General features: G+C 36.3%; 103 protein-coding genes. 65 read left to right on the plus strand and 38 right to left on the minus strand.

What is annotated here, in order from left to right; translation table 11 throughout:
* Positions 1-285: 285 nt before the first annotated feature.
* From dusA to IE155_RS15765, 7 genes are all read left to right on the plus strand, one after another.
* Positions 286-1,242: a tRNA dihydrouridine(20/20a) synthase DusA gene (gene dusA / locus IE155_RS15735; protein ID WP_229817402.1), complete on the plus strand. Its 957-nt coding sequence runs from the start codon at positions 286-288 to the stop codon at positions 1,240-1,242.
* Between the two features lie 263 nt (positions 1,243-1,505).
* Entirely contained in the window at positions 1,506-1,646 is a 141-nt protein-coding gene (locus IE155_RS15740) for a hypothetical protein (protein ID WP_189379212.1), read from the plus strand.
* A 109-nt stretch (positions 1,647-1,755) separates the two neighbouring features.
* Entirely contained in the window at positions 1,756-2,601 is an 846-nt protein-coding gene (locus IE155_RS15745) for a sulfurtransferase (RefSeq protein WP_189379213.1), read from the plus strand.
* Between the two features lie 236 nt (positions 2,602-2,837).
* Positions 2,838-3,122, plus strand: coding sequence for a hypothetical protein (locus IE155_RS15750; protein WP_189379214.1), 285 nt, complete (start codon positions 2,838-2,840; stop codon positions 3,120-3,122).
* Between the two features lie 18 nt (positions 3,123-3,140).
* Complete coding sequence (gene pspA, locus IE155_RS15755; protein ID WP_189379215.1) at positions 3,141-3,803, plus strand: phage shock protein PspA; 663 nt, start codon at positions 3,141-3,143, stop codon at positions 3,801-3,803.
* Positions 3,804-3,896: 93 nt separating this feature from the next.
* Positions 3,897-4,106: a PspC domain-containing protein gene (locus IE155_RS15760; RefSeq protein ID WP_189379216.1), complete on the plus strand. Its 210-nt coding sequence runs from the start codon at positions 3,897-3,899 to the stop codon at positions 4,104-4,106.
* 49 nt (positions 4,107-4,155) lie between these two features.
* On the plus strand, positions 4,156-4,503 hold the full coding sequence (locus IE155_RS15765; protein WP_189379217.1) for a hypothetical protein: 348 nt from the start codon (positions 4,156-4,158) through the stop codon (positions 4,501-4,503).
* 126 nt (positions 4,504-4,629) lie between these two features.
* Here IE155_RS15765 and IE155_RS15770 read toward each other — a convergent pair whose 3' ends face one another.
* Complete coding sequence (locus tag IE155_RS15770; RefSeq protein ID WP_189379218.1) at positions 4,630-5,367, minus strand: enoyl-CoA hydratase-related protein; 738 nt, start codon at positions 5,365-5,367, stop codon at positions 4,630-4,632.
* Positions 5,368-5,436: 69 nt separating this feature from the next.
* On the opposite strand from IE155_RS15770, the gene IE155_RS15775 reads away from it, so the two are divergent.
* The 3 genes from IE155_RS15775 to IE155_RS15785 are packed head-to-tail and all read left to right on the plus strand — an operon-like array spanning position 5,437 to position 7,666.
* On the plus strand, positions 5,437-5,904 hold the full coding sequence (locus tag IE155_RS15775) for a copper chaperone PCu(A)C (protein ID WP_189379219.1): 468 nt from the start codon (positions 5,437-5,439) through the stop codon (positions 5,902-5,904).
* Between the two features lie 9 nt (positions 5,905-5,913).
* Entirely contained in the window at positions 5,914-6,906 is a 993-nt protein-coding gene (locus IE155_RS15780) for a DUF2333 family protein (RefSeq protein WP_189379220.1), read from the plus strand.
* 4 nt (positions 6,907-6,910) lie between these two features.
* A complete protein-coding gene (locus IE155_RS15785; protein WP_189379221.1) occupies positions 6,911-7,666 on the plus strand; it encodes a TIGR04219 family outer membrane beta-barrel protein in 756 nt (251 codons plus the stop codon).
* 209 nt (positions 7,667-7,875) lie between these two features.
* Here the strand turns inward: IE155_RS15785 and hslO are convergent, their stop codons facing one another.
* Complete coding sequence (gene hslO / locus IE155_RS15790) at positions 7,876-8,739, minus strand: Hsp33 family molecular chaperone HslO (protein ID WP_189379222.1); 864 nt, start codon at positions 8,737-8,739, stop codon at positions 7,876-7,878.
* 3 nt (positions 8,740-8,742) lie between these two features.
* Positions 8,743-9,150 (minus strand): S4 domain-containing protein, encoded by a 408-nt coding sequence (locus IE155_RS15795; RefSeq protein WP_189379223.1) that lies wholly within the window; start codon positions 9,148-9,150, stop codon positions 8,743-8,745.
* Positions 9,151-9,338: 188 nt separating this feature from the next.
* Here IE155_RS15795 and gspC point away from each other — a divergent pair, with 188 nt between their 5' ends.
* From gspC to IE155_RS15855, 12 genes are read left to right on the plus strand one after another with little or no spacing between them, the layout of a single operon-like run.
* On the plus strand, positions 9,339-10,295 hold the full coding sequence (gspC, locus tag IE155_RS15800) for a type II secretion system protein GspC (protein ID WP_189379224.1): 957 nt from the start codon (positions 9,339-9,341) through the stop codon (positions 10,293-10,295).
* Positions 10,296-10,311: 16 nt separating this feature from the next.
* Positions 10,312-12,411 carry a type II secretion system secretin GspD gene (gene gspD / locus IE155_RS15805; RefSeq protein WP_189379225.1) on the plus strand — a complete coding sequence of 700 codons (2,100 nt, stop codon included), beginning with the start codon at positions 10,312-10,314 and terminating at the stop codon, positions 12,409-12,411.
* Positions 12,411-13,982: a type II secretion system ATPase GspE gene (gene gspE, locus IE155_RS15810; protein ID WP_189379226.1), complete on the plus strand. Its 1,572-nt coding sequence runs from the start codon at positions 12,411-12,413 to the stop codon at positions 13,980-13,982. Before gspD ends, gspE begins: the two co-directional genes overlap by 1 nt.
* 11 nt (positions 13,983-13,993) lie before the next feature.
* Complete coding sequence (gspF, locus tag IE155_RS15815; RefSeq protein WP_189379227.1) at positions 13,994-15,217, plus strand: type II secretion system inner membrane protein GspF; 1,224 nt, start codon at positions 13,994-13,996, stop codon at positions 15,215-15,217.
* A gap of 1 nt (position 15,218) precedes the next feature.
* Positions 15,219-15,662: a type II secretion system major pseudopilin GspG gene (gene gspG / locus IE155_RS15820; protein WP_189379228.1), complete on the plus strand. Its 444-nt coding sequence runs from the start codon at positions 15,219-15,221 to the stop codon at positions 15,660-15,662.
* Positions 15,663-15,684: 22 nt separating this feature from the next.
* Positions 15,685-16,305, plus strand: coding sequence for a type II secretion system minor pseudopilin GspH (gspH, locus tag IE155_RS15825; protein ID WP_189379229.1), 621 nt, complete (start codon positions 15,685-15,687; stop codon positions 16,303-16,305).
* Positions 16,289-16,708, plus strand: a complete 420-nt coding sequence (gene gspI, locus IE155_RS15830) for a type II secretion system minor pseudopilin GspI (RefSeq protein WP_189379230.1) — start codon at positions 16,289-16,291, stop codon at positions 16,706-16,708. The genes gspH and gspI overlap by 17 nt, the downstream gene beginning before the upstream one ends.
* On the plus strand, positions 16,708-17,346 hold the full coding sequence (gspJ, locus tag IE155_RS15835) for a type II secretion system minor pseudopilin GspJ (RefSeq protein WP_189379231.1): 639 nt from the start codon (positions 16,708-16,710) through the stop codon (positions 17,344-17,346). Before gspI ends, gspJ begins: the two co-directional genes overlap by 1 nt.
* Entirely contained in the window at positions 17,339-18,334 is a 996-nt protein-coding gene (gene gspK, locus IE155_RS15840; protein ID WP_229817383.1) for a type II secretion system minor pseudopilin GspK, read from the plus strand. Before gspJ ends, gspK begins: the two co-directional genes overlap by 8 nt.
* A gap of 1 nt (position 18,335) precedes the next feature.
* Positions 18,336-19,589, plus strand: coding sequence for a type II secretion system protein GspL (gene gspL, locus IE155_RS15845; protein WP_189379232.1), 1,254 nt, complete (start codon positions 18,336-18,338; stop codon positions 19,587-19,589).
* Positions 19,586-20,056, plus strand: coding sequence for a type II secretion system protein M (locus IE155_RS15850; RefSeq protein WP_189379233.1), 471 nt, complete (start codon positions 19,586-19,588; stop codon positions 20,054-20,056). The genes gspL and IE155_RS15850 overlap by 4 nt, the downstream gene beginning before the upstream one ends.
* The gene (locus IE155_RS15855; protein WP_189379234.1) at positions 20,056-20,799 is read left to right on the plus strand and encodes a type II secretion system protein N; all 744 of its coding nucleotides are present in this window, start codon (positions 20,056-20,058) and stop codon (positions 20,797-20,799) included. Before IE155_RS15850 ends, IE155_RS15855 begins: the two co-directional genes overlap by 1 nt.
* On the opposite strand, the gene yrfG is transcribed toward IE155_RS15855, so the two are convergent.
* Positions 20,796-21,461, minus strand: coding sequence for a GMP/IMP nucleotidase (yrfG, locus tag IE155_RS15860; protein WP_189379235.1), 666 nt, complete (start codon positions 21,459-21,461; stop codon positions 20,796-20,798). The genes IE155_RS15855 and yrfG overlap by 4 nt on opposite strands.
* Positions 21,462-21,537: 76 nt before the next feature.
* Here yrfG and nudE point away from each other — a divergent pair, with 76 nt between their 5' ends.
* The 4 genes from nudE to rnk all read left to right on the plus strand — a co-directional run bounded on the left by nudE (position 21,538) and on the right by rnk (position 24,017).
* Positions 21,538-22,095, plus strand: coding sequence for an ADP compounds hydrolase NudE (gene nudE, locus IE155_RS15865; protein ID WP_189379236.1), 558 nt, complete (start codon positions 21,538-21,540; stop codon positions 22,093-22,095).
* Entirely contained in the window at positions 22,092-22,910 is an 819-nt protein-coding gene (gene cysQ / locus IE155_RS15870; RefSeq protein ID WP_189379237.1) for a 3'(2'),5'-bisphosphate nucleotidase CysQ, read from the plus strand. The genes nudE and cysQ overlap by 4 nt, the downstream gene beginning before the upstream one ends.
* A gap of 31 nt (positions 22,911-22,941) precedes the next feature.
* Positions 22,942-23,409, plus strand: a complete 468-nt coding sequence (locus tag IE155_RS15875; protein ID WP_229817386.1) for a YciI family protein — start codon at positions 22,942-22,944, stop codon at positions 23,407-23,409.
* Between the two features lie 194 nt (positions 23,410-23,603).
* On the plus strand, positions 23,604-24,017 hold the full coding sequence (gene rnk / locus IE155_RS15880) for a nucleoside diphosphate kinase regulator (RefSeq protein ID WP_189379238.1): 414 nt from the start codon (positions 23,604-23,606) through the stop codon (positions 24,015-24,017).
* Positions 24,018-24,065: 48 nt separating this feature from the next.
* Here the strand turns inward: rnk and IE155_RS15885 are convergent, their stop codons facing one another.
* The 6 genes from IE155_RS15885 to IE155_RS15905 form a co-directional block, all read right to left on the minus strand.
* Positions 24,066-24,281, minus strand: coding sequence for a YheU family protein (locus IE155_RS15885; RefSeq protein ID WP_189379239.1), 216 nt, complete (start codon positions 24,279-24,281; stop codon positions 24,066-24,068).
* Positions 24,278-25,249: a hydrolase gene (locus IE155_RS15890; protein ID WP_189379240.1), complete on the minus strand. Its 972-nt coding sequence runs from the start codon at positions 25,247-25,249 to the stop codon at positions 24,278-24,280. The genes IE155_RS15885 and IE155_RS15890 overlap by 4 nt, the downstream gene beginning before the upstream one ends.
* Positions 25,250-25,341: 92 nt before the next feature.
* A complete protein-coding gene (locus IE155_RS15895; RefSeq protein WP_189379241.1) occupies positions 25,342-26,031 on the minus strand; it encodes a flagellin in 690 nt (229 codons plus the stop codon).
* A gap of 185 nt (positions 26,032-26,216) precedes the next feature.
* Positions 26,217-26,348 (minus strand): DUF3149 domain-containing protein, encoded by a 132-nt coding sequence (locus tag IE155_RS18030; RefSeq protein WP_229817388.1) that lies wholly within the window; start codon positions 26,346-26,348, stop codon positions 26,217-26,219.
* Between the two features lie 101 nt (positions 26,349-26,449).
* A complete protein-coding gene (locus IE155_RS15900) occupies positions 26,450-27,190 on the minus strand; it encodes a tetratricopeptide repeat protein (RefSeq protein ID WP_189379242.1) in 741 nt (246 codons plus the stop codon).
* A gap of 66 nt (positions 27,191-27,256) precedes the next feature.
* Entirely contained in the window at positions 27,257-29,170 is a 1,914-nt protein-coding gene (locus IE155_RS15905; RefSeq protein WP_189379243.1) for an ATP-binding cassette domain-containing protein, read from the minus strand.
* A gap of 101 nt (positions 29,171-29,271) precedes the next feature.
* Between IE155_RS15905 and IE155_RS15910 the strand changes: the two genes are divergently transcribed.
* A complete protein-coding gene (locus IE155_RS15910; protein ID WP_189379244.1) occupies positions 29,272-29,463 on the plus strand; it encodes a YheV family putative zinc ribbon protein in 192 nt (63 codons plus the stop codon).
* A gap of 3 nt (positions 29,464-29,466) precedes the next feature.
* On the opposite strand, the gene IE155_RS15915 is transcribed toward IE155_RS15910, so the two are convergent.
* Together IE155_RS15915 and IE155_RS15920 are read right to left on the minus strand one after the other, a co-directional pair.
* A complete protein-coding gene (locus IE155_RS15915; protein WP_189379245.1) occupies positions 29,467-29,709 on the minus strand; it encodes a SlyX family protein in 243 nt (80 codons plus the stop codon).
* Entirely contained in the window at positions 29,691-30,686 is a 996-nt protein-coding gene (locus IE155_RS15920) for a WD40 repeat domain-containing protein (RefSeq protein ID WP_229817389.1), read from the minus strand. The genes IE155_RS15915 and IE155_RS15920 overlap by 19 nt, the downstream gene beginning before the upstream one ends.
* Before the next feature lie 126 nt (positions 30,687-30,812).
* On the opposite strand from IE155_RS15920, the gene IE155_RS15925 reads away from it, so the two are divergent.
* Positions 30,813-31,568 carry an FKBP-type peptidyl-prolyl cis-trans isomerase gene (locus tag IE155_RS15925; RefSeq protein WP_189379247.1) on the plus strand — a complete coding sequence of 252 codons (756 nt, stop codon included), beginning with the start codon at positions 30,813-30,815 and terminating at the stop codon, positions 31,566-31,568.
* Positions 31,569-31,640: 72 nt separating this feature from the next.
* On the opposite strand, the gene IE155_RS15930 is transcribed toward IE155_RS15925, so the two are convergent.
* Positions 31,641-32,531 carry a S1/P1 nuclease gene (locus IE155_RS15930; RefSeq protein WP_189379248.1) on the minus strand — a complete coding sequence of 297 codons (891 nt, stop codon included), beginning with the start codon at positions 32,529-32,531 and terminating at the stop codon, positions 31,641-31,643.
* A 162-nt stretch (positions 32,532-32,693) separates the two neighbouring features.
* On the opposite strand from IE155_RS15930, the gene IE155_RS15935 reads away from it, so the two are divergent.
* The 6 genes from IE155_RS15935 (at position 32,694) to hemE (ending at position 38,125) form a co-directional block, all read left to right on the plus strand.
* The gene (locus IE155_RS15935) at positions 32,694-34,616 is read left to right on the plus strand and encodes a metallophosphoesterase family protein (RefSeq protein ID WP_229817391.1); all 1,923 of its coding nucleotides are present in this window, start codon (positions 32,694-32,696) and stop codon (positions 34,614-34,616) included.
* A gap of 158 nt (positions 34,617-34,774) precedes the next feature.
* Complete coding sequence (locus IE155_RS15940; protein ID WP_189379249.1) at positions 34,775-35,296, plus strand: NADPH-dependent FMN reductase; 522 nt, start codon at positions 34,775-34,777, stop codon at positions 35,294-35,296.
* 291 nt (positions 35,297-35,587) lie between these two features.
* Entirely contained in the window at positions 35,588-35,929 is a 342-nt protein-coding gene (locus IE155_RS15945) for a DUF883 C-terminal domain-containing protein (protein ID WP_229817393.1), read from the plus strand.
* Positions 35,930-35,931: 2 nt separating this feature from the next.
* Positions 35,932-36,339 carry a hypothetical protein gene (locus tag IE155_RS15950; protein WP_189379250.1) on the plus strand — a complete coding sequence of 136 codons (408 nt, stop codon included), beginning with the start codon at positions 35,932-35,934 and terminating at the stop codon, positions 36,337-36,339.
* A 53-nt stretch (positions 36,340-36,392) separates the two neighbouring features.
* A complete protein-coding gene (locus IE155_RS15955; RefSeq protein WP_189379251.1) occupies positions 36,393-36,674 on the plus strand; it encodes a hypothetical protein in 282 nt (93 codons plus the stop codon).
* A 380-nt stretch (positions 36,675-37,054) separates the two neighbouring features.
* The gene (gene hemE / locus IE155_RS15960) at positions 37,055-38,125 is read left to right on the plus strand and encodes a uroporphyrinogen decarboxylase (RefSeq protein WP_189379252.1); all 1,071 of its coding nucleotides are present in this window, start codon (positions 37,055-37,057) and stop codon (positions 38,123-38,125) included.
* Between the two features lie 91 nt (positions 38,126-38,216).
* Here hemE and IE155_RS15965 read toward each other — a convergent pair whose 3' ends face one another.
* From IE155_RS15965 to IE155_RS15975, 3 genes are all read right to left on the minus strand, one after another.
* Complete coding sequence (locus IE155_RS15965) at positions 38,217-38,750, minus strand: SixA phosphatase family protein (RefSeq protein WP_229817394.1); 534 nt, start codon at positions 38,748-38,750, stop codon at positions 38,217-38,219.
* A gap of 29 nt (positions 38,751-38,779) precedes the next feature.
* The gene (sthA, locus tag IE155_RS15970; RefSeq protein ID WP_229817397.1) at positions 38,780-40,216 is read right to left on the minus strand and encodes a Si-specific NAD(P)(+) transhydrogenase; all 1,437 of its coding nucleotides are present in this window, start codon (positions 40,214-40,216) and stop codon (positions 38,780-38,782) included.
* Between the two features lie 183 nt (positions 40,217-40,399).
* Positions 40,400-41,518: a fatty acid desaturase gene (locus tag IE155_RS15975; protein ID WP_189379253.1), complete on the minus strand. Its 1,119-nt coding sequence runs from the start codon at positions 41,516-41,518 to the stop codon at positions 40,400-40,402.
* Positions 41,519-41,719: 201 nt separating this feature from the next.
* Between IE155_RS15975 and fabR the strand changes: the two genes are divergently transcribed.
* The gene (gene fabR / locus IE155_RS15980) at positions 41,720-42,346 is read left to right on the plus strand and encodes an HTH-type transcriptional repressor FabR (protein WP_189379254.1); all 627 of its coding nucleotides are present in this window, start codon (positions 41,720-41,722) and stop codon (positions 42,344-42,346) included.
* A gap of 7 nt (positions 42,347-42,353) precedes the next feature.
* On the opposite strand, the gene trmA is transcribed toward fabR, so the two are convergent.
* From trmA to IE155_RS15995, 3 genes are all read right to left on the minus strand, one after another.
* Positions 42,354-43,460, minus strand: a complete 1,107-nt coding sequence (gene trmA / locus IE155_RS15985; RefSeq protein WP_189379255.1) for a tRNA (uridine(54)-C5)-methyltransferase TrmA — start codon at positions 43,458-43,460, stop codon at positions 42,354-42,356.
* A 187-nt stretch (positions 43,461-43,647) separates the two neighbouring features.
* Positions 43,648-44,577, minus strand: a complete 930-nt coding sequence (locus IE155_RS15990; protein ID WP_189379256.1) for an alpha/beta hydrolase — start codon at positions 44,575-44,577, stop codon at positions 43,648-43,650.
* Between the two features lie 32 nt (positions 44,578-44,609).
* On the minus strand, positions 44,610-45,074 hold the full coding sequence (locus IE155_RS15995) for a TlpA disulfide reductase family protein (protein ID WP_189379257.1): 465 nt from the start codon (positions 45,072-45,074) through the stop codon (positions 44,610-44,612).
* Between the two features lie 303 nt (positions 45,075-45,377).
* Between IE155_RS15995 and IE155_RS16000 the strand changes: the two genes are divergently transcribed.
* Positions 45,378-45,779: a hypothetical protein gene (locus IE155_RS16000; protein ID WP_229817399.1), complete on the plus strand. Its 402-nt coding sequence runs from the start codon at positions 45,378-45,380 to the stop codon at positions 45,777-45,779.
* A gap of 7 nt (positions 45,780-45,786) precedes the next feature.
* Here IE155_RS16000 and IE155_RS16005 read toward each other — a convergent pair whose 3' ends face one another.
* On the minus strand, positions 45,787-46,146 hold the full coding sequence (locus tag IE155_RS16005) for a hypothetical protein (protein WP_189379259.1): 360 nt from the start codon (positions 46,144-46,146) through the stop codon (positions 45,787-45,789).
* A gap of 243 nt (positions 46,147-46,389) precedes the next feature.
* Between IE155_RS16005 and ompR the strand changes: the two genes are divergently transcribed.
* Together ompR and envZ are read left to right on the plus strand one after the other, a co-directional pair.
* Positions 46,390-47,115: an osmolarity response regulator transcription factor OmpR gene (ompR, locus tag IE155_RS16010; RefSeq protein WP_189379260.1), complete on the plus strand. Its 726-nt coding sequence runs from the start codon at positions 46,390-46,392 to the stop codon at positions 47,113-47,115.
* 6 nt (positions 47,116-47,121) lie between these two features.
* Positions 47,122-48,420 (plus strand): two-component system sensor histidine kinase EnvZ, encoded by a 1,299-nt coding sequence (gene envZ, locus IE155_RS16015; protein WP_189379261.1) that lies wholly within the window; start codon positions 47,122-47,124, stop codon positions 48,418-48,420.
* A gap of 83 nt (positions 48,421-48,503) precedes the next feature.
* Here the strand turns inward: envZ and pckA are convergent, their stop codons facing one another.
* Positions 48,504-50,114: a phosphoenolpyruvate carboxykinase (ATP) gene (pckA, locus tag IE155_RS16020; RefSeq protein ID WP_189379262.1), complete on the minus strand. Its 1,611-nt coding sequence runs from the start codon at positions 50,112-50,114 to the stop codon at positions 48,504-48,506.
* Positions 50,115-50,517: 403 nt separating this feature from the next.
* Positions 50,518-53,103, minus strand: a complete 2,586-nt coding sequence (locus IE155_RS16025) for a penicillin-binding protein 1A (RefSeq protein WP_189379263.1) — start codon at positions 53,101-53,103, stop codon at positions 50,518-50,520.
* Positions 53,104-53,234: 131 nt separating this feature from the next.
* On the opposite strand from IE155_RS16025, the gene IE155_RS16030 reads away from it, so the two are divergent.
* The 9 genes from IE155_RS16030 to IE155_RS16070 all read left to right on the plus strand — a co-directional run bounded on the left by IE155_RS16030 (position 53,235) and on the right by IE155_RS16070 (position 62,193).
* Positions 53,235-54,314: a pilus assembly protein PilM gene (locus tag IE155_RS16030; RefSeq protein WP_189379264.1), complete on the plus strand. Its 1,080-nt coding sequence runs from the start codon at positions 53,235-53,237 to the stop codon at positions 54,312-54,314.
* On the plus strand, positions 54,302-54,871 hold the full coding sequence (locus IE155_RS16035) for a PilN domain-containing protein (RefSeq protein WP_189379265.1): 570 nt from the start codon (positions 54,302-54,304) through the stop codon (positions 54,869-54,871). The genes IE155_RS16030 and IE155_RS16035 overlap by 13 nt, the downstream gene beginning before the upstream one ends.
* Positions 54,871-55,464 (plus strand): type IV pilus inner membrane component PilO, encoded by a 594-nt coding sequence (locus IE155_RS16040; protein WP_189379266.1) that lies wholly within the window; start codon positions 54,871-54,873, stop codon positions 55,462-55,464. The genes IE155_RS16035 and IE155_RS16040 overlap by 1 nt, the downstream gene beginning before the upstream one ends.
* Entirely contained in the window at positions 55,461-55,997 is a 537-nt protein-coding gene (locus tag IE155_RS16045) for a pilus assembly protein PilP (protein ID WP_189379267.1), read from the plus strand. Before IE155_RS16040 ends, IE155_RS16045 begins: the two co-directional genes overlap by 4 nt.
* Positions 55,998-56,014: 17 nt before the next feature.
* The gene (locus IE155_RS16050) at positions 56,015-58,051 is read left to right on the plus strand and encodes a type IV pilus secretin PilQ (RefSeq protein ID WP_189379268.1); all 2,037 of its coding nucleotides are present in this window, start codon (positions 56,015-56,017) and stop codon (positions 58,049-58,051) included.
* A gap of 203 nt (positions 58,052-58,254) precedes the next feature.
* Positions 58,255-58,773 (plus strand): shikimate kinase AroK, encoded by a 519-nt coding sequence (gene aroK, locus IE155_RS16055; RefSeq protein WP_189379269.1) that lies wholly within the window; start codon positions 58,255-58,257, stop codon positions 58,771-58,773.
* Between the two features lie 3 nt (positions 58,774-58,776).
* Complete coding sequence (gene aroB, locus IE155_RS16060; RefSeq protein WP_189379270.1) at positions 58,777-59,841, plus strand: 3-dehydroquinate synthase; 1,065 nt, start codon at positions 58,777-58,779, stop codon at positions 59,839-59,841.
* An 18-nt stretch (positions 59,842-59,859) separates the two neighbouring features.
* A complete protein-coding gene (locus IE155_RS16065; protein WP_189379271.1) occupies positions 59,860-61,290 on the plus strand; it encodes an SPOR domain-containing protein in 1,431 nt (476 codons plus the stop codon).
* A gap of 81 nt (positions 61,291-61,371) precedes the next feature.
* Positions 61,372-62,193, plus strand: a complete 822-nt coding sequence (locus tag IE155_RS16070; protein WP_189379272.1) for a Dam family site-specific DNA-(adenine-N6)-methyltransferase — start codon at positions 61,372-61,374, stop codon at positions 62,191-62,193.
* Between the two features lie 7 nt (positions 62,194-62,200).
* Here the strand turns inward: IE155_RS16070 and IE155_RS16075 are convergent, their stop codons facing one another.
* Together IE155_RS16075 and IE155_RS16080 are read right to left on the minus strand one after the other, a co-directional pair.
* A complete protein-coding gene (locus IE155_RS16075; RefSeq protein WP_189379273.1) occupies positions 62,201-62,392 on the minus strand; it encodes a DUF2970 domain-containing protein in 192 nt (63 codons plus the stop codon).
* 155 nt (positions 62,393-62,547) lie between these two features.
* A complete protein-coding gene (locus tag IE155_RS16080; RefSeq protein WP_189379274.1) occupies positions 62,548-63,210 on the minus strand; it encodes a TorF family putative porin in 663 nt (220 codons plus the stop codon).
* Between the two features lie 289 nt (positions 63,211-63,499).
* Here IE155_RS16080 and rpe point away from each other — a divergent pair, with 289 nt between their 5' ends.
* A complete protein-coding gene (gene rpe / locus IE155_RS16085; protein WP_189379275.1) occupies positions 63,500-64,171 on the plus strand; it encodes a ribulose-phosphate 3-epimerase in 672 nt (223 codons plus the stop codon).
* Positions 64,172-64,210: 39 nt separating this feature from the next.
* Positions 64,211-65,215, plus strand: coding sequence for a tryptophan--tRNA ligase (gene trpS / locus IE155_RS16090; RefSeq protein WP_189379276.1), 1,005 nt, complete (start codon positions 64,211-64,213; stop codon positions 65,213-65,215).
* 82 nt (positions 65,216-65,297) lie between these two features.
* Here the strand turns inward: trpS and IE155_RS16095 are convergent, their stop codons facing one another.
* Positions 65,298-66,257 carry an FHA domain-containing protein gene (locus IE155_RS16095; protein ID WP_189379277.1) on the minus strand — a complete coding sequence of 320 codons (960 nt, stop codon included), beginning with the start codon at positions 66,255-66,257 and terminating at the stop codon, positions 65,298-65,300.
* Entirely contained in the window at positions 66,248-67,501 is a 1,254-nt protein-coding gene (locus IE155_RS16100) for a S1 family peptidase (RefSeq protein WP_189379278.1), read from the minus strand. Before IE155_RS16100 ends, IE155_RS16095 begins: the two co-directional genes overlap by 10 nt.
* 276 nt (positions 67,502-67,777) lie before the next feature.
* Between IE155_RS16100 and IE155_RS16105 the strand changes: the two genes are divergently transcribed.
* The 4 genes from IE155_RS16105 to IE155_RS16120 all read left to right on the plus strand — a co-directional run bounded on the left by IE155_RS16105 (position 67,778) and on the right by IE155_RS16120 (position 72,008).
* Entirely contained in the window at positions 67,778-69,961 is a 2,184-nt protein-coding gene (locus IE155_RS16105; RefSeq protein WP_189379279.1) for a TonB-dependent receptor, read from the plus strand.
* Between the two features lie 156 nt (positions 69,962-70,117).
* Positions 70,118-70,510 (plus strand): MmcQ/YjbR family DNA-binding protein, encoded by a 393-nt coding sequence (locus IE155_RS16110; RefSeq protein ID WP_189379280.1) that lies wholly within the window; start codon positions 70,118-70,120, stop codon positions 70,508-70,510.
* 46 nt (positions 70,511-70,556) lie between these two features.
* Positions 70,557-70,946 carry a hypothetical protein gene (locus tag IE155_RS16115; protein ID WP_229817401.1) on the plus strand — a complete coding sequence of 130 codons (390 nt, stop codon included), beginning with the start codon at positions 70,557-70,559 and terminating at the stop codon, positions 70,944-70,946.
* Between the two features lie 75 nt (positions 70,947-71,021).
* Positions 71,022-72,008: a S41 family peptidase gene (locus IE155_RS16120; RefSeq protein WP_189379281.1), complete on the plus strand. Its 987-nt coding sequence runs from the start codon at positions 71,022-71,024 to the stop codon at positions 72,006-72,008.
* A 113-nt stretch (positions 72,009-72,121) separates the two neighbouring features.
* Here IE155_RS16120 and map read toward each other — a convergent pair whose 3' ends face one another.
* The 3 genes from map to IE155_RS16135 all read right to left on the minus strand — a co-directional run bounded on the left by map (position 72,122) and on the right by IE155_RS16135 (position 73,754).
* Entirely contained in the window at positions 72,122-72,907 is a 786-nt protein-coding gene (map, locus tag IE155_RS16125; protein ID WP_189379282.1) for a type I methionyl aminopeptidase, read from the minus strand.
* Positions 72,900-73,106, minus strand: coding sequence for a ParD-like family protein (locus IE155_RS16130; RefSeq protein WP_189379283.1), 207 nt, complete (start codon positions 73,104-73,106; stop codon positions 72,900-72,902). Before IE155_RS16130 ends, map begins: the two co-directional genes overlap by 8 nt.
* A 120-nt stretch (positions 73,107-73,226) precedes the next feature.
* The gene (locus IE155_RS16135; protein WP_189379284.1) at positions 73,227-73,754 is read right to left on the minus strand and encodes a hypothetical protein; all 528 of its coding nucleotides are present in this window, start codon (positions 73,752-73,754) and stop codon (positions 73,227-73,229) included.
* 141 nt (positions 73,755-73,895) lie between these two features.
* Between IE155_RS16135 and ggt the strand changes: the two genes are divergently transcribed.
* The 6 genes from ggt to IE155_RS16165 all read left to right on the plus strand — a co-directional run bounded on the left by ggt (position 73,896) and on the right by IE155_RS16165 (position 80,331).
* Positions 73,896-75,578 (plus strand): gamma-glutamyltransferase, encoded by a 1,683-nt coding sequence (ggt, locus tag IE155_RS16140; protein WP_189379285.1) that lies wholly within the window; start codon positions 73,896-73,898, stop codon positions 75,576-75,578.
* Positions 75,579-75,789: 211 nt separating this feature from the next.
* A complete protein-coding gene (locus IE155_RS16145; RefSeq protein WP_189379286.1) occupies positions 75,790-76,020 on the plus strand; it encodes a FeoA family protein in 231 nt (76 codons plus the stop codon).
* Positions 76,020-78,218: a ferrous iron transport protein B gene (feoB, locus tag IE155_RS16150; protein WP_189379287.1), complete on the plus strand. Its 2,199-nt coding sequence runs from the start codon at positions 76,020-76,022 to the stop codon at positions 78,216-78,218. Before IE155_RS16145 ends, feoB begins: the two co-directional genes overlap by 1 nt.
* Positions 78,219-78,473: 255 nt before the next feature.
* Entirely contained in the window at positions 78,474-79,082 is a 609-nt protein-coding gene (locus IE155_RS16155; protein ID WP_189379288.1) for a FlgO family outer membrane protein, read from the plus strand.
* Between the two features lie 7 nt (positions 79,083-79,089).
* The gene (locus IE155_RS16160) at positions 79,090-79,740 is read left to right on the plus strand and encodes a FlgO family outer membrane protein (protein ID WP_189379289.1); all 651 of its coding nucleotides are present in this window, start codon (positions 79,090-79,092) and stop codon (positions 79,738-79,740) included.
* 18 nt (positions 79,741-79,758) lie between these two features.
* Entirely contained in the window at positions 79,759-80,331 is a 573-nt protein-coding gene (locus IE155_RS16165; RefSeq protein ID WP_189379290.1) for a FlgO family outer membrane protein, read from the plus strand.
* Positions 80,332-80,414: 83 nt separating this feature from the next.
* Here the strand turns inward: IE155_RS16165 and IE155_RS16170 are convergent, their stop codons facing one another.
* The 8 genes from IE155_RS16170 to IE155_RS16205 form a co-directional block, all read right to left on the minus strand.
* Positions 80,415-82,097, minus strand: coding sequence for a tetratricopeptide repeat-containing sulfotransferase family protein (locus tag IE155_RS16170; protein ID WP_189379291.1), 1,683 nt, complete (start codon positions 82,095-82,097; stop codon positions 80,415-80,417).
* A gap of 87 nt (positions 82,098-82,184) precedes the next feature.
* Positions 82,185-85,658: a hypothetical protein gene (locus tag IE155_RS16175; protein WP_189379292.1), complete on the minus strand. Its 3,474-nt coding sequence runs from the start codon at positions 85,656-85,658 to the stop codon at positions 82,185-82,187.
* Positions 85,659-85,694: 36 nt separating this feature from the next.
* On the minus strand, positions 85,695-86,591 hold the full coding sequence (locus tag IE155_RS16180) for a fimbrial biogenesis chaperone (RefSeq protein WP_189379293.1): 897 nt from the start codon (positions 86,589-86,591) through the stop codon (positions 85,695-85,697).
* Between the two features lie 136 nt (positions 86,592-86,727).
* Positions 86,728-87,204, minus strand: coding sequence for a DUF4402 domain-containing protein (locus IE155_RS16185; RefSeq protein ID WP_189379294.1), 477 nt, complete (start codon positions 87,202-87,204; stop codon positions 86,728-86,730).
* Between the two features lie 217 nt (positions 87,205-87,421).
* Positions 87,422-88,027, minus strand: coding sequence for a DUF4402 domain-containing protein (locus IE155_RS16190; RefSeq protein ID WP_189379295.1), 606 nt, complete (start codon positions 88,025-88,027; stop codon positions 87,422-87,424).
* A 515-nt stretch (positions 88,028-88,542) separates the two neighbouring features.
* Positions 88,543-89,316, minus strand: coding sequence for an SPOR domain-containing protein (locus IE155_RS16195; RefSeq protein ID WP_189379296.1), 774 nt, complete (start codon positions 89,314-89,316; stop codon positions 88,543-88,545).
* 167 nt (positions 89,317-89,483) lie between these two features.
* On the minus strand, positions 89,484-90,449 hold the full coding sequence (locus tag IE155_RS16200; protein ID WP_189379297.1) for a siroheme synthase: 966 nt from the start codon (positions 90,447-90,449) through the stop codon (positions 89,484-89,486).
* Positions 90,450-90,466: 17 nt separating this feature from the next.
* A complete protein-coding gene (locus IE155_RS16205; RefSeq protein ID WP_189379298.1) occupies positions 90,467-91,222 on the minus strand; it encodes a substrate-binding periplasmic protein in 756 nt (251 codons plus the stop codon).
* Positions 91,223-91,372: 150 nt separating this feature from the next.
* On the opposite strand from IE155_RS16205, the gene prmA reads away from it, so the two are divergent.
* The 6 genes from prmA to purD all read left to right on the plus strand — a co-directional run bounded on the left by prmA (position 91,373) and on the right by purD (position 97,830).
* Positions 91,373-92,254 (plus strand): 50S ribosomal protein L11 methyltransferase, encoded by an 882-nt coding sequence (gene prmA, locus IE155_RS16210; protein WP_189379299.1) that lies wholly within the window; start codon positions 91,373-91,375, stop codon positions 92,252-92,254.
* 190 nt (positions 92,255-92,444) lie between these two features.
* Complete coding sequence (gene dusB, locus IE155_RS16215; RefSeq protein WP_189379300.1) at positions 92,445-93,410, plus strand: tRNA dihydrouridine synthase DusB; 966 nt, start codon at positions 92,445-92,447, stop codon at positions 93,408-93,410.
* A gap of 17 nt (positions 93,411-93,427) precedes the next feature.
* Complete coding sequence (fis, locus tag IE155_RS16220) at positions 93,428-93,715, plus strand: DNA-binding transcriptional regulator Fis (protein WP_184424540.1); 288 nt, start codon at positions 93,428-93,430, stop codon at positions 93,713-93,715.
* Between the two features lie 187 nt (positions 93,716-93,902).
* Complete coding sequence (gene purH / locus IE155_RS16225; protein ID WP_189379301.1) at positions 93,903-95,504, plus strand: bifunctional phosphoribosylaminoimidazolecarboxamide formyltransferase/IMP cyclohydrolase; 1,602 nt, start codon at positions 93,903-93,905, stop codon at positions 95,502-95,504.
* A 155-nt stretch (positions 95,505-95,659) separates the two neighbouring features.
* The gene (locus tag IE155_RS16230) at positions 95,660-96,469 is read left to right on the plus strand and encodes a class I SAM-dependent methyltransferase (RefSeq protein ID WP_189379302.1); all 810 of its coding nucleotides are present in this window, start codon (positions 95,660-95,662) and stop codon (positions 96,467-96,469) included.
* Positions 96,470-96,540: 71 nt separating this feature from the next.
* The gene (gene purD / locus IE155_RS16235) at positions 96,541-97,830 is read left to right on the plus strand and encodes a phosphoribosylamine--glycine ligase (protein ID WP_189379303.1); all 1,290 of its coding nucleotides are present in this window, start codon (positions 96,541-96,543) and stop codon (positions 97,828-97,830) included.
* Between the two features lie 63 nt (positions 97,831-97,893).
* On the opposite strand, the gene IE155_RS16240 is transcribed toward purD, so the two are convergent.
* Entirely contained in the window at positions 97,894-98,637 is a 744-nt protein-coding gene (locus IE155_RS16240) for a hypothetical protein (RefSeq protein ID WP_189379304.1), read from the minus strand.
* Positions 98,638-98,889: the final 252 nt, after the last annotated feature.

A 98,889-nucleotide genomic window follows, 5' to 3' on the forward strand; every position in this document is an offset into this window, starting at 1 on the left:
AATCGAAAACGATTGCATAGCCACCTTGGTCATGTGTCACCTGATGAGTATGAAAACCAGTTTTTAACTGGAAGCTAGAGGTCCACAAAATCGGGGGAAGATCATTATATTTATTTCTCAGGTATAATCGCATTTTAATTTAAGCTCAAAATCCTACCAGTCAGGGTGACTGAAAGATAAATTCAGTGCAATTCTAGGAAATTTAGAGCAGTTATGAATAATATATCAATGAATAAAGAAATCTCCACAAGCGTTATAAAATCTGAAACTCCCGTAAATAGAGGGATGCATGCACTCTCCGTTGCACCCATGCTTGATTGGACTGATCGCCACGCACGTTATTTTTATCGTGTGCTTTCTAAACGTACTGTGCTGTATACCGAAATGGTAACCACTGGCGCTATTCTTTTTGGTAAAGGCGATTACTTGTCGTTTAACGAAGAAGAGCATCCCGTAGTGTTACAACTTGGTGGTAGTGATGTTAACGCTATGGTTGAATGCGCCAAAATTGCTGAGCAACAAGGTTATGACGAAATAAATATTAATGTGGGGTGTCCGTCCGATCGAGTGCAAAATGGTCGCTTTGGTGCCTGTTTAATGAGTGAACCTCAGTTGGTTGCACAATGTGTGAGTGAAATGCAAAGTGCGACGAACATTCCCGTAACTGTTAAGTCACGTATTGGTATTGATGACCAAGACAGTTATGAGTTTTTGCATACCTTTATTGATACAGTAGCCCGAGCAGGTTGTCAGCACTTTATTATTCATGCAAGAAAGGCATGGCTGAGTGGTTTAAGTCCTAAGCAAAACCGTGAAGTGCCACCTCTTGATTATGAACGGGTTTATCAAATCAAAAAAGATTTTAACAATCTGACTATTTCAATTAATGGCGGTATTAAGACCTTTGAGCAAAGCCAAGCACATTTGCAACATGTTGATGGAGTAATGATTGGCAGAGAGGTATATCAAAACCCTTATCTATTAGCAGAAGCTGATCAAATATTGTGGGGTGACAATACGCCTGTGTTATCGCGTGAAGAAGTGATAGAAACCATGTCTGACTATATCGATCGTTATGTTTCCAATGGCGGCAGAGTTTGGCATGTTGCTCGTCATATGTTGGGCTTATGTAATGGCTTGGCAGGCGCGAAGCAATTTCGACGTTTTTTAAGTGAAAATGCTAATAAAGCAGGGGCGAATAGCGAACTGTTGAAAGCCGCATTTGCTAAAGTGAGTTATTAAATTATTACTTAAACTGAGTTTTAGTAAAAAGAGTTGTTAATTTCACTGATAATTGGTCGATATAACTATTTTTTTATTGGTAAATTATCATGTTTAAAAAATCACATAATATATAGAACAATTAAATTTTACTTTAAATCAAATAGATAGAAAAAACATCATCTGTTGGCACAACCTTTGTTAGCATTAATGCGTCTATATAGCTACCTACGTAGTTATATGTAGAGACAATGCCACTATATTAATGATAAAAAAGGGATGAAATGATGTTAAGTTTGACGACTATTGGTTTTTTATTAACTACTCCTGCAATAACACTGTTAGCTATTTCAGTTTTGGTTAGTTGGTATGAAGAAAAAGAGCGTTGTGTCATGCAAGATTGTATTGGTAATTTGAAGGCATAAGTTCCGAAGTGAGTATTAAAATCTAACGAAGCAGTTATTTATTTCTGGCTTTATTCATTTCAGGAAATCGTGCATAGTTTAATCAGTATTTTTTAAGATCAATGAAACTATGTCAATATTTCCATCCCCTCTTGTTAGTTGCACACAGCTACAATCCATTATTGATGATCAAAACCTTATTGTATTAGATGCAAGCATTCCACCTATTGGTGACCAAATGTTACCTGATGCTAGATGGCCTGATGTTTGTATTAAAGGGGCCAGACGATGTGATATTAATCAAGAGTTTTCTGATCATAAGAACCCATCTCCACATGCAATGCTTTCACCAGAAAATTTTCAGCAAGTAGCGAGAAATATAGGTATCAATAATGAATCAACTATTGTTGCCTATGATGATCTTGGCTTATTTTCAGCCGCTAGAACCTGGTGGATGTTTAAAGCGATGGGTCATAAAAATGTATATGTACTTGATGGGGGCCTACCGCAATGGCTAACTTTAAAGCTTCCCACTGATAAAGCAAATAACCAAGTGTGTTATGCCAAAGGCAATTTTAATGCACATTATCAGAAAAGTATGTTTAGCAGTAAAGAAGATGTATTTAATGCTATCGATAAAAATACTGTACGTATATTAGATGCTAGATCTGCCGAGAGGTTTTATGGCAAAGTTGATGAACCGCGTGTAGGAGTACGCAAAGGGCATATTCCTAGTTCAGTAAACCTACCTTTTACTATTTTATTTGAGCATGGCTTATTCAAACCTAAAAAAGAGTTATTAATGCTTTTATCGCAATACGCAACTAAAGAGCAATCATTAATTATGTCATGTGGTTCAGGTGTAACTGCTTGTATTTTAGCTTTAGCTGCTGATATTTCAGGATATTATACAGTGAGTATTTATGATGGTTCTTGGAGCGAATGGGGTGCAAATCACAAGCTACCCATTGAATAATTCTCTTTTCAGTACACCCTTTATCTAAATGTGAATATTTTAACCAACCTCTTAGTCAAATAGACCATATTTTGGTCTGACATAATATGTCTTAATTTTATTCTAAAATACCTTTTTTAAAATTTTTATTAATAAACAGTTGGTTACGATGTTTTTTATTGTTGGCACGTCACTTGTAATAGTAACGATAACTTCATGATTAAATGAATTACTACTTTACTTTACCAAGGATATCGATGATGAAAATTGCAAATAAAATATTAGCCATTATTCCACTGTTAGTCGGTTTAGGTGCAACTACTTCAGCTTTTGCTAATACCGAAGACTTAAATGCTTCATTACATAAAGCATTGGAAAAACAGACACAGCAAGTTACTCAGTCAATAGAAAGTAAGTTGCAACAATCTTATCAGGCCGACATTACGGCTATGGCAAAACAAGCTGCAGCTCAATGGAGCGATAAACAGCAAGTAATCGCAAGCATCAACTTAACTAACATTGAAAATACAAAAACGAAATAAAACTTAAGGGGAATTACTATGGGTATGTTTTCAAGATTTACAGACATTATCAATGCCAATATCAATAGCATGTTAGATAAGGCGGAACATCCAGAAAAAATGATTAAGCTGATTATCACGGAAATGGAAGAAACACTGGTTGAAGTGCGTTCAACCGCAGCGAAACATATAGCAGAAAAAAAATCGTTATTAAGACAAATTCGTGTGATGGAAACCAGTGCTGCTAATTGGCAAGAAAAGGCTGAGCGTGCAGTGAATAAAGCGCGTGATGACTTAGCTAAAGCGGCATTAAGTGAAAAGCATAAAGCGGTATCTGAAATTGAGTTCTTAACGAAAGAGCTAGAGTCGCTAGAAGAGTTTTTAACTGCTGTTCAGGAAGACGGGCAGCGTATTCAGGAAAAATTAACTGAAGCAAAACGTCGTCAAGAAGCATTAATTTTACGTCAACAATCAGCACACGTTCGCTTGAAAGTACGAGAACGAGAAAATGTTTATAACATTGACGAAGCGTTAAGTAAGTTTGAACGTTATCAACAAAAGATTGATCGTGTTGAAGCTGAATTGGAAGCTTACGATTTAACTAAAAATAATGATCTAGATAGCCAGTTCAAAGCGCTTGAAGATGATGAAAATGTTGAATTGGAATTAGACGAATTAAAGAAAAAAGTCGCTAATGGGTAGGGGTTGAGTATTACCGCCTATCTATAAATAGGCGGTATACGTAAGTAATAACAGCCAAATAAATAGATTAGTTTTTGTATTAAGGAGTATCAAATGAGATATCAACAAACATATAAAGTTGAAAAAACATTAGCTAAAGACAGTATGTATAAAAAACTTTCAGGCGTTTGTGCTGGAATAGCTAAGCATTACGAGCTGCCAAGACTTGGTGTGAGAATAGCCGCTATATTTGCACTAATTACGTTTCCAGTAGCAACGGGGGTTGCTTACATTGTCGCCGCATTATTAATGCCAACTCGATAGTGATAAAGGTGTATTCATTAAGCGGAAAATACTTTCAAAGGGGATGGATATGTCATTGATTAAATCATTATTTTTAGCAATTATTGCGACGTTATTCTTAACTTATGTGCTAGGTATAAGCATGATTGAATTCTTTGATGTTGATATTTACATGGGCGATAACCTTATTGAACCTTTGAAAGCTATCAGTATCTCTGCATTAGTTGTAGTTTTGTTAGTACTTGCGGCATTAGCCATTATTTTAAGTGTATTTGGCACCATAATTTTTCTAGGGTTATTGATTGTAGGCTCTTTAGCTATGGTGATGATTGGCGTGTTTTGGCCAATATTATTAGCAGTAGGTGTTATCTGGCTAATTGTTCGTAATAAAGACAAGAAGGCACCGCAATGTTCTTAATTAAAATATCGTGGCAGAGGTTCCAAATAAAAAGAACGAGCTGAAAAAGAAGAGTTAAGCGAGTTGATAAGGTTGTTAATTATTCGTTTATTAACAACCTTTATAGTTTAAATGAAAGTAAAAGTTTTATTTAAAGAAAGCGCTTAATATGCTCTTACAAGTATCGCTATTCATTAAACGCGTAAAGTCTTGAGCTTCATTAATCATCGCTTGTTCTACTTGTGCTTGCGTTGATTTTTTCATTAATTTACGGCTTGTTTGTACAGCATCTGCAGGTAATTTTGCGATATTTTCAGCGGCGGTTAGCGCGGTAGATAAAAGTACTTTTGATTCACAACAATGATTGACAATGCCATAATCACAGGCTTGTTGACCAGTGAAAGTATTACCTAATACTAATAATTCAAAGGCTTTGTTGTGACCCATTTTTAGAGGCAACAATAAGCTTGAAGCTGCTTCTGGACATAGGCCTAATTGCGTAAAGGGCAGTTTAAACTTAGCATCGTTAGTACTAAAAACCATATCAGAATGTAATAATAAGGTAGTGCCTATGCCAACAGCAGGGCCTGCAATAGCAACAACAATAGGTTTAGAAAATGCAGCAAGTTGTTTGACAAATTTAAAGGCAACAAACTCTTCTGAACCATCGTGTTGTAAAAAATCAGCAAGGTCATTACCCGCGCAAAAACATTGCTCATTACCTTGAATAAGTAGACAATGAATAGCAGAGTTTTGCTCTGCGTACTCAAATAATCGGCAAAGTTCAGAATACATTACTGTATTCAATGCATTTTTTTTGTCGAAACGATTAAGGGTAATTGTTAAAACATTATTTTTTTCGTTTGAGAGAATTAAGTTATCCATTTTCCAATAGCTTAGTTAAAATAAAGACAGTAACACAATAGACAAAATTATTAAGGAAGTATAGCGTCAATGAAAAATCTATTAGTTAAAACACTTACATTATTATCTCTATTTTCATTCACTGCCCTGTCTGCTTTTGCACAGCAATTAACCGTCAGCGAAGGACATATTCGCGCAACAATACCTGGAACTAATGTGTCTTCGGCTTATATGACCTTAAAAAATACCAGTAATGCCTCAGTGACTTTAGTTGGTGCAACTAGTGACTTTAGTGATCGTATTGAAATTCATGAGCATGTAATGAATGATGGTATGATGAGTATGCGCAAACGAGAAAGTCTTGTAATTGATGCGCAAAGTGAAGTGCAGTTACAGCCCTATGGTTATCATTTAATGATTTTTAATTTAACAGAACCGTTAGTTGAAGATAAAAGTGCAACAGTTACCTTATTGTTTTCTCACGGTGAGCCTCAAACTATTAATTTACCGATTCAAAGTATTAAAAAGGCTTCAAATGAAGGCCATAAACATCATTAGGAGTATATTATGACGACTAAATTTTCCCCGAAACTGATTTTTTCTCTACTATTTGGCTTAATAGTTATTTTATATTTTGTTGGGGTTTATTGGAGTTTTGAGCCTGAACAATTTGATGTAAAAGCAAGAGCTGCTGCTGATGCTAAAGCAAATAATGTTGCTCCCGTTGTTGGCTACACCACAACAAGCACTTTAATTCATGTTAGCGAAGTGTTATTGAATAAACCCGGTGGTTATTTATCTAACGATGCGCTACCTCCATCATTTTTTCTCGATAACATTCCATCATGGGAATTTGGTGCTTTGGAAATGGTGCGAGATTTGTCGTTAATTATGCGACAAGAGTTTAGTCGCTCTCAATCACAATCGATGGAAAACAAACATCTGCAAATAGCCCAGCCTCAATTTAATATTGATAGTAAAAGTTGGGCAATGCCTAGTGCAGAAGGTGAGTATAAAAAAGCCATAAAAGCTTTGTATGACTTTCGTGCAGAGCTAGCAGATCCTAATAATCAGTCAGCACAATTTTATGCTCGAGCCGATAATTTACGTGATTGGTTGCATGAAGTAACCAAACGTTTAGGTAGTTATTCTCAGCGCTTAAGTGCTAGTGTTGGTCGTGAACAATTGAATGTAGATTTAGCCGGCGATAATGTTGCGTCGCAGTCAACCTATAGCCAATCTAACTTGGCATTAAAAACTAGCTGGTGGAAAATTGATGATATTTTTTACGAATCGCGTGGTGCAACATGGGCGTTACTACATTTTCTAAAAGCTATTGAAATTGACTTTAACGATGTGCTGGAAAAGAAAAACGCGCGTGTTAGTTTACAACAAATTATTCGAGAGCTAGAAGCAAGCCAAGAATCCGTTTGGAGCCCAATGATATTAAATGGCTCAGGTTTTGGTATGTTAGCTAATCACTCTTTAGTGATGGCTAATTATATTTCCCGTGCGAATGCAGGATTAATCGATTTAAATGACTTATTAAGTCAAGGATAAATAAATGAAAAAAACAATATTAGTTACATGTTTGTTATTAGGTTGTAGTACTAATGTAACTGCTGATGTAATCGGTGTTTATTTAGGTGCAAGCGTTTGGGACCAACAGGCAAAAGGTAATTTAGGCAGTAGCAGTGAACAGTTAGATTTTAATTTGGCTGATCAACAACAAATGAGTTACTCGTTAGCCGTAGAGCATCCTTTGCCGTTTATACCAAATGCAAAAATTGCGACTAGTTCTTTAGAAACAGATGGCGCAATAACATTAAATGCACCATTTGAATTTAAAGATCAAACGTTTGATGCATCGAGCCAAGCCTCAGCAAATTTTGATGTTACCTTTGTAGATTACACTTTGTATTATGAGCTTTTTGATAACGATCTTATCTCTTTTGATTTTGGTTTTACGGCGCGTGACTTTGATGGCTCAGTAACAGTTGAAGGTCAAATCAATGGGAATGCTGGTTCAGGCGTTATTTCAACGAGTGAAATTGTACCTATGTTATACGCACGTACTAACGTAGGGTTACCTTTTACGGGATTTAACTTTTTTGCTGAAGGTAATTTCTTATCAGTTACCGATCATACCCTTTATGATTATCAAGCAGGGATAAGCTATGAACTTGTTGATAATCTGGCAATAGACATAAACCTAACGCTAGGCTATCGCTCACTTAAATTAGAATTGGATGATTTGAACGATCTCTATACTGATATTGAGTTTAGCGGCTATTTTGCAGGTGTGGTTGTACATTTCTAATTATGGATAGTTTGTAAAACGAAGTCGATAGGGCCTTAATGTAGTAATGCTCCATTAATGCCCGCTTAAGTTAGATTTTTAATTACATTATATCTGTTGTTATAAAAGTTTAATAAATTCAATCCGTTGGGTTGGAAACTGATTATAGTATGGTAAAAAGAAGAATGTATGCCTGTTGATGATTCAACAATTAACAACAGGCTTTAGGTTTAGTGCTTTTTGTTTGTTAAAAATGGCGCTAAATCTTTCTCATCAAAGCTATAGTCTGTTAAGCAATAATCGCAGGTCATTTTCACGCAACCTTGCTCAGCTAAAATGCTGGTAAGTTCACTTGCTTCCACTTGAGAAATGGCACTTAAACACTTTTCTTCAGAACAGCTACATTGGTATGTCACCAGTTGCGGATCAAACATTCTCACTTTTTCTTGATGGTATAAGCGGTAAAGTAACGTTTGAGCGTCTAATGAAAATATTTCTTCAGCTTTAATTGTATTCGTTAATTGGCACAAGTGTTCGAAGTCTTTAATTTGTTGCTCTTTATCATCACCATCAGGTAATAATTGTACCAAACTCCCTGCTACCTTTTGTGAGTCTCCGTCATGGAATAACCATATTTTAGTAGGTATCTGCTCTGATACTTCAAAATAATGCGCAACACATTCCGCCAGCGTGTCTTTTTCTAAGGCAACAATACCTTGATATGGTTCACCTTGCTTAGGTCTAATAGTGATTACCATGTTTCCTTTGCCTATTAATGCTTTAAGGCCTTTAGCATCGGTGTTTTCAGTAACACGAGCAATACCTCGCATTTTTTGTTGGTGATCCCCATTGATGACGGCATAACCTACTGGACCATCACCTTGTAATTGAACCGTAATTTCACCTTCAATTTTTAGCGTGGCTGTTAATAAGCAAGTTGCAGTTAGAAGCTCTCCCAATAATTGGCGAACCCCTTCACTATAATTATGGTTAGCAATTATGGCTTGGTAAGATTCGCTCAATTGCACTAACTCACCACGTACATGCAGATCATCAAATAAGTAACGGTTTAATACATCAAATGACTGATTCACAAATTAGATCCTTTCTTTTAGTTGCCGAATTTGACGGCGCTGTTTTTTATCGGGTTTAACGTCACTTGCTGGACTTAATAAAATACCTTGCTTGCGAGCAAGGCTATTCTTTTCTCTTGTTTCTATACTTTGTTTTGTTTCAAGGTAAAGCGTTTTAGCAAAAGTAGCATTTTTGCGTTTATCCGCTAATGCAATAACTTCTACATCTTTTTGTTCAAAGCCTTGGCGTAGTGTAATTTTATCGCCAATAGCCACCGCTTTACCTGACTTGGTACGCTGACCATTATAAAACACTTTACCGCCATCAATCATCTGTTTGGCAATGGCTCGCGTTTTATAAAACCGGGCAGCCCACAACCATTTATCCAAACGGATGGCTTCGTTAGTTTTAGATTTTTGATCTTGTTTCATAATTTTGCCATATTAGTCGTATTTAATACGGTCGCGCACGTTATCACAGTGTCATTTTTTTCGCCATAAATAAACATAGTTTGTAAATAAAAGTAAAAAATCACGATGTTATCTTGTTGCCTTGCATTAGCTCACGTATTATCAATAACGATTTAGTAACTTTTCTCAAATATATAGTAAAGAGCAGTATGCCGTTTCCAAATAGTTGGACAGAATTGAACAATATTCTAATAAAAGTTCCGCAGCAAAAATTAGCAAAAATACTAAGTATCTTGTTACTCATCTATATTGCTTTTTTAGCGGCAAAGACCACGTGGTTATTATTTGATACTAATGAAACTTCTATGCCTGTCAACTTTGTAGCTTCAAATTTTGAAGGTCAAGAGCAGGCCTCTGTAAATTTATCGGCAATTAAACAGTTGAACTTGTTTGGAGAATATAATAAATCAGCACAGGCTATAAAAGTTCAACCTGAAGAAGTTCAAGATGCACCAGAAACTAAATTAAATTTAACCTTAACGGGTGCTGTAGCAAGTGATAATAGTGATATTGCGGCGGCAATTATAGAAAATAATGGTAAACAAGAAACCTATGGTATTGATGAACAAATAACGGGCACAAGGGCGACGTTATCTAAAGTGTTTAATGATCGTGTGTTAATAAAAGTTAATGGGAAGCTTGAAACCTTAATGCTTGATGGTTTTGAATATAATAAAAATACCCGCAGCAATATACGCCAACCTAAGATGTCAAGTTCTCGAGCGCCTTCGACTATTGCGCAATCGAGTTTTACCGCTCCCAATATTGTTGATCAGCGTGATAATGAAAGTTTAAGTGAAAGTGTTCAACAATTAAAAGATGATTTAAATGAAAACCCTGGAAAAATAATCGACTATTTAAGAATTAGTCCTAAACGTCAGGGTGGAAATATTGTTGGCTATAGTTTAATGCCCGGTAAAAATGGTGAATTTTTTACTGCGTCAGGTTTAAAAGCGGGTGATGTTGCCGTGCAGATAAATGGTTATGATTTAACAGTACCCAGTAATGCAGCACAAGCATTACAGGAACTTCAAGAACAATCGGAAGTCTCACTCCTTGTTGATCGCGATGGCGATATGACAGAGATCTTATTTAGTATAAATTAGTTTTAAGGAATTTTTCATGCGCACACCAGCAACTGCGCCTTGGTATCGACAATTAGCATTCATGTTAGCAACGGTTGCATTAAGCACTAGTGTTTTAATTACGTCGGCTTCTGCAGCTCAATATTCTCCAAACTTTAAAGGCACCGACTTAGAAGAATTTGTCAATATTGTTGGTAAAAATTTAAAGAAAACCATGATTGTTGATCCTAACGTTCGTGGCAAAGTTAATGTAAGAAGTTATGACTTATTAACGGAAGAGCAATATTATCAGTTTTTCTTGAATGTGCTTGAAGTGTATGGTTTTGCGGCAGTTGAAATGGAAAATAACATTATCAAAATCGTGCGCAAAAAAGACGCTAAGTCGTCATCTATTCCTGTGGTTGGAGAAGAAAATCCAGGTATGGGAGATGAAATGGTTACCCGAGTAGTTGAAGTAAAAAATGTAACTGTTCGAGAGTTAACGCCATTATTACGACAAATATCGGATCAAGCTGGGGGAGGTACGGTTACTAACTATGACCCAGCTAACGTGATTATGATCACTGGCACTGCTGCGGGTGTTAATCGTTTGGTGAATATTATTAAACGAGTCGATAAAGCTGGGGACCAAGATGTTGAAATTATTAAATTACAATATGCTTCTGCTGGAGAGATGGTCCGTATTATTGAAGCGATGAATCAGTCAGGGCAAGGTAAAGGCGCATCAACACCTACTTTTCTTATTCCTAAAATTGTTGCTGATGATCGTACCAACAGCGTTATCGTTAGTGGTGAGCGTCAAGCAAGAGAGCGTATTTCGAAATTGGTTTCAAGACTTGATAGTGAATTAGAAACTAACGGTAATACTCGCGTTTATTATTTAAAATATGCTAAAGCAGAAGATTTAGTCAAAGTACTTGAGGGCGTTAGTGCTTCAATTGAAGCAGAGGGAGCTACTAGTAAAGTCGCGCAACGAGGTAGTAGTAATAATGCAAGAGATATTAGTATCGATGCTCATGAGTCGACTAATACCTTAGTGATTACAGCACAACCCGATATGTTACGTTCACTCGAAACTGTTATTCGTCAATTAGATATTCGTCGAGCGCAAGTATTGGTAGAAGCGATTATTGTTGAAGTATTTGAAGGCGATGGTGTTAATTTAGGCGTTCAATTTTATAATGAAAATGGTGGGTTTACTCAGTTTAATAACGGCCCAGCGTCTCTAAGTTCTATTGCTGCCGCTGCTGAAGCTGCACAATCAACTAAAGGTGATTATGTTCCCGCCGAATATAATAGCGATAACGTTTTAATCAAAGAAGGCTTTTACCAAAACGATACTAAAGGCGACTATAGTTTACTAGCGCAATTATTGGGTACAGTAAATGGCACCATGATCGGGTTAATGAAAGGCGATTGGGGAGCAATTGTTCAGGCGGTAAGCTCCGATACTAATTCAAATATTTTGTCGACACCGAGTATAACGACACTCGATAATGAAGAAGCAGAATTTTTAGTTGGTCAAGAAATTCCTATTTTAACCGGTTCTACTGCAGGAAGTAATAATGGTAATCCATTCCAAACGGTTGAACGTCAAGAAGTGGGTATTAAATTAAAAGTGACTCCACGAGTTAATGAAGGTTCAGGAGTGCAATTAACCATTGAACAAGAAGTGTCTTCGGTAAGTGGAGCCACAGGTGTTGACGTGTCAATTAATAAACGTAAGTTAACCACTACTGTAATGGCGGATAATGGCCAAACGATCGTGTTAGGTGGTTTAATTGATGAAGATGTACAGGAAAGCCAGCAAAAAGTTCCACTGTTAGGCGATATTCCTATTATTGGTCACTTATTTAAATCAACCAGTAATACTAAGCGTAAACGTAATCTTATGGTCTTTTTACGACCTACCATTATTCGTGATGGCAAATTGATGAATGAAATTAGTAAAGAAAAATATAATTACATTCGTGCTCAAGAATTAAATAGAATTGATGCTGGCATATCGTTAATGGATGATGAAAAGCTACCTTTATTGCCTGAATGGAATGATGAGCTTTCATTACCACCTTCATTTGACGAGTACAGCGAGCAGAAAAAGACTGAGCAGGCTATCCAGAAAAAAGACCAAAAATAATGAACGAGCAGTCACTAAATAAAACGCCATTAAGTGAAGCGTTATCAAATGAACAAGTCATTGCTGAGGATGAAGATCTTTCGCATATCAACACATTAGATGATGATATTGTTTATTTACCTTTTGGCTTTGCCAAGCGCCACAGCATTTTAGTTAAACGAGTGGATGATCGCTATTGTGTTCATTGTATCCAATCTGTTTCGGTGAGTGCGTTAAGCGAAATACGTCGCATTGTAAAACAACCAATCACCATTCAAGTTGAAACGCCTGAGCATTTTGAGCTTATGCTGACAGAGGCTTATCAAAGAGATTCTTCTGAAGCACAACAAATGATGGAAACTATTGGTAATGAAGTTGATCTATATTCTCTTGCTGATGAAATGACAGAAACTGAAGATCTGCTTGAAAACGAAGATGATGCGCCAATTATCAAGCTAATTAATGCAATGTTAAGTGAAGCCATTAAAGAAAATGCTTCAGATATCCATATTGAAACCTTTGAGCAAAGCTTACAAATTCGATTTCGTGTAGATGGAGTATTACGTGAGATTTTACGTCCAAACCGTAAGTTAGCGTCATTACTCGTTTCACGTATTAAGGTTATGGCTAAATTAGATATTGCAGAAAAGCGTATTCCGCAAGATGGCCGTATTTCATTGCGTATCGCAGGGCGAGCCGTTGATGTTCGTGTTTCTACCATGCCGACAGGGCATGGTGAGCGAGTAGTATTGCGTTTACTTGATAAAAATTCGGCCCGCCTAAACTTAGAAGATTTAGGTATGACGGAAAATAATCGTAATCTATTTTCTCAGTTAATCGATAAACCACACGGTATTATATTAGTCACCGGACCAACAGGTTCAGGTAAAAGTACAACGTTATATGCAGGGCTCAGTCAAATAGATCACAAAGAACGTAACGTTCTAACCGTTGAAGATCCTATTGAATTTGCGATTGAAGGTATTGGACAAACACAAGTTAATACCAAAGTAGACATGACATTTGCACGTGGACTTCGAGCAATACTTCGTCAAGACCCAGATGTTGTAATGGTTGGTGAAATTCGTGATTTAGAAACTGCTCAGATCGCGGTACAGGCGAGTTTAACTGGGCATTTGGTAATGTCTACATTACATACAAATACGGCCTCTGGTGCAATCACGAGAATGGAAGATATGGGAGTAGAGCCTTTTCTTCTGTCTTCCAGTTTATTAGGGGTTCTCGCACAACGATTAGTACGAACATTATGCCCGCACTGTCGAGAAAGTCATTTGCCTGATGATGAAGAGATTAAAATTTTATCATTAGCACCTGATAATCAAAAGCCAATATATAGAGCTGTAGGTTGTACTGAGTGTAACCATAAAGGTTATAAAGGGCGCACAGGTATTCATGAGCTATTGTTTGTTGATGATGAAATTAGAGAGTTAATTCACAACGGAAAAGCGGAACAAGCCATTGAGCGCTATATTCGTAAAATAACACCGAGTATTCGCCGCGATGGGTTTGATAAAGTTATGGCTGGCATTACCACACTTGAAGAAGTGTTGCGTGTAACTCGTGAAGATTAAGAGTATTAGTAATGGCGGCATTTGATTATCAAGCGGTTGATAACCGAGGAAAAAATAAAAAAGGGGTTATTGAAGGGGATACGCCAAGGCAAGTCCGTTCTATGCTTAGAGAGCAGGGTTTAATTCCAACCGAAGTTACTCCTAGTTTACAAAAGTCTAAACAAAACTCATCAAGAATACGCTTTGGTAGTAAAAATAAAGTATCGGCTACTGAACTTGCTCTTATTACTCGCCAATTAGCCACTTTAGTAGAGTCTGGCTTACCACTTGAAGAGTCGTTACTTGCAGTTGCTGAACAGTGTGACAAAAACAGTTTAAAAAGTATGATTATGGCGGTTCGTACTAAAGTAACTGAAGGTTACGGTTTGTCTGAAAGTATGGCGGAATATCCGCAAGTATTTAGTGATCTGTTTCGTGCTATGGTGGCGGCAGGCGAAAAGTCAGGGCACTTAGAAAAAGTACTCAACCGTTTAGCTGATTATACTGAGCAAAGACAGCAATTGCGTTCCCAAATTATTCAAGCACTTGTATATCCAATAATTATGACGGTAGTTGCCATAGGCGTCATTGTTATTTTACTTACTAAAGTTGTGCCGCAAATTGTTGGTCAGTTTGAACATATGGGAGCTAATTTACCGCAAAGCACACAGTTCTTAATTGCGAGCAGTGATTTTTTGCAAAACTATGGGCTTTATATTTTTATTTGCCTTTGTTTAATCGTGATTGCTTTTAAACGTATGTTACAGAAACCATCTTTTAAACTCGCTTTTCATCAGCGACTTCTAAGGTTGCCACTGATTGGTAAAGTAGCTAAAGGCTTGAATACCGCACGGTTTGCCCGCACCTTAAGCATATTGACAGCAAGTGCTGTACCTTTACTTGAGAGTATGAAAATTTCCGGTGAAGTGCTTAATAATCTCCATATAAAAGCGAAAGTTAAAGAGTCTGCAGATAAAGTCAGAGAGGGTTCTAGTTTACGTGTTTCATTAGAGCAAACTAAGCTTTTCCCACCGATGATGTTACACATGATTGCCAGTGGTGAAAAAAGTGGTCAGTTAGAACATATGCTCGGACGTGCAGCAGATAATCAAGATCGAGAATTTGAAGCCATAATGAATATTTCACTTAAGGCATTAGAGCCAGCCATTATGGTCAGTATGGCGGGCGTGGTACTGTTTATTGTGATGGCCATTCTACAGCCAATATTACAGCTAAATACGATGATAGGAAGTTAATATGATACAAAGTAAATCTAATAAAAAACAACAAGGTTTTACCTTGCTCGAAATAATGGTTGTCATTGTAATTTTAGGTATTTTAGCCAGTATGGTTGTACCTAATTTAATGGGAAGTCAAGATCAAGCTCGTGAACAAAAAGCGGTGATTGATATTGGTGCATTGGAAACAGCTTTAGGAATGTATCGTTCTCAAAATTATAATTACCCGACTACAGAGCAAGGTTTAGAAGCATTAGTTGTAGAAACTGATGTAGAGCCATTACCCCGTCGTTTTCCTGAAGGTGGTTATATCAAACGTTTACCTAAAGACCCATGGGGTAATGATTATCAATTATTGAATCCAGGTGAACATGGAAAAATGGATGTATTTTCGTTAGGACCTGATGGATTACCAGATACAGACGATGATATAGGTAATTGGAATTTGGGTGATTATCAATAAAGCAGGCATTTAGGCATTGATCATGGCTAGTAACAGCTTAAATTCACATAAAAATAAAGGTTTTACCTTAATTGAAGTGTTAGTCGTGATCGTGGTTGTTGGCTTAATGGTTGCTGCGGTTCAATTTAGCTTTAACAGCAATAAACCTGAATCTGAACTACAACAAGAAAGTGTCCGCTTCGCGGGCGTTTTCGATCTAGCTGCTCAGTATGGATTACTTAATAATGTTGAATTAGGTTTGGTAGTGCATGAAAGTGGCTATTCTTTTGTTGGTTACGATGGTACTCAATGGGTTGAGCTTAGCGACTTAGAGTCTCTTAGTCATTATCAATTGCCAGAATATATGACCCTCGCTATAACATTTGATGACTTACCCACTGATGAATCTGCTTTAATCAGCCGGGAGCTTTTTGAGCCTGAAGATGACGATGATTTTACATTAGAGAATGATGAAGAAAAGCCAATAATTCCTCAAGTTTATATATTGTCTGGGGGGGATATTACTCCTTTTAAAATGACCTTTGGCTGGCATAAATTGGCAAGAGTAGAAGAAGAAATTATTTATGAAGTTATTGGAGAATATACTACGCCATTGACAATTAAAGGCCCCATTATAGATGGACTTTATGATGAACAGAAGTAATCTATTGAACGTTCAATTTCCACAAGTTAGCAAGCGGTTACTAGGTTTCACTTTAATTGAAGTACTTTTGGCCATGTCGATCTTTTCAATAGCTGGTATTGCACTATTAAGCACTGCCGATACCCATATGAATAACCTCACTATTTTAGAGAAGAAAACTTATGCAGATTGGGTTGCATCAGACCAATTAGTCGAAGCAAACTTAGATAGCACTTGGCCACCTAAAAACAATCAAAAAGGGCAGGTTGAATTAGCAAATCATACTTGGTTTTGGACGCAAAAGGTGATCAAAACCACTGACAACAATATGCGAGCTGTTGTTGTTGAAGTAAGATTTAATGAAGATGATGAACTTGCCCTGACCAGTTTGATGACTTACTTATCAAATAATGAGTCACGCTAATGCGTTATATACAGCATCATAAGTCAGCAGGTTTTACACTTTTAGAAGTACTAGTGTCTGTTGCTATATTTGCCTTAATTAGTTTAGCAAGCTTTAGCTTATTTGATGGTGTATTGAAAAGCGAAGCCGTCTCACGTAAGCAAATGGAACGTTTAAATGAAGTTCAGCGAGCATGGATGATTATAGAGCGTGATATATTACAGATAGCACATCGGGGCATGCGTATTGAGGGGGAAGCACCAAGTGAAAACTTTTTATTCGCTAGTTTTGATGGTTATTCCTCTAATAATAATGCACTGGCCTTTACACGCTATGGTTGGACAAACCCAGGGTTATTAATTCCTCGTAGTGATATGCAATCAGTTGCCTATCGTCTTGAAGAAAAGCAATTACAGCGATTACATTTTAATTTTGTTGATAGTGTTGTGGGTGAAGAAGCTAAAATACGGCCTCTTATTGAGAAGGTTGAACGAATTTCATTTGAGTTCTTCTATCAAAAAAAATGGCAAAAAGAAATAGAAGATGCACGACTACCTTTAGCGATTAAAATTATTTTAGAAACTGAAGATTTAGGTATTTTAACCCGAAAGTTTTTAGTTGCAGGGGATAATCAACAAGCGGAGGCGGTGGGTGGTTAATATCAAATCCCGAGGAGTCGCTCTAATTACTGTTATGTTGCTAGTTGCATTAGCGGCAATTATTGCGACACAAATGCTCGCAAGAATACAGTTACAAACGCAAAGAACAACAAACATTGCGTTTAACCAACAAGCTTATTGGTATGCAATGGGGGCTGAAGCATTTGCAAAACGAGTATTGCTTACAGCTTTTAAAGATGAACCTAATATGACGCATTTACAGCAAATTTGGGCGCAAGGAGAGAATAGTTACCCTGTTGACTTTGGCAGTATTACTGGTGAAATCACAGATCAACAAGCATGTTTTAATTTAAATGCGTTAAAAAAAGAAGCAGACCCAAGCGCTGCACCTAATAAAAAAACTGTAGCACGCGAGGTATTTGAACGGTTATTGCTGTCATTAAACATTGAAGATATTGGTTCATCTACATTCGAAGCGGAGCGATTGGCGGATGCGCTAACGGATTGGTTGGACAGTGACAGTAATATTTCAAATGTTGGGGGGGCTGAAGACAATGATTACGCAGGTAAAGAACATCCTTATTTATCAGCGAATAATTATTTAGCAAGTGTTAATGAGTTAAGAGTGATTGAGCATTTTACTCTACCGATTATTCACGCGATTAAACCCTTTGTTTGTGTAATACCTAATAGCGACCTACATCAAATAAATATTAATACATTATCGGCTGAACGATTTGAATTATTAGAGGCATTACTTAATATTTCACCGGTGGATGCAGAAGAATTGCTCAGTTCAAGGCAAGAAGAGGGTTATGAAAACAAGGATGATTTTTTTAATTCCCCGCAAGTGAGTAAGTTAAATATTCAAGAAGAGTTAAAAGAGCAGTTTGTTGTTGATAGTGAATACTTTAAACTAAAGGCATCAGCGAATTTTAATAATAGTTATTTTGCAATGAACTCGCTACTCAAAGTAGTCAACAATAGCCAAATAACAGTAATTAGCCGCATGATAGGACGTGACTAAAATGGCGGAAACTTTATATATAAGATTAGGTAGTACAAGTAATGAACGCATTCATTGGCTTGTATATTCTGATACTGAACAAGAAATTATCGCCAGTGGTGAACTATCTGGCGCTTTGGCGCTTGAGCATTTAACGGAAAAATCACTTCAACGTAAAGTTGTGGTATTTGTGCCTGGATGCGATATAGCGATAAAACAGTTACATGTGCCAGCTAAATCTCAAAGAGCAATTAAGCTAGCTGTACCTTATATGCTAGAAGATGAATTAGCCCAGGATGTGGATCACTTATTTTTTGCTTATGCCAACATCAAAAACGATGCTAACACGAGTAATTGCTTTGTTGCTGTCGTTGAACAAGTACAAATGGAGCGGTGGTTATCTTGGCTAAATGAAGCAGGAATCCGCTGTAAAACAATGCTACCTGATGTCCTAGCTTTGCCTGTGGTAGACAATACTTGGCAAGCAGTAGCGTTGGGCGAGCAAATATTAATTAAACAATCGCAATGGCAAGCTCAAGTAGTTGATACTGCTATTTGGCCATTGGTCAGTGATAATTTAGCCAATAATTTTATAACTGCACATAAAGAAGACGGTTTACCTATTTTACAGCACTACTCGCCTTTGTCGGGTACCAGCGAACAACTAACCTTAGAGAGTATGCCTGAGGAATTGCCATTAGCGTTATTAGCAAAAGGCAGTAAAGGCCTTAATTTTAATTTATTACAAGGTCAGTTTCAGGTAAAAGAAAAACGCTCTCCAGCCTTAAGAACTTGGCAGATAGCTGCGGCAATTATGGGTATCGCCTTCATAATGAACTTAACATATAAAGGGGTTCATTTATGGCAATTAGCAGATAAACAACAATTAATTGAACAAGAAATTATTAACACTTATAAAAACACTTTTCCGAAAACTAAACGTGTAAGTGTTACGACGGTGAAGTCACAACTAAAAGGTAAAATGTCAGAAATTGGTGCCGGTGATCAAAGCGATAGCTTTTTAGTTATGTTAGCGAATATTGAACCCGCCTTTGCAATGGTTAAAGACCTTAAGCCGAGCTCCATAAAGTTTGATAGCAAAAGAAAAGAGTTGCGCTTACAAGCGTCAGCAAATGGTTATCAGCAATTTGAGCAATTTAAACAACAGCTAGAGAAGCAGCAGTTTGCGGTTTCTTTAGGAGCACAAAATAATCAAGGTGATAAAGTGTCTGGCTCTTTTAGTATTGTCGCAAACACGCAAGGGGGGCGTTTATGAAAGCTTGGTGGTTAGGCTTAAATACCCGAGAACAGCGTTTAATTGGTGCATTAGGCGGTGTTGTTTTGATCTTCTTGTTTTATAGCTTGGTGTGGCAACCATTAAACAACAATATTGAGAACACTGAAAAAAGAGTTGCACATCAAACAGAGTTATTAGCATGGGTGCAACAAGAAACTTCTCGATATCAAGCCAATAGCGGTAATGTTAAACGTCCTAATAGAAATGCAAGTCTGTCAAGTATCGTTAATCAAGCCGCGAATCAAAGTGGAATATTTATTACACGTATCCAGCCTCAAGGAAGTGATTTGCAAATATGGATAGATAATATTGCCTTCAATGTGCTCTTACAATGGCTGGAACAACTCTCTCAACAGCACGGATTAATTATTAAAAATATTGATTTAGATGCAACTGATATTAACGGAGAAGTACGCGTTCGTCGCCTACAGTTAGGAAATAATTAATGAAGAAGTGGTTGGCAGTGAGTGCTGCTTTTGTAAGTGTTTATATGGTGTTTTTAATCGCATTCTTACCTGCAAATTTTGTAGTAAATAAAGTTAAATTACCCAAAAACATACAAGTAGGCCCAGTATCTGGGACTATATGGCATAGTAAAATAGATAGTTTATTGGTTGAGAGAACAGTTATCAATAATGTAAATGTTCATGTTAACTGGTTATCACTTATCGCGTTTAATCCAACGGTTGATATTGAGTTTGGTGGCGCATTGTATGCAGGTCCAGAAGGAAAGGTACGTGTATCTGGTGTCTTATCTGACTTAGCTATTACTGACTTACAACTTGAAATAAGTGCAAACGAAATTGCACAACAATTACCCTTACCTATTCCCGCACAGGCAAAGAACATTGTATCTGTTACTATCGATGAATTCGTACTGGGGCAACCAGTTTGTCAACAATTATCAGGAAATGTAAAGTGGGATAACGCCGCGATTATTGCTTTATCTGAACTTGTTCCTTTAGGTACATTAAGTGCTAAATTAACCTGCGAAGAAGGTAAAGGATTAGTTGTTTTAGATAAAAACAACGATCTAGGGGTTACGTTTACAGCTGAGATTGGCACTAATGGCGCTATTTCAGGTAATGGTTATTTAACACCTCACCAAAACCTTCCGAAAGCCATTGAGCAAGTATTACCATTTTTAGGGCGGCAAGATAGAGAAGGGCGTTATCGTCTTATGTTTTAGTGTTTAGCAATATCAGCAAGTAAATCACTAAAATTAGTAATAGAAGGGTACTCAATAATAGTTTTTGCTTCTTGTTTGCTATCAGGGTTTGCCACAGCAAGTAAATGTGCAATACCAAATTTCTTCGCTGAATCTAATATATTAATACTATCATCTACAAACAGCGTATGTTCATTTGAAAACGGTTGTCTAGCTTGCAAACGTTGCCATAATAATTGGGATTCTTTGGTAGCACCGAACTCATGCGTTGAATAGAGTTGATCAAAGTATTGGTGTAATTGGGTACGCTCAATCTTTAATGATAGGCTATCAGGGTGTGCATTAGTGACTAAAATGATCTCTCTTCCTGAGTCTCTAAGTGCGACTAAAAAATCGTGAGCATCGTCACGTAATTTAATTAAGTGCTGAACTTCACGTTTTAATTGGGTTATAGGTAACTGGGTTTGTTCAGCCCAATAATCCAAACAGTACCAAGATATAGTACCCTCTACCCGCTTATAGTGGCTAATGAGCTTTTCTTTAGCTTCTTCTAGGCTAATATTCGCGATTTCACTGTAGCGTTTTGGTAAATGTTGCAACCAAAAATGATTATCAAAATGTAAATCTAATATTGTGCCATCCATATCTAATAAAACAGTTGTTATTTTTGACCAATCAAGCATAGATTTTTCCTAGTGAAACGGCTTATGATAGGGAGTATACCGAACCTAATCTTTAACAGGTAGACAAGTTTCATATATGGCAAAAACTACGGCATTACCTCAGATCCGAAAACGCACTACGGTTGCACGCAGTCAACTGTTTCGCATAGAACAACTTGAACTTACTTTTAGTAATGGAGTTGAGCGTGTTTATGAGCGCATGGAAGGTTCAGGGCGAGGCTCAGTTATGGTTGTTCCTATGCTTGACGGGGACACTGTTTTACTCATAAGAGAATACTGTGCCGGCACTCATAGTTATGAATTAGGTTTTCCAAAAGGCTTAATTGATCAAGGTGAAGAGGCAAATATTGCCGCGAATCGAGAACTAAAAGAAGAAATAGGCTATGGTTGCAATTCATTAACATTACTTAAATCGGTTGCTATGGCACCAACATTTTTCTCGGGAAATATGAATATCTACCTGGCAAAAGATTTATACCCTGAAAAGCTTGTAGGTGATGAACCTGAGCCATTAGACGTTGTGCCATGGAAGATTGATGATTATCTAACATTGTTAGCTAGAGATGATTTTAAAGAAGCACGCAGTATTACTGCGCTCTTACTGGTACTTGACCAATTAAGGGGTAACAAATGAACTTAGCACAATTATTGGATATTGCATTATCTACAAGCAAGAAAGCAGGAAAAGAGGTTTTTTTGCATTATCAAAGAGGCGACTATACCTCTGAAATAAAAGAAGATAATAGTCCTGTTACCAGTGCTGATATTGCTTCTAATGATATTATAATGGCGGAGCTAAAAAGGTTAACACCTGATATTCCTATTATTTCTGAAGAAGTTGGCCCCTTACCCTTGAAAGAGCGAGAACAATGGCAAAGGTATTGGTTGTTAGATCCTATTGATGGTACGGGCGAATTTATGAAAGGTAGTGGTGACTTTGCTGTAAATATAGCCTTAATTGAAGATGGTTGGCCAGCAATAGGTGTTATTCATGCACCGGATCATCAACTTACTTACTATGCTAGAAAGGGCTTAGGTGCCTTTAAAGAAGATAAAGAGGGTTGTCACCAAATTTATGTGGCACCTTATAATGGAAAGAGAAAAATTAAAGTGGCAGTTAGCAGACGGCAAGAATTGAGCTTAATGGACAAGTATCTTGATAAGTCGTTTGATTTTGAATACATTGCTTTAGGCAGTTGTTCTCTTAAGAATTGTTTAATTGCAGAGGGTAGTGCGGATTGCTATCTACGTATTGGTCCTACGGGAGAATGGGATACTGGCGCTAGTCAGTGTATATTAGAGCAAGCAGGTGGCTCTATTATTGATAGTGAATTTTTACCATTATCATATAATCAGCGAGAAAGTGTACTAAACCCAGACTTTGTTTCGTTAGGAGCAAGTGATATTCCATGGAAGCGGGTGATAATTCCACATCAAGCACGTCGTTAATTTCGACTAAAAGTTACTCGAGTACGAATGTATGAAATTTATTAATAAGATGTTTGTGTTAGTGTGCTTAATCACTGCAATATTCAGTGTTAATGCTCAAGAAATAAACCCTCGTTATGATCAAGATTTAGCTGAGAGGCTTGGTGCTGATGAATATGGCATGAAACGTTTTATTTTTGTTATTCTCAAGTCGGGTAGCAATGTTAGCCAAGATAGTGAATTAAGAAATGAAGCTTTTTCGGGACACCTTGCTAATATCAAAAGATTAGTAAAAGAAGATAAGTTGATTGTTGCCGGGCCTTTTGGTAAAAATGCCGATGATTATCGCGGGCTTTTTATTTTAAATGTTAAAACAATTAACGAAGCCAAGAAATTACTCGAAACAGACCCTGCAATTAAAGCTAATTACTTAGTGCCAGCATTATATAACTGGTACGGTTCAGCCGCTTTATCTGAATACTTAGATGCTTCAGACAAAGTATGGAAAATTACCCCTTAGTTGAGTGTTACTACCAAACTATATTCCACTGTTAATATTAAGTAATCGATTTAGTTTTAAAGCTTAGTAAATAAGCCTTATTTGTTTATTAATCTTTAATTTTTAATAAGATTTAATATGGCAAACCACTCGCTAATAATTACCAATGATCAAGTTTATTATTAGCGTTATGCAATTTTTTAGAGGTAGATAAAATGGATCAAAAACCTAAAATAATTATTTCATCGTTAGATGCTGAGCGACTTGATAACTTGCTTGATTCTTTAGGTAATAATCAGTTTCCAGGTAAGGATGAATTGCTAACAGAGTTAGATCGAGCAGATATTGTTGCTCCAGAAGAAATTCCATCAAATATTGTAACGATGAACTCAACCGTCAAGTTTAAAGAAGTTAGCTCTGGTAAAGAGTTTTCATTAACTTTGGTTTACCCACAAGAAAAACATGAAAACAATGAGATTGTTTCTATTCTTGCTCCCGTAGGTAGTGCTTTACTTGGGTTAAGTGAAGGTGACACAATTCAATGGCCTAAGCCTGGTGGCGGCTTATTAACCGTTGAAATTATTGAAGTAATTTATCAGCCAGAACGGGCAGGTGAATATCGCTTATAACCATGATAGAACGGGGTATTTATTGCCCTGTTCTTTGCTCTGCGCTCTTTAAGTAAATTGATCTTTTGGCAGTATATTAACGGTTTCGTGTAATTCTGAATAAACCAGCACCACTTCCCCAGATTTTAATTGCTCCACAACCTGTTGAATTTTATCTGCAAGGGTATATTCTTCTATGCCGTAATCAGTACCTTCTCTTAAAATAAAGCTTTCAATAACGGCATTAAGTGTGTCGCTATTGAGTGATTGATAAGGAATTATCATAAATATCTCGTTAAATACTGTGGTACTCGATGTTCTAACCAGTACATTGGGTTTAATGGATTATTGCCTGAAATAAAGCCTACGTGCCCACCTTTTTGACTGACTTCAAAGTGAACATTATCATTAAGATCAAGCTGTTCAATAGTGCTGTTATGGCATAAAAATGGGTCGTCTTGTGCATGAAGCACTAAACAGGGCGTATTAATTTTGTTTAAAAGAGGCTTGCCGCTTGCTTGATGATAATAATCTTGGGCATCAACAAAACCATTTAATGGTGCGGTATATTGGTTGTCAAAATCCCACATGGTAGTAATATTTTTTAGCTGTGTTTGATTAATATGCTGAACTTTGTTCTGATGTATTTTAGTGCGAGCACTATTTTTTAGCATATTAATTAAGTATTTTTGATAAATTTTTGAAAGCCCTTTATTAATGCGCTTGCTGCAACTTGCTAAATCAAAAGGCGCACATATCATTACCCCAGCGCTGATATTATGGTTAACTGTTTTAGCTAGATAATTGGCGAGAACATTACCGCCGAGTGAAAAACCAATGATTGCTTTCTTACTAGCAGGGTATCGAGTTTCAATTAAGGAGGCTAGATAAGTGACATCCTCAATATCACCACTATGATAAGAGCGCCCCAACTTATTAGGGTGTTGCCCACAACCACGGAAATGCATTAAAACACCGATCCATCCTTGATTTTTTAGTGCTTGGAGCATGCCTTTTGCGTAATGACTGTCAACTGAGCCTTCTAAACCATGAAGAAGAATAATAATCGGTTTCTTTTCTTGTTTATTAGGTATTTCTGTCCATGCTAATTCAAGTGAATCATGATCAGGTAATTGTAGTATCTCTCGAAAAGTATTGATTTTTTCATTACGACGAAACCATTTTGCAGCAATAGTTTGTAAATGAGGGTTAGATAACCACCATGCAGGTGTAAAAGTACTCGATGTTAACATGTTATTCTTAATAGCAAATGTAGGGGGTAGTATAACCGTAATCGATTATCTCCCCTAATATTTGCTATTAATATCTAAAGATGTCTATAAGTTTAAACCAGATTATTAATTAATAAGCCTTTGCGAGCTTCTTCATCTTTTTGACTAATAATTGCCGATTGAATAAGGGTTTGATTTTGCTGTAGTGTGGCTGAGCTGCTCGCATAATCAGTATCCTGTATACGTGAACGAGAGGCACTTACATTAACAGTTGTCGCTTGGTAAGTATTTACCTGATTGGTTAATACGTTGCTGTTGGCTCCTAACTCTGTGGTTACTTGATTTACTTCAGTGAGTGCATTAGCTAACGCATCTTGCGTACTACTTGGGTCATTAGCATCGAGTGAAGCTAAAAAGTTAGCGTTGCCTAAGACGCTTTCAGCTAAAGTATTAACTTGCTCAGTTAATTGAGTAAGCTCTGATTGTATGGCCGTTTTATCTGTCAGAGGATTACCCGATTGTATTGCTAGTTCATTAGCTCGTTGTAAACTTTCATTTATCGCAGACAAGCCGCCTTCCTTAACTGTATTAAGGTTGACATTATCTTGGCTGTTTATTGCGCGTTGTTCAGCTTCATTAATTTGTGCAGTTAATCTATTTGATATCTGCAAGCCAGCTGCATCGTCAGCGGCCTTATTGATTTTTTTACCGGATGCTAATTTTTCATCACTTTCATTACGTTGATTAGTATGCTGATGAAGTGCATTTAATACCGATGTATTGTGATTAACAGAAATAGCCATAATTTTGCTCCTAGCTAACCCGTGCGAAAACCCACTTGGTGTAAAGCTTAATTTTAGCAGAAAGTCTTTTAATAACTATGTTAAAAGCATGCTATTGTTGCTCTTGCTTAGCAGCTAATTGTTATTCAACACTTTTATTATTTAAAAATTAATTTATTTAAATAGGTTGAGCGGAATATTCTTAATTATTTTGTGTCTTCTTCAATGTGTTTAATAAAATAATAAACATAATAAGCACAAATACCTAAAAGCACGGTAAGGCCACCAAAAGAAATGAACACTACGGGGTCATTTAAAAGCATGTCGAAAAAGTTCATAACAAATCCTTAATTAAAAATATGGCTCCATACTTAGGAGCCATATCATTTTAACCAAAGTGAATTACTATAGTTATGATCGAGATCAATAGCTTTAACGTTTATAAAACACTTTTTGACAGCATTTTTGTACGTGAGTCAACTTGCTCGAGGATTTGTTTATATCTTTTTTCGGCAATTTCGCGTGCTATTTGTATGTCTTTTAAGCCTAAATTACGCTCATCCATCGCTTTGCTTTTTATTGCGGGCTCATAACCACTCTTAGCTGCGATAATATTCCAAATGTAGGACTCTTGTAGACTTAAACGTACGCCTTTACCTTCGAAATACATCAATGCTAAGTTAAATTGTGCAAATACATAATTTTGTCTTGCGGCTTTCTCGTACCAGCGGGCAGCTCGAGTTGGGTCTTTTGGCGTTCCTTCACCATTAGCGAACATCACACCTAAATTAAATTGAGCACTGGGTAAATTCTTATTAGCAGCTTTTTGCATATATTCGAACGCTTTTTTTAGGTCTTTTTTAACCAATCTTCCTTCAGAGTATATGACTGAAAGATTAAATAGTGCGTCCGGATAGTTTTGATCAGCAGCTTTCATGATTAACTCAAGCGCTTTTTGTTCGTCTTTCTTAACACCATGGCCATTAAGGTAAATTAATGCCATTTGGTATTGAGCAGGGGCGTATTCTTCGGCAAGTAAAGGAGTAAATTCTTCAATTGCTGCTTTAAATTCGCCACGATTAAGTTGGAAAACGCCAAGTTCATAATCACCAGTAAAGGCAAAAACATTGAAACTTGTTGTAACTGTAAGGGCTAGGGCAGCTAAAGTTAATTTCTTCATGATATTTCCTGTCATTATTGGCATCTCATCCTGTGTTTAAGTGTAGCAAGGCATTCAAATATTCACCTAGCTTTGTGCTTTAATTTTTTCAATTTGTTCTTCTATTTCTTCTTCAAGTGCTAACCATTGCATTTCAACCTCTTCAATATCTTGCTTTAATTTTATTTGTTTTTGCATGCAATCAGCTAATTTAGCTTTATGCTCAGCTTGATATATTTCAGTTTCAGCAAGTTGTTCTTCAACAAGTGTAAGCTGCTCTTGCCATTGGCTTATTTGCTGTTCAAGCTGATTAGCCTTCTTTCTCAGTGGTGCGGTTTGTTGGCGTAAATTAGCCTGCTGTTGGCGTAACTGCTTTTTATCAACAGTAGCTACGGTGGTGTCGGCTTTATTGGCTTTTACTACAATTTTTTTATCATCATTGAGCCATTGCTGATAGTCGTCAATATCGCCATCAAATTCAATTACTTTACCATTGGCAACAAGATAGAATTCATCAACACAAGATTCGAGCAAATATCTATCATGAGCAATTAATATTATTGCGCCGGAAAACTCTTGTAATGCGAGTACAAGCGCTTGGCGCATTTCAAGGTCTAAATGGTTGGTTGGTTCATCAAGTAATAATAATTGTGGTTTTTCTAATACGATTAAGGCTAAAACTAAACGTGCTTTTTCTCCACCAGACATTGTATTAATGACTGATAATGCTTGATCGCCACTAAAGCCGAATCGCCCTAAAAAGTTACGGGCTTGTAATTCACCATAACTAGGTTTTGCTCTTATTATTTGTTCAACAGCGCTAGAGCCTAGGTGTAATTGCTCTAATTGATGTTGTGAAAAGTAGCCAATTTTTAACTCTTGAGCACAATAACGTTCACCACTTAGTAAATTAATATCGCCGGCTAATGACTTGATCAAGGTTGATTTACCTGCACCATTTCTCCCAAGTAAACCAATTCTACTGCCTGGTACTAAAGTAATATTGGCATTGGATAATATTTTGTTGTCTTGACCGTAACCGCAATCTACCTTATCAAGTGAAAGCAAAGGGTAGGGCATATGCTCTGGTTGTTCAAATTGAAAGGTAAATTGGCTATCAACATGAGCAGGTGCGAGGTCAGGTAATTTTTGTAGTCGCTTAAGGCGACTTTGTGCTTGCTTGGCTTTACTTGCTTTTGCTCTAAAGCGATCAACAAAAGCCGTTAGATGAGCGACTTCTTTTTGTTGTTTTTGAAATTGAGCATCTTGTTGAGCTAATTGTTCAGCACGTTGACGTTCAAACGATGAATAATTACCTGAATATAATTTAGCTTGTTGTTGTTCTATATGTAATATTTGTTCGATAACATCATCAAGAAAATCACGATCATGAGAAATTAATACTAAAGTACCTGTATAGCGTTTTAGCCAGCGTTGTAACCAAATAACAGCATCCAAATCTAGATGGTTAGTCGGTTCATCAAGTAACATTAAATCAGCACGACTGATTAATGCTTGAGCTAAATTTAAGCGCATGCGCCAACCACCGGAAAAATCTTTTACTGGTTGGTTCAATTGCTCTTGCAAAAAGCCTAAACCGTGTAATAACTCGCCAGCCCGTGCGGGTAAGCTGTAGCCGTGAATAGTATCTATTTTATTTAGAATTATGGCTTCTTCGTTACCATTGTCGTTAGCTCTTGCTATAACTAATTCTTGTTCTAATTGGCGAAATTCTTTGTCACCATCAATAACATAATCGAGTGCAGATATATCTAATGCAGGAGTTTCTTGCTTAACGGTGGCTACTTTCCAACTGCTTGGCATAGTTAACTCGCCTGCATCGGGTTGTAATTGCCCAAGCAGCGCAGCAAATAATGATGATTTGCCACAACCATTGGCACCCACTAAACCAACTTTATGGTTTGGATGTATAGTAAAACTTGATGATTTAATTAAGTTTTTAACTCCTCGGTCTAAACTTAATTCAGTGGCGGTGATCATTAAAATTCCTTTGCGATAGTTAAATCGTGGTTATTGTCGCTTTTCCTACTAGTGTCTTTCAAGGTAAAATGTATTAACAATCCTATTTTATCGATAAAATAATGAAAAAACGATTTATAGCGGGTGCCATTTGTCCTAAATGTAAAGCAATGGATACTATGGCGTTGACGAAAGAAAACAATGTTGAGACAGTAACTTGTATAAGTTGCGGTGAACAAATGACACAGCCTGAAGCGCATGTTGAAAAAGAGGTTCGCTCGCAAGAACAAGTTATCGGGGTATTTAAACCTTAAATATTAATAATGTGGTGGAGGCGTATCGTCAGAAATATCGGCGACTTGTGAAGACGATGGTGACTCTTTCACTCTTCTTGCTAAAGCTTGCATCTGCTCTTTTAATTGAGCAATAGCTACTTGATGCAGTGTTATCTCTTGATTGAGTTGCTCTATTATATCGTCTTGAAAAGCATTTCTTGATTCTAGTAACTCTATGCTTTGTGCTAACGTTTCAATATTTAATGCTATTGGCTTATCGGCCATAATTCAGCGTATCCCGATGAAGATTCAGTTAATATATGGCTATTATCTCTAAAAGCGATGCTGTACACAACAGCCCCGGCAGGCCGAGTATCTTCTCTTGCGGTAACTCGCCAACTATTTAAGCGTTTGCCTGTGCGTAAATCCCAAATACTCACCTTACGTGAAGGCGCACCTGTTGCTAAAAATAACCCGTCATCAGAAAACTGCACCGCACTATAAACCTCTTGGCGGTTATTGTATTGCAGCTGACTGATCAGTTCTCCTGTTTTTAAATCCCAAATATTAGCGGATTTTTTACTGTCAGCGGTAAAGGCAAAACGACCTTTAGGATCAAGGGCCACATAAGTAACACGGCTTGGGTGGTTGAAACGATAAACAACTTGTCCTGTTTGAGTATCCCAAATATAAGCGACAAAGTCGTTACCGCCGGAAATAGCAATACGTCCATTTGGGAGAAGGTCAACTGAATTAACTTTTTCTTGATGGCCTAGAAATTCTAATCTTCGACCGCTATTAGGGGAAACATGTAAAACAACGCCGTTACTTTGTCCAATAAGGATTGAGCTTGCATTATTTGCAATGGCAATATCACGAACAGTAGTATCACTAATCTGCCAAAAACCTTCTGACTCACCTGTTTCCATATTCCAAATAGAAAACTCTGTGCGACTGGCGGTTAATACATGACTATTATTATTAGCAATATCAAGGGCTAATACTAAGTTGTCGGCATCGTCTTGCTGTTGCGACCAATTATATATAATAGAATTCTCTTCAATGCCCCATAAGTTAATACCATTTTCTATAGAAGAGACCACACTATATTTACCATCATTAGATAAAGCAGCTGCATAAGCTCCTTCAACGGAATGCTGCCAACGTTGAATAGGCTCTTTTGAAATAGGCTGACAAGCACTTAAAAAGAGAATGAAAGTTAAACAAATACTGTGACGATAAAATCGCTTACAAAATTCCAATAGATTTAGGCTTTTTTCTCTAGTCATTTATCGTTAGTATAAGTGGTTTTTCATGTAATGTTTAATATTACACATATTTTTAGGTCGTAAAACACATAAGTGCGGCTTGTATTGACGGAGAAGTAAATGAAATTGTTTAAACCCACGCTAGTAGCACTTGCACTTGTATCTGTAATTGGCTGTCAAGAAACTAAGCAAGAAGAAAAAGCCCCTGTATTAGATACTGAAGTTCAGAAACAAGCATATAGCTTAGGTGCTTCTATTGGTATGTACATGACGCGTAATCTTGAAGAACAAGAGAAAATGGGGTTAACGTTAGATCAAGACCTTATTGTTCGTGGTTTTGTTGACACCTTAGCGGATAAAGCGGCTATCGAGAAAGAAGAAATTCAGACGTTGCTCGTTAATTTAGAACAAACAATGAAAGCTAAACAGCAAGAACATGCAAAATTAGCTTCTGAAGCAAGTTTAGCAGAAGGACAAGCTTTCCTAGAAGAGAATGCGAAGTTAGAAGGGGTTCAGGTAACTGAATCAGGTATTCAATACCAAGTAATTACTGAAGGAAGTGGCGCAAAACCTGTAGCTACAGACACAGTAAAAGTTCATTATGTGGGCACATTAATCAATGGTGAACAGTTTGATAGTTCAGTTGACCGTGGCGAGCCAGCAGTATTCCCGTTAAATCGTGTAATTGCCGGTTGGACTGAAGGTGTGCAGTTAATGTCGGTAGGCTCTAAATTTAAATTTACAATCCCTTCTGAGTTAGCTTATGGCCCTAATGGTCGTCCGCCTCAAATTCCAGGTAATTCAGTTTTACAGTTTGAAGTTGAATTGTTAGAAATACAACAACCTGAAGCACCGGAAGAAGTAGGCGATAAGTAGATAGAATCTAGGTTTTTAGGTTCTAGGGCGCTAGGTTCTAGGACCTAGCTGCCTAAACTAATGTATTTGATGTTACAGTACTTGGATTAATATACTCGTAAGCCTATGTGCTGCTAATACAATTCTTTCTTGTAATATTTTGTGATACTTTTGGTGATAAGCTGAAGTTACTTCAATTTTCCCGCCTCTTAATGGTAAACATGTTTCTTTATTGTTTTTACAATAACCAAAACCTTCTGAACGCACTAACTTAATAGACTCATTTGCCCAGTTATACACTTGCATTTCTTGCCACAAAGGAGTGTTAACTTTGTCCATTTGAGTGGTTAGCTGTGAGTATAATAATTGAAATGGAGTGGTGTTTTTGGGTAATTCTTCTACATACAGAAGACATTGATCCCAATACCAATGTAAATTTTTACACTGACCATGTCTAGGTATAACGTCAACTTTATTGCCACCTAGATCACTGGCAAAACTTACATGCAGTGGTTGGTGAATGTCTCCCAGCCAATGACCTAAAAACATGAGTGCTTGTACTTTATCTTGTTCTTTTTTACTTACAGACAGTAGCTCTGAGTGATAAATAATCGCAGAGGTTAAGCAGTCTTTTTTGCAATCATTAGGCTCTACGCTATCTTGGTTGCGCTCGACGTTGACATAATGCCAAGGTTTGTAACTATCAAAAGTCTTATCTCGCTTTATAGCATCTGCCCATGTACATGCTTTAGCGAAGTTAATGGGACTATTTTCCTTTTGGTAATTGTAAGCGTTTATTAATTTGGTTGTTGCAGGTGTTAAATTTAAAAGTAAGTTATCAAGTCTATGCTGTTTAGCGTCATCGAGTAAATCATAACTTAGCTGACAAACAAGCTGGTGGCCTAACTTTCCTAAAGCGTAGCTAGAAAACGGTGTTAATAAAAACAATCCCAATATAAGAGATAATAGGATTTTAGTGTACATAATAAAATTCCAAAATTGGATGCGAAATAGTACAGAAATATAAATAAAGTCAGAAGATAACGGTATTTTTAGATAAAAGCTATTTTTTAGTCCTTGATCATGATGACCTTGAAGGGATACATTATTAGTTTGTTTATTATTGTTTTTCTTTAGGACGTAAGTTTGAAAAATCAGCTACCTGCGGTGATTGCTGGCCCAATGATCAGGCATGTTGATTGTCATCAGTTGACCTATTGGTTTGTGACGAGTGAACCTTTTACATTGGAGTTTACATTATCAACAGCGGTAGAAGCTGAGCCTCTCATTGACCTTGTATTAACCAGTGATCATCTACAGCAAATTCAAATAGGTGAACATGCTTTTATTAATTTAATTAATATAAAGAGTGAACAGAAACTTCCCTGCGGGCAAACGCTTTTTTATAACTTTATATTTAAAAATGAAGATCAACGTCATGCTCTTACAGAGCTTATTTCTAATATTTGCTACCAAAATCAAGCACTACCAAGTTTTGTAATATCAACAGATATTAGCTCTTTAATGCATGGCTCTTGTAGAAAACCACATTGTGAGAGTAATGATGGTTTAATACAAGTGGATAGGTATATAGATAAACATTTAAAGACCCCTGATAAACGTCCGGCTATGTTATTACTATCAGGCGATCAAATATATGCCGATGATGTTGCTGGACCTATGCTAGTTGCCATTCATCAGGTGGTTGCAATATTAGGGCTTTATGATGAATCATGGCAGGGAGCATTAGCTAATAACAGCCAAGCGCTTCTTCAAAGTGAATATTGTTATTATCAGCGAGATTTATTACTACCATTTGAAGTGGCTAATAAAGCGGTTTATGAGAAATTTTTTGCAGCAAGTAAAAAACCAATATTTACATCGGTTAATGCTAAAAATCATTTAGTGACCTTAGCAGAAGTGTTTGCTATGTATATGTTGGTTTGGTCCCCGGAATTATGGACCATTATTAACTTGGACAACCAAGCTATTGCTCCTAGCCATCAAGCTCTTTATCAAAAAGAGCAGCAACAGATCGAAAACTTTAGTCAAGGGTTAACACCGATAAGACGTGCTTTAGCACATTTACCTGTTTACATGATATTTGATGATCATGATGTAACTGATGATTGGAATCTAACACGAGGTTGGGAAGAGGCGGCTTATAACCATCCATTTTCAAAACGAATCATTGGAAATGCTTTAATTGGTTATTATTTTTGTCAAGGCTGGGGAAATGCACCTGATAACTTTAGTCATATTGAAAAAGAGGTTGCAGAGCATTTTTCTGAACAGGGCTATCAAGAACAAGATGGACTTATTAATATTCTCCTAGAATGGCAACAATGGCATTACAGCTTAGCAACATTTCCTAAGGTGATTGTACTTGATACTCGTACGCGTCGTTGGCGTTCTGAGAGTCGGGCAGGTAAACCTTCGGGACTAATGGATTGGGAAGCATTAACAGAGTTACAACAAGAACTGATTGGTGAAACTAATGTTATTTTAGTATCGCCTGCGCCTATTTATGGCGTAAAGCTCATTGAAGCCATACAACGTATATTTATTTTTTTAGGGAAGCCGCTTATGGTTGATGCTGAAAATTGGATGGCGCATAAAGGCACAGCTAACGTTATTTTAAATATTTTTCGTCATCAAAAAACGCCTCCCAATTTTATTATTTTATCTGGTGATGTTCATTACTCTTTTGTTTATGAAATCACTCATAGATTCAGACGTAGTAGCTCAAAAATTTATCAGATCACTTGTAGTGGTATAAAAAATCAGTTTCCAGCAAAGCTTTTGATTTGGTTTGAACGACTAAATCGATATTTATATGCGACTTATTCTCCTTTAAATTGGTTTACTAAGCGCAGACGTATGAAAGTTCGAGTGAGTTTACCTGTGCTTGAAAACAAATCTGAAACTTATGTTAGCTCACGGAGTACTCTATTTAATGAAAGTGGCATTGGTTTATTAGAGATTTCGGCTGACGGAGGGATTAGTGCTCAAGTGCTAACAGGTCAAGGAAATACTGTTTCATTTCGTCCGGTAAAAACAGCGCCTTAATATATAAAATTAATATTTCAATTAATGAGATTTTAATTCGTTTTTTTAGTTATATTGTTCTTAAAATGGAAATAATGATTTTCACTTTTGCGAGTTTATTCCTACTGATAAACAGGTTAAAGTTTCACAATCAATAGATATAACAAAGAGTATCAATAATGAAAGTATTAGCTTTTGCAGCCACTAACAATTCACAATCAATTAATAAGCAACTTGTAAGCTATGCAGCATCATTAGTCACGAATGCTTCTGTGGATATGGTGAATATTCATGATTATGAACTCCCCATTTATAGTCAAGATAGAGAGGCTGAATTAGGTCAACCTGAGTTAGCAAAAGATTTTTTTCAAAAAATTGGTGATGCGGATGTCATTATAGTGTCCTTTGCCGAGCATAATGGTACTTATACTGCCGCATATAAGAATTTATTTGATTGGATGTCGCGTATAAATCAACAAGTGTTTCAACATAAGAAAGTGGTGTATTTAGCGACATCGCCTGGACCTAGTGGTGCTAATAGTGTACTAACAACTGCAATTACGTCGGCACCGTTCTTTGCTGCTGAGCTAAAAGGCAGTTTGTCTGTGCCCAACTTCTATGACAATTTTGATGTTGAGTCTAAATGCCTAATAAATAAAGAGCTCGATAAAAAACTGCGTGAAATCATTGCTGGCTTATAATTAACCATCGGCTCTCTATTAGATAATATATGATTGCTAATAGAGAGCGCAATTTGTGCAACTAGCACAGTTATTTTCTTTCTTTTACTTCTCTTACGTATGTAAGCTTTACAACTACTGTGAATATATTTCGCGTATATTAGCAATTACTAACTTTACTATCCGTTCTCTATTTTTATAACTATTTGATTACTTAGTTTTTTTTGTGTTGGTCTTAGCTTTGCATCATTAATAATACATTCTACCAACAACATTGGTAGGGTATTTTTATCAATTATTAATGGAGGCTTTATGGCTAATTCAAGTACAAGTAAATCGGCTAATTCAAATAGTAATCCAACGAGTAATACAGGCAAAGCAAGTATCAATGGATCTTCCCCTATTGCCGAAAAAGTAACGGACAGCTTACATTCATCAGTAGATAGCTTAGGTGAAGCCGTATCAAAAGCAGAAAAAAATGTGCGTGAAACCGCTAATGCATCAAACAAAACATTGGCTAAAAAGCAAGCTAAGCTAAAGCGTAACTGGGATCAATCGGAAGTTAAACGATATGCGGTTGAAAACCCTGTTGCGACTGCGGGAATAGCATTCGCTGTTGGTGCAATAGTTACATCATTATTAAAGAGAAAATAATAATGAAACAGACTGATTACATTCATTCATCTTCTACCGCTGAAGATCGTCTTAATCAGGATAAACACTCACTAAAGCAAAGCGAAGATGCGCTATCTGCTTTAGTGGGATCGCTAGAGCAATATCTAGAATTACTTATCGCCCAGTACCAACAAACTAAACAGAATTTCGAAACCAAATTTCATTTAGCATTACGGGCATTATTGATGAGTGTAATGGCATTGCTTGCTTTTGTCATAGTGACATTGTGTTTGTGGTTTTCAGTTTCAGCGTTATGTGTTGTTGGTCTAGTGTCGTTAGGCCTTCATTGGTTAATGGCCACCTTAGGCGTGTTAATCGCTAATGCTGGGCTAGCTTGGTATCTTTTATTAACTTCTAGAGACTTACGCAAAAGCATCAAATTTAATTAAGGCTAAAGCTTTAGGGTATAGAGTTTGTGTTCTATATATTTCAGGAGCTAATTATGACATGGTTATCGAGACGTTTAGTTGAGAAACAAAAACGTCGAGTGCAAATAGCAGATCAACAATTATTTTTGCTAAAACAAGCTCAGCAAAATAATCGAGAAGAAATTAAGGCTAACTTCAAGCGCTTTACTCTTTCTAAAAAAGGATTATTGACCTTTACCGCTTCAGGGGCACTCTATGAATTACTTCAACAGAATGAGACAGAGCAATCGCAGATGCCATTAATAAGTAGTATGCAAAGATGGTGGGTATTAGCTGAAAAACTACAATTGTTTTAGATGTTGAAAGATTTTCCTTTGTAGCAATAAAAAAGCCTTACCAAAAGGTAAGGCCTGAAATGCTCGCTGTATGGGCTAGCTGTACCTAGCTTCTTATTAGTTATCTTGTTGTTCTTAACTAGCGCGGGGTATTTTATAACAAAGCAAAATTAAGCATGCAACAACTTTATTAGAGCATTTATACCACGATTATTTTCGTACAATCGTAAAATATATTAACATTATGATAAGTTAAATCTTCAATTACATGATACTAAAAGCAATTCATGACATTTATGTGAATAGAAACCTGATTTCTCGTTGATGTTTTGATTTAGAACATAGATCAAAAAAAATTCGAATGGTAGAATACGCGCACATAAATAATCGGATTGGCATAGATGACTGAATTGAAAAACGACACTTACCTACGCGCATTAATGCGTCAACCTGTAGACTACACTCCAGTTTGGATGATGAGACAAGCAGGTCGTTATTTACCTGAATATAGAAAGATTCGGGCAACTGCGGGTGACTTTATGTCGTTATGTCGTGATGCAGAATTTGCTTGTGAAGTAACCTTACAGCCTTTACGTAGATTCCCCCTTGACGCTGCAATTTTATTTAGTGATATTTTAACCATTCCTGATGCTATGGGACTTGGCTTATATTTTGAAACAGGGGAAGGACCAAAATTTCAACGTCCAATTACCTCAAAAGGCGATGTTGAAAAGATTGGTATCCCTGATCCTGAAGATGAATTAGGCTATGTCATGAATGCTGTACGTACTATTCGTAAAGCGCTTAATGGTGATGTGCCTTTAATTGGTTTTTCTGGTAGTCCGTGGACTTTGGCTACTTATATGGTTGAAGGTGGTAGCTCAAAAGCATTTACTAAAATTAAAAAGATGATGTTTGCTGATCCGCAAACATTACACTTGTTATTAGATAAACTTGCAGACTCTGTTATTACTTATTTGAATGCCCAAATTGCAGCTGGTGCACAATCAGTCATGGTATTTGATACATGGGGTGGTGTCTTGTCTCCTCGTGACTATAAAGATTTTTCTTTACAATATATGGCGAAAATTGTTGATGGTTTAACACGTCATGCTGATGGTCGAGCGGTTCCTGTTACTTTATTTACCAAAAATGGCGGTATGTGGATTGAAGATATTGCCGCCACAGGTTGTGATGCCGTTGGGCTCGATTGGACAATAGATATAGAAAATGCAAAAGCCCGCATTGGCGATAAAGTTGCCTTACAAGGGAATATGGACCCTTCAATGCTTTATGCGCCTAAAGAGCGTATTGAACAGGAAGTGAGTAAAATTTTAGCTGGCTTTGGAGAGGGTGGAACTGGCCATGTGTTTAACTTAGGGCATGGTATTCATCCCGATGTTAACCCAGAGCATGCAGGTTACTTTATTGAAGCGGTGCGTCGTTTAAGTAAGCCGTATCATCAAAAGTAAGTAACATTTGAATGTAAAAATATAAAAAAGGAGCTAAGGCTCCTTTTTTTGACTAAAAATGAATTTAAAGCCTTAGTACAGCTTATCTTTATTATTGACAGCTGAGCGGCTGCCTTAATAGCGTTAATTGCGAATTATCTCCCTGAAAATTGACTTGATAAAGCATTTGATATTCAGCTTCAGTAATTTCCTTTACCGGAGTATTAGCAACTAATGCGGTCAACTGTGGTGTCGTATTACTATGCCCCACTATCAGTGTATTTGTTTTAGCCTTTTTTACTTGCTGTGCAAAACTAGCTAAATCACTTGCAGAGTAGGGGATGACTTCCAAATGAAGTTGTTTCGCTAATGGTGCCGCTGTTTGCTCAGTTCTTAAGGTTTGAGTACTGTAAATTTTTTTAATATTGGCTTGTTTAAGTATTACTGCTAGCTGCTTCGAGCGTTTTGTTCCACAAGCAGTTAATGGCGGATTCTTTTTATCCACAGTGCTGTTAGCTACTTTTTCTGCGTGCCTGACTAAATAAATACTAAACTGTTCTTCATTCGAAGCGTTTGCAAAGCTTATTGGGCTGTTCAAAAGAAAGCTCATGAGAATTAAATTAAGGTGAAGTAATAATTTTCTCATGAGGTTTTCCTTTTTATATTTTACTAAGTTTAAAATAAACGGTTTAGCCCATTTAATGCCGCTACTCTAAACGCTTCAGCCATTGTTGGGTAGTTAAAAGTGGTTTCAACAAAGTATTCGATGGTATTGCCACCATTTTTTTGTTGCATAATCGCCTGCCCAATATGAATGATTTCGGCAGCGTTTTCCCCGAAACAATGAATACCCAATATTTCTTTGGTCTCACGATGAAAAAGTATTTTTAATGAGCCTACTAAGCTATGGGCAATTTGTGCACGAGCAAGATGTTTAAATTGCGAACGACCAACTTCATATGGTATTTTTGCTTCAGTAAGCTCTTGTTCTGTTTTACCAACAGAACTAATTTCAGGAATAGTAAAAATTCCCGTTGGTATATCGGCAATTAATTTAGCCGTGCTTTGATTGTCTATCATGGCTGATGCCGCTAGGCGACCTTGATCATAGGCAGCACTTGCTAAGCTTGGATAGCCTATAACATCACCTACAGCATAAATATTTTCTACTTGGGTTTGATAATGGTCGTTAACTTTTAGTTGTCCCCGCCCATCAGCTTTTAATCCGGCATTTTCAACATTTAAGTCAGCTGTATTACCTGTACGTCCGTTTGCCCACAATAAGCAATCGGCTTTCATTTTTTTACCCGAAGCTAGATGCACAATTACAGATTCATCTGTTGTTTCAACACGCTCAATTTGCTCGCCATGACGAATAACCACACCATTATTCCATAGGTGGTAGCTTAAAGAGTCTGACATTTCGTCATCAAGAAAAGATAGTAAGCGTTCACGGGTATTGATTAAATCTACTTTTACACCTAATCCTCTAAAAATTGACGCGTATTCGCTACCAATAACTCCCGCGCCATAAATAATAATAGAGCGGGGATCATGGGTTAAGGTTAAAATAGTATCTGAGTCATAAACTCTCGGGTGTTTAAAGTCTATATCATTTGGTCTGTACGGATGAGACCCTGTCGCTATGACAATTTGCTTTGCTGTGATTTTTTCAATAGAACCATCATTTTTAAGAATTTGTAACGTATTCGCATCAATAAAAGAAGCCTCACCTACAAGGTGTTCCACTCGATTGCGATCATAAAAACCACTGCGTAACTGTACTTGCTTTCGAATAACAGCTGAAGCATGTTTTAAAATTTCAGGAAAAGTTAACCGTTTCGCTTTTTCATGGCCACGGAATAAAGGGTTTGAATTATATTCGATTAAACGTCGAACACTTTGACGTAAGGCTTTAGACGGGATTGTACCCCAGTGTGTACATCCACCACCCACATCTTTATAACGCTCAACAATAGCAACTTTTTTATCTTTTTTAGACAATTCCATTGCGGTACCTTCACCGCCTGGTCCTGTTCCTATAATTATTGCATCATAATCATATTGAATTTTTGGTTTGTTTGTTTGATTTGGGGTTGGTTTATTGGTCAAAATAACGGCCCTAAGTTGATGATATACCAAACGGATCAAGTAATTTGTTTATTAGTCTGATTGGTATGAATTATATTTAAAAATAGTAGCAGGAAATAGGGCTTAGGTAACTATTAAATTGAATTTTCTATGGTAAGGATCAAATAAACTCACCACTGGTGAGTTTATTTTCAGTATTGCTAATTAAGCGTGGTTAGATAAAAAGAATTGCCAACTTTGTTGTTGTTCTAACATACGTTGTTTTAGTTCTTTATATTGCTTCATCATCTCAGATTTTTCGATGTCAGCTACCAATTGTTGCTTTTTGGCGGCAAGCAATTGTTTTTTTACATCATAATAGTCATTCAGTTTAACAATTAAAGCGTCGTATTCATGTTGTAACTTTGCAAGTAATTGCTCTGCATCTGGGTGTGCTGCTAATTTTTGCTGTTTTCTTTTTAATACCATAGCTAAGCGCGCTTTTTCTACTTTATCTTCAGGGCTTGTTTTCAATTGATAGGTTAACCCCAAGAAATGGCATCCTTTAATTAGCCATTTTGTTGGGTCAAATTGCCACCAACGAATACCGTTACGGTAGTCATTTTCAAATATATGATGGTAATTATGGTACCCCTCACCAAAGGTGAAAAAAGCCAAAAATCCATTATCACGAGCGGTATTTTTTTCAGTATAGGTTTGTTTACCCCATATATGGGCTAATGAATTAATGAAAAAAGTGGTGTGATGGCTTAATACTAAACGAAGGAATCCTACCAATAATAAGCTACTAATAACATCACCATGCCACAGACCAAAGGCAAGTGGGATACCAAAGTTTGTCGCAATCGTTAATAGCAGGTAGTACCTATGTTGCCACATTACAATCTTATCTTTTTGTAAATCTCGAACATTTTTATAATCATTATAACGATGAGCCTGATATTCACGTAGCATCCATCCTATATGAGAATACCAGAAACCACGTTTGGCCGAATATGGATCAACATCATTGTTGTCTACATGCTTGTGATGAATGCGATGATCTGAAGACCAATGCAAAATACTATTTTGTAATGCAAAAGCACCACCAATAGCAAAAATTAATCGAAGAGACCAATGTGCTTGATACGTTTTATGTGACCATAAACGATGATAGCCTGCGGTGATTGACATTCCACAATAGATAAAGCAAATAATAGCCATGGTAATTTCAGCACCATCAAAACCATGAGTTATTGCGCGATAGGGAACCGCAATTGCGGCGAATAGGAAGGTAATAACAAATACTGATACGTTTAACCAAATAATTTTAGGTTTATTCATTCATCGTTCCAACATTTATCCGAAAAAACGGATTGGTTTTTCAGTGTACACATGTACGCCATTTTAGTCTGGTATCTTTTTCAGTCAAGAGATTTTTTATTAAAAATATATGAATGCTAAAGCAACTGAGAAGTTGTTAATCTGGCAAAAAACAGTAAATTTAGTATGATACACATCTAACGTTATTAGGATTGGCTAGCGATGACAGGAATTAGGGCTCAACAGAAAGAAAAAACTCGCAGACAATTAATTGATGCGGCACTCGGACAGCTAAGCAGTGAACGTAGTTTTTCAAGTTTAAGTTTACGTGAAGTGGCGAAAGAAGCGGGGCTTGCTCCAACCTCATTTTATCGACATTTTACAGATATGGACGAATTAGGCTTAACTTTGGTTGATGAGGCTGGATTAACTTTACGGCAGTTAATGCGTCAAGCGCGTCAACGCATTGAAAAAGGTGGCTCAGTTATCCGTATTTCTGTAGTTACATTTATGGAGTTTATTGAAAATAATGGGAATATATTTCGCTTATTGCTGCGTGAACGTTCTGGTACATCGGCCGCATTTCGTGCAGCGGTTAATCGGGAAATTAGTTATTTTACGTTAGAGTTATGTGATTATTTGCAGCAAGCGAATCAAATGGATGCTGAAGTCGCTTATATGCAGGCCAATGCTGCTGTGACTATTGTGTTTAGTGCAGGCTCAGATGCGTTAGATGGTGACAAGAAAGATAGAGAGCAATTAGCATTAAGAACGATTCAGCAGCTACGTTTTATTGCACGTGGAGCTGCTGAATTTAATCATCGATTAAACATAGTAAAAAATGTTTAAGATCAAGCTAAAATTTATTGTCCTTTTTTGATAAAATCACTCCAGTTTCTACATGATGGGTATAAGGAAACTGGTCGAATAACGCAAACTTTTTAATTTGATGTGTTTTGGTTAATTGAACCAAGTTATCTTTTAATGTCTCAGGGTTACATGAGATATAAATAATATCTTTAAAGCGACTAACCAGCTCAACACTATCAGGATCTAACCCTGCGCGGGGAGGATCAACTAAAACGGTATCATAATGATATGTGGTTAGATCGAAGTCTGCTAATCGACGAAATTTGCGCTCACCATTCATTGCTTGACTAAACTCTTCACTCGACATTCTTACAATGTCAATATTACTGATTTTGTTCATTGCAATATTAACTTGTGCAGATTTCACTGATGATTTAGAAATTTCAGTGCCTAATACCCGGTCAAAATTTTGGGCCAAGGCGATACTAAAATTCCCATTACCACAGTAAAGCTCTATTAAGTCTCCGCCTCGGCCAGTGGTCGCTTCTTGTGCCCACAAAAGCATATGTTCATTGACAACAGCATTAGGCTGAGTAAAACTATTTTCAACTTGCTGGTATTTAAAATGTCGTTGGCCCACAGTAAGATTTTCAATAACATAATCTTTCTCTAAGATGATTTTTTGTTTTTTAGCACGCCCAATAATATCCAATGGCGCTATTTTAGCTAGTATCGACTTTAATTTAAGTGCGTCTTCTTGCCATTCATCTGTTAATGGTTTGTGGTAAAGCAAGCTAATTAATGCTTCACCACTAAGCGTTGATAAAAAATCGACTTGAAAAAGGCGCTCTCTAAGTAAAGGTTTATTTTTTATTTCAATAAGCAGAGCCTTCATTAATTTATTGATCAATACACTGGCAACAGGAAAGTCGTCAACACGATATTTCTGCTTCGTTGTGCTATCAAACATAATGTAGAATAAGTCGTCACCTTCATGCCAAACTCTAAATTCTGCACGTTGACGATAATTGAGAGTAGCCGATGGAAAAATATCAAACTTAGGACCGTTAAATTGCGAGAATAACAACTGCATATTTTGCTCTTTATCTTGCAATTGTTGATCGTAAAATTTCGGGTTGATATGGCTAAACATTAAAATACCTTATATATAAAATTAAGAGCGCAGATTCTAACGTGGTATACAGTTTTGTCTAGCCATAATACTACTAATGGCGATAATAAAAGAGATAGTACAGCGTTTAATTACACTTTAAAGTAGAGTAATTATTGATAAAAAACCAGTGTTTGAAGTATTTGAAGGGTATAAAAGTTAGGGGACTTTATTCCTTGTTAAAAGCGCAATGTAAGTCCATTTGTTTTAACACTTGAGTAAATAGCCAGGTGTTTTCGTTGGCCAGATCTAGTATGACATCAAAATGATTGCGTTCAGCAATTTCATGAAAACAAACTTGGTAACCTAAAAGAGATAATTTTTCTTTGAGCTCTTGGCTTTGTCGCTTGAATTCTGTCGTTTCATTTTGACCATAGCTGATTATGATATTACATGGCATCTGCTCGGCGCCTTTCATTGGTAATAATAACGGGCTATTAGTTAAAATTTCATCTTCAGTAAGCTGCAATGGTTCATTTATATAGGTTTGTGCAATTGGAGTTAGGTCATAAATACCACTGACGGCACAAATACCTTTAATTGGGGTTACCAGATTATTGAGCTGGTCACAGCTGATGTATTCGCTCCAATTGGTATAGAGCATCATTATCGCTAAATGCGCGCCGGCAGAACTTCCACAGAGGTATATTTCATTTTTGTCATAACCGTATTCTTGCGCGTGTTGGTATAACCAAACTATGGCAAGTCTGTTTTGCTCAACTATTTCAGTTAAGCTTGCGTGAGGTGCTAAACTATAATCAATTACAGCAAAGTAACAATGATGTTTTTGAAAATTAGTGGCCGCAAAACTAGACTCTTCTTTGCTGAGTTCCTGCCAATAGCCGCCATGAATATAAACCTGTAATTTTTGTTTTTGATGACCAGGTCTTTTGAAGTTATAAGGTAAGTATAAATCTAAAGTAGTATCGATACTTGAGCTGTAAGCTAAGTCAGTATGTACTAACTTATCTTTTAATGCCTTCTCTTTAGCAAGTTTACTTTTTTGGATATATGTATTGATATAAATTTTAATATCTTTTACACAAGAGCTAGGTGAGTATTGATGGGCTAACTGTTCTTTAGAAAAGTGTTTATACATAGTTAATCAATCTAAAAGTTATCACTATATTTTTATTTGTGTATTAGCTTTTCAATCTCAGTTTGATAAGCGACTTTCTTCTCATCGTTAAAGCCTACGTGAGAACTGACGATTTTTCCTGTTCGGTCAATAATATAACTACTTGGCATTCCGCGAAGCTTAAATGCTTTGGCAACCTTGCCTTTTAGATCATAAAATACGGGAAAGTTAGCGGGGGTTTTTTCTAAAAACGCCGTTGCAAAAGATTTGTCAGCATCAAGATTCACACTAAATACAGCAAAGTCTTCGTTGCTATACTTTTGCTGTATTTCATTCATCCAAGGAAAAGAACGTAAACAAGGTATACACCAAGATGCCCAAAAATCTAGATAGACTACTTTGCCCTTATATTCTGCAAGTTGCTGCTCAAATTCAGTTAACGTATCTGCCTTTGCTATTGATAAAAATAGGCTGATATTAAGTAATATTATTAAAAGTATTTTATAAAAATAGTGCATTGTTATTTGCTAATACCTGTTATCGATTTAACTATCATGTCATATTCATTAGTGTTGATAAATGTATTCGCAATAATATTATGTCAACTCTGCTTTTGTGGCTTTAAATGAGGATTATATTTAATCAAATAGGGATTACAAACGATAGAGATTACTGGGTATAATTATAGAGTGTAATTTAAGGGATACATAAGAATCATGAGCTTACTTAACCAAAATAATGTTAAAACGAGGTCTTTACTTAACAAAGGATTGATAATAAGTGCAAGTATTTGCTTTTTTAGTGCGCACGCTCAAGAAATAATGGATCTACAACATAAACGTTGGTTACAAGAAAAATTTGCAGAGCAACACCAAAGACTTATTCCAGTGGTTGCGGTAGCTGACATGTTTTATGCCTGTAACAAAGAACGTAAAACTGATCCTATAGGTTATCAAGTTAAAGAACTGATTAATAAAATGGATCGCGATTTATTAGCCGAGAAATTATCGCTATGTTTAGATGGCGAAACTGCTAAGTCTGAAATAGCCTTGGACTTTGGTTTAACAGGGTGTTTTTATGAGCAACTACAAAGCTTACCTAACGTTGAACGTCAGCAAAAAATGATCTTAGTAGCGCGCGCTATTATTTCCTTAACCTATCAAGAAAAACAAAAGAGCTTCACTCAATGTGTCACTGATCAGGCAATCGGTTACTTGAAATAGTCCTTAATTATTTAGGCTTATCGTCTTCACGGAAAGAGCTAGGTAAAATATCAACGCCGACCAACTTTCCTAGTTTGATGACAATGGGTAGTGTAATAGGTGCAAAAGGTAAAATGGCGACTACGCCTATCCCCAACCCTTTTAAAACGTCGAAAAACTGTTTATTTGCGAGTTTCATTTCTTCAGGTGTAGCTTGTCTCATAGTATAACGTTTATAGATGGCGAGCATTTCTTTGGTTTCTGCTTTTTCTTGAGATAGCGCAATTTTCACTCGTATTAATTGACGCTTTACATTAGTAATTAGGCGTCTACGACTGATAAAAATTACTCTTCGGGGAGCTTTAAAAAAATAAATCCACACTTTCATCAGCGCATTTTGACATATTGTTAGCAAGGGCGTTAATGAAATTTAGCAAATTTCAGATGAGTAGATGGAGGCTGTTGATATTTTTAATAAAAACCACATATAGAAAGAGTAAGTCAGTAGTCTAGAATCAATATAAGATTCATAATTTGTAACAAAAGGCAAGCGAATGATACAGACAAACTTTTTTAATATCTGTCACTATCGCTTATAGTAGAAACACTTTAAAAAATAAAATGGTGCATTATGGGTCAAGAAACACCTAAAATTTTAGTCGTAGATGACGATATGCGTTTAAGAGCATTGCTAGAGCGTTATTTAGTGGAGCAGGGCTTTGTAGTGAGAAGTGCAGCCAATGCCGAACAAATGGATAGATTGCTTGAGCGTGAAAATTTTCACTTATTGGTGCTTGATTTAATGTTGCCAGGGGAAGATGGTTTGTCTATTTGTCGCCGTCTACGCCAAAATTCCAATGAAATCCCAATCGTGATGTTAACGGCTAAAGGTGATGAAGTTGATCGGATTATTGGTTTAGAATTAGGCGCTGATGATTATATGCCTAAACCTTTTAATCCTCGAGAGTTACTTGCTCGAGTTAAAGCCGTACTTCGACGCCGCGTACAAGAAGCGCCGGGGGCACCTTCTTTAGAAGAAAATATTATTACGTTTGGTGATTACGAACTCAACTTAGCGACGCGTGAAATGTGTAAAGGCGATATAAATATGCCTTTAACGAGTGGTGAATTCGCTGTATTAAAAGCATTAGTTTTACATCCTCGTGAACCCCTATCTAGAGATAAGCTAATGAACCTAGCACGCGGCCGAGATTATTCAGCTTTAGAACGAAGTATTGACGTACAAGTGTCACGTTTACGACGGATGCTTGAAGAAGATCCTACAAAACCGCGATATATTCAAACAGTTTGGGGCTTAGGTTATGTATTTGTTCCTGAAGGAAAAGCAGTTGCTTAGAAGTAAATGAAATTATTGCCACGTAGCGCTTTTGGGCAAACCATATTATTAATAAGTGTTTTATTATTTATTAATCAATTAGTGTCTTTAGTTGCATTTGCCGTATACAGCTTTCAACCAAGCTCACAATTAATTAATGAACTTTTGGCTAAGCAGGTACGTGTAGTTTTTATCGATGTAAAAGATCCGGTATTAAGTCCAGCAATGGCTGTTGCATTTCAGCGTGAAACAGGCATAGGTGTTTATACTGAGAGTAGAGCATTACAATTAGGCTTAGAAAACGCTAATTACTATCAAAATCGTTCGCTGGAAATGTCGCGGCTTTTAGGCGGAGAAGCTGAAGTTCGCATTTCACAAGGGAATGAATATCTTTTTTGGATCCGCCCGCCACAGGCACCACAGTATTGGGTGAAAATTCCTTTAACCAGCTTAGAAGAAGCAAGTTATGCGCCTTTACTAATAGTATTAGCGGTACTTGGTTCGTTAAGTGTTATTGGTGGTTGGTTGTTTGTTAGACAGCTAAATAGCCCCTTAAAAGCACTGCAAAAAGCTGCTCATTCTGTAGGAACTGGTGACTTTCCTGAACCCTTGACTGAACGAGGTACAACCGAAATAGTGGCTGTGACTCAAGCGTTTAATCATATGGCAAAAGGCATTAAACAATTAGAAGATGATCGGAACCTGCTGATGGCGGGTATCTCTCATGACCTTCGTACTCCGTTAACGCGCATTCGTTTAGCTACGGAAATGATGTCTAAAGATGATGAATTTCTCAAAGAAGGTATTGAAAGCGATATTGATGATATGAATACTATTATCGATCAATTCATAGATTATATTCGCAATGACAGTAAAGATAAGACTGAGTTGTCTGATTTAAATGCCCTTGTAGAAGATGTCGTGCAAACTGAGTCGTTACCAAACAGAACAATTCGTTTTAATGGCGGTGACTTACCTTTAGTTCCTTTGCGAAATGTTGCTATCAAACGAGTTCTTGCTAATTTAATTCAAAACTCTCAACGTTATAGTTGTGGTGATGTTGAAATTTCAACAGGTTTAGAGCCTAACAGTTCATTCTTTTTTATAACGGTATCAGATAATGGTCCCGGTATTGACGAAGCTGAAGTTGAGCGATTGTTCCAGCCTTTTGTTCAAGGCGATAAAGCTCGAGGAGCAGAGGGCAGTGGTCTAGGGCTTGCAATTATTAAACGGATAGTTGATACCCATGGCGGCCGAGTGTTGCTTAAAAACCGTGAAGAAGGTGGCTTAACAGCTAAAGTATTACTCCCTTTAGCCTGTCATTAAATTGAGACAATAAAAAAAGCCGCTGATGCGGCTTTTTTTATTGTGAAGCGTGACCCGTCCTAAATAAGGTTGATCACTGAAATTTATAAGGCTGGTCCAGCATTTACTAAGTTTTTACCATTCTCATTATCAGTGAACTTTTCAAAATTGCTTACAAAACGGTTAGCTAAATCGAAGGCTTTACTTTCCCAATCACTTGCTTGACTGTAAGTATTACGAGGGTCAAGAATATTACCTTCTACCCCTGCAATGCTGGTAGGAATTTCAAGATTAAACATTGGTAGTATTTCTGTTTCAGCTTGGTCAATTGAGCCATCTAAAATTGAATCAATAATAGCACGCGTTGCTTTAATTGAAATACGCTTACCTGTACCATTCCAACCGGTATTAACCAGATAAGCTTCTGCTCCAACAGCTTGCATTCGCTTACGTAGTACTTCTGCATACTGTGTTGGATGCAAGCTTAAAAAAGCCGCGCCAAAACAACTTGAAAATGTTGGTGTAGGCTCTGTTATCCCACGTTCTGTTCCCGCTAATTTGGCTGTAAAGCCAGATAAAAAGTAGTACTCAGTTTGCGCTGGAGTTAATTTAGCAACAGGTGGTAAAACACCAAAAGCGTCAGCTGTTAGAAAAATAACTTTTTTCGCATGACCTGCACGTGAAACTGGTTTTACAATATTATCAATATGATTAATTGGATACGAAACTCGTGTATTTTCTGTTTTAGAATTATCGTCAAAGTCGATAGTTCCATCGGCAGCAACTGTTACGTTTTCAAGTAATGCGTCACGGCGAATTGCGTTATATATATCGGGTTCATTTTCTTTACTAAGATTAATTGTTTTAGCGTAACAGCCACCTTCAAAGTTAAAAACACCATTGTCGTCCCAACCATGTTCGTCATCCCCAATTAATTCACGTTTAGGATCGGTTGAGAGGGTCGTTTTACCTGTTCCAGATAAACCAAAAAATATTGCGACATCACCTGCTTTGCCAACATTTGCACTACAGTGCATTGAGGCTATACCTTTTAGGGGTAAAAAGTAGTTCATCATTGAGAACATACCTTTTTTCATTTCGCCGCCGTACCATGTTCCACCAATTAACTGCATTTTTTCGGTTAAGTTAAAGGCAACAAAATTCTCTGAATTCAAACCTTGTGCTTTCCAGTCAGGATTGGTTGTTTTTGCACCATTCATAACAATAAAATCAGGTTCGTAGTTAACAAGTTCTTCATCACTTGGACGAATAAACATGTTTTTTACAAAATGTGCCTGCCATGCAACTTCAGTGATAAAACGTACTTTTAAACGGGTATCATCATTAGCACCACAGAATGTATCAACAACAAATAAACGTTTGCCTGAAAGTTGAGTTGTTACTTGCTCTTTCAGTTTTGTCCAAGTCTCTTGTGACATTGGCTTATTGTCATTTTTTCCTTGATCAGACCACCAAACAGTATCTTTAGTGACATCATCACGGACAATGTATTTATCTTTAGGAGAGCGGCCTGTAAAAATTCCTGTATCAACGGATACTGCGCCAAGCTCAGTGACCACACCTTTATCATAACCTTCGAGATCAGGCTTTGTTTCTTCAGCAAAAAGCAGTTCATACGACGGGTTGTAAATAATTTCGTCAGCGTTTGTGATGCCGTATTTCGATAAATCAATTGAGGTTTGCAAAACGGTCATAGCAATTAAGCTCCTAAGTATGACAATTAAAGGTGTAAGTTTCGTTGTTGTTGAGGTCGCAATTCTAGGCGATCAGGAGACAAAACGAAAGAAAAATTTCTTTCGTTTTGAAAGTTTTCACTATAACTTTCATTTATAATGGTGTGCGTTTTGATATATCTAAAGATGAATAGCTTTTAATTATTACAATAAAATATAGTAAAGTACTGATTTTAATGAGTATGTATTTTTGTGAGGGGTTTAACGTAAGATTTAACGAAATAAGTAAATCAATATGAAATATGTGCTTATCAAATGTTTCAAACGAAAGTTTTACAAGCTAAATTGATTTTAGCTTGTAATTATTTTTAGCTATGATCAAAAATAAGTAAAATAGAGTGTTTAATTGTATCACTTTCGTTAATTAGAAAATGTCTTTTACCGTATCACTTTTATCTTGATTGAATATTTCATTACTAATATCTCTACTGACATATTCTGTAGGTTCAGTGCCAAGAGTGAAATATTCAAATAAGCTAGTATTGTCTGTTCTATTAGTAAGCTTACCTGTTTTCTTGTCTATTCTAATCGACACAATATTTTGAGGTTGCTCAAAGGGCTTTATAGGCTGGTCTTTTAACGCGACTTCCATGAAATCAATCCAAGCTGGTTGTGCTGATTTTGCCCCAAACTCTTTTCCTGTAATTTGCTCTTTTCCTAAATTACTATTTGAAGTTGTTTGCCCTAAATTACGACTGTGATCGTCAAAACCAATCCAAGATGTTGTGACTATATGGCGACTAAAGCCTGAAAACCAAGCGTCTTTAGCTTCATTTGTTGTTCCAGTTTTTCCTGCAATATCTCGACGATTTAAGGTTCTAGCTCTAAAACCTGTACCATTCCAACCGGGAGTTATTGACCAGTCAGCACCCCAAATAGCTTCATTTAATGCTTCTGTCATTAAAAAAGCATTTTGTGCACTAATCACTCTTTTGGCTTTTTTAATAGTAGGAGCTTTAGCAATAGTGTCCGTATCTACTGCCTGTATAGCAATATTTCCGTGATTACTCTGCGGAGTATTTTGGTAAAAAGGCAGATTAATATCGGCTGACGAATTTTCCATATTATTAATTTGATCGCAATCTTCGCAAGCAATTTCAGGGTTAGCTTGAAAAATAATGTTCCCGAAAGAATCTTCAATGCGTTCTATTAAATAAGGCTTAATTAAAAAACCACCATTAGCAAACGTGGCAAATCCAGTAACTACTTCAAGTGGAGAAAATGAGGCTGAACCTAAAGCAAGAGATTCATTTCGAGGCAAATCATCGAGAGAAAAGCCAAATGATGCCATATGTGGAATCACATTATTGATGCCAACATCTCTAAATAGTCTTACCGCAACAACGTTTTTTGATTGTGCTAATGCACGTTTAACACGGATTTCTCCATTGTACTGTTCCGGTGAATTTTTAGGTCGCCATACAGTACCTGAAGATTGGTCCCATTGATTAATAGGAGTATCGTTAACTAAAGTTGCTAAAGTAAAGCCGTGTTCTAACGCAGCAGAATATAAAAAAGGTTTTATGTTCGAGCCTACTTGGCGTTTAGCTTGGGTTACTCTATTAAACTGACTTTGATAAAAACTAAAACCGCCGACTAGAGCTAAAATAGCGCCATTATCAGGAGATATGGACACTAATGCTGAACTTACATCAGGTAATTGACTTAATTTATAACCGTTTTTTGTATTTTCAACATAAATAACATCTGCGTAATTTAATATTTCAGCTGGTGTTTTAGGCGCTGCACCTTGTCGTTCATCATTAATATACTCTCTAGCCCACGACATATTGTCCCACTCTATCATGGCAACTTCATGATCTTTCAACGTTATTTCTATCGTATTTTCTAACACTTGCGTAACTACAGCAGCCTCTAGGTTCTCGTATAACAATACATGTGAAAGTGCTTGGCTAATTTCAGCTGGCGTTAATGGGTCAACATTTGAGTTTTCGTCTTGGGAGTTACCCGCTAACGAACGTAAGTTTTTAATTGCACCTCGGTAACCGTGTCGTTGGTCATAAGAAAAAATATTTTTCATAACAGAATTTCGAGCAGCAACTTGCAACTTAGATGGCGTTGTTGTGTAAACTTTATAGCCACCCGTGTAGGCTTGTTCTTTACCATAGCGCTCGATCATTTCTTGATGTGCCATTTCAGCAACATAAGGCGCGTTAAGTTCTATTTCGGCACCGTGTTTTTTTGCAGTGATTGGCGCATTATTCGCTTCTTGATATTGGGAAGTAGTAATATATCCACTATCAAGCATTCGCTTTAAAACGACAGCTCTTCTTTGTAATGCTCGCGTTGGTGAACGTAATGGATTTAATGTTGATGGTGCTTTGGGTAATCCTGCTAATACTGCTATTTGTGCTAAAGTAAGGTCTTTAACCTCTTTATTATAATAAACTTGCGCGGCCGCCCCAAAACCAAAAGAGCGGTGCCCTAGCTCTATTTTATTCATATAAAGTTCAAGAATTTCATCTTTAGTGAGCAAGCTTTCAATATGAAATGCGGTAAAAATTTCACGTAACTTACGAATGTAGGTTTGTTCCCGGGTTAAAAAGAAGTTTCGAGCAACTTGCATCGTAATTGTACTTGCCCCGCCTTTATTTTGTCCGATAATTTGCCCAAGCACTGCACGGCCCATACCTATAGGGTCAACACCAAAATGTAGATAAAAACGATCATCTTCAGTAGCAAGAATAGCGTCTATCAGTTGCTGAGGCATTTCATTGAGTTTAAGTGGAATACGTTTTTTTTCACCAAACTGATTCATTAACTTGCCGTCGCTACTATATATTTGCATCGGTGTTTGCCATTGAATAGTTTTTAAGGAAGCAACGCTAGGTAGTTGATCCTTTACTAAAATGTATGCTATTAACAATGTTAAACCCCCTAAAAGGGTCATAATAAGGGCGAATTTTGCAAGGCGTTTCAGTGAAAACAAAATAAAATGCTCAATAAAATTTATAAAAATTACTCAATAGTACTAGTATATCGTGTAAAAGCATGTAATAAATGTATTTATAGATAAAAAAAGCTTAATATTATTATAACAAAATGATCTAGTGGGAAGTTATGCTAAGCAATCTGTTAAAAAAGAAAGCTTCTTTAATGGTGGGGATTGATATTGGTTCTCATTCAGCTAAAGCGGTTTTATTAAATCAAGGGAGTGACGGCTTTGTACTTGAAGCCATAGCTACAGAACCCATGCCTAGGGGAGCAATTATAGACCGTGAAATACAAGATATAGAAGCGGTAGGTAATGTCATTGCTAAAATAAGAAAAAAAATATCCTCTTCAATTTCACTAGCTGCCGCTGCCGTTTCTGGGCAAACCGTTATAACCAAAATTATTTATATGGATGTATCACTTAGTGAGCAAGAATTAGCTAGCCAAATAGAAATTGAGGCCGATAGTTTAATTCCATACCCTTTAGATGAAGTAAGTCTTGATTTTGAATCCTTAGATGTTAACGAATCTGATCCTTCTAAAATGAATGTTTTATTAAGTGCTGCTCGAACTGAATCTGTTGAAGCAAGAGTATCTGCACTTGAGATGGGAGGGTTTGACACTAAAGTTATTGATGTTGAGTCTTACGCAGTAAGCCGTGCTTATGATTTGAATTTACCTTTACTTCCTGATGATGCCACTAATAAAATTGTTGCGATTGTTGATATTGGTGCGACGATGACCTTGTTTTCAGTAACAGACTCAGGAAAGCATATTTATAGTCGAGACCAGATTTTTGGTGGTGAACAATATACTCGCTCTATTGTGTCTTATTACAATAAGCCCTTTGAAGAAGCGGAAATGGCAAAAGTAAATAATGATTTACCGCCAAATTATACTTTTGAAGTATTAGCACCCTTTCACACCATACTAGTTCAGCAAATTAGGCGTGCTATACAAATGTTTTTAACATCAAGCGGTAAAAGTAAAGTGGATTATATCCTACTTTCTGGGGGCACTGCACAAGTTGAAGGTGTTCAGCAGTTGTTAACAGATGAATTAGGTATACATACCGTTATTGCCAACCCGTTTAATGATATAGTAATTTCTGACAAAGTAGATAAATCAGAATTAGATAAAACAGCATCTCAATATATGGTTGCTGCAGGACTTGCATTAAGGAGTTTTTCGCCATGGCACATATAAACCTCCTTCCTTGGCGGGAAGCCGCAGAGAAAGCTAAACAACGTGACTTTTTTACACAATTAACAGCGGTTGCTTTAGTTGCTTTTGCTTTAGTTTTTATTGTGAGTCAATTCTATCAAACAAGAATTGATGGACAATTGACACGTAATCAATATTTACAAAGTGAAATTGCCATTCTTGATGGGCGTATAGCGCATATTAAGACTCTGAATGAAAAAAAATCTGAATTACAAAAACGTATTAATGTCGTTGAGCAATTACAACGAAGCCGAAATGTTGGTACGCAGGTGTTAGATGAAATTGCTAAAATTATCCCTACAGGTATCTATCTCACCGAAATGAATAAACAAGGGAATACCCTTGAATTAATCGGTAAAAGTGAATCGAATAACCATTTAGCCAATATGATTCGAGCAATTGAACGATCAGATTTATTTACTGATGCCGAGCTTGAATCCATTACCTCTGATGATGCAGAAAGTAAGTTGTTAAGCGACTTCAAAATGCGTGTACGCATTAAAGGTATAGTCAATACTTCAGCACAAGGAGGTAGCTAGTGAATTTAGATTTATCACAATTTGAAGGACTAGAATTAGATAACTTAGCTGAATGGCCTCCCCTGGCAAAAGGTGTGTTTATTGTTTTTATTGCTATTGTAGTGATGGGGTTAGGTTTTGTGTTATTAATTCAAGATAAGCTGACCACTTTAGACCGTGTTATTGCCGAAGAAAGTACGCTAAAACAGCAATACCAAACTAAATATCATGTTGCGGCCAATTTAGAATTATTTCAACAGCAAATGGAAGATGCTGAAGCTTTGTTTGCTAATCAGTTAAAAAGCTTACCTGAAAGCCATGAAACTCCAGGCTTATTAGATGATATAACTTTTGTTGGCACTACTAGCGGTTTAAATTTTGCTACATTAAATTGGCAACCCGAAATAAAGCAGGAAATTTATACTGAACTACCTATTGATATTAAAGTGATAGGTACATATCACGAGTTTGGTAATTTTGTGAGTAAAATAGCAGGTCTTCCTCGAATTGTAACACTGCACAATTTTGATATTAAATGGCTTCAAAATAGCAATGAATTAATTTTGCAACTACAGGCAAAAACATATAAATATCGGGAGGCGACAACAGAATGAAAAAATTAATCACTTTATTCTTTCTCATTTCGCTTACTGGATGTTTTGATGACACTAGCGATTTGAAAGCTCATATAGCGACAGTGCAAGCGAATACCACATCGAAAATAGATCCAATGCCAGAAGTGCCGGTTTTTGATCATGTTGAGTATTCGGCTCAAAATTTACGAAGCCCTTTTGATCTTCCTCGTCCCGAGGCAATTCAAGAGAAAATTCAGCAAATGTCTGGTTGTTTAAGCCCAGATCCTCGTCGACGTAAACAGCCACTCGAAAAATTTTCATTAAGTGATTTATCGATGCGTGGTACTTTAGGGGAATTAGAAATTACGTGGGCACTCGTTGAGGCATCTGATGCAACTTTACATCGGGTTGCTGTTGGGCATTTTCTAGGTTTATTTAATGGACGTATTACTGAAGTGAATCCGAATAATATTAAAGTAATTGAATTAATTCCTGATGGCGCTGGCTGTTGGGTAGAAAGAGAAACTGTCGTAACTATGGTTAAACCGGACGCAGAGGGGCAAAGGAAGTAATGTTGCTAATAAATAAAATGAAAAAATTAAACGTCATCAGCCATTGTCTTAATCATGTATTAGTAAAAGTATTATGCTTAAGCCTATTTTCTTCGATGGTTAACGCTACTGATTTAACTGAAATTCGTTATAACACCTTGCAAAACGATGAAATTGAATTAGTTTTTGCACTTTCAGAAAATATGGTTAGTCAACCGGAAGTCAAAACGTCAATGTCGCCTGCCAAAATTGATATTAGCTTTGATATTGATGGGTTTAATACTAACTTGCTCGAAACTATAGTTGAACATGCGGGTGTGAATAGTATTACCGTACAAAAGATTGCCGGTAAGGTTGTTGCTTCTGTTAACCTTGAGCAACTCTCTGTGTTTGACGTGAGTCAAATGGGTAATGAGTTTTCATTAGTGCTAAACAAAGGCTTACCTAATAAAGCCATAGCAAATTTAGCTCCTGTTGGCGGTGAGTTTATTAATAGTGTCTCAACAATAGATTTTCGTAAAGGTAACGACGACGAGGCACAAATATTAGTTTATCTCGATGATAGTATGGTTGCGGTAGATGTAAGTAATAAGTTAGGTAAACTGTTTATTGATTTTCATAATACGCAAATCAAAGATGACCTTTTATATACTTTAGATGTTGCTGACTTTGGCACTATAGTTAAAGGAATTGAAACGTTTAGGGATGGACGTAATGCTCGATTAGTGATTGATATTGACGGTGAGTTTACTTTTGAACATCAACAAAAAAACAATGTTTTTTCATTAGCTGTCAAAGAAAAAATTAAAGTTCCTGGATATTTAGGTGATTCAAATGACTTTACGGGTCGTGCAATATCGTTAAACTTTCAAGATATTTCCGTACGTACCGTACTGCAAATCATTGCTGATTATAATGGCTTTAATTTAGTTATTAGTGACACGGTTGCAGGTAATATTACTTTAAGATTAGATGGTGTGCCTTGGGATCAAGCACTTGATATCATCTTAAAAGTAAAAGGACTTGATAAGCGCATGCAAGGTAACATTTTAATGGTTGCCCCAAGTGATGAACTCGCTGCACGAGAAGCAAAGGAATTACAAGCTAGACAACAAGTAGAAGAGCTCGCACCACTTTATTCTGAATACATTCAAGTCAATTATGCTAAAGCACTAGAATTTGCTGCACTGATTAAAAATGAAGAGAATAGTATTTTATCCGAGCGTGGTAGTGTGAGTGTTGATGAAAGAACTAATACTTTATTGATTCGTGATACTGCAGCAAGCATTAAAGATATTAAACGTATGGTGGATGTATTAGATATTCCTGTACGACAAGTTGTGATCGAGTCACGTATGGTCACGGTTAAAGATAATATTAATGAAGAACTTGGCATTCGCTGGGGAGTAACTGATGGTGGTGATTACGCAACTTCAGGTACCATTGCTGGAGCAGAATCAGCGTCAGGTGGCACAGTTCCAACACTAGGTGAGCGGTTAAATGTAAACTTACCTGTGGCAAGCCCTGCGGGAAGTCTAGCATTTCAAGTAGCACGACTAGCTGATGGTACTATTCTTGATTTAGAATTAAGTGCGATGGAACAAGAAAATAAAGGTGAAATTATTGCAAGCCCGCGTATAACTACGGCTAACCAGAAGGAAGCCTATATTGAACAAGGGGTTGAGATCCCTTACCAAGAGTCAGCGTCAAGTGGAGCTACTGCTACACAGTTTAAAAAAGCGGTATTAAGTTTAACGGTTACACCGCATATTACACCTGATGATCGTATCATTTTAGATTTGGTTGTAACGCAAGATACGGTTTCTTCAGTGACAAGCGGGACCGCACCGGCTATTGATACACAGAGAATTGGCACACAAGTATTAGTGAATAATGGTGAAACCATTGTATTAGGTGGAATTTACCAACAGCAAGTCATTAATAGTGTCTCTAAAGTACCTGTATTAGGTGATATTCCATATTTTGGCTGGATGTTTAGAAGCTCTACGAACTTTAATGAGAAGAAAGAATTACTCATTTTCGTGACGCCAAGAATAGTTACTGAAAATTTTTAATGAATAATTGTTAAGTCTTTGTTATTGAAATATAACGATTTTAAAAGATTTAATAATAAAAATAGCAAGCAAGTTATGCTTTTATGCAACACTTGCTTGCATTTGTCCCTCAACAATTGCGATAATTACGCCCTTAAAATCTTCGAGGGGGTACCCTCTTATCTGTAAACGTAATTATTAAACGCGAGTATTAAGTTAGTCTCATGGCAGAAAAACGTAACATTTTCCTAGTTGGCCCAATGGGCGCAGGCAAGAGTACCATAGGTAGAGAATTAGCAGATAAACTGCATCTGGATTTTTATGACTCTGATCAAGAGATTGAGCGTCGCACAGGTGCAGATATTGCGTGGGTTTTTGATCTTGAAGGCGAAGAAGGCTTTCGTAAAAGAGAAGAAGACGTCATCAATGACCTATCAGAAATGCAGGGTATTGTGTTAGCAACTGGCGGTGGTTCAGTCATAAGTTCACAAGTGCGTAATCGTTTATCTGCTAGAGGTGTAGTTGTTTACCTTGAAACTACTATTGATAAACAAGTAGCGCGTACACAACGTGACCGTCGTAGACCTTTATTACAAACATCTGAAGAACCACGTAGTGTATTAGAGAAATTAGCTGTTGAACGTAACCCGCTGTATGAAGAAATTGCAGATGTTATTGTGCAAACAGATGATCAAAGTGCAAAAATAGTTGCTAATAAAATTGTTGAGCGCTTAGACTTTTAATTGATGAGCACCCTAAACCTTTCCTTGGGTGACCGTAGCTACCCTATTTATATTGATAGTAAATTACTAACTAATAGTCATTTACTATCAACTTATATCCGCGCTAAACGCGTTTGTATTGTATCAAATACTATTGTCTATCCACTTTATGGTAATTTAGTTAAGTCATTACTCAATGATTTTCAGGTTGATGAAATTATTTTACCTGATGGCGAAGCCGAAAAAAGCCTGGCTAATTTTGATAAAATAATGTCGCACTTACTGGCTAATGAGCATGGTAGAGATACCACTCTCATCGCCTTAGGTGGTGGTGTAATCGGTGATATTACAGGCTTTGCTGCGGCATGTTATCAAAGAGGAATTGATTTTATACAAGTCCCAACCACATTGTTATCTCAAGTTGACTCTTCAGTTGGTGGGAAAACCGCTGTTAATCACCCATTAGGTAAAAATATGATAGGGGCTTTTTATCAGCCTAAAGCTGTTCTTATTGACATTGATAGCCTTTTATCTTTACCTGCTAGGGAGTTTAATGCTGGCATGGCAGAGGTGATTAAATATGGTATTTTGGGTGATGTTAACTTTTTTCAATGGTTAGAAAATAATATAACAACGATTAAAAGTGGCGATCAAAGTGTGCTTATTCAAATGATTGAAACTTGTTGTCAATGTAAAGCAGATATCGTTGCTCAGGATGAGAAAGAGGGCGGTATAAGAGCTTTACTAAACTTAGGTCATACATTTGGGCATGCTATCGAAGCTGAACAAGGTTACGGAAATTGGTTGCATGGTGAAGCTGTTGCTGCTGGCATGGTACTTGCTGCTAAGCTTGCAGTAGCAATGAATTTGCTTGAAGTGTCAGAACTTCGTCGCATTGAAGCGTTAATCGCAGCATTTGATTTACCATTAGAAGCTCCTACTAATATGGGCTTTGAGCAATTTTTATCACACATGAAGCGTGATAAAAAAAATATGGGTGGCCTGTTAAGATTTATAGTGCCAACCGCTATAGGTAAATCTGAAATAAGAGACGACGTTACTAAGGAGATGCTTCAACAAATTCTGTAGATAAGCAGAAGGTGAAGCATGTCAGCATTAGCACAGTCCCAACTATTAAACACGTCAACAGAGAGTGTTACTTCAATTAGCGTTAATGCACGCATTGATTATATCCATCGTTTTTCGAAACACGCTATTTTAGTCGTAGATGAAAATGCCCAAGAATGTTCCTCAATGGGTTTTCAATTTCTTGATCAATTGTCAGCGGAACATAACGCTGCCTTCATTTCAGCATCACCCAAATTAAATAATATTCAAATGAGATGTAGAATAATTGAACAATTATTTAGTGGTAGTGTTTTTGACCCAGAGCAATCATTAGCCGTGAGTATTGTTAATTTACTTAATGCTAACCCGCAAAAATTGGCGATTGTAATTGATAATGCACAATTTGCCTCATTACAAATAATGCATGAGTTAACACAGTTAGCATTAATTGCTAAAAAGGCGCAATTAGCTATAGACGTATTGATGCTAGGGAATTATGACGCAGGTAAAATGTTTGCCGCGCATAAAGATTTATTCCATAAAAAGCTGTCCATTTTATCTAGAAATTCAGGCCAGCTACTTTCACTTAATGCTAAGGAATTTAAAACACCTCAATCATGGTTAACATTAACACCCAGTAAAAAGGGCATAATTGCGTTAACGGTATTGTCATTAGTCGCTTTTATGATACTCGCTTGGTTGAAGCAGCAAGATATGTTTAGTTTTTCAAAACTCCCTAATAATATTGCACATAAGTCAACATTAGTTGATGCTGGAGATAAAATGGTTCTTTCTGGCGCTTTAGCTCAAAGCGAAGGAGATTTAGCTAGAGCCTATAATGAAATTCTTCCTGAGCAAGTGGCTTCTTCGAACTATATTTTTAATGTACTTACAGGGATTGTCTCCGTCAAAACAAAGGCGGCAAGCGAGCCAGCACAAGTCAGTGATATTGTTTCTGCAATTGCCGCTTTTGAGGATGCGTCGACTGAAATAAAAGGAGTTGAGATTCTTGATGTTGTACCAACAGCCCCTAGTACCGTATTAGCAAGTGAACTTTCTGCTACAAGAAACTATAAGAGCGATAGTGTTGATACAAGGACTATTGTTGACCCTATTGTGAAAGATGTAGTGATTGAAAACTTATCGTTACCAGTTTTATCAGGTGAAAAAATCAATGAAAGCTACTTTAAAAGTTTTACTCGAGGTTTTGTGATACAAATATCAGGGTTCACTCAAGAGAGTATTATGCAAGAATTTCTTGCTGATTTTAATCAGCTTGAGTTTAAACAATACAAAAGAATATTAAATAATGAAGTTATGACTGTACTGACTTCTAGCCATTATGAGAGTTATGCTGAAGCAGAGCGTGCTATGAGTGACCTACCAGAAACAATTTTAGCAAGACAACCTTGGATAAAGTCAATTTCAGCAATTAATAATGAAATCAATGCGTTTGAACGTTCCCAATAAGCCCTAATTCAGGATACAATTCGTACCTCACAATACAATTCAGTGATACGGCATATTTTGTCGTTTGAGGTTTTGAAAAGAATGGTTAAAAAGCATCGAGCTTTTTTAAAATGGGCCGGTGGAAAATATGGTCTAAGTGATATTATTAATAAAATGCTGCCAGAAGGGGACCGGTTAATCGAACCTTTCGTTGGTGCAGGATCTATTTTTTTAAATAGTGATTATAAAAGTTATGTGTTAAGTGACATCAATAAAGATTTAATTAACCTTTATCAAATCATTCAGATGAAACCCCAAGTATTTATTAATGATGCAAAAAAATTATTTACCCCTGAAAATAACCAAGCAGAAGCCTATTACCACTTAAGAACAGAGTTTAATGCCAGCGTAGATAAGTATTACCGTTCATTACTCTTTCTTTATTTAAATCGCCATGGTTATAACGGGTTATGCCGATATAATAAGTCAGGCGGATATAACGTACCTTTTGGTAAGTATAAGAAGCCCTACTTTCCAGAAACAGAACTTTGCTATTTTGCTGAAAAATCAAAAAAAGCTATTTTTATTAGTGAAAGTTATCGACAAAGTTTTGCACGTGCTCAAGCAGGAGATGTTATTTATTGTGATCCCCCTTATGTTCCATTAAGTAAAACCGCTAGTTTCACAAGTTATGCAGGAAATGGCTTTGGTTTAGACGAGCAAGCAGACTTAGCTAATGCAGCTGAAGAAATTTCGAAAGCGTGTCAATCCACAGTCCTTATTAGTAATCACGATACTATTTGGACACGTAAAATATACGAACATGCAGATAAAATAAAATCGATTAAAGTTGCAAGAACGATTAGCCAAAAAGGTGGAGGTCGTAAGAAGGTTGGGGAGTTGTTAGCGCTATATAAGCGCTAATAGTTGGTTATTCAATTACTAATGAGACTATAGTGATTAAGGTCGCTATAAATATGACAACAGCAATTGCACCAATAATAACAAAATGACTAAATTTCCCTTGAGTAAAATCACGTTCTCGGTTTTTGTTACTTTGCACGCCTAAAAATGCAAACAAAACACTTTTAATTGTGTTTGATATGGAGTTTGATTCGCTCATTATTTATCCAACTCATTAACGTAAATTCAGTATCTTTGATTTTTACACTTAATTCAACTTGAAGTGAGTAAGATTTTTAAATTAAAAGTTAAAAAAAACCAAACGAGCGTTTGGTTTTTTAGTCTATAAATTAATTTTCAGCTAATAATAAGCGCTTATAAATCAATATCGATAGCATAAGATACGTATACTTTCATATCATCGCCATCTAAATCAGTTTTAGATGCGCCTAAAGTAAAGCCGCTTTTGCTTATGCTTACTCCATAATCAATAGAGTCTTCAGCTAACCAGTCACCAGAATATGAACCAAGGTGGAAAGCAAGCTCTGCTTCATTAGATAATGCCACAGCATAGTCAGCTGAAAGATAAAGTGTATCACCAAAATCAGCACCTTCACCTGATGCTAAAACAGCTGCACCTACAGTTAACGCGTCAAAAGAAAAGTTTACATAAACTTCAGAGAAGTCAGCATCTCCAGTAGATTCATCTGGATAAGCATAATAAATAAAACCTACGTCATAGGATACTGATTCATTAATAGCGCCGCCAAAGCCACCGTAAAAGTCTAATTCATATGTCATTCCGTCGGCCCAATCAGCATTTGACGCCCATGTTCCTACATAAAAACCAGAGTCAGCAGAGTAATCAATTCCACCGGATATAGCACTTTTGCCGTTGGTTTGTTCTAAACCACGCCACAAATAGTTGCTGGTAGCCCCTACATTTGCAGATAGGCTGTCGGCAACGGCATTCATTGAGAAAGCGCTTGAAGTTAATAACGTTGAAGCTAGTGCGATTTTAATTAGTGTATTTTTCATGTTTTTTCTCTTTTTGATTTATTTTTGTTAATACTGGAATTGCAAAGACAGTGCCCTAAATGCAAAAACCATGAAATTTAATTATTTTTTATTTATAAATCATTCTGTTACTGGTTTTGTTATCATGGAGGATAATAGAAACTGAAGCATCTTCCGCACTTGTTTGGTGCGATGATTAGGAGAGTAGTGCAAATATTGTGCAGAAAAATAACGCTTACAATCGGTAAGGAAGTCGATTATTTCTGCATTTTAGGATAAAGTAGCGCAGTTTTTTTAAAAGGGCTTAATTATGTCGTCATTTCTAATTGCTCCATCAATATTATCAGCTGATTTTGCACGCTTAGGTGATGATGTTGCTCAGGTACTTGCTGCTGGGGCAGATGTTGTTCATTTTGATGTTATGGACAACCATTTTGTTCCCAACTTAACGTTTGGCCCAATGATTTGTCAGGCGTTGAGAGATTATGGTATTGATGCACCAATTGATGTGCACTTAATGGTGAAACCTGTTGATAGTTTAATTCCTGAGTTTGCCAAAGCTGGTGCGAGTATTATTACTTTTCATCCAGAAGCCAGTGACCATATTGATAGAACATTGCAACTCATTAAAGATAATGGCTGTAAAGCAGGGTTAGTGTTAAATCCGGCAACGCCTCTGCAAGTCTTAGATTTTGTGATGGACAAATTAGACGTTATTTTATTAATGTCAGTGAATCCCGGTTTTGGTGGGCAATCATTTATTCCATCCACGATCGATAAGTTAAAATTAGTCAAAGAAAAAATTGTCGCTAGTGGGCGAGATATTCGTTTAGAAGTGGATGGTGGCGTGAAAGTTAATAATATAGCTGAAATTGCAGCAGCAGGTGCTGATATGTTTGTAGCTGGCTCTGCTATTTTTTCACAAAATGATTATAAACAAGCCATAGACGAAATGCGTGCGCAACTTGCCACGGTAAAGTAAAGTTAAAGATGCTGCAAGAGCAGTTTTAGGTAAAATATTATGTCAAAACCAGTTGTATTAAGTGGCTGTCAGCCGTCGGGCGAACTTACTATCGGTAATTACTTAGGTGCATTAAAGCAATGGGTAAATATGCAAGCCGATCATCATTGTTTTTATATGTTGGTAAACCAACATGCCATTACCGTTCGCCCAGAGGCTGAAGCATTACGTAAAGCGACCTTAGATGGTTTAGCATTGTATTTAGCTTGTGGTGTTGACCCGGAGCAAAGTACTATTTTTATTCAGTCTCATGTACCAGCTCACGCACAATTAAGTTGGGTGTTAAATTGTTACACTCAAATGGGTGAGCTAAACCGTATGACACAATATAAAGATAAATCACAAAAATCAGAGGCGAATATGAATTCGGGTTTATTTACTTACCCGGTTTTAATGGCCGCTGATATTTTGTTATATCGTGCAGATCGTGTACCAGTAGGTGATGATCAAAAGCAACATTTAGAATTAGCACGCGATATTGCGACGCGTTTTAATAATATTTATGGCGATATCTTTGTTGTACCAGATCCTCATATTCCAGAGCATGGAGCACGCGTTATGAGTTTACTTGAGCCAACCAAGAAAATGTCTAAGTCTGACAGCAACCCAGGTAACTTTATTGGGTTATTGGAAGACCCTAAAAAAATCGCTAAAAAAATTAAACGTGCTGTTACTGATTCTGATGAACAAGCACGTATCTATTTTGATTTTGATGAAAAACCGGGTGTTTCAAATCTTTTATCATTGCTATCGTGTGCAACTGATCAATCTATTGAGCAATTAGTGCCACAGTATGAAGATAAAATGTATGGTCATTTAAAAGGAGATGTTGCTGATGCCGTTGTTGCTATGCTTGAGCCTATTCAAGAAAAATTTCATCAGTTCCGCAATGATCAAACATTCTTAGATAAAGTAATGAGCGAAGGAGCTGAGCAAGCATCTGAAAGAGCGAATAAAGTATTAACCTCTGTTTATGATGCAGTAGGCTTTATTGCTCGACCTTAAAGTATCTTGGTTAAATAAAAAACCCGCAATGAGATCACTTATTGCGGGTTTTTTTATGCTGTGTATGTTTTAGTAATAAATTTTATTCGTCATCTATTTTACTGTCAGCTTTTTCAAATAATTTATTTGATTTCTGGATAAAGCTGTCAACATCACTACTTGGTGCTAGCACAAAGTTTGGCGTCATGAGCACATTATTGAATTTAGGCTTTATGGTAAAATCAGGCTGTTTACTTAATTGTATTAAATAGCTTCCACCAAATAATAAAATGGTTAAGCTTGCTGCCACAATAGCTCTTCGTTTTGCGGTCATATGAAAGCCTATATAACAGTTTAGCCAAAACAAACAAAAAGCTAGTGAGACAGGGAGCAATGTGAGCACGGGCATTAATACAAAACTACTTGATGCATTAAAGCTTACCACTGTTTCAATAAAATCTAATACCCAACTAATATTATAAATAATGAAGGACACGCCTAACTGTGTTAGCACACGAGCGTCATGCTTGGTTAAATGTGAAATTAATGACACTAATGCCGGCCAAAGTAAAAACATCAGCGTCATGCTAATTGCCGGCACTAATAATTGAGTAAAACTCATTTCTTTAGGGTTATTTAAAAAGATGGTCCAAGCAACGACAAGAGCAAATAGGCCTATACTGATAAATAACGCGAGTGGATGCCTTGCTAAATTGATTAAGCTTTCGAAGGGACTAAGTGTAGTACTTGCGGGCACCGGATGGTCTGGAAACACAAAGCGAATTTGGCTTTGTCCTAAAGTAATAATATCACCAGAGCGGATAATATGCCCATGTGCTAGCTTTTTAGTATCACCTAGAAAACTACCATTGATTGAATTTTTATCTGTAATTACCCAATTTTCACCATCAAAATCAACAGATAAATGCTCAGCGCAAATATGTGGGTCGGATACAATTATATCATTACGGTAACCACGGCCTATGGTGATATGCTTATTAGCAAATTTATGGCGGCCTATCAGTTTATGGCTGCGGTTAATTTCTTCAATGATTATTTCCATGATACAGACTCCATAAATTGCTTAGTAAATGCTTGAACAGAGTCTTTAGCCACGCCTGAAATAGTAAAGTGGCTGATTAATGCTTGTTTATCTTTATCGATAGAAACACCTAAGTATAAGGCATCGTATAAATTCGGAAATTCTTTATAAGCCCGCACACAAAATATAGATTTATTATTGATATTTTGGTGTGTAGGCATCACTAAATCGTGTTGACATTGAAACTCAGTCACATCGTCTTTGGTTGCTTTATTACCTGGCATAACTCGCGCTATTTGGTTTTGATAGAGTCGGTAAAATTTAGTCGCGCCGAGTTTTAGTGACTTCATATAACGAAACTCCATTTCTATAGAGCCGGTTAAAAAGTTACCTTCAATGTAGGTGTCTTCTTCAAGACTACAATTAGCCACAGCAACCATGACTAAAGCGTCGCTTTTATCTGCATTAGAGTCACCCCAGCAACGTATATAAGGTACATCGATTGTGGGGATTAACGCTTCCCCTAGTTCTTTTAAATGCCATTCATTTGATAACAGTTGTGAAATTAATTTTTCTTGATTGAACTTTAATTGCTGTGCCATTTGTTGTTCAATACTTTCAGGTGCTCGTTTCTGATATTGCTCAAATAAAATCTTTAACTTATCGTGAGGAACCAAAAAACCAATTTGATTGCCTGATGTTGCGACATTAATCCCCACAACTTCTGCATTCTTATTAACTACGGGGCCGCCACTCATGCCAGAGTTAACAGAGCCAGTAAAATGTATTCTATCGTTAAAAGATTCTTGCTTTAAACCGTTATAGGTGCCTGGCACAACAATCATACCTAAATCGTGAGGGTTACCTAAAGAAAAAAGCTCTTCCCCTTTAGTAGGAGCATTTTCTGCAATGTTAAAAAATGGCATACCTTCATCTACTTGGCGTTTAACTAGTGCTAAATCGTTAATTACATCCACACTTTCTAATGTTAACGGAGCCTTATTGCCTAGGTGATCTAAATATTCAAGAGTATACTTTTGAGGGTAACGTGCATAGCCTGAAATAACATGATAATTAGTGGCTATTAAGCCCTGAGCAGTAATTTGAAAACCTGAGCCAATTGTCGACTTTTCACCACTTGCTTTATCAATTATTCTTATTTGGTATAGTGATGGTGCCAGTTGTTTAAAAATAGCTTCAGCTTGTTCATCAGCAACACTAACAAAACTGAATGTTAGCAATAGAATGGAAATCAGCCCTTTCATTTATATTCCTTAAGTTAACCGTAGCCCTTATTGTGCCATTGTTAATCTATTTGTCATCCATTATCCGAACTAACTTGTAAGAAATTTTAATTACAAGTAGTTCAGACAAAAGTAATTGAAAGTTGACCTGAATCAAAACCTTGCTTGAATGGCTGCGACAATATGTCGCACTTCATGTTTTCTACTTTGTTAGTTATATCTAAAATATCGAAAATAGCGTTAATCACCATGAAGGCGACAATTTACCTCTCCTTCCTTTATTTTATAGGCGCTATTATGAAACTTTTATTGAAACCCAGTGTCATCGCAATTCAAGCGATTTTATGTTCATCAACTCTATTTAACACACAAACAATAGCTGACGAAATTGATACTGAAAGTATCGATGTTATTACTATTACGCATCAACGTCATCAAGGACTGTCTGATAATAAAGGTATTGCTGTAGGTAAAACTAGTGAACCTGATTTAGCGAGTTGGTTATCTACAGTGCCAGGAGCCAGTGTTAATAAAAATGGTCCAGTGACAGGCATTGCTCAATATCGAGGCTTATATGGAGATCGTTTGTCGATAGCATTAGATGGCCATCTTGTTATTGGTGCTGGCCCAAATGCTATGGATCCTCCTTTAAGTTATTCAACACCATTAATCGTTGAATCGATGACTGTTTATCGTGGGGTTGCTCCTGTTGTTGCAGGCATGAATACTCTAGCAGGCGCAATCAATGTAAATATGAGAAAAGCAGAATTTAGCCAAAGTGATTCGTTACATATGTCTGGCGATATGCAAGCTGGGTATAGAAGCAATAATGATGCAGATACCTTGTCTGCCGTCGTTAACATAGGGAAAAATCAATTTGCCACAATGGCTTATGTTAATGTTCAATCAGGAGAAAATTTCGAAAGTGGCAGTAGAAAAACGGTCGCTCCTAGTGCTTATGAGAAAAGACAAATGGGAGCTGATTTTCGTTACCAACAAAATGATACCTCAGTAGGTTTAAATTATCATTATACAGATACACAAGACTCTGGCACCCCTGCATTACCAATGGATATTGAATATATTTTTAGTCACCGATTGGCTATTGATGGCGAGTTTATTATGAATAATTGGCAAGCAAGTTGGACGTTAGGTTATGTTGATGCCGACCATGGTATGACGAACTTTTTAATGCGTGAAAATGATGATATGACTAAACATCGTCGTAATAATGCAACTGCTGAAACTGTAGATTTTACATTTACACTCGAGCAAGGTTTTGAATTTGGACAGTTGTTATTTGGCTTTGACGGTTATAGTGCAGCCCATGACTCTGTGATCACTAATCCTAATAATATGATGTTTGAAGTGATTAACTTTAATGACGTAGTCGATGAGCGCATTGCTATTTTTGGACAATGGCAGCAAGACTTTGATGATACTCAAGTTCAATTAGGAGTTCGTATCAAACATGTAAGTGCTGAAGCAGGAGAGGTTGCTACCTCAATGGCTATGATGTCGATGCCTAACCGTATGGAAACGAACATTCATTCTGAGATGAATATGGATCTTGAGGCAACGATGATGCCTTCAATGGCTGAGTTAGCAATGACCTTAAGAGATAACTTTAATAATGCTGATCGGTCACAGTCAGATACTTTAGTTGATATTGCTCTGAATATAGAAACTGTTTTATCACAATCAACCTCATTTAATGCAGGTATTGGGGTTAAAAATAGAGCACCTTCATATCAAGAGCGGTATTTATGGACACCTATGGAATCAACAGGGGGCTTAGCTGACGGGAATACTTATATAGGTAATATTAACCTAAAAGAAGAAACGGCTTATCAAAGCAATATCGGTTTAACCTATCAAGAAAGTGGATTAATGCTCGCACCGCAAATTTTTTATCAACGTATAGATGATTACATTCAAGGAACGTCATTAACTATGATGGATATGTCAGCAAGCATGATGGCGCAAATGATGTCGGGCGATGATAATCCTTTAAAATTTACCAATGTCGATGCGAAACTTTATGGAATAGATGTAAATTGGAATTATCAGTTAACCGATAATTTAGAGTTTTTTGGTGTTGCAAGTTATGTCAAAGGAGAACGAAGAGATATAGATGATAGTCTTTATCGTATAACACCATTAAATACTAGAATTACTGCTCGTTATAATACGGGTGATTGGTTAACTGATGTTGAAGTTGTTCTTGCAGCAAAACAAGATGATGTGTCAATAACTAATCAGGAAAAAGCGACAGCAGGATATGGCTTAGTTAATTTAAACGTAAATTATTATGTTAATTCTGCACTAACACTCCGTGCGGGGGTAGATAATGTATTTGATAAAGATTATCGACATCATTTAGGTGGCTATAATCGAGTTAACAATAGCGAAATAGAAGTTATGCAGCGCTTGCCTAGTGAGGGGGTTAGTGCCTGGGCTGAAGTGAGTTATAACTTCTAAAAATCAAACAAAGTGATAAGTAACATTACAAAAGGAGCGTTAGCTCCTTTTGTATATTCGAAGTGATTGATTATTCTTTTCTTCAACGTTGGTAATTGCTGCGCAATTTATAATACACTGAACTTATATCATTCACTTTATTTAGCGTGAATAGCCATGAATGAAAGTCAAATTGAACAGTATTTATTAACTAAACCAGAAACATCGCTTTATTACCCTTTTGGTGATGATGTTAAGGTGTTTAAAGTCAAAAACAAAATGTTTGCAACAATGTCTTTCGGGAAAGGTAATGAGAAAGATACTTATGGCAAAATGGCAGGTCATTATTGTGTAAATCTTAAGTGTGATCCAGACGAAGCCGTTATGTTGCGCGATATTTTTGCTAGTGTTATCCCTGGTTACCATATGAATAAGGCACAATGGAATACGGTCATTTTAGATGGCTCAATTCCGCAGGGTGAAATAGAGCGTATGATCGATAATTCGTTTAATTTGGTGCTCAGTAAGATGACCAAGAAAGATCAAAAATCAATCTTGATTCACTTTTAACCAATGCTACACTTGTTAAAACCAATTCAAGAAAATGATTAAATACGTGCTTTTATTTAAAAAATTACTTTGTTTTTTAGTATTTTTATTACTAACAATCACACTAACAGGCATAGTCTCTTCTAGTGAAATTAATCATTCAGTTGAGTATAAATCGTCTGTTGCTGAAATTAATAAAAGCGCGAATAGCCTTGGTGTTTTTGTAACTGTTAATCAAGCTGCCAATTTCAATCATTTAAATCAAATTACTATTGATTATATTCTGGTTGCTTTATTAGTTTTATTTGTGACCCATGTTGTGAATTATCAATGGTATAAGCCAACCACTTCACCGCCTTGTTGGTATATAGTTTTAAGGTATGGATCGCGTTTATACATATCAGGCTGGAAAGCCAGTAACTTGCAGTATAAAGTTAAGTTAACCTCCCCTCATTAGTTTCATTTACTATTTTATTCATCACCGCTAAACAATGTTTAACGGTAAATTTTGTTATACATGAGAATAAGTAAAATGAAGAAAATTAACTTACTATTGATGCATGTTTTACTCTGGTTGAGCATAGCTTTTTCACAAGCATCAGAATTAAATAGGGCAAACCTAAACGATACTTTGTTTAAACAAAATATCGAAAAAGCGATTAAGAATATCATACTCATTTTGGAAAAAGAGTATATTTATCCAGAAAAAGCACTGTTAGTAAAAGCAGAATTGAAGCGTAAATTGGCCAATAAAGAGTTTGATAAAGTTAGTGATTGGTACTCTTTTATAAGAAGCCTTAGTGTAATTTTACGAGATATTAGTGGTGATATGTACCTGGATATAGTTGAACCTCATCCTTCACTTACTCTTGAAAAAGTTAAAAGAAAGAGTGCCCTTAACCTCAAGGATAGCTATATAATTCGTAATGTAGACCTACTTTCAGGGAATGTGGGATATATCAAGGTGAATTATTTTTATCAAACCTCTAATGCAAAAAAGGAAATTTTTCGTGCATTAAAGGAATTGTCTATGGTTGATGCATTGATCATAGATTTACGGGACACCGAAGGTGATTCGATACCACTAGCGCAATATTTAATGAGTTTTTTTATAAAAGAAAGCACGATACTTAGTGAGGTTCTATATGATCAACAAAAGAAGAAAAAGCGATTAAGAGCGTTAGAAACGAGTGGCAATGATAAATTTAAGCATAACTTTCCTATTTATATACTTACATCGTCATATCTTTCTAGTTCAGGTGAGTTTTTTAGCTATACTCTCCAGCATTTGAAAAAAGCATTTATCGTAGGCGAAAATACTATGGGTATTGCTCATGTATTACAAAATAAAAAAATTAACAATCACATAAGCTTAACTATTCCAATTGCAATTCATTTACACCCAGCTACCCATTCAAATTGGGAGAAAACAGGTGTGATACCAGACTTAGATATTGCTGCTAATTTAAGTGTTGATGCGGCACATAAAATGGCAAAACAATATTTAGGCATATTTTAACTAGCACTAATGTATATTTGCTTAAAGCGCAATGAAGTACGATCATCCGTTTAACTTGGCGATGAATAAAATGACCAAGAAAGATCAGCAATCAATCTTGGCGCATTTATAATTTAATTGAGACGGCTAATAGTTTCATCGTCTCTAATAGTTAACACTTCCACCCCTGTTTGGGTGACTAAAACTGTATGCTCCCATTGCGCCGATAGCTTTTTATCTTTGGTGACAACGGTCCAACCATCTTTCTTATTTTTTACTTTATGGCTACCTTGATTGATCATAGGTTCAATAGTGAATGTCATTCCTGGCTCAAGTACTAAACCTGTTGAGGGTTTACCGAAATGAAGTACTTGTGGCTCTTCATGCATTTCTCTGCCAATTCCGTGCCCGCAATATTCTCGAACAACGCTATAACCCGCTGTTTCTGCATATTGTTGAATTTGATAACCAATATCGCCTAAGGTTGCACCGGGTTTAACTGCGTATATCCCTTTCCACATAGCGTCATACGTGGTTTTTACTAAGCGTTTAGCTTCGGCACTTGTATTACTAAAAGTATACATTTTACTCGAATCACTAATGAAACCATTTTTCTCTAAGGTTATGTCAATGTTAACAATATCTCTGGCTTTTAATCGATAGTGATTATTTGGAATACCATGACAAACAACATCATTAACAGATGAGTTTAATGAAAACTGATAGTCATATTGGCCTTTACTGGCAGGTCGAGCATTTAATTTCGTCGTAATATAATGTTCAACTTGTTGATCAATTTCTAATGTTGTCATGCCTTCACAAATGAAGGTATCCAACATATGAAAAACCTGTGCTAGCAGTTTGCCTGATTCTCTCATTAAAGCGATTTCGTTATCTGTTTTAATAATGTTTTTATTCACGTGAAGAATCCAAGATACTACTGTTTACTTTAATTAACTCTGAAGTAATGAGTTCATTGAAATTTAGTGTCGGATTTAATTCTGATAGACGACCTACTTTTATCCAAAATTCAGCTTGTGAATTAATGGATCTGGACATTACATGACTGGATTTTCTAATTTCGTCATGTAACTCCTCTGATATTTTAACTATTCCCATAATTGATGATATATGTTTTGTATGTGTTTTATATGCATATTGTATGGTTTTGACTGTTTGTAAGTCAATACTCTGTGCTAATTGAGTTCAAAAAATGAGTATAAACTTCATAGAAGTGTTTTAATTAGAAGTCATTAACGTATGTCTTAATTGATTTAATGCATCTACAGAAAAACCGTCATCATAAAAATATACTATCGTCCCATCGTCGTCTAACAGTATTACCCTGGCATTATTTGGATTGGTGTTACCAGTAAATGCTTGTACTTTTTCACCGTCTTGGTAAACAGTAACCACGCCTTTCCATAATGGTTTAGGAATACCCGCACGCATGCCATTATCAATTATAGTGCTAAACATTTTTGGGAATAATCCTTGAATAGTTGGTAGCTCATACACAGGTACTTGAGTGTTAGTCATATCTAGACCGATTAACCAGCGGTCTATGTCAAACTGTGAATTTTGCTTATAACCTACTAATAAGAGTGTAAATTTATCATTAAAATCTTCTGGAATTTTTAGTTTTTGTTGCTCAAGCGTTTGGCCACTTATTGATGGGAATTTCTTCCCTGTAATGTTTTGGTTAACATAATTAGTACTACAACCGGTTAAAAAAGCAATCAATAGGATTAGTATAGAACGTTGCATTTCAAAATCTTCTGTTATGTTTTATGTATATTAAATTACTATACGTAGGCTTTTGGATTTTAGTTCATTGTATTTTATCAATAAGGCGTTAATCTTCTAATATTGTAGAAAGAGTAAACCTATTTGCTGTTTCTAGTCATTATGTTAAATAATCAAAAAGGAAGTGAAGTGAAAAAAATTATAATTTTGCTAGTGATTAGCTTTTTACATTGCGCCAATATTAGCGAAGGGCAGGCTAAATCTGCTGTTGCTATGCCTGACAGTTATAGTGCTAAAGTTGCTAAAGATATTTTACTTAATGGCGGTAACGCTATCGATGCCGCAATTGCTGCGCAATTTGTATTGGCGGTTACATTGCCTGAAGCTGGTAATGTTGGCGGCGGTGGTTTTATGACAATTTACAAAGATGGTAAAACCGACTTTTTAGATTATAGAGAAGTAGCACCTAAAGCGGCACATAGAGATATGTACTTAGATGATAATAAAAATGTCATCCCTAACTTGTCTGTTTACGGAATATTATCTTCTGGTGTTCCAGGTACTGTTGAGGGGATGTGGCAGGCGTATCAAAAATATGGCTCAAAAACTTGGAAAGAATTACTAGCTCCGGCAATAACTTTAGCCGCTGAAGGGTTTATTGTGCACCCTAAACTCAAATCCGCAATTGATTGGCGAATAAACAGTTTTAAACAGCAAGATATCACCGTAAATTTCGCACAGTATTTTGAGCATGCAGAAGCGGAGAAATTATTTAAACAACCGGAGCTTGCTGAAACATTGAAAAGGATCTCGAATAAAGGAAATAAGGGTTTCTATCAAGGTAAAACGGCTAAAATCATTAGCGACTTTATGTCTAAGCATGGAGGAATAATCACGGAAGAAGATTTAGCTAATTATCAAGCAAAGTGGCGTAAACCTATTCAAGCTAGATGGCGTGAATTTGACATTATTACAGCACCGCCACCAAGCTCAGGTGGTATTGCTATTATGCAATGGTTAACTATGTATGATTTAGCTAAAAAAGATCAACCTATCGCCCATAATTCTAAAGAATATCTACATCTATTATCAGAAATTGGTAAAAGAGTTTTTGCAGATAGAGCTGAATATTTAGGAGATCCCGATTTCTATCATGTGCCGGTTTCAAAATTACTATCGAAAGACTACTTAGCTAATCGCGTTAGCAATATATCAATGAATAAAATATCAATAACAGAAGATATTGAGCCCGGACTAAGAGAAAGTAGAGACACGACTCATTTTTCTATTGTTGATCAGTGGGGGAATGCTATTTCAAATACTACGACAATTAATTATACCTTTGGTAGTGGCGTGGTAGTTGAAGGAGCTGGCTTCTTATTGAATGATGAAATGGATGATTTTAGTGCTAAACCAGGAGTGGCAAATATATTTGGCGCTGTTGGTGGTGAAGTAAATGAAATTCAACCCAACAAGCGCATGCTATCTTCTATGTCGCCGACCATTTTACTCACAAACGGTAAGGTGAAAATGGTTACAGGTTCTCCAGGTGGTACTACCATAATTTCATCTGTTTATCAGTCTATCCTCAATGTTATTGAGTTTGGTATGACCGCTGAAAACGCGGTTAATCAACCTAGATTTCATCATCAATTATTACCTAAAAATGAAATTGCCTATTATTTAGGCATTGATGAGAAAGTATTAAAGAGTTTACATAACATGGGGTATAGCACGAAAGTTGATAAATTTGGCGATTTACAATTAATTACGAATAAAAATGATAAATTAAATGCTGCTTCAGAAAAAGGAACTCATAATCGTGGAGTGTCTTTAGTATTCTAATCTTTATAAGGGGATGTTTAAAAAACTGAACCTGATTATTTATATCCGTGAAGGTGGGTTACATAGAATACTTAGTGCTATCTGAATAAATAACCGGAGATCTAGATCAAATATAATACGTTATTTAATTGCTTATTACCCCCAAGATCATTTAATATTAATGATAATCGTTATCAGTTGAATTGATTGTAATCGTTGGTGGGTAAACTAAATGACGTTATCTAAATTAAAAAAGAAGCAACGCGCACGTATTATATCATTGCCTAGTGACTTATCTTTAGCTAGTCGTTTAATGGAGCAGGGGTTTGTTCCTAATACATTAGTAGAGCTAGCACATATAGCCCCATTTAATGGTCCACGAGCGTTTTATTTACATGGCACCAAAATGAGTATTCATCAATCATTAGCGGCGCAAATACATATCGAACTAGAAGTAGCCTAATGTCACATATTGTTCACTATACCTTAGTTGGTTTTGCCAACTCGGGCAAAAGCACCTTATTTAATCAATTAGCTAATACAAAACAAACCACAGGAAACTGGGCTGGTGTTACTGTTTCTGCTAAGCAACAGCAAGTGATGTTTAATCAGCAAGCTACTTTGTTTTCAGATCTACCAGGTATTCCTTCACTATCTAAGCGTCAGCACCAAGGACAAGACCTTTCTATTAGTCATAAATTCATAGAAGATCAGTCAATTGATTGCTTAATAAATGTAGTGGATGCAACTCAATTACAGCGTCAGTTATATTTAACCACACAATTATTAGAGCTAGGTTTACCTATGCTCGTGGTGTTATCCAAAACAGATCGTAAAGAAGCACAAGAGGTTGATTGTGAAAAACTCTCTGAATTGTTGGGTTGCCCAGTCATTAAAGCCGATGCTCGTACAAAGTTAGCACGCCAACAAGTTTCAGATGCTTTACTCACTTTGCCTAATGCGACTAAACGCCCTGAAAATATCGTAATTCCAGAGTTTATACAAAGCGAAATAAATAAGGCTGAACATAGTTTATTAGCGTATGAAACATCATTAAACACACAAGAATGTGCCTGTAAGTCAGACAGCGAAGCAGCAATGCAAATAATGCAGGCTAGATATAACTTTATTGATCAAACAGTAGCTAAAGTTATTACAACTGAGAAAAAACACCTTTCATTAACTGATAGAATTGATAACTTTATATTACATCCGATGGCGGGCGTGCCTATATTTTTGTTGATGATGTATTTACTCTTTATGTTTGCTATTAATGTAGGTAGTGCATTTATCGACTTTTTCGATATTTTAGCTGGCGCTATTTTTGTTGAATATCCGCTACAGTTTTTAGCTCAATTTGAATTACCTGCTTGGCTCTTAACGATTATTGAAGGTATTGGTAGTGGCATCCAAACCGTTGCTACGTTTATTCCTGTGATAATGTGTTTATTTATTGGATTGTCACTGCTTGAAACAAGCGGTTATCTTGCCAGAGCTGCCTTTGTTGTTGAAAGCGTTATGCAAAAAATTGGCTTGCCGGGTAAAGCATTTGTACCGTTAATTGTTGGTTTTGGTTGTACAGTCCCAGCTGTTATGTCTGCGCGAGTTTTAGATAACGAACGTGAACGCATAACAACAATTATGATGTCGCCCTTTATGTCTTGTGGGGCAAGGTTACCTGTTTATGCGTTATTTGCTGCCGCTTTTTTTCCTGATTCAGGGCAAAATTTAGTCTTCTTACTATATCTAATTGGTATTGCCGCTGCTTTATTTACCGGATTTTTACTGAAAGCGACCGTATTGTCAGGTAAAACATCTACTAATTTTATGGAATTACCGTTATACGAGATGCCTAAAATTTCTGCTTTAACGAAACGAGTAGCAAATCGAACCAAGTCGTTTATTTTCGGAGCAGGAAAAACCATTGTTATCGTTGTTTGTTTTCTTAACTTTTTTAACTCATTAGGCACCGATGGTACTTTTGGTCATCATGAGCAGAATAATTCAATATTAAGTAAAACTGCACAGTTTGTAACACCCGCTCTTGCACCTATCGGTGTGCAAGAAGAAAACTGGCAAGCAAGTGTTGGTATTATTACAGGAATCTTTGCTAAAGAAGCCTTAGTGGCAACGTTTAATAATTTATACTCTTCGGCTTCAGACGAGGAGGAAGGTGAATTGAATTTTGCGGATAAATGGCAAGAAGCAACCGATTCAATTAAAGAAAACTTGCTGGGGATTGCCCCTGATGATCCTTTAGGGGTTGATGTTGGTAATGTGACTGATTTAAATGCCGCAGCTGAAGAGCAAGAAGTTACAGTAACCACCTACCATGCTATGCAAAATGCTTTTACCGGCCAAATAGGCGCCTTTAGTTATTTATTGTTTATTTTACTTTATACTCCTTGTGCAGCAGCAATGGGGGCGATAAAAAATGAGGTGGGCAATAGATGGGCATCATTTGCGGCACTGTGGAGTTTTACATTAGCTTACTTAGTTGCCACTTTGGTGTATCAAATTGCCATGCTAACAGAACAAACCTTGTATGCAACTTCCAGCATTACCTTGGTGATATTAACTTTCTTTGGCATTTATTTATGGCTTAAACGTAGAGGCAAGGCGGTATTAACTATTCCTATTTCGGTAAGTTATGGTAAGTAAGTTATTATTTTGACTTTTTTGCAAAATTTTCTAGCATAATTTATACACCATCAACATATACTCTCCTTAAGATAAAATGACTTGCATAGATCATTTTATCTTATCTTAAAGTGTGCATTAATATTAAAGACGCTTTTATCATCAAATAATAATTGATATTAATATTTAACCAGAGATAAAAAATTAGTTGTTCTTTAATAACTGGTCTTAAATATGCATGTAAATAATTAGGGATAGAAAAACAAGGTTATTTAAATGAACTTTTTTTATGTTTTACTCTTGATTGTTAGCATTAGTTTATCTGCGTGCCAAATTATTGACTCGGTTCCAAAGAGTGAAACACCTGTGGTTAAAACTGAAGATATAACGCAAAATGTCAATGAGTTTAATAATAAATTATCTTCTTTAGTTAAACAATTGCTTAAAAGTGAACTCTATGATCATAAGAAAAAAGCAACGTTAATGACAACATTTGTAAGGGCCGACACTTTAACGTATAAAAAAACGGATCATCCGCTGCAGTATTTAGGGCATTATTTGTCTGATGGAATAAAAACTGAATTGGTACATAGAGAGTCAAAGGTTATAGAGCATAAATCGTCGTCTGCTGTTTCAATTTCAAAAGATGCCTCTTATTTTTTATCACGAAACATTGACGAATTGAAAGGGATCGATGGTGCTGAGTATATTATTGCTGGTACTTTTGTCGAAATGGAAAATGGTGCAATGGTTAATGTTGAGGTAATTGAAATTAGTACCAGCGAAGTAGTAAGTGCTGCTCGGGAGTTTTTTCCCAATACATTATTTTGGCCCGCAAAGAGTGTAGTATCTAGAAATGGTATGCTATATCGCGAGGATAAGTGAGTATATTATGAAATACTGTTTTATGGTCTTAATTTTATTAAATATGGGTTGTAGTGAATCGCCGTACACAGCGACTACCGATCAAGTAAAAACAAACAATGCATTACAGATTAATGAAAAGGGTTTGTTGCATGAAATGAGTTATTACGATGCCCCTTTAATAAAAAATGTTAATAATTATGCAAAATGGTTAGCACAAGACCTATTTTCCAATTTAGACTTCCCAGATAATAATGCTGTATTTGTTGTTGCAGACTTTGCTCTGTTAGACTCTAGCTTAGATAAAACTAACCATTTTGGCCGACAGCTAACGGAAGCGCTCATGCATGAAGTCAATAGAACAGGTTTTTCAGTAATTGATGTTAAAGCAACAGGGTTTATTCGTGTAAATGAAAATGGCGATGTATTTTTTCATTCAGAAGACTACCAAGAGCTTTCAGATAAAGCACCTGCTACTAATATATTGACAGGAACTCTGACAAAACATAAAGGTGGGTACTTAGTCAATGCAAGAGTGATTTCTGTTGAATCGAATGCATTACTAACATCAGCACAAGCATTTATACCATATGAAGTAGTTGATGCTGTGCTATTGGAGAATAATGAATCAGAAACAGCATCGCCTAATATTCAATTAAAAGCTTATAGCGAAAAATAACATTTGTGAGTGATACCTATGAAAAAAATAACTTTAGTGTGCGTTATTCTTATTGCCACAACAATGTTCGCGTGTTCAAATATTAATGTCAGTTCTGAAGTGAACTTGCCATCTCAACCACTTCAAAATAAACAAGAAATATTGCAAGTTCCAACTGCTTTTCACAGCCATATTAGAGTATCTGATTACGCCGAAAGACTTGCTACCGATTTAGTTAAGGGATTAGCTAATTATCAAATAAACTCACCGATAGCCATAATTTCTTTTGTTGAATATGATGACACGTTACGAAAAACCAATACATTAGGGCGAATGTTAAGTGAAAGTTTAATAACAGAAATGGGGGCTTTTCATTTACCTATCATTGATTTGCATTTACTTTATGGTTTTTATTCAGATGACAAAGATGAATTTGTTTTTAGCCGTGATCCAAATGAATTTTATCATGATGATGAGTTGAATTATGTACTCTCTGGTGTGATGATACAAAGTGAAAGAGGCATTATAGTTAACGCTCGTATTATGGAGTTCTCAAGTCAACGTGTACTTTCTACTGCTAGTGTATTAATACCTCCTTATGTTTCTAATTAATTATTTAGATTTGAACGTACATTTTTAATGAGTAATTGATTGTTTATAAAATTAAATATCTCAATTATGAGATAAGAGTTTGATTATGAATAATCATACTTATCAATATATTTTTGCACTACAGGTAGATATTGATTAATCAAGTTGTCATAACCACGCCATTTTTCCTTTGAGGTTTCATATAGTGGTTGATTAACCTGAAAGCGTGATGGTGTTTTTATTATTGCTTTTTCAGCACGTTTGTAAAATGTTGTATATTCATCGCTAAAATTAATGTTTAAATATTTTGATAATCGATTTATTTCATTTGGCAAATCACTGACTAAATCTTCATATTTAACAAAGTGAACATCAGGTTGGTAATATTCAAGATACTTTCCAAACAAATCAAATACTTTTTTATAACGTCTCACACAATCATCAAAGCTGATTAAATGAAACATTTCTTTATTGATTAGGTAATTCTGTTGAAAATTACTTAAACAAGTGGCCATAGGATGTCTCAGGGAAAAAATGAATTTTGCTTTTGGAAATAATGTTAATAATAGTGGTAAATGAATCATATTGAGTGGAAGTTTGTCGACCAAAATTGTGCTTCTATCAATAGCATCACCAAAGCCTGCGGTTTTTATAAAGTTGAAATATTCATCGTGTAAAACTTTTAGCTCTGCATTAGTTAAGCTGAATAAATTTTTTGGGTATGTTTTGTTTAACAAATTATCAAAAGCTTTTATTACTACTTCTACAGTGGGAAGCTCACTTAAAGTGACTATATTCTGTTGAGTATCCAATATAGTATCTAGTAATGTTGTCCCTGAACGTGGGAAGCCAATCATAAATATATGTTCGGCAACTACACAATCATGCAAAAACACAGGTAATTCTTTAAGTTTAGTTTTGTTATAATCATCTACATAGTCGTTACTGGTCCAAGCAATAAATTCATTTTTTGTACAGTTAGCCATTTCGGTGAAGTTATCGTAGGCATCCTGATATTTCGCTAACTTATCAAATGCATTGCCTCTGATGTGAAAATAATCGGCTTTCTTGTCCCATTCAGCACAAGCATTAATGAGCTCAATAGGTATCAACTCTAGGACTCGTTTATATTCTTTATTATTTAATGCTAGCTGTGCCTGATACTTGTTTATCCAAGGCGTGCTTCCTAAAGTATTGTACGCACGTGACAACAGATTTTTTGCTTCATCTACTTTATATAAATTTAGTAATAAATTAATGGCATAAGAAATGTAATATTCATTGATTTGAGTTAAATCGATGGTGAGATCTTGTATTTCCTTAATGGCTTTATCGGTATTGTTTTGTTTGATAAAAGCTTCAATGAGTTGGTACTTAACTACGGCAAAAAATTCTTTCCAAGCTAACATTTTTGTGGCTAGTTTTTCCAGTTTTTGATAATGGTAATTCCTTCGATATAACTCACAAAGTAATAATAGTGCTTGCCCATTTTCCACAGTGCTATCAATATTTTGACAATACTCTAAGTGTTTAATTGCTTCTTCGTTATTACCAAGTTTGTTATGTGTTATGGCAATATTATAATGAGCCGATTTCTTCTGTTTTTCAGTTTGAGCAAGTACAAGTGAAGCGTTAAATATAAGTAAAGCAGGCTGAAATTTAGATAATTTTATGCTAGCTAACCCCTCTAGTTCTGCACTTTGATAGCTTCTGTTAGATGGTTTAGCATTTATTTTTTTGATCGTTGAAAGGGCTAATGTATATTTGTTGTCATTAAATGCTATCAATGCTTTATTAGTTAATTTATCGATGTCCATAATGTAAGTTTTCTTTTACACGCTATTTAATCTTGTAAGATTAACACGCCCTAGTATTTATTGGGATAAAGTAACAAACTCGAGCATACAAGTTTTGTTACTCCTTTTTATTCTATCGCAAGTAGATGCTATTTCATTATTTGCTTGTAGCCGTAAGGTATATAAATTTGAAACTTTATCTTTTTCTATTTTACTTAATGGAATGATAGGTACTAATGCTTTTAATTGAGGAAATGTTTTTCTTAGCATTAGCCAAGATAGTTTTAGTGATCTAATTGAACTATATTTCCCTAAATTGATTACTTGCAGCGCATTATGAGCATTGTTATTTGCGGTAGCAACAGTGATGTTAGTTGTTAAAGTAATGTCTTCACCTCTAATGATACTCCCATCACCTCTAATGGTTAATATATGCTCTGAAGATTGATGTAACTGATGCTCTGCTAAATATGAAGAACTCACACGTAATATAAAGGTTCCTGGTTTTACTCCTGAAATGAGGTAGAATCCATCGTATTCAGCTGTGGTCGTTTGTACAACATTACCAGAGTCATCAACTAGTTCTAACGGAATATATTTACCAGCCGTGATGTTGCTGTTTTTATCAATATAAACATTACCATCAATCTCACCCGAAGTGATAATAGGAATGTCAAACACCTCAATTAAGCCTGGTCTAGGCGTAAATGAAAATCCTTCAGTCACGGGTAACCAAAATGGATCTTCTAAGCTGTCAATATCTAGTTCAATATCAGTCACTCTATTTTTTGGTAAACCAGTTAAAAATGCTACCCCACTTGTATCAGAATAAGCTTGGCGCTTTACGTTTACACCAACAATTTTAGCCCCTTCTATTAATGGCTCATTCTCCTGGAAAATTCCGTCATTGTTAATATCTTCAAAGATACGAGCCGATATACCTCCGCCTTGCGCTATTCTGTTGCGACTCAATTTAAAGCTATTACTATTAGGATCTTGTCCGAGGCTAAATCGCATATTAACTGAGGCTAGATAATTGCCGTCATCACCATAAGAAAAGTTTGAACCTATGCTAAAATCGTCAGTATCCCAATTTAGTGCTAACGTAGCTCGAGTAATTTTTTCATTAATGCTTAAGCCTACTTCACTAATTAAATTATCGCTAATCGGCCATAATAAACTACCTGATAAATTAGTGTATTTTAATTCTGGCTCAATGGCGTAATCTAGTCTAGCTCTAAGTCTATATTTTGAAAAACTTTTAGTGATTTGTGTGTTACCGTTGAATGAAGTGCTTGAGTCTTGCTTTTCTGCAAAAGGAGTGAATTCATTATAAAATAGTGCATTAGATATGTTGTAACCGTTTATGTTTGTCCCTAAATAAAAATTAAAGATATCGCTTGTGCCATAAATATAACCATTGCTACGGCTAGCACTGAGTGAATAGTTTAGCCTTTTATCAGCAATTTCTAATAGTGGGCCTGATAACCTTATGCTATCAACGCTTTTAGGAAGTTGGTTGGCATCCGATTCAATTTTAAAATCTTCACTGAAGCTTTTGTGTACTATATCTATCGACTGTGAACCGAGTTTAGTAGCTACGTTGACTTCATAAGCACTGCCCCCGGCTGAATCATAGATATACCCAAAGTTAAACTTAGAATCTAAAGCGAAAACATTAAAACCAAGAGGTACAATGGTGTGTTGAGTGCCATCACGAAATTTGAAGCTTGAAAAGCCTGTTTGTAACGAAACCATTGAGTTAATACCTTGCTCAAATTCAGCCGCTATTCTTAAACCATCCTCGCTAGGTGTATCATTACTTTTATCAAATAACTGTGCTGATTGCTTTGTGACAGAAAAATCAAATAAAAAATTATTTTCTAATACGCTATTGGTGTTAACTGGCACACTTTCAATTCGTTCTTGAACTTGTCCTTGAGGCCCATAAAAAATCATTTTGAAAATATTGTCACCAAAAAATAAATTCAAATCGTTGAAGTTATATTGGCCACTTTCATCAACAATAATGCGCTCTATTAAAACTTCATTATGGTAAAGTTCGATATCCCAGCCTGGGAATATAGTGCCGTCAAAATTTACAGTATTGAAGTTGCCATTATGACCAATCGGACGGTTTCCTATTCTAATCCCTGCTTCTTTTCCTGTACTTCGTAGAAAAGGGAGGTTGACCGTTGTAACATCACCAACACTCACTCTGGTCGCATGAAGTGGGCCAAGGAGGTCGTTTTTTGTTGATTCTCTTTGCAAAGTCAATGTGGCATTACGTAATAAATCATCATTATCACCATTTATAAAGTATTGCCCAGTCATATAGGCAAGGTCCCCCATACCAAGTAGAGCATAACTACTTGTAGCTTTATCATTATTGACGTTGGTAGAAACTTGCGCATCTATCAAAGGCATACCAAACGCACGATAAGGAATTTTACGCTCAGGTAACTTAGGTTTTAATTTGCTTCGTGTACTAAGTTTGCCTAATTTAGCATGACGCGCTAGTCGTTTCTGTAAAGGAAGCTTTTCATCAGGTTCAATAGTTAAGGTCAGATCGTTAAAATTAAAACGGTACTTAAAGTCGAACCATTTGAATATTTGCGACGAATGAATATAAATATCATCAGCTTCAATTAGTACATTTGCTTGTGGGATACTAAAGCGTTTATCGTTTATTAATACTTCCCCAGATTTGTTACTATTTTTGGGTATAGAAAAACTAAATCTCTGTTCTTCATTAATAAACCAACCATCAGCTTTAGCACTGTCAATATCAACATCGATAGGAAAATCTAATACAGAGAACAAACTATCTAAACCAATAAATGCGCCATCGCCTTGCTTAAGTGCAAAAATTGTATCAAGTACAAGCTTTTCTATTTGAATTACAAGTAATAATTCTTCGCCATCAGGGATCAAGCTTGTAGGGCGAGTATTTGATTTAGGCACCTTCGGTTGGTTTGTGTCAATAGAAGAAACTAAACTACCTTTGACGCGAAATTCTCTACTTGTGGCCGTGTCATTATTTGTGGCAGTATCATCCGAATTTAGCGTTGTTGTTTGGTTAGGCGCCACAAATTTATGGCCAAGGGTTGTTAAATATTGTTGTGCTAATATTCTTCGTTTAAATTTTTCTTCTGCATCTTTGCTGGTGCTGGCATTTTGTTTTTCAAATAAAGCACTTTTTTCTTGCAAGTAAAGACGATAATCAGGTGATTTATACCGGTGACCTAATTGGATTAGGTATTCGGCATTAATAATATCAAGCTGCGCAGTACTTAACGATGTCACCTTGGTTTGTGGTATTAGATCACGTTGAGTGATCAAAATAGATTGATTTTGCTTATCTTTGCTATTTTGTTCAGTAATCGTTTTAGTAAACTGATGCCCTTGTGTGCCTTTTACCTCATTATCATTGTTATTCTCAGCTTGGACTTTACAGATGTAAAATAGTGGAGTTAAACAAACTACCAAAATGAGTTTACTTAAAGTAATTTTTAATTTTTTAAATTCTTTATTTAAAATTAAATTATACATTTAGATAGTTAACTCACTGTTACTGATAGCATCTAGTTATTTGCTCATTGGTGCTGGTTTATAATCAGTGGGGTTAACTGTTAATTTATGATCAATAAAGGTTATCCCTTCTAGCTCTTCTGAACCTTGATACACAACTCTTAATGTACCTGGCTTTATCGTGTGGTCTTTAAAGCCAATAGCAATTTTTCGTAGATTAACTTCTGGGTAAATCGCGATATTATTTAAAATACCAATTTGTCTTTCTGTAGAACCCCCTAAGTCCGTCCAATATACTTTTACATTACCTACAGTACTGTGTGGACCTGATTTTTTCAGATATAAATTAGCGCCTAAATGCTGTTTACCTTTCACTTTTTTAGTGAGTAGTTCAATTTTGCTGAATTCAGTATCGACATTCAAACTGCCTTCTCGCACAATAACTGGAATAGCAAAGGCCAAATTCAAGTAAAGTTTGATGCCTGAGGTATTAGCCGCTGCTCTTGCCTTTTCTTCTTCTCTATCTGGTTGCGCTTCAAATACCAAGTGTGAACGATACTCACCTTCAGCTAGATCTTTTGGACGTCTGAGGGCAATTCTAACGTATTGTCTTTCACCAGGAGCTAGTGTTACTTGGCGAGGGCTAAAGCGCAGCATTTTATCTGCTGTTGGAAAGTCAGCAATTTCTTCCTCTGATTGAAAGTGATAATACTGCCCATCATTAAGTTGTTTCTGTTGGCGCCAAAATATTTTATATGTTTTAGTTTTGTTGCCAGTATTCACTAAAGACACTTTTGCTGAACGTTCTCTTTGATCAAACTCTATTCGGGTAGGTGTAAGCAATAGGTTAGCGTATGTCACACTTGTTTGAATAAAGAACAAAAAAGTTACGATTAATATATGTTGTATTTTCTTAAATGATTTATGATTTTTAGCTTTTTGTTTACAAGACATATAAGTCCCTTTTTATATTTACACAAAAGTCAGTAGTAGTATCTATGATAATAAATTGACACTGTAGAAATGGATAAGCGAATTTTATGCCAATATGCATCAAGTAGTTATAAGGGATTATAGTCTTATGAGGCTATCAATAATCAATAACAATTGTCATTCGAGAAAAGTAGATAGCATCTTTATAAAACCCTGTTCCAGAGGATGTTAGTGTGGCACCGACATTAATCGTAGCTTCTCCCATCAAGTCAGTAGTGACAATTGGTGCAAATGTATGATGTTGGTCGATGGTGAATTGACTGGTACTCGGATCGGTTTGTCCTGCCAGCTCTGTGGTGACACTCGGCACTAAAATAGTAATATTAAGCGCAGTATTTGCAGGAAAATCTGATAATAAAAATTCGGCAGGGTGACCATATTCAATCATAATATAGGCAGGGTCAGCTGTTATATCACCAGCAAATGACATGTGAAGCTTATGCGTGCTATTGTTATCAGTTAATGCAATTATTCCAAAGCTTAAAGGTTGTTGTTGCGTAATATTACCAGCAGAACATAGAGATGAAGCAATTAAACATATAATGATTAACAATCTAGGATAAAATTTTTTCATGTATGTTTATTCTCATGTATCGTTTTTAACAATTGATCTTTCTATTGTGGTTATATACTGCTTTTTGTGCAAGCGGGATAAATTTTAAAAATTTATGACTGTTTATTATTATGAACTCTTATTAAATTTTTCTTACTATTCGAAAACAAAAAACCACTACTATAATAATTATAGTAGTGGTTTTTCTATACGTGTATCAACTAGCTAGATAGTTAAATTAATAATCTACTGTCATTGTATATGTACCAGTAAATGTGACATTGTCATATGCTACAGGTGCTGCAGTACCACCAGCAAGGGAGTTATCAGTACCTAGTGTTGCACCAATGTTAAATACTAGTGTACCTGTCGCGTCTGTATCATAAGTAAATGCAGAGCCAGAAGTAACAACATCATTAGTGAAAGCTGTAACATCAAATATTTTGCTATCTCCTGCCGATGGATCGCTCAAAGTAAAAGCACTAGGGTTAGTTATCGTTAATACAGTGTTTGGTGCGGCGCCAGATACTGTAAATTGGCCAGGAGTACCTGCTGATATAGGAACGATACTTGCATTTGTCGCACCACTAAGATCAACAACATCTGCAGTAACACCATCAGAATCAACTTTTAATGTTGCAAAATCTGAACTGTTTGCACCATCGGCATCAGCAAGAGCTACGATAGTACCAAAACTTAAAGGTGTTGTTTGTGTTAATGTAAACCCATTCTGTACTGTTACACTCGCCGTACCATTTACTGTTTCTGCTAATACATTACCAGTTAAAGCTAACGTTGAAACAGCAGCGGTAATAGCTAAAGTGCGAGAGATTTTATTTTTCATAAACATAGTTTATATTCCTTACTCATATTGTTATTTACCGTTAATACGGCTGTAGTCGTCAAACAAGTTCATGTTGGTAAATTAATCATTACTATGTGTAACACTTAATATAACCGACAAAACTCAGTATCGGCACTCTTTTGATTTACTTTAACTTTTTTATAAAAAAAGTTAAAAACTTTCAAATTACTTTTTTCTTACATACTTTAGAGGTGCTCAACGTTTATTTTAGTTGTAATATACGTTTTGTGGATGTAACACAAAGGCAATAATTTACCGTTAACTTGCCATGGTTTTTAAACGTACCAAATTTAAAAAAATAAAAAGCTATAAAAAACATATGTTAAAGTTTGTGGTATCAGTTTATTTTTCATAAAAACACACCTGTCATTGAGATGTGCAGAAAATATGCCAATACAACTATCATTTTCTCATTGAATTAAATGACAGGTAAAAAGCTGTTAGTATATAAGTTCAGTGAAGCGAATTTACGTTGTTTTAGGCCGATGCATTACTTATTCGATTTTGCTACCAGTTAATTGATTCACTAAACAACTTTGATGCTGTTTACTGAGTTTAGCACATAAAGTTTTTGCTACTGTTTTATCACTGTAAGGTCCAACTTTTAAGCGGTAAAGTGTTCTACCCTTATCCGTTAAAACTGATTCAGAATACGCTGATTTTTCACTAAATAAGTTAGCATGTGTTATTTTAAAGGCAGTCCATTCTTTTTTTACTGTATTGAATGTGCTAAAGGAACCAAGTTGTATTGCATATTGCATCGGCATAACAGCGACTATTTCATCTGTAGATTCAGTATTAACGGCATTTTCTTGTTCATCAATACTATGTTTAATAGTGGTTGACGGGGAAGTGGGCGTTGATGCTTCTGAAAATGTTGTAGGTTGCTCAGGTTTAGCGGGTAAATTATTTTGCTTTTGGCTTATGCCCGATGATTTATGTATGCTCATGTCTTGTTGTTTGCTAATCCCCGGGCCAGTACTTTTAGCCACAACTTCATTATTTAAGTTTTTTTCATTGTAAATTGATTGTTCGGTTGCGTCGGAAAGTTCTTCAAGTTCAGTAATTAATTGTTGAAGGCTTTTACTCATTTTAATTAATTCATTTATTTCAGGCTTTATTTGTTCCCATTCTAGGATATGTTCTTTTAGTATTTGTTCATCTGTATTTTGCTCTTCACCAAATACAAAATCTGAAGTAGTGCTACAAGAGGAAATGAAAAAAATACAAATCAATAAAAAAGGATAGATTTTTATTGTTTTAATCATACGGTGGTATACCTTTATAATTTTGCGATAGCAATCAATGTTATCATCTTCGCTAAAATTTAATGTTTTAGGTGAATATATCAATCTGTTTTAGTTAAAACTATTTCGCTTCATTAGTCTATTGTTTATTTATGATAGTGCTACGCTGATATTAAAAATAATCATTGTCATTGGCCACTTACCAACACTTTCACGTTAATGCCACTCTGTGATAATGCGGAATTTTCAGGTAAGGGTGTATCACCTGCTAATAAATAAATAACTTTCTTTCCATTCTCGGCAAGTTCAATAGCGTGTTGAAAGTTAATAAGAACTGTTGAAGCAATACTTTGTGGAAATTTATCTGCGTCTCGACGAACGTACTCTATTAATTGTTCGTTGACCTCATTGTCATAAAATACAGCATCAGCAAATTGCATTTCTCTATGTGCTGCTAAGGTTAAATTATCAGGGTTACCTAGCAAGGTATGAATAAAAACAATTTCACCAGCGGGTGCTGTAATGCCTTTTTTTAAACTCGTTATTAATAGTTTTTCTGCAGATTCAATTTCACCAGATAAGACTTTATTACCTATTGAACCTCGCAATGTTTCTTCCCAAAAAGTACGACGATTACGTAAGCCTTTTACTCTAGCCTTTACATGGTCTCGAAATTTAAATGAAAACTCTGCGAGCTTTCCGTAACCCGCGGGTAACATTTTTTCTATTTGCTCACGTAACATTCGTAATAAAATAGGGGCACTACCTGAACTAGACATCGCTACAATTATAGGCGCTCTATCGATTATTGCTGGGGTGATATAACGACATAATTCGGGTTGATCAACAACATTGACTAATATGTTTGCTTGATGGGCTTCTTTTGCCGCCTCAGCATTTATATGCTCTTTATCTGTAGCGGCAATAACCAAGTTATAGTGCGTTAATATAGCTGGCTGATAATTATAATTTAACCACTTTAATTGATTGCTTTTTATCAACCGGTCTACACTATCATTAACTTCTTCAGACATAACAGTAATTATGTTTGTGGTTTTTAATAGTAATTCGATTTTACGTGCAGCAACTTCACCACCACCAATAACTAATGCGTTGATATGAGCTGAGTCTAAAAAAATAGGAAAGTATTTCATTTTGATCTTTTAGTAAGTTAAGGCGCAGTCAGATGCCATCTATCGAGTGTTTTTTGATAACGTCCATTTTCAACAATACGTATGAAGGCTGCTTTTAGTTTATTTACAATAGCGTCATCGGTATTTTTACTAGCAGCAAGATATAAGTCGGTATCAAAATCGGGTATTTGGTATACCATGGTTAATTTATTTGTATCTAGTCCAATAATGTTAACTTCATATTGCCACACGATGCTATTAGTAAATGCTAAGTCGACACGACCATTAAATAACATTTGCCATAAGGTAGGGTACTTGCTAGTAACATATAAGTTTTTATCGTGAATAAATCCTTTATCGATTAAATAGCTTTCGGCTAAGTCATCTCTAACTGAGCCTATACTGTATTGCTTGGCATCATTTAATTTATTTATTTTGATGTCTGTACGGCTTTTTAGCGCGGCAAAGTACGATTTAATGGTATATAAATGCGCAATCCATTTGAATTTTTCTTCGCGCTCTTTACTACGTAACATTGAAAAAATTAATGTGTTGGGCTCATTTAATGCGAGCGAGTAACTTCTTGCCCATGGAAAGAGCTCTATTGGCGTTTCTATGTCTGCTTCTTGGAGTATTAATTTTACTAAGTCGACTAAAACACCCTTTGGAGGTAATTCACCATTGTCGATCTGAAAAGGAGGAAGGTCTTCAGTGACAACACGAATCTTATTATCAAAAGCCAATACTGACATACTGCATAGATATAAATATAAAAACGCTACTAAAATGCGCATTAAACTCTCTGCTTATGATTATATTAATTAGCATCATCACGTTTAAAAAAATAAATATCAACGAATTTTTAAGGTAAATGTTAGATCCTGTACCTACTATTAATAAGCAATGGTAAACTTACCAGAAGTCTAATGATATGAGATCGCTAAATGCCTTGGATACAATTAAGAATAAGTGCTGACGAAGAAACCGCGGAAAAATATAGTGATTGGCTTATGGCTTGTGGTTCTCAAGCCGTCACTTTCATTGATGCCAAAGATACGCCTATTTATGAACCTTTACCCGGTGACGAAGTGGTTTACTGGCATAATACAGTTGTTATGGGATTATATGATGCTAGTCATGATATGGATAAAGTAATTGCTTACTTACAAGAGATTCATCCAGATAAAAAAGATATGCAGTATAAACTTGAACAACTTGAAGATAAAGATTGGGAGCGCGAATGGATGGATAATTTTCATCCTATGAAATTTGGTGAGCGCTTGTGGATTTGTCCTAGCTGGCGTGATGTACCCGATCCTGAGGCAGTAAATGTAATGTTAGACCCTGGACTAGCATTTGGTACGGGGACGCATCCGACAACCGCATTATGTTTAACTTGGTTAGATGGTTTAAATTTGAAAGGTAAAACCGTAGTCGATTTTGGTTGTGGCTCAGGTATATTATCTTTAGCAGCATTAAAACTTGGAGCTGAAAAGGTCATTGGCATTGATATCGACCCTCAAGCCTTACAAGCAAGCTTAGAAAACGCTAAGCGTAATGGCGTAGAAGAGCGATTAGCATTGTATCTACCAGCCGAACAACCAAAAATAAAAGCGGATATTGTTGTTGCGAATATTTTGGCCGGTCCGCTCAGAGAATTAGCGCCTGTTATTATTGAATTTGTTGGTGAAAAAGGTTTACTTGCTTTATCAGGAGTTTTAGAAAATCAAGCCAAAGAATTACAAATACAGTATGGACAGTGGTGCGATATGGATGAAATTGCAGTTCAAGAAGAGTGGGTGCGTTTATCGGGTACTCGAAAATAATAATAAACACATAAATATTGTGCAGATTTTAACACTTGTTTGGTTAAAATCTGCACACATCAATAGTTTGCAAAATGTCAATATCAAAATGATGAAAAAAAGCATCATTTGTTCAATTTATATTCTTTTCAATTCAAATAAAAACGCGTAAACTTAGCGCCCTTTTGACAGGTAGCTCAAAAAACCAGCAATGAAAATAGGTTCATATTCATTAGCCAATAAGGCTATGTTGGCGCCGATGGCGGGTATTACTGATCAACCATTTCGAGAACTCTGTTGTCGATTGGGAGCTGGATTAGCTGTATCTGAAATGGTGTTAGCAAATCCTAAGGTATGGAATACTGATAAGTCGTTGCACCGGACACGCCATAGCGAGCTTGCGGGCATACGTTCGGTTCAAATTGCGGGTTCAGATCCACAAGAGTTGGCGTTTGCAGCAAAAGTTAATGTTAATGATGGAGCTCAAATTATTGATATTAATATGGGCTGCCCGGCGAAAAAGGTAAATAAGAAACTAGCAGGTTCTGCGTTACTAAAGGAACCATTACTAGTGGAGCAGATTGTAAAGTCTGTAGTTGATGCTGTATCAGTACCAGTCACATTGAAAATTCGTACTGGTTGGTGTGAAAACACCCGCAATGGTATAGAAATAGCAAAAATTGCTGAACATAATGGTATTCAATCATTAGTAGTTCATGGGCGTACACGTAACGACTTTTATAAAGGCGATGCGGAATACGATACCATTAAAGCAATTAAACAGGCTATTTCTATTCCTGTGGTTGCTAATGGTGACATTACTAGCCCTGAAAAAGCACAACATGTACTTGAATATACCGGGGCTGATGCATTTATGATTGGTCGTGGTGCTCAAGGGCAACCATGGATTTTTCGAGAAATTAATCATTTCTTGGAAACAGGGCAACATTTGTCGCCACCTTCTCTGGAAGAGAAGCGTTCAATAATTATTGAACATGTAAAGGAATTACATAATTTTTATGGTGATTTTATGGGCTTAAGATTTGCTCGTAAACACGTATCTTGGTACATGCAATTGCTTGAACCAGATAAAAAGTTTCGTTCTATTTTTAATGCACTAGAGTCAACAGAAGACCAATTAGTCGCATTAACTAGGTATTTTGATAATTTAACTTAAGAAAGAGTCTGAACTATATGTTTGAACAAAATATTTCATCTCCATTTGTTACTGGTAATTTGCAAGCTCAAACTGAGGCTTCACCATTACGTACTCAAGCCAAAATTGCTATTAGCAACTACTTATCACAATTAAACGGTAATGATGTAGATGATATGTACGACCTTGTACTTTCTGAAATTGAAGCGCCAATGCTTGAAGAAGTAATGAAGTATACACGAGGAAATCAAACTCGTGCTGCTAATTTACTAGGCATTAACCGTGGTACTTTACGTAAGAAATTAAAGAAATACGGTATGAACTAAAATTTAGCAGGTATATGCCTGCGATAAAAAAGCACCCTAGGGTGCTTTTTTACGTATTAAGGTATTACTTGTTAGTGTCTGTAAAAGTTTTCACCTAAGGTTAGGTGAAGCCATTAGGATGTTTCTTGCCAAGGATAAGTGTCAAAGGCCAGACAACACGAATCAATTTAAAGGTAATCAAAAAACAATGGATACCCCTCGCCCAATCAAACGCGCACTATTAAGTGTTTCTGATAAAACTGGTATTGTCGATTTCGCTCGTAACTTAGCTCAAAAAGGCGTAGATATTCTATCTACAGGCGGCACAGCTAAATTATTGGCTGAAAATGGCATTAAAGTAACTGAAGTCTCAGATCATACGGGTCACCCTGAAATTATGGATGGCCGTGTAAAAACGCTTCACCCTAAAATTCACGGTGGCATTTTAGCCCGTCGTGGCACAGATGAAGCGGTAATGGAAGCTCAAAATATTGATGCAATTGATATGGTTGTAGTTAATCTATATCCATTTGCCAATACGGTTGCAAAAGAAGGTTGTTCATTAGCTGATGCTATTGAAAATATTGATATTGGCGGACCAACTATGGTACGTGCTGCGGCAAAAAACCATAAAGACGTGACAATAATTGTTAATGCTCATGATTATGACCGTGTCTTAACTGAAATGAATAATAACGATAATTCATTAACTTATGGAACACGCTTTGATTTAGCAATCTCAGCATACGAGCATACAGCCGCATACGATGGTATGATTGCTAACTATTTTGGTCAAATGCTACCTCCTCATGGCAGTGATGACACAGCCCCAAATTTCGAGAAAAAAAATAAATTTCCACGTACTTTTAATAGTCAATTTATTAAAGCACAAGACTTACGTTATGGTGAAAACTCTCATCAGGACGCTGCCTTTTATGTTGAAGCGAACCCAGAAGAAGCATCAGTTTCAACAGCTAAACAAATTCAAGGTAAAGCTCTTTCATACAACAATATTGCCGATACTGATTCAGCTTTAGAATGTGTAAAAGAATTTGATGAACCAGCTTGTGTCATTGTTAAACATGCTAACCCGTGTGGTGTGGCTATTGGTGAAAACATATTAGCAGCTTATGAATTGGCTTATAAAACCGATCCAACGTCAGCATTTGGTGGCATTATTGCCTTCAATCGTGAGTTAGACGCTGATACTGCCGAAGCGATTGTTTCTCGCCAATTTGTGGAAGTGATTATTGCTCCTAGTATTTCTGATGCCGCGGCACAAATTGTTGCAGCAAAGCCAAATGTACGTTTATTAGAATGTGGCCAATGGGATACTCAAACCACAGGCTTAGACTATAAACGTGTTAATGGTGGTTTATTAGTACAAGATCGCGATCAAGGTAAAGTGAGTGCTAGCGATTTGACCGTTGTCACTAAACGTCAGCCAAGTGAAGATGAAATGCGTGATTTACAATTTTGCTGGAAAGTCGCTAAATATGTAAAATCTAATGCTATTGTTTATGTTAAAAATAGCATGACTATTGGTGTTGGTGCTGGTCAAATGAGCCGAGTATACTCAGCAAAAGTTGCAGGCATCAAAGCAGCAGATGAAAATCTTGAGGTTAAAGGTTCAGTTATGGCATCTGATGCATTCTTCCCATTCCGTGATGGCTTAGATGCAGCAGCTGAGGCTGGAATAACTGCCGTTATTCAACCTGGCGGTTCAATGCGTGACGATGAAGTTATTGCCGCCGCAGATGAACACAATATAGCCATGGTATTTACTGGCATGCGTCATTTCCGCCATTAAGAAAGTAATAAAGCAGTGACCTTGAAAGAGTTCGCTGCTTTTTTTTAATTTATGATAATATTTTATCGTTTAATGAATACTTTTTTATCCAAAAGTGTTCTTATTATAGCTGTATTAATAATTAACAGTATAAAACAATAAAATAGGGAAAAATTATGAACGTTATAAAGAAGATTTTTAGTGCAAGTATCTTGTCGAGCGCATTGATTCTAACTGGTTGTATGTCAGAAGGTGAGTCATCAGCATTAGAGAATGCAATTAATAGTGATCATCGCTCTGTTGAAAATAAAGCCAGAGATCAGTACCGTCACCCTAAAGAAACTCTTGAGTTTTTTGGTTTTATGCCTGAAATGACTGTGGTTGAAATCACTCCTGGAGGTGGTTGGTATACTAAAATATTAGCACCTGCTTTAAAAGGTAAAGGAAAGTTATACGGAGCGCATTACCCTGATACAGGTGAAGATAATTATTATAGTAATTCACGAAAAAAACTAGTGGAAATGCTTGCGAGTGATCCTATATACAGCGAAGTGGTTTTGACCGATTTTGTGCCGAAAAAAACAAGTACTTTAGCGCCTGCAGGTAGTGCTGATTTAGTATTAACATTTCGTAACCTTCATAATTGGGGGGAAGAAGGTATGCAGCAAGTATTTAAAGATGCTTATACCGCTCTTAAAAAAGGTGGTGTGTTGGGAGTGGTTGAACACAGAATGCCAACAAGCCAAAACTGGAAAGAGAATATGAAGAGTGGATATGTACCTGAAGCTTTAGTTATTGATTTTGCTAAAGCGGCTGGCTTTTCACTCGCAGCAAGTAGTGAAGTTAATGCTAACCCAAAAGATACAGCTGATCATCCAAGAGGTGTATGGACATTACCGCCAAGCCTTGCCCTAAAAGATCAAGACAAAGAAAAATATTTAGCGATTGGCGAAAGTGATCGCATGACCTTAAAATTTGTAAAATAAAAATAATCTGATTACGTGATAGGTTTATTTCTTATCGCGTAATTAGTATTGATATTCGTAGGAATGAATGAATGAATGTTTTAGTTATTGGTAGTGGTGGTCGTGAACATGCACTTGCATGGAAAGCCGCCCAGTCAAAGAATGTTGAGAAGGTCTTCGTTGCTCCAGGCAATGCAGGTACATTAACAGAACCAAAATTAGAAAATATTGCTATCTCTGTTGGTGATATCTCAGGGCTAGTTGAATTTGCGAAAAGCAATGATATAGCACTTACTATTGTTGGCCCAGAACAACCACTGGTTGATGGTGTTGTTGATGCTTTTCAAGCACAAGGATTGATGATTTTTGGTCCAAGTGCAAAAGCTGCTCAACTTGAAGGCTCAAAAGCATTCACTAAAGATTTTCTTGCACGTAATAATATTCCTACAGGTTGGTATCAAAATTTTACAGAAATTGCCCCCGCTTTAGCGTATGTTCGTGAAAAAGGTGCACCTATTGTGGTTAAAGCCGACGGTTTAGCTGCAGGTAAGGGCGTTATTGTTGCGATGACATTATCAGAAGCTGAAGATGCTATTAAAGATATGCTAGCAGGGAATGCTTTTGGTGATGCAGGGCATCGTGTGGTTATTGAAGAGTTTTTGGATGGTGAAGAAGCAAGTTTTATTGTGATGGTTGATGGAAAAAATGTATTACCATTTGCTACTAGTCAAGATCACAAACGTGCTTATAATGGTGACAAAGGTCCTAATACAGGGGGTATGGGTGCGTATTCTCCAGCACCTGTTGTTACGCCTGAAATTCATGAACGTATAATGAATGAAGTGATTTACCCTACAGTAGAAGGCATGATGAAAGAGAATGCACCGTATACTGGTTTTTTATATGCAGGGTTAATGATTGATGCTGATGGAACACCTAAAGTCATAGAATATAATTGTCGATTTGGTGATCCAGAAACACAACCTATAATGATGCGCCTTCAGTCAGATATTGTAGAACTCTGTCAACTTGCTTGTGAACAAAAACTAGATCAAGCTAGCATTAATTTTGATCCTCGTGCGGCTGTAGGTGTAGTTTTAGCAGCAGGTGGATATCCTGGCGATTATGAAAAAGGTGAAGTGATAAGTGGATTATCTATCAATTCACAGGATGATCGTAAAACTTTTCATGCGGGTACGGCGATGAAAGATGGAAATGTGGTTACTGCTGGTGGACGTGTATTATGTGCGACGGCGTTGGGAAATAACGTAACAGAAGCTCAGCAAGCGGCTTATCAACTTTTAGATCAAATCACTTGGAATGGTGCCGAGTTTCGTACCGATATTGCTTATCGTGCAATTGCACGCGAACAATTGTCATAGCTAAATATCGTTTTTGTGATAAAAATCCCTATAGAAAGTTATAGGGATTTTTATCAATTACTACTAATGCTGTTCCTTTACGAGTAATTCTTTAGAAGCACCACCAGCTATTGCAGCGTTCATGGCTGAGCCTTCTTTTAAACCAGCTTCTATTGCCGAGTTTACTATTCTTCTAGCTTCCACATCAGCACTATTATATACAGCCATTTCTACTACTTCTTCTCCCATGGTTGGAAATAAAGCTATAGCATTACTTACATAAAAAGATACTTGTTCTGGTAAAGCTTTAATTGCGCCGGAAAGAATGTCTATTATTTTATCAGGAAAGGATGTTAAAGAGTTTTTTACTACTGAATCTGAAAGTACAGGTTCAGTATTAATAGCCACATTAACAATATCTTTGGTAATTTCAGGGCTACTTAACATTGCAATGTTAACAATTTCTTGAGCATAAGCAGGCTCAGCTTCAACTGCTAAAGCAACAAGTTCTAATGGATCTGCAATTTTTTCATTAAAAAATATTTCAAGTACTTCGCAAGCTAAAACAGGCTCAGCTCTCATGGCACCGGATAATATTTCTTTATACCTATTAGGGTAAAGGTCCAAAGAAGCATGAATCACAGAATCTACTTTTTCTGGATAACGTGCTAAAATAGCACGTACACTATTTTCTAAAGAAATTTGTTGATCAACTTGTTGGCTTAATAATCTTGAAATTAACTTATCCTGTTTATATTCCGCGCTACCTTGCGCATAACTTAATTTACTTACACCAATAACCATCAACAAAAGAATTAGTTTATTCATTATTATTGTTCTCACATCTTTTAACGATGTTGCTTATTATTGTTTTGGATCGAAAATCGATCGGATAATTAATATAGAGCATATTGAATACATAATCTCCTGTTTATTTATACAGAGGATCGAAAAAGGATCCTATAATGTAGGCTAATAAATTTGCGTTTAGTTCAATATTTCAGCGAACAAACAGATAAAGGTAAAAAAAGCCTAAAAAGCACTTGATCCTTTTAGCGAAGTCGTTAGAATGCGCTCCAC

Origin of the sequence: Thalassotalea profundi (genome assembly GCF_014653195.1) — a bacterium.
GTDB lineage: Bacteria > Pseudomonadota > Gammaproteobacteria > Enterobacterales > Alteromonadaceae > Thalassotalea_B > Thalassotalea_B profundi.

Coding starts and splice junctions, on each gene's coding strand:
- dusA (WP_229817402.1), top strand. CDS start 286: ATGCATGCACTCTCCGTTGCACCCATGCTTGATTGGACTGATCGCCAC.
- IE155_RS15740 (WP_189379212.1), top strand. CDS start 1,506: ATGATGTTAAGTTTGACGACTATTGGTTTTTTATTAACTACTCCTGCA.
- IE155_RS15745 (WP_189379213.1), top strand. CDS start 1,756: ATGTCAATATTTCCATCCCCTCTTGTTAGTTGCACACAGCTACAATCC.
- IE155_RS15750 (WP_189379214.1), top strand. CDS start 2,838: ATGATGAAAATTGCAAATAAAATATTAGCCATTATTCCACTGTTAGTC.
- pspA (WP_189379215.1), top strand. CDS start 3,141: ATGGGTATGTTTTCAAGATTTACAGACATTATCAATGCCAATATCAAT.
- IE155_RS15760 (WP_189379216.1), top strand. CDS start 3,897: ATGAGATATCAACAAACATATAAAGTTGAAAAAACATTAGCTAAAGAC.
- IE155_RS15765 (WP_189379217.1), top strand. CDS start 4,156: ATGTCATTGATTAAATCATTATTTTTAGCAATTATTGCGACGTTATTC.
- IE155_RS15770 (WP_189379218.1), bottom strand. CDS start 5,367: ATGGATAACTTAATTCTCTCAAACGAAAAAAATAATGTTTTAACAATT.
- IE155_RS15775 (WP_189379219.1), top strand. CDS start 5,437: ATGAAAAATCTATTAGTTAAAACACTTACATTATTATCTCTATTTTCA.
- IE155_RS15780 (WP_189379220.1), top strand. CDS start 5,914: ATGACGACTAAATTTTCCCCGAAACTGATTTTTTCTCTACTATTTGGC.
- IE155_RS15785 (WP_189379221.1), top strand. CDS start 6,911: ATGAAAAAAACAATATTAGTTACATGTTTGTTATTAGGTTGTAGTACT.
- IE155_RS15795 (WP_189379223.1), bottom strand. CDS start 9,150: ATGAAACAAGATCAAAAATCTAAAACTAACGAAGCCATCCGTTTGGAT.
- gspC (WP_189379224.1), top strand. CDS start 9,339: ATGCCGTTTCCAAATAGTTGGACAGAATTGAACAATATTCTAATAAAA.
- gspD (WP_189379225.1), top strand. CDS start 10,312: ATGCGCACACCAGCAACTGCGCCTTGGTATCGACAATTAGCATTCATG.
- gspE (WP_189379226.1), top strand. CDS start 12,411: ATGAACGAGCAGTCACTAAATAAAACGCCATTAAGTGAAGCGTTATCA.
- gspF (WP_189379227.1), top strand. CDS start 13,994: ATGGCGGCATTTGATTATCAAGCGGTTGATAACCGAGGAAAAAATAAA.
- gspG (WP_189379228.1), top strand. CDS start 15,219: ATGATACAAAGTAAATCTAATAAAAAACAACAAGGTTTTACCTTGCTC.
- gspH (WP_189379229.1), top strand. CDS start 15,685: ATGGCTAGTAACAGCTTAAATTCACATAAAAATAAAGGTTTTACCTTA.
- gspI (WP_189379230.1), top strand. CDS start 16,289: ATGATGAACAGAAGTAATCTATTGAACGTTCAATTTCCACAAGTTAGC.
- gspJ (WP_189379231.1), top strand. CDS start 16,708: ATGCGTTATATACAGCATCATAAGTCAGCAGGTTTTACACTTTTAGAA.
- gspL (WP_189379232.1), top strand. CDS start 18,336: ATGGCGGAAACTTTATATATAAGATTAGGTAGTACAAGTAATGAACGC.
- IE155_RS15850 (WP_189379233.1), top strand. CDS start 19,586: ATGAAAGCTTGGTGGTTAGGCTTAAATACCCGAGAACAGCGTTTAATT.
- IE155_RS15855 (WP_189379234.1), top strand. CDS start 20,056: ATGAAGAAGTGGTTGGCAGTGAGTGCTGCTTTTGTAAGTGTTTATATG.
- yrfG (WP_189379235.1), bottom strand. CDS start 21,461: ATGCTTGATTGGTCAAAAATAACAACTGTTTTATTAGATATGGATGGC.
- nudE (WP_189379236.1), top strand. CDS start 21,538: ATGGCAAAAACTACGGCATTACCTCAGATCCGAAAACGCACTACGGTT.
- cysQ (WP_189379237.1), top strand. CDS start 22,092: ATGAACTTAGCACAATTATTGGATATTGCATTATCTACAAGCAAGAAA.
- IE155_RS15875 (WP_229817386.1), top strand. CDS start 22,942: ATGAAATTTATTAATAAGATGTTTGTGTTAGTGTGCTTAATCACTGCA.
- rnk (WP_189379238.1), top strand. CDS start 23,604: ATGGATCAAAAACCTAAAATAATTATTTCATCGTTAGATGCTGAGCGA.
- IE155_RS15885 (WP_189379239.1), bottom strand. CDS start 24,281: ATGATAATTCCTTATCAATCACTCAATAGCGACACACTTAATGCCGTT.
- IE155_RS15890 (WP_189379240.1), bottom strand. CDS start 25,249: ATGTTAACATCGAGTACTTTTACACCTGCATGGTGGTTATCTAACCCT.
- IE155_RS15895 (WP_189379241.1), bottom strand. CDS start 26,031: ATGGCTATTTCTGTTAATCACAATACATCGGTATTAAATGCACTTCAT.
- IE155_RS18030 (WP_229817388.1), bottom strand. CDS start 26,348: ATGAACTTTTTCGACATGCTTTTAAATGACCCCGTAGTGTTCATTTCT.
- IE155_RS15900 (WP_189379242.1), bottom strand. CDS start 27,190: ATGAAGAAATTAACTTTAGCTGCCCTAGCCCTTACAGTTACAACAAGT.
- IE155_RS15905 (WP_189379243.1), bottom strand. CDS start 29,170: ATGATCACCGCCACTGAATTAAGTTTAGACCGAGGAGTTAAAAACTTA.
- IE155_RS15910 (WP_189379244.1), top strand. CDS start 29,272: ATGAAAAAACGATTTATAGCGGGTGCCATTTGTCCTAAATGTAAAGCA.
- IE155_RS15915 (WP_189379245.1), bottom strand. CDS start 29,709: ATGGCCGATAAGCCAATAGCATTAAATATTGAAACGTTAGCACAAAGC.
- IE155_RS15925 (WP_189379247.1), top strand. CDS start 30,813: ATGAAATTGTTTAAACCCACGCTAGTAGCACTTGCACTTGTATCTGTA.
- IE155_RS15930 (WP_189379248.1), bottom strand. CDS start 32,531: ATGTACACTAAAATCCTATTATCTCTTATATTGGGATTGTTTTTATTA.
- IE155_RS15940 (WP_189379249.1), top strand. CDS start 34,775: ATGAAAGTATTAGCTTTTGCAGCCACTAACAATTCACAATCAATTAAT.
- IE155_RS15945 (WP_229817393.1), top strand. CDS start 35,588: ATGGCTAATTCAAGTACAAGTAAATCGGCTAATTCAAATAGTAATCCA.
- IE155_RS15950 (WP_189379250.1), top strand. CDS start 35,932: ATGAAACAGACTGATTACATTCATTCATCTTCTACCGCTGAAGATCGT.
- IE155_RS15955 (WP_189379251.1), top strand. CDS start 36,393: ATGACATGGTTATCGAGACGTTTAGTTGAGAAACAAAAACGTCGAGTG.
- hemE (WP_189379252.1), top strand. CDS start 37,055: ATGACTGAATTGAAAAACGACACTTACCTACGCGCATTAATGCGTCAA.
- IE155_RS15965 (WP_229817394.1), bottom strand. CDS start 38,750: ATGAGAAAATTATTACTTCACCTTAATTTAATTCTCATGAGCTTTCTT.
- IE155_RS15975 (WP_189379253.1), bottom strand. CDS start 41,518: ATGAATAAACCTAAAATTATTTGGTTAAACGTATCAGTATTTGTTATT.
- fabR (WP_189379254.1), top strand. CDS start 41,720: ATGACAGGAATTAGGGCTCAACAGAAAGAAAAAACTCGCAGACAATTA.
- trmA (WP_189379255.1), bottom strand. CDS start 43,460: ATGTTTAGCCATATCAACCCGAAATTTTACGATCAACAATTGCAAGAT.
- IE155_RS15990 (WP_189379256.1), bottom strand. CDS start 44,577: ATGTATAAACACTTTTCTAAAGAACAGTTAGCCCATCAATACTCACCT.
- IE155_RS15995 (WP_189379257.1), bottom strand. CDS start 45,074: ATGCACTATTTTTATAAAATACTTTTAATAATATTACTTAATATCAGC.
- IE155_RS16000 (WP_229817399.1), top strand. CDS start 45,378: ATGGATCTACAACATAAACGTTGGTTACAAGAAAAATTTGCAGAGCAA.
- IE155_RS16005 (WP_189379259.1), bottom strand. CDS start 46,146: ATGAAAGTGTGGATTTATTTTTTTAAAGCTCCCCGAAGAGTAATTTTT.
- ompR (WP_189379260.1), top strand. CDS start 46,390: ATGGGTCAAGAAACACCTAAAATTTTAGTCGTAGATGACGATATGCGT.
- envZ (WP_189379261.1), top strand. CDS start 47,122: ATGAAATTATTGCCACGTAGCGCTTTTGGGCAAACCATATTATTAATA.
- pckA (WP_189379262.1), bottom strand. CDS start 50,114: ATGACCGTTTTGCAAACCTCAATTGATTTATCGAAATACGGCATCACA.
- IE155_RS16030 (WP_189379264.1), top strand. CDS start 53,235: ATGCTAAGCAATCTGTTAAAAAAGAAAGCTTCTTTAATGGTGGGGATT.
- IE155_RS16035 (WP_189379265.1), top strand. CDS start 54,302: ATGGCACATATAAACCTCCTTCCTTGGCGGGAAGCCGCAGAGAAAGCT.
- IE155_RS16045 (WP_189379267.1), top strand. CDS start 55,461: ATGAAAAAATTAATCACTTTATTCTTTCTCATTTCGCTTACTGGATGT.
- IE155_RS16050 (WP_189379268.1), top strand. CDS start 56,015: ATGAAAAAATTAAACGTCATCAGCCATTGTCTTAATCATGTATTAGTA.
- aroK (WP_189379269.1), top strand. CDS start 58,255: ATGGCAGAAAAACGTAACATTTTCCTAGTTGGCCCAATGGGCGCAGGC.
- aroB (WP_189379270.1), top strand. CDS start 58,777: ATGAGCACCCTAAACCTTTCCTTGGGTGACCGTAGCTACCCTATTTAT.
- IE155_RS16065 (WP_189379271.1), top strand. CDS start 59,860: ATGTCAGCATTAGCACAGTCCCAACTATTAAACACGTCAACAGAGAGT.
- IE155_RS16070 (WP_189379272.1), top strand. CDS start 61,372: ATGGTTAAAAAGCATCGAGCTTTTTTAAAATGGGCCGGTGGAAAATAT.
- IE155_RS16075 (WP_189379273.1), bottom strand. CDS start 62,392: ATGAGCGAATCAAACTCCATATCAAACACAATTAAAAGTGTTTTGTTT.
- IE155_RS16080 (WP_189379274.1), bottom strand. CDS start 63,210: ATGAAAAATACACTAATTAAAATCGCACTAGCTTCAACGTTATTAACT.
- rpe (WP_189379275.1), top strand. CDS start 63,500: ATGTCGTCATTTCTAATTGCTCCATCAATATTATCAGCTGATTTTGCA.
- trpS (WP_189379276.1), top strand. CDS start 64,211: ATGTCAAAACCAGTTGTATTAAGTGGCTGTCAGCCGTCGGGCGAACTT.
- IE155_RS16095 (WP_189379277.1), bottom strand. CDS start 66,257: ATGGAAATAATCATTGAAGAAATTAACCGCAGCCATAAACTGATAGGC.
- IE155_RS16100 (WP_189379278.1), bottom strand. CDS start 67,501: ATGAAAGGGCTGATTTCCATTCTATTGCTAACATTCAGTTTTGTTAGT.
- IE155_RS16105 (WP_189379279.1), top strand. CDS start 67,778: ATGAAACTTTTATTGAAACCCAGTGTCATCGCAATTCAAGCGATTTTA.
- IE155_RS16110 (WP_189379280.1), top strand. CDS start 70,118: ATGAATGAAAGTCAAATTGAACAGTATTTATTAACTAAACCAGAAACA.
- IE155_RS16120 (WP_189379281.1), top strand. CDS start 71,022: ATGAAGAAAATTAACTTACTATTGATGCATGTTTTACTCTGGTTGAGC.
- IE155_RS16130 (WP_189379283.1), bottom strand. CDS start 73,106: ATGGGAATAGTTAAAATATCAGAGGAGTTACATGACGAAATTAGAAAA.
- IE155_RS16135 (WP_189379284.1), bottom strand. CDS start 73,754: ATGCAACGTTCTATACTAATCCTATTGATTGCTTTTTTAACCGGTTGT.
- ggt (WP_189379285.1), top strand. CDS start 73,896: ATGTTAAATAATCAAAAAGGAAGTGAAGTGAAAAAAATTATAATTTTG.
- IE155_RS16145 (WP_189379286.1), top strand. CDS start 75,790: ATGACGTTATCTAAATTAAAAAAGAAGCAACGCGCACGTATTATATCA.
- feoB (WP_189379287.1), top strand. CDS start 76,020: ATGTCACATATTGTTCACTATACCTTAGTTGGTTTTGCCAACTCGGGC.
- IE155_RS16155 (WP_189379288.1), top strand. CDS start 78,474: ATGAACTTTTTTTATGTTTTACTCTTGATTGTTAGCATTAGTTTATCT.
- IE155_RS16160 (WP_189379289.1), top strand. CDS start 79,090: ATGAAATACTGTTTTATGGTCTTAATTTTATTAAATATGGGTTGTAGT.
- IE155_RS16165 (WP_189379290.1), top strand. CDS start 79,759: ATGAAAAAAATAACTTTAGTGTGCGTTATTCTTATTGCCACAACAATG.
- IE155_RS16175 (WP_189379292.1), bottom strand. CDS start 85,658: ATGTATAATTTAATTTTAAATAAAGAATTTAAAAAATTAAAAATTACT.
- IE155_RS16180 (WP_189379293.1), bottom strand. CDS start 86,591: ATGTCTTGTAAACAAAAAGCTAAAAATCATAAATCATTTAAGAAAATA.
- IE155_RS16185 (WP_189379294.1), bottom strand. CDS start 87,204: ATGAAAAAATTTTATCCTAGATTGTTAATCATTATATGTTTAATTGCT.
- IE155_RS16190 (WP_189379295.1), bottom strand. CDS start 88,027: ATGAAAAATAAAATCTCTCGCACTTTAGCTATTACCGCTGCTGTTTCA.
- IE155_RS16195 (WP_189379296.1), bottom strand. CDS start 89,316: ATGATTAAAACAATAAAAATCTATCCTTTTTTATTGATTTGTATTTTT.
- IE155_RS16200 (WP_189379297.1), bottom strand. CDS start 90,449: ATGAAATACTTTCCTATTTTTTTAGACTCAGCTCATATCAACGCATTA.
- IE155_RS16205 (WP_189379298.1), bottom strand. CDS start 91,222: ATGCGCATTTTAGTAGCGTTTTTATATTTATATCTATGCAGTATGTCA.
- prmA (WP_189379299.1), top strand. CDS start 91,373: ATGCCTTGGATACAATTAAGAATAAGTGCTGACGAAGAAACCGCGGAA.
- dusB (WP_189379300.1), top strand. CDS start 92,445: ATGAAAATAGGTTCATATTCATTAGCCAATAAGGCTATGTTGGCGCCG.
- fis (WP_184424540.1), top strand. CDS start 93,428: ATGTTTGAACAAAATATTTCATCTCCATTTGTTACTGGTAATTTGCAA.
- purH (WP_189379301.1), top strand. CDS start 93,903: ATGGATACCCCTCGCCCAATCAAACGCGCACTATTAAGTGTTTCTGAT.
- IE155_RS16230 (WP_189379302.1), top strand. CDS start 95,660: ATGAACGTTATAAAGAAGATTTTTAGTGCAAGTATCTTGTCGAGCGCA.
- purD (WP_189379303.1), top strand. CDS start 96,541: ATGAATGTTTTAGTTATTGGTAGTGGTGGTCGTGAACATGCACTTGCA.
- IE155_RS16240 (WP_189379304.1), bottom strand. CDS start 98,637: ATGAATAAACTAATTCTTTTGTTGATGGTTATTGGTGTAAGTAAATTA.